Origin of the sequence: Paraburkholderia ginsengiterrae (genome assembly GCF_001645125.1) — a bacterium.
GTDB lineage: Bacteria > Pseudomonadota > Gammaproteobacteria > Burkholderiales > Burkholderiaceae > Paraburkholderia > Paraburkholderia ginsengiterrae.
The window spans coordinates 1-115,343 of the sequence record NZ_LXKA01000121.1; the positions used below are offsets into that span (position 1 = coordinate 1).

Consider the following 115,343-nt stretch of genomic DNA (forward strand, 5'->3'; position numbering starts at 1 on the left):
GCGAGCATGAATTCCGCGCGACGATCGGCGAAACACGTGTGTCGGGCCGCGTGTTCGTGGACGGCGACACGTTCCACGTGTTCTGTCTCGGCGAGGCGCTGGCGTTCGAATGGCAGAACCTGCTGGCGCATGCGGCGGATGCCGAGCACGGCGAGGGCCGTCTGACCGCGCCGATGCCGGGCAAGGTGATCGCGGTGCTGGTCGAACCGGGCGCCGTGGTGGAGAAGGGCACGCCGCTGATCGTGATGGAAGCAATGAAGATGGAGCACACCATTGGCGCACCGGCGGCCGGCACGGTGTCGGAGGTGCTGTATGCGGTCGGCGATCAGGTTGCCGACGGCGCTCAGCTGCTCGTATTGGACGTGAAATAAGCGCGCGAATCAGGCGAGGCGCGCAGTTGCTCATGATGGAGCAGGCGCCATAAGCGCGATTCGTCGGTCCATCTGTAATGCCGATAGGACGCATCGAAAAATGAGGCCTGTTCAGATGCGACTGACGCGTGCGACATTGCACGGATGTTGTGCATAGCGGATTCTCACCGCGGCGTCGCCGCAGATCACTAAAGGAGCTCGCAATGTCGAAAGTCCTGGTCCTGTACTACTCCTCATACGGTCACGTCGAGACCCTGGCGGATGCCGTCGCCGAAGGCGCGCGCGCGGCGGGTGCGACGGTCGACGTCAAACGGGTGCCGGAAACCGCACCGCAGGAGGTGGCCAAGGCCGCTTACTTCAAGCTCGATCAGAAAGCGCCGGTTGCGACGGTCGCCGAGCTCGCCAACTACGACGCGATCATTGTCGGCACGCCGACCCGCTTCGGGCGCATCTCTTCGCAGATGGCGACGTTCCTGGACCAGGCGGGCGGGCTGTGGATGAGCGGTGCGTTGAACGGCAAGGTCGGCGGCGCCTTTACCTCGACGGCCAGCCAGCACGGCGGCCAGGAAACCACGTTGTTTTCGGTCATTACCAATCTGCTGCACTTCGGCATGACGATCGTCGGCCTGCCGTACAGCCACCAGGGGCAGATGACGCTGGATGAGATTGTCGGCGGTGCGCCCTATGGCGCCACGACGATCGCCGGCGCGCAAGGCCAGCGTCAGCCGAGCGCCATCGAACTCACTGGCGCGCGCCATCAGGGCGAACTGATTGCGAAGACGGCCAACAAGCTGTTCGTCTGAGCGTCATCTATTACCCGCACCGTCGGCGGTCCAACGGAGCGGCGAGGCGCTATTGCGCCTGGCCGCTCCGAGCGTCGGTGCGATTCGTGATTACCTGATTTAAAAGAACTGGCGATGACAAGTTTGCCTACCGGGAACGCAGCGCAGGATTTATTCGTCAGGCATGCTCTCGATCCTGAAGACGCGCCGATCATCGCGGCGATGAAAGCCGGGATGCGTGCCACAAAGGGTGTGCGCCTGGGTATCGAAACACGCGCGGGCTTCGATGCGATGATGGCGAGCGTTGCGCCGCCCGACAACGTCACGTTCGAAGCCGACACGGTGGGTGGTGTGCCGGGGTTTTGGGTTTATCCCGCGGGTCATCAATCTGACACGGCGATTCTTCATCTGCATGCCGGTTGGTTCAACTTCGGTTCGGCCGGAGCGTTCCGCCATTTTGTCGGGCATATCGCCGCGAGGACTGGAGCGAAGGCATTTATTCCAGACTATCGGCTCGCTCCCGAACATCTTTTTCCTGCCGCCGTCGATGATGTGCTGGCGTGTTATCTGGGACTCGCTGAACGGGGGATTCGCCGGATCGCCGTGACGGGCGACTCTGCCGGAGGCGATCTCGCGCTGGGGCTCGCCGCGCGCGTTGCGAACGACAAAGCGGTCTCCGCCAGATTGACGCTGGTGGGCGTGGCCGCGCTGTCGCCAGTGACCGATCTGACGCTCTCGGGCGCAACGTACGAGACACGGGCGGACGCTGATCCGCTTTTCACCCGCCCACAGGCGGCGGAACTGGTGCGAGCCTATCTGGGCAGCGCTGATCCTGAAGATCCGCTGGCGTCGCCGCTCTATGCGGAACTGTCCGGCTTGCCTCCCGTGCGCGTTCACGTTGGCCACGACGAAGTGCTGCTGGACGATTCACGCCGATTCGTCGAGCGTGCGATTGCCGCTGGTGTGGATGCCCAACTGGATATCTGGATGGGGATGCCGCATGGGTTTGCCGGCATCGTCGGGCGATTGAAGGCAGCGGACCAAACGCTGGACGCTGTCGGCAAGTTTCTTGGTGAAAGGCTGCAAGCCTGATCGCTTTCCTCGTGCTTACCATAGGGACGCGGGAAAAGTACCTGACGTTTCTGCCTACGGCTTCGCCAATTCAGCCAGACACGCCTTTTTGATGTCCTGCAACGCGGGGTCGCGGACCTTGGTCAGTGCCGCTCGAGCGCGCTTGATATACGCCGGAATATCTTTAACGGTGTCTTCGACGAAGGGCGCGGAGCAAACGCGGCTAACGCCTAGTACGGGCCCGTTATCAGGGTCGATGGCCTTTAGCACTGCCTTGGGATTCTTGGGGAGCGCGTAGGCCAGTCCGATTCCGAGATCTTCTGAATTTCCGTTGTCCAGCACAACAAGGCAAGTGTGAATGTGATATTGCGCTTATATTGCATTTCTATAAAAATTCGAAATTTAAATATTCTCATAAATCCGATTTTTTCTTGAAAATTCTGTTCTGTATGTATCTGTTCGGGTAGCACGCCAACATTCTTGAACGCGTATCGCAATCGCAGTTGAATGCAATCGGCATAGATCGCGCCCGCGCCGAGCGTCACCATTCCGGCAACGAAGAATATCCAACGGTCTAATCACGCACCAAATAGCCAATACGCTTAAAGCGCACCCCATATCACCTCGACCACCAAACTTCCACAGAAATAATTTCCGGAATTGTGGCGCCAGCCCGATGCTAATTGTCATAAATATTCGTATTATTTACTGACCAACTTGAGACAGGGTGTCAATGTCAGCGGCGTGCCTGGCGTATGTTTGGAACCGCACCGCACATTGGCCGCTCTGATGGTGTTCCCACATGGCACGAACGGCCCGTCAAACGACGTTGTTCGAAGACTGCCGCAAACCGTGGCGGTCCAGGCGGCGCCATCCGCCTGAGTACTCGGCAAGAAATAGAAAACGGCTGCCCATTCCCAGCCGCGGCATGGTCTGACGCCGCCCTTTGCTCGCCGCGCATTTTGCGCTGTACATATTGACTACACCGGGGGACCAACGTGAATGCCATTTCCTGCGATGTCCACCCTCCACCAGACGGCCCGAATTCCACGCGCGGCAACGCTCACGCTATGCGTGCTGGCTGTTGAGCCGACCTGAGCCGCGCGACGCGTCGTCTGATGAAGAACCCGTTCACGCCCGGCGCGGCGCCGGCGCGTGACGACTCCGGCCAGGTTGCACCTCGTGCGTCGTCCGACGAGGTGAAAGGGTTTCCGATACCGTGGATATCAAGCTCGACGAAACAGCCTGGGCAGGCAAGGAGCGATTACGTCTCGCGCTGATGGCGAATGCCAGCGCGGAGGTGATCGAGCGGCAACTCGTGCAGCCCGACGGCATGTGCATCACGATCGCCACGCGGATCCGCTCCGAGGCTGACCTGTCTGAGGCGTTCGGGAGCGATCCGCAACGCAACGCCTTGCGCGTGGCTTATCAGCGCGCGCAGGAATGCCACGACCGCTTGCAGCGCGATGATTCTGGAACGCGCGACGTGCCACCGCCTGCCGGTCTGAATGGGCTCGACGCGATTCGCGCGACCCGCAGCGAGCCGACTCTCGCGTGCCTCGCAACTGCGGTGCTGTCGCGGCGCAAGCTCGCGCCGGTGAAGTACATCTTCGCGTCGTACCAGTTGTCCGGCCGCGAGCAGGGGATTAGCTGGTGCTACTTCATGTCCGAGGGATGTTTTTCGCTGCTGCAGCAATTCGTGCAGCGGCGCTGGTACATGAACGATGTCTTTCTTGAGTATGCGCGCGCGCACAGCGCGCCTTCGTTCAGCGACCAGATCGAGATTCGCAGTGCCGGCCAGCGCCAGGCGTTCGAGGCTTTTGCCGCGGCAGGGTTCGCGGCGGGGGTGGTGTGGCCGGCCCGAACCGCGGGTGAGTCTTTCGTTGCCTACTTGCTGGTGGCGGGCACGGGCGATGCCGACGGCCGGCTTCAGTTGATGAAGAAGCGCCACGCGTTCAGGGTGCTCGCGGCCGAACTGGTGGAGTGGCGCGCCGAGGCGCGGGCGCGCTCGGCCACCGACGAGTACCGGCTCACACCGCGCGATCTCGAGGTGCTGCGTATGCTCAATCGCGGCATGGCGGCCGCGCCTATCGCGGAGGCTCTGGCGCTGTCCGCGAACCAGGTACACCGAAGGATTTATCCGGAGCTCGTGCAGAAACTACGGGTGCGCCACATCAGCGACGCGGCGGCTGCCGCGCGCAATCTGGGCGTGCTGGTGGGGAGCGCGATGCCGGACCGTACAGGCGGCAACGTCTCTTAGGTCAACCGCCACCTACAAATCAATGGGTAACTTTGTATTTATACGATGAATATGATTGATTCACTTCGCTGGCGTGGACCGGTCGGCGATCACGGCGCCAAACGCGGCACATTCTATTGACTTATTCACAATCAATAACTGGAGCAAGCATCCAGTCCAGCGGCGCGTAGCCTGCGCCGTATGGCGGGGGCGGACACGACATGCTCGTGATCGACACACATCCGGCGGGGCAGGCCGCAGTACTGCCACTGACCCAGCATTGCCGCGCGGACGACAACCCGATTGTCGTGCCGCCTGCGAGCCGCATCGCGTTGCTCGGACCTATGCGTATTGAGCGCGGCGATAGCGTCGTTGCGCTGAAGTATCACAAGTCGCGCGCGCTGCTCGCATGGCTGGTCTCGCAACCGGGGGCCGCGCATTCGCGCGACTGGCTCGCCGAATTGCTATGGCCGGGCGAGGAGCCGGGCAGTGGCAGGCGCAAGCTCAAACGTGTGCTGTTCGACGTGAAGGCGGCGCTCGGTGAAGCTTGCTTCGAGATTCATCGCGACCTGCTGAGCCTGAGACCCGATGCGTTGACGTGGGTGGATGTGCACGCGCTGTCGGCGGCAGTCGGCGAGCTTCCGCCCGACGACCGGCTCGCCGGGGCCGCGGCGCTTGCTCCGCTCGCGCAACTCGAAGCGCTGTCGCAAACGGCCGAACTCTATCGCGGCGAATTCCTCGCCGATATCCAGATCGACGACGCGGGCGAATTCGAGCGCTGGATGGAAGCGCGCCGCGTCGCCTACCGTTACGCAATTGCGCGCCTGCGCCGCTTCCTCGCCGCAGGGCTCGCGCAGCACGGCGAGTTCGTGCGCGCGGCGACGCATGCACGCCGCTTGACGGCCGACGAGCCTTGGGACGAATCCGGCTGGCAACTGCTGATCAGCATACTGATGCGCGACGGCCGCCGGGCCGAAGCGCGCGCCGAACTCGAACACTGCCGCGCCGCGCTCGACGCACCGCCGCATCGCGACACGCTTGCGCTCGTCGAAATGCCGGCCCGCGCGGTCGCGCCCATGTTCGCGCAGACGGCGGAGCGCCGCCTGATCACCGTTGCCTATTGCCAGCTCACGGTGCCGCGCTGCGACGATCCAGACGGCTGGGCCGCCGCGCTCGTTGCGCCGCGCAAGCGCTGCGAAGGGATCCTGCAGGCAGCCGGCGCCTTTGTCGTGCATGCGCCGGCCGGTGGCCTGTTCGCCTACTTCGGTTTCCCCGTCACGCATGAAGGCGCGGTTCGCCAGGCAGTGACCGCCGCGCTCACGTGCTGCGCGTCCGTAGGCGCAGAAGGTGGCTTACGCGAGCGGACCGGCGTCGCGATTTCGTTCGGTATCCATACCGGATTGACGCTCAGCGCGGTGCATGAGAACCAGCCGGATCTCGGTTGCAGGCTGACGCGCATCGTCGGCTTGCTGGCCAACAGCGCGCGCGCCGGTGAAGTGCTGATCAGCGACGCCACCGCGCGGTTGCTGCCGGAATGCGATTTTCGGGCCGTGCGGCAGGTATTCGTGAGCGATGCGTCCACGGGGGAACGCGTGGAAGCGCTGCTGGCGATGCCGCTCGACGCCATGCCGCCCGGTGACGAGCGCAACCCGCTGATCGGACGCGACGCGCAACTGACGCAACTGGACCAGGCGCTGCGCCAATGCGCCGAGCTGTCGATGCGCGCGCTCGTCATAACCGGCGACGCGGGGATGGGCAAGTCGTCGCTCGTCCGGCATTTCGTGAAGAGCCGGGGCCTCGACGCCGTCGAACTGCGCTGCCGCCCGGAATTCGCCGCGACGCCGTTTCATCCGTTCCGTCATTGGGTCCGCCGTCTCGCCAGGCCGCAAACCGCTCGCGCCGTGGCCGCCCGCGAGACGCTCAGCGAGAGCCTCGACACGCTCGCCAACGAGCTGCTGACGCTGCTCGAACCCGATTCACCGCAGATCGAAGCGCTGGTGAATCAGCTACTCATCCTGCTCGACGACACTGTGCCGGAAGGCGGCCTCATCTGTCTCGACGACGCGCAATGGGCCGATCCGGGCACCGCGCAAGTGATCGCACGCCTGATGGAAGCGCCTTTGCATCATCGTTTGCCCGTGATCGTCGGGCGCGACGATTTCGCCGCGCCGTGGATGGCCACGACCGCCGTCGCGCGAATCCAGGTGAAGCCGCTGTCGCCCGAGGCCAGCCTGGAGTTGCTCGCCGTGCTGACACAGGGCGCCGCGCTCGAAACGGATACGGAGGCGCTCATCGCGCAACGCGCGGACGGCGTGCCGCTCTATCTGATGGCGCTCGCCGAAGCGGCAGCCGACGTGGAGCGCGAATCGGCCCATGTGGTTCCGCCATGCCTGCATGAATTGCTGATGGGACGCATCGACGCCGTGGGCGTCGCCAAACCGCTCGCTCAGTTCGCGGCGGCCAGCGGCCGCGACTTCACCGTGCCGTTGCTCGCCGAGGTGGCGGGCTGCAGCGCCGCCGAGATCGAGCCGCTTCTCACCACGTTGCTGCAGGCACGGCTGATCGTCGCGACGGGCGCCGGCTGTTATGCGTTCCGTCATCCGATGCTGCGCGAAGCGGCGTATCAGTCGCTCTCGCGCGAGCGGCGGCAATGGGTGCATCAGCGCGTCGCCGGCGCGCGGCTCGCACTGGAAGGTAAAACAGCCTGAAATCCGTTGCCGGCAAGCACGGGAACGTTTCGGAAACGCGGTCTTCCCATGATGATGGCAACTCGCTGAAATGCGGCGCCAAGGCGCCTCGCTCAGCGAGTCGCAAGCATGGGGGCGTTGCGCATCGCACGCAAAAGACACAACAAGGACCGTCCGGGTTTCCATCCAATGCCACTTTTCCTGTGCAGGACGACGACACGCTTTCACGTGTTGCATCGCACAGCCTTGCTGACGGCTGGCCTGTGCGCCGCATCCACGGGATTCGCGCAGACGCCGCCCACTTCCGGTCAGCTGATGGAGGCGACCAAGCCGCAGCCCCAGGTGCCGCCGGCCGATCCCAACGTGATCGTGAAGCCGCCGGAGGCGCCGCCCGCGCCGAAGGTGGAAGCCCCCGATTTGCGCTTCACGCCGCAAGGCTTCCGCTTTACCGGCAACACGGTGATCTCCAGCGAAGAGCTGACCGCCTTGCTCGCGCCGTATGCGTTTCACGAAGTCGACCTCGACGGCCTGAATGAGATCGTCGACAAGGTAAAGGCCTTCTATCGCCAGCGCGGCTACTTTCTCGCGGTGGCCTTTCTGCCGAAGCAGAATATTTCGGATGGCGTAGTAACCATCGGCATTCTCGAGGGAAGGCTGGGCAAGATCACGGTCAAGCATCCGTATCCGGCGAACGCGCTCGTCACCGAGGATCAGGTGCTGGGCATGCTGCACGCGCGCCTGAAAGAAGGCGACATCATCACGGAGCAGTCGGTTGAAACACCGCTGCTGCTGATTCGCGATCTGCCCGGCGCGGTGATCCGTTCCACGCTCAATCGCGGCGCACAGGTGGGCACGGCCGATCTCGAAGTGGAAGTGTTGCCCGAGAGGCCGAAGCGGATCACCGGCGACGTCGAGGTGGACAACTACGGCAATCGCTATGCGGGTGCGTACCGGCTGGGCGTAAAGAGCAGTCTGGTGAGTCCGCTCGGCATTGGCGACCTGCTGTCGGTGCAGGGCTTCATTACCAACCAGAACCTGACGGACTTCGGCGACGTTAGCTATCTCGTGCCGGTGGGGCATCTCGGCACGCGGGTCGGCGTCGACTACGGGCGGCTCAATTATTCACTCGGCAAGGAGTTCGCCGATCTGAACGCGCGCGGCACGGCGGACGTGGTCAACCTGTTCGTGCTTCACCCGATCGAGCGCAGCAAGGACGTCAACCTGTTCGCCCAGGTCGGGCTGACCTACGAAAAGCTCGACGACGTGCAGAGCAACGCACCGGTGCAGCAGAAGAACATTGCCGGCATCAAGGCGCAGGTGAACGGCGATTCGCGCGGTACAGGCTTCGTCAACGTCTTCACCGCGGGTGTGATGTTCGGCACGCTCAGTTTCGGCAGCGACGCCGAAAAGGCCGACGACTCCAGCGTGAACGGCTACCACACGCAGGGCTTCTTCACGAAGTTCTACGGCGACTACGAGCGGCTTCAGCAGCTTGCGCCGAATGTCGCGCTGTTTTTCTCCCTATCAGGCCAGGCCGCGACGAAGAACCTGACCGCCGCGGAGAAGTTTTCGCTAGGTGGTGCCAATCGGGTGCGTGGCTATCCCGAAGTCGAGGCGCTCGGCGACGACGGCTTCGCCAGCACGCTTGAGTTGCGCTACACGGTGCCGGGTGTGCATTTCGCCGGGGGCGGTCTGGTGCTGACGGGCTTCTTCGACTTCGGCTACATCCTCGCGAACGCGAAGCCGGGCGATGCGCCGCAACTCGATGCAGGGCAGCCGAACAGCGAGCGCCTGCTCAGTTACGGCGTCGGCCTGAACTTCGGCGAGCCGAACAAGTACTTGTTCCGCACCAGCATCGCCTGGCGCGGCGGCAGGAAACCGACCTCCGACACGCATGACAACGTGCCGAGAGTCTGGGTGCAGTACGTGCAGTTCTTTTGATGCAGGCCCAATGGGCCTGTAGCTGGGGGAAACCGGATGCTGGGTGATAACGGACCGGTGCGCCGTTCCGACCGCTTCTGTGGAGCAAGCCGCCACCGCGCGAGGACCGCCTCGACGGCGCTGCTGCTGCTTGCGTGCGTGCAGTTGCTGGTCGCTTCGGCCGGCTTCGCACAGAGCTTGCCCACGGGCGGAAAAGTCGTCTCGGGCAGCGCGACGGTAACGCAGCCCAACGGCCAGCAACTGCTGATCAACCAGGGCAGCAACAACGCGATCATCAACTGGACGAGCTTTTCGATCGGTCACGGCAATAGCGTCACGTTCGTGCAACCGGGGGCGAATTCCGTGGCGCTCAATCGCGTGATTGGCGCGTCGCCGTCGGCGATCTACGGCAGCCTGAGCGCAAACGGCAAAGTCTTTCTGGTGAATCCCGCGGGCGTGCTGTTCGCGCCGGGGGCATCGGTCAACACGGGCAGTTTCGTGGCGTCCACGCTCGGCATTTCCGACAGCAATTTTCTGGCCGGCCGCTACACATTCCAGAACGGCGGCGCGGCGGGCGGCATCGTCAATCAGGGCAGCGTGAACGCGCGTGACGGCGCCGTGGTGTTCATCGCTCCGCAGATCGTCAACGCGGGCAGCATCCGCGCGACCTCGGGCGTGGCGCTCGCGGCGGGCGACCGCGTCAGCATGACGCTCGACGCCGACAGTCCGCTCCTCCTGAGCGTCGATGCGAGTGCGCTCAAGGCAAGCATCGTCAATAGCGGGACCATCTTCTCCGGCGGCCCGGTGATGCTGAGCGCTCAGGCGCGCGACAGCGCACTCGACACCGTGATCAACAGCAGCGGCGTGATACGCGCGGCATCGATCAGTTCGGATGGCGAAGATATTCAGCTCAACGGCGGCGCGCAAGGCATCGTGTCGTTGAGCGGCACGCTCGATGCGAGTGGCTCGGGTGCGCACGGCCATGGCGGCAGCATCGCGGTGAGCGGCGATCAGTTGACGCTCGCCGGCACGGCGCGGCTCGATGCGTCGGGCGCGGCCGGCGGGGGCACGATTCTCGTCGGCGGGGCGGCGCACGGCGCGGGGCCGTTGCAGAATGCGTCGACCACCACCATCGCGCAAGGGGCGGTGCTCGATGCCAGCGCCACCGGCCAGGGCAACGGCGGGCAGGTCGTGGTCTGGTCCAATGACAGCACGCGCTTTGCCGGACAGATCGTCGCGCGCGGCGGCGCGGACGGCGGCAATGGCGGTAACGCGGAAGTATCGAGCAAGGGCGCGCTGATCTTCGAGGGCACGGCGGATCTAAGCGCGTCTGATGGCCGGCGCGGCACGCTGCTGCTCGACCCGGACGATCTGTGCATCGTCTCGGCGGCCGACGCCACTTGCGGTGCTGCGGCGACGGGCACCGGCACGGGCGGCGCGACCTTCAACAGCGCAGGCGGCTCCTACGTGCTGTCGTCGACACTGGCGACGCTTTCGACAACGGCCAATCTGGTGCTGCAAGCCACCCACGACATCATCTTCAAGACGAACCTGTCGCTCGCGGCGTCGACTTCGGCGTCGAACGGATCGATCCAGATCACGGCGGGCAACGCGATTCAGATGAACGGCAATTCGCTCTCTACCAGCGGCGGCAATATCCTGATGACGGCCGGCTCGGGCGGCATGACGCTGGGCAATCTGACGGCCGGTTCGGGGACGATCACGATGGGCCTGACGGATGCGAACGGGGTTATTACGCAGACGGCCGGCACGTCGATTTCGGGGGCAAGCACGCTGGTGTTCAACGGTGGGACGTTGCAGTTGAGCCAGGCGAACAGTTATAGCGGCGGGACGACGGTGCAGGGCGGAACGCTGGCTTTGAGCGGCAGCGGCACCGCGGGCGCGGCGGGTGGCGCGATCACGGTCGATGCCGGTGGGGCGCTCGATGTGCAGAACACGCTTCCCAATGCGGTGACGCTCGCAGGCGGCACGCTGGAGACAACTACAGGCAACGGCTTCGTGAATGGCGCGGTGACGTTGAATGGCAGCAGCACACTCGCGGCGGGCAGCACTGGCGTGCTGACGGTAAACGGCGATGTGGGCGGCAGCGCGGGATCGGGCGGATTGAATGTGGGCGGCACGGGCACGGTGGTGCTGACCGGGACGAATTCCTATACCGGCGGCACGACGCTCGCAAGCGGCAGCACGCTGAGCGGCAATACGGACAGCCTGATCGGCAACTTCACGAACAACGGTACGCTGGTTTTCAATCAGTCCTCGAACGGCGGCTACAGCGGCACGATCACCGGCACAGGCTCGGTCGTGAAACAGAACACCGGCACGCTCACGCTGAGCGCGGCACAGAGCTATACCGGTGGCACGAACGTCGTAGGCGGCGTATTGCAAGGTGACAGCAGCAGCCTGCAAGGCAACATCACGCTCACGGGCGCAACGGGACTGGTGTTCGATCAGTCCTCAAACGGCACGTTCAGCGGCGCGATTGGTGGCACCGGCGCCGTCACGAAACAGAACACCGGCACACTGACTTTCGACACCGCGCAGATTTACACCGGCGCCACGAACGTGACAGGCGGAACGCTAGCCTTGACCAGCAGCGGAACAGCCGGTACCGCGGCGAGCGCGATCAGCATCGGCAGTGGCGCGGCGCTGGATGTGCAGAACACGCTTCCAAATGCGGTGACGCTGTCGGGCGGCACGCTGGAGACAACGACGGGCAACGGCGTCGTGAATGGCACGGTGACGTTGAATGGCAGCAGCACGCTCGCGGCGGGCAGCACCGGCGTGCTGACGGTGAACGGCGTTGTGGGCGGCAGTGCGGGATCGGGCGGATTGAATGTGGGCGGCACGGGCACGGTGGTGCTGACCGGGACGAATTCCTATACCGGCGGCACGACGCTCGCAAGCGGCAGCACGCTGAGCGGCAATACGAACAGCCTGATCGGCAACTTCACGAACAACGGCACGCTGGTTTTCAATCAGTCCTCGAACGGCGGATACAGCGGCACGATCACCGGCACCGGCTCGGTCGTGAAGCAGAACACCGGCACGCTCACGCTGAGCGCGGCACAGAGCTATACCGGTGGCACGAACGTCGTCGGCGGCGTATTGCAGGGCGACAGCAGCAGCCTGCAAGGCAACATCACGCTCACTGGCGCAACGGGACTGGTGTTCGATCAGGCCTCGAACGGCACGTTCAGCGGCGCGATTGGCGGCGCCGGCACCGTCACGAAACAGAACACCGGCACACTGACCTTAGACACCGCGCAGATTTACACGGGCGCCACGAACGTGACAGGCGGAACGCTCGCGCTGACCAGCAGCGGAACAGCCGGTACCGCGGCGAGCGCGATTAGCGTCGGCAGTGGCGCGGCGCTGGATGTGCGGAACACGCTTCCCAATGCGGTGACGCTCGCGGGCGGCACGCTGGAGACAACGACAGGCCACGGCTTCGTGAATGGCACGGTGACGTTGAATGGCGGCAATACGTTCTCGGTGGCGAACAACGCGACGCTGACCGTGAATGGTGTCGTCGGCGACGGCACGACGGCGGGGGTGCTGGCTGTGAACGGCACGGGTACGGTGGCGCTCACCGGCCCTAACACATACAGCGGCGGCACGAACGTCAATGGCGGCACATTGGCGCTGACCGGCAGCGGCACAGCGGGAGCATCGAGTGGCGCCATCACGGTTGGCATCGGCGCGGCGCTGGACGTGCAGAACACGCTGGCCAATGCGGTGACGCTGTCGGGTGGGACGCTGGAGACGACGACAGGCAGCGGCGTCGTGAATGGAGCGGTGACGCTGAATGGCGGCAATACGTTCTCGGTGGCGAACAACGCAACGTTGACAGTCAACGGCATCGTCAGCGATGGCACGACAGCAGGTGCGCTAACAGTCGTCGGCGTGGGTACGGTGGCGCTAACCGGTCTCAACTCCTATAGCGCCGGCACGAACGTCAACGGCGGGACACTGGCGTTAAGCGGCAACGGCACGGCGGGTGCGCCGGGCGGGGCGGTTGCGGTGGCTAGCGGCGCGGCGCTGGATGTGCAGAACACGCTGGCCAATGCGGTGACGTTGTCTGGCGGCACCCTGGAGACAACGACCGGCAACGGCGTAGTCAACGGAGCGGTTGCATTGAACGGCAGCAGCACGTTCGCGGCGGGCAACGGCGCGGTGTTGACGGTGAATGGCGTCGTGAGCGGCAGCACGCCATCGAGCGGACTGAACGTGAGTGGTACCGGCAAGGTGGTGCTGAACGGCTTGAACACCTATACCGGTGACACAACGCTCGCGAGCGGCAGCACGCTCCAAGGCAATACGGGCAGCCTGAGCGGTACCGTTACGAACAACGGCACGCTGGTTTTCAATCAGGCATCGAACGACACGTTCAACGGCACGATCAGCGGCACCGGTGCGGTCACGAAGCAGAACGCTGGCACACTGACCTTCAACACCGCGCAGGGCTATAGCGGCGGCACGGCGATCACAGGCGGCACGCTGGCTGTCACGGGCGCGGGGACTGCGGGTACAGCGGGCGGTTCGATTAACGTCGGCAGTGGCGCAGCGCTAGATGTGCAGAACACGCTCCCCAACGCCGTGACGCTCGCAGGCGGCACGCTGGAGACAACGACCGGCAGCGGCGTCGTGAATGGCGCGGTGACGTTGAACGGCAGCAGCGCGTTCGCAACGGGCAGCGGTGCTGTGCTGACGGTGAACGGCAACGTGAGCGGCAGCACGCCGTCGAGTGGTCTGAACGTGAGCGGTACCGGCACGGTGGTGCTGACCGGGTTGAACACCTATAGCGGTGGCACGACACTCGCGGGCGGCACGCTGCAAGGCAACACGAACAGCCTGCAGGGCGTCATTACGAACAACGCGTCGCTGGTATTCGATCAGGCCTCGAATGGCACGTTCATCGGAGCGATTGGCGGCAGCGGTACGGTCACGAAACAGAATGCGGGCACCCTGACTTTCGACACCGCGCAGAATTACAGCGGCGGCACAACCATCACCGGCGGCACGCTGGCGGTCACGGGCGCGGGCACGGCGGGCGCTGCAGGCGGATCGATCAACGTTGGCGGCAGCAGCACCTTGGACGTGCAGACCACTCTCGCCAACGCAGTGAATCTCGCGGGCGGCACACTGGAGACAACCACCGGCAGCGGCGTAGTGAATGGCGCTGTGACGCTGAACGGCAGCAGCACGTTCTCGACGGGCAGCGGCGCGGTGTTGACGGTGAACGGCATCGTTAGCGGCAGCACGCCGTCGAGCGGATTGAACGTGACTGGTACCGGCACGGTAGTGCTGACTGGCCTGAACGCCTATGGCGGCGGCACGACGCTTGCAGGCGGCACATTGCAAGGCAACACGAACAGTCTGCAGGGCATCATCACGAACAACGCGTCGCTGGTTTTCGATCAGGCGACGAACGGTACCTTCAGTGGCGCGATCAGCGGCAGCGGTACGGTCACGAAGCAGAACGCGGGGACCCTGACTTTCAACAGCGCGCAGAACTACAGCGGCGGCACCGCCATCACTGGCGGCACGCTGGCGGTCACGGGCGCGGGCACGGCGGGCACAGCGAGCGGTTCGATCAGCGTCGGCAGCGGCGGTGCGCTGGACGTGCAGACCACACTGGCGAACGCGATGACGCTGTCGGGCGGCACATTGGAAACCACGACCGGCACCGGAGTGGTCAATGGATCCGTGACATTGAACGGCAGCGGCACGTTCTCAGCGAGCAGTGGCGCCGTGCTGGCTGTGAACGGCGTGGTAAGCGGTGCGACGCCATCGAGCGGACTGAACGTGAGTGGTGCCGGCACTGTGGTGCTGAACGGACTGAACACCTATGCCGGCGGCACGACACTCGCAAGCGGCGGCACGCTGCAAGGCAACACCGCCAGTCTGCACGGCGGCATCGCGAACAGCGGGTCGCTGATATTCAATCAGGCGGCTAACGGCACATTCAGCGGCACGATCAGCGGCAACGGCACGGTCACGAAAGTGAACACCGGCACGCTGACCTTCGACACCGGGCAAAGCTATGGCGGCGGCACGGATATCACAGGCGGCACCCTGGCCGTCACAGGTGCGGGCACCGCGGGCAAATCGACCGGCGCGATCAACGTCGGCGGTGGCAGCACGCTGGACGTGCAGACCACGCTCCCCAACGCCGTGAACCTGGCGGGCGGCACGCTCGCGACCACCACCGGGAACGGTGTCGTCAACGGTGCAGTCGCGCTGAACGGCGGCGGCACTTTCGCGACGGGTAGCGGTGCTGTGCTGACCGTGAATGGCAACGTGAGCGGCGTGACGCCATCGAGCGGACTGAACGTGAGCGGCACCGGCATCGTGGTGCTGACCGGATTGAACACCTATCGCGGTGGCACGGCACTCGCGGGCGGCACCCTGGAGGGCGACACGAACAGCCTGCAGGGCGTCATTTCGAACGGCGCATCGCTGGTATTCAATCAGGCCGCGAACGGCACGTTCAACGGCACGATAAACGGCGCGGGTACGGTCACAAAGCTGAACACCGGCACGCTGACCTTCGACACCGCGCAAAACTATAGCGGTGGCACGGCTATCGCGGGCGGCACGCTGGCGGTCACGGGCGCGGGTTCGGCGGGCGCAGCGAGCGGTTCGATCAACGTTGGTAGCGGCGCCGCGCTGGACGTGCGGACCATACTCCCCAACGCAGTGAATCTCGCGGGCGGCACACTGGAGACAACGAGCGGCAGCGGCACTGTTAACGGCGCCGTGACGCTGAACGGCAGCAGCACGTTTTCGACGGGCAGCGGCGCGGTGCTGGCGGTGAATGGTGTGGTAAGTGGCAGCACGCCGTCGAGCGGACTGAACGTGAACGGCACGGGCACGGTGGTGCTGACGGGCCTGAACACCTATGGCGGCGGCACGACGCTTGCAAGCGGCACGTTGCAAGGCAACAGCGGCAGTCTGCATGGCGCTATCGCCAACAGCGCATTGCTGGTTTTCAATCAGGCCTCGAATGGCACCTTCGGCGGCACAATCAGCGGCAATGGCGCGGTCGTGAAGCAGAACCTCGGCACGCTCACGCTGAGCACGCCGCAGAGCTACACCGGCGGCACATCTGTCACCGGCGGCGTGTTGCAGGGTAACAGCAGCAGCCTGCAAGGCAACATCAACCTCGCTGGCGCGACGGGGCTGGTGTTCGACCAGGCATCGGCCGGCACATTCAATGGACAGATCAGCGGCGCCGGCACCGTCACCAAGCAGAACACAGGCACGCTGACTTTCAACACCGCGCAAAACTATGGCGGCGGCACGGACATCACGGGCGGAACGCTGGCCTTAACGGGCGCCGGCACGGCGGGCACATCGAGCGGTGCGGTGAACGTCGGCGGCGGCGCCGCCCTGAATGTGCAGACCACGCTTCCCAACGCGGTGAATCTCGCGGGCGGCACACTGGAGACCACGAGCGGCAGCGGCACCGTCAATGGTCCGGTGACGTTATACGGCAGTGGCGCCTTCGCAACCGGAAGCGGCGCGACGCTGGCGGTCAACGGCGCGATCGCCGACGGCACGCCGCACAGCGCCTTGACGGTCGCAGGCACGGGCCTCGTCACGCTGACCGGCGTGAACACCTACAGCGGCGGCACGGCGCTTACGGGTGGCACGCTGCAAGGCAACACGAATAGTCTGCAGGGGGCTATCGCAAACAGTGCATCGCTGATATTCAATCAAGCCTCGAACGGCGCGTTCAGCGGCACGATAAGCGGAACAGGGTCGGTCACCAAGCAGAACACGGGCGCACTGACCTTCAACACCGCGCAGCTTTACACCGGCGGCACGCGCGTCACGGGCGGAACACTCACCGTGACAAACGGCGGCACAGCGGGCGGCGCGACAAGTGCGATCACCGTCGGCAACGGCGCGGCGCTGGATGTGCAGAACACGCTTCCAAATGCGGTCACGCTGGCAGGCGGCACGCTCGAAACCACCAGCGGCGCCGGTGCGGTGAATGGACCCGTTACCGTCGGCGCGGGCGGTGGCGCATCGCTCTCCGCGGGTGCCAACGCCTCGCTTACCGTCAACGGCGCGATCGGCGACGACGGCACCGGTCAGGCGCTGAGCAAGCAGGGCACGGGCCTTGTCACGTTCAACGGCGCCAACAGTTACCGGGGGGGCACATCGGTTCAGGCCGGCACACTCGCGCTCGGCGCCGCGAGTTCGCTCGGCAGCGGCGTGGCGACAGTCGACGGCGGCGCGACACTGCGCCTGAACGGCACCACGCTGAGCACCAACCTGAGCCTGCTGGATGGCAGCACGCTCGCCACGACAGGCAGCGTAAACGCGCTGACCGGCACGCTCAACGTGCGCAGCGCCACCTTCGACATCGGCGCCGGATCGACGCTCAACGCCGGCAGCGCATTCAACCATTTCACCGGCACGACGACACTCACGGGCGGCGGCTCGCTCAATCTGCGGGCGGACTCGGGTGGCATTCAGCTCGGTGCCACCAATCTCGCGAACCTGAGCCTGCAGTCGGATGGCGCCGTCACGCAGGCGGCGGCCGCCACGATCAGCGGCACCACCTCCATCGCCACGACCGGCAATGCGCCGATTACGCTCGATGCGGCCAACCAGTTCGGCGGCGCGCTGCAACTGAGCGGCGGCCCGGCGAGCATCAACAGCGTCGGCGCGCTGACGTTCGGCACATCCAGTGTCGCATCGCTGAACGTGAGCGCCGGCGGCGACATCACCCAGACCGGGGTGCTCGCCGTGGCGGGGGCGAGCAACTTCAGTACGCCGAATGGAAATCTCAGCCTCGGTCTGGCCAATACCTTCGGCAGCCTCGTGAACGTTAGCGCCGCCGGCGGCTCGCTCAATAGCGCGCAAGACCTCGCGGTGACACTGTCCACGCCGGGGACGATGAACGTCATGGCCGGCGGCGCGCTGACCCTGTCCGGCACAGCCGGTACGCTGTCTACGACCAGCGGCGGCGCGACCACCTTCGGCGGCACGCAAGTCGGCAACGCGCTCACGATCGTCGCGGGCGACCAGGTCACGACATCGTCCGGTGCATCGGTGAGCGCGCGCACCATCACGATGACGCTGCCCGATACCCGTAACATCGGCGCACTACGGCCCGGCGAATTTGCGCTTTCCAATGTCGACAAGCTGACGCTGCTGTCCGGTCACGATGCATTCTTCCTGCTTCCGGCCGGCCAGCAGACGCGTTTCACGATCGGCACACAGGTCGGCTGCGCGCGCGTCAACATGGGCCCATGCATCGGCAACGAAGCGCTCGTCTCGGCGGTCTCGTCGGTGCAGTCAGGTATTCAGCAGACCGTCATCAATCAGATGCACGAGGAAGACGAGTTCACGCTCAAGGTGAAATACGGTTTCGCCGGCGACTTGCAGCAGGTCCAGACCTATCCGCACGAGGGCGATCTGGAAGTGCGCCAGCCCGAGACTTGCCAGCTCGCCGACCACGCCGTCGCCGAAGCCCACGGCGAAAGCGTCCGTTTGCGGGCGCGGGAGGCTTGCCCTTGAAGCGATTAAACCCACGCGCGTTGCCCGCCGCCGTGCTGGCCGGTGTCTGCATCACCGCCGGGGCGCAGCAAACGTGTCTGCCCGATTATCAGATGCCGCCACCGCCGCCGCACGCGCACAGGACCAGCGCGCCGCGCGCGCCGCTCGCGCACCTGGACGATCCGCGCTGCGCGGCGCAACCCAATGCGGGATTGGACCGGCTGGCGGCCTATCACTGCGCGCAGCTTTACGACGCCGCCGGCAGGCTCGAAGAAGCGCTCGGCTGGTACAGCGTCGCCGCGGAAGACGGCTATGGTCCCGCGCAAAAGCGTCTTGGCAATCTGTATGGAGGAGAGGGCGAAGTCGAGCGCGATTACGCCCGCGCGGTGTACTGGCAACGCCGGGCGCGGGAGTCGGGCGAATCGATCGATTTGCCGCACGTTTTCATGGGGAGCGCGCCGCCTTGAGCGGGAGCAGCAATGGAAGAGCTACAACAACTCGGCAGATATCAGATCCGGCGCGTGCTGGGACGCGGCGCGATGGGCGTCGTGTACGAGGGCGTCGATCCGAAGCTGAACCGGCCGGTCGCGATCAAGACCATTCTCAAGAGCCAGCTCGCCGATCCGGAGATGGCCGCGGAATATCAGGTGCGTTTCGAGCGCGAAGCGCAGGCCGTCGCGCGGCTGAATCATCCGCATATCGTCGGGGTGTTCGACTTCGGCGAAGAGAACAACGTCGCCTACATCGTCATGGAGCTGATTCGCGGCGAAGAGCTGAAGGCCTATTTCGACAAGGGCACGGCATTCGCCGTGAAGGACGCCGTGCGCATGACCGGCGAGCTGCTCGACGCGCTCGGCTATGCGCACGAGCAGGGCATCGTGCATCGCGACGTCAAGCCGGCCAACGTGATGCTCGATGCGCAATTGCGCGTCAAGCTGCCGGACTTCGGCGTCGCGCGCCTGTCGGACACCGGCAGCGATGGCACGCAGGCCGGCACGATGGTCGGCACACCTAGCTATATGTCGCCCGAGCAGGCGATGGGCAACCCGGTCGGCCCGCGTTCGGACATCTTCGCGGCGGGTATCGTGCTGTATCAGTTGCTGACGATGAAGCGGCCCTTCGTCGGCGATGGTCACTGGGCGGTGCAGCGGCAGATCATTCAGGACGATCCGGTTCCGCCGTCCGTGCAGAATCCGGCGCTCGATCCGGTGTTCGATGCGATCGTGTTCCGCGCCCTCGCGAAGAATCCCGAGGAACGGTATCCCTATGCGCGCGCCTTCAAGGAAGACCTGCAGCGCGCGCTCGCGGGCCAGGCCATCGACGAAGACGAAGCCACCATGCTGGCGGTCGCCGCGGCGCGCGCGCGGCCGCCTGGAGAAACCGGAGCGGCACGCGGCATACGCACCGCGAACGATTCGAGCGCGGTTGAGATCGAGTTCTGGAAGACGATCAAGGACAGCAACGACCCCGACGAATTCGAACTGTATATCGCGAAGTTTCCAAACGGGACCTATGCGGATCTGGCGCGGCGCAAGCTGGCGAAGCTCAATGGCGACGATTCGGCGGCATCGCGCACGGGGACTGGGCGCGATGCCGGGGGGGATGCGGGTACGCGGATCGCGTCGGGAGGGACGGGTGCGGCGGCAGGTTCCGCTGGGGGCGCGCCGGTCGAGAAGAGGCCCGGCAGGGGTGGCCTGATTGCCGTGGCGGCGTCGGCGGTTGTGCTGGCGGTGGGCGGCGGGGCGTATTTCATGCTTCGGCAGGGGACGTCCGGGCAGGCGGCCGGTGGCGGGACGGTGGCGCAGGTGTCGCCGCAGGGCGTGGTGAATCCGGCTTCGGGTGCTGCGGCCAGGCCAGAGAGCGCGTCATTGCCGCAGGAAGCCATCGCGCGAACGCAGACCTCTGCGGCGAGCGGCGCGAATGCGGCCAGCGCGACGAGTGTGGCGAACGCGGCCAGCGCTGCGAACCCGGCGAGCACGCCAGGTTCCACCGCTGCCGCCCAACGCGAAGCGGCTCGTCAGAAAGCCGCGTCCGCGGCCGAAGTGGATCGCCGCGCGCGCGAGGCGCTGGCGAAAAATCGCGGTGCCGATACCGTTGCCAACACGGGCAAATCGGCGAAACCGACCGCCGCGTCAACGGTGGCGTCCGTCGCCGCGTCGAACACGCGTGCGGCGACGCAAACTGCGGTACAACCCGCACCATCGCAGCCAGCGCAGCCGGTAGCGAAATCGGCCGCACCCGTCTCCGCACCCGTGAGCAATGCAGCGGCGCCACACGCAGCCTCAGCACCGGCGTCGACCCAGGCGGCAACGCCGTCAGCAGCGCCTTCGACATCCGCGCCGGCGCTCGCCGCCAAACCCGCCGACACCTCTCCGCCACCCGAACCCAAAGTGGCGCCGGCCGATCTGCTCGCGCAGGCCGCGAAGCTGCAGAACGAGGGCAAGCTCACCGACGCGGTTCGACTCTACAAACGTGCCGCTCGCAATGGCAGCGGCCAGGCTGCGAAACAGCTGGGCGATATCTATGGAAACGGCTCGGGCGACGTGCCGCGCGATTACGCGGAGTCGATCCGCTGGTACAACGTTGCGCGCACGGCGGGTGTGGACGTGCCGGATGTGAGCAAGCGGTAGAGGCTTGCGGCTTGCGTCCGGGCACGTCCTGCCTAGCGTGAGGTGTGATTCTCAAATCGATCAGGCATTGTCGTAATGGGCGACCGTTCTACGCCGTCTGCTTCTTCCTGGAGTCCCACATTTCAGTTTCACTCTTCACCTCCTGGCAGTTGTACACTTCCCACGCCGGAATCGGGAAACCGAGTTTTGCAGCCCACGACGTGGATGGGATGCCCGCGATGCTTGCAATCGCCTGTACCCAAGTTCCACAACTCTGACCGCCGAAGCTACCGATCAGGTTGAACTTCGGAGTGAGGTCCGCGTTCTTCCATTGTTTTTTTGCTTCTTCAAACGCCTTCCATCCCTCGCTGAAGTCGACCTTCCAGCTTCGATACTGTGCACCTTTCATAAAGTCTGATTCGGTGGCAGCGAGTTCGGATGCCGCAAACTCGGGTCCTCGACTGGTGCCGTCTGAATGCTTCGGCACCATTGCTCTTAGTCTCTCGATCCTGCCGTCCACGACATTCCAGGCGGATCCCGTGAGACCCAGTTCATGTGGAGCGGCAGATTGCCCGCGCACGGGGTAGAGATGGAACGCCTTGTGTTTGCGATAGCTAGCAGTGGATTCGAACCCGTGTCCCCATTCGAAAACGATAACTTGGTGTCCCAACACAAACGTGCCTTGGGAAACAATGGTAATCACCATTTCCCCGGGTTTTAGTGGATAGCCAGTGTAACGGCTGCGAAGACCGGTATCGGGGCCGTCTTTCCATGCAAGATCCGGATCAAGTTCCACTGCGGTGGGCATGAGTACCTCCTGACTGAGATTTAACCTCAGCGTCCCGGTCGGGGCGCCGGCCTTGGGTCGTGGCGTCGGCCAATTTGGTGTATGGAAAGGGTAAGCATGGCCGATCTGCGCTGCGTCAAGCTTCGTCGCGCTGGGTACCCGACTCGCAGGATAGAAAGTGCACGTTGCCATGACGTTTCCGCTCGCTTGAGCGTGACGCATCAAGGGTGTTTTGCTCGACCGAGGTAAGGCCGCTGTGTTTGGTGACACCACGAGTGGCATTCGTTCAGTCTGGTGCTGAATCCTACGAGAGGGCGTTTTGCAAGGTACGTCACGGAAACGTTTGGGAAACGCATCCTCTCAATAATTCACCCCACAATCCTACCAAGGGGTGAACGTGTTCGACGCCGATTCAATCCTCACTGAGTTGTCCGCGGACGCGCCTTGCGGCAGCAACCTCGAATACGACCCCGCGTTCCTCGCCTTGGAGGAACTCGCGAAGGGCAAGGAAGAGGCGCAGTTCGGCGCGACCGTGATCGCCGGCGAGCCGCCTGACTGGAAAGCGATACGCAAGGCGTGCGTGGAACTCTTCACGCGCACGCGTGACCTGCGTATCGCCATCCACCTCACTCGCGCGCTGCTCGAAACCGAAGGTATAGCCGGCTTCGCCGGTGGCCTCGTCGTCGTCGACCGTCTGCTCGACGAACAATGGGACCATCTTCATCCGCCACTCGATCCGGACGACGACAACGATCCGACCATGCGCGTCAACGCGCTCTCGACGCTGATCGATCCCTCCGCCGTGCTGCTCAAGCTCAAGACCGCGCCGCTCGTCGATGCGGGTCCGGCGGGACGCGTCAGCCTGCGCGACATCGAAATCGCCAACGGCGAAATACCGGCGCCCCAGGGCGAAGAAGCGCCGACCATGACCGCGATTGAAGGCATCTTCATGAACGTCGAACTCGACGTGCTGCAACGGTCCACGGCCGTGCTCGAAGAAGCCTGCACGCGCATCGACCATATCGAGTCGCAATTGACGCAGCGTGTCGGCGCCGCGAAAGCGATCGATCTCAGCGATCTCGCCAAACTCCTCAAACGCGCGCGCGATTTCGCGGCGCAGCGATTGCAGCGCCGCGTGCCTCAGGCATCGGAAGAGACGCCTGCCGACACCGGCGATGCGACCGGCGCGGCAGTCGAGGGCGGCGCCGTCGCCGCCGCGCGCAAAGACGAAATCACCGGCCGTGAAGACGTCACGCGCCTGCTCGACAAACTGTGCGCGTACTACGAGCGCTATGAACCGTCGAGCCCCGTGCCCCTGATGCTGCTGCGCGCGCGGCGCCTCGCGACGATGAGTTTCCTCGAAATCGTCGTCGAACTCGCGCCGGAAAGCATCGCGTCCGTCCGCCATGCCGGCGGCATTCCCTCGGAGTAATCCCAGCAACCCCTCGTAAGCGGAGAGTCATCGTGGCCAAGGAAAGCAGTCAGAAATTCATCGCTCGAAACCGGGCGCCGCGCGTCCAGATCGAGTATGACGTCGAGGTGTACGGCTCGCAGAAGAAGGTGCAGATTCCGTTCGTGATGGGCGTGCTCGCGGCCCTGTCGGGGCGGCCGGCCGATCCGCTCGCGCCGGTTGCGGATCGCAAGTTCCTCGAGATCGACGTCGACAACTTCGACGAGCGCATGAAGGCGACCCGCCCGCGCGTGGCGATCCAGGTGCCGAATACGCTCACCGGCGAGGGCAATCTCTCGGTCGACATGACGTTCGAGAACATGGAGGACTTCTCGCCCGCGGCGATCGCCCGCAAGGTCGGCTCGCTCAATCAGTTGCTCGAAGCGCGCTCGCAGCTCGCCAATCTGCTGACCTATATGGATGGCAAGACCGGCGCCGAAACGTTGATCGCGCAACTGCTCGAGCAACCGGCGCTGATGCAGGCGCTGACCTCGGCGCCGAAGCCCCAGGAATAAATCCCACCGCTACCGACGGAGTGTCACATGGCCGAGACCAGTACCGACTCACAAGCCTCGCCAGCAGGCGAGACCGTTGAGGTGAGCGAGTTCGCGAACCTCCTGCAAAGAGAATTCAAACCGAAGACCGACAAGGCGAAGGAAGCCGTCGAAGTCGCCGTGCGCACGCTGGCCGAACAGGCGCTGGCCGGCACGGCGCTGATTTCGAGCGACGCGCTAGCCACGGTGGGCGCGTTGATTGCGCAGATCGATAAAAAGCTCACCGAGCAGATTCATCATATTCTGCACAACGAGGAATTCCAGGCGCTGGAAAGCGCGTGGCGTGGCCTGCATTATCTGGTGAACAACACCGAGACCGACGAGATGCTGAAGATTCGCGTCTTCAACGTGTCGAAAAACGAACTCGGCAAGACGCTCAAGAAATACAAGGGCACCGCGTGGGACCAGAGCCCGGTGTTCAAGAAGATCTATGAAGAGGAATATGGCCAGTTCGGCGGCGAGCCGTTCGGTGCGCTGGTGGCCGACTATTACTTCGACAACACGGCGCCGGACGTTGAATTGCTGAGTTCGATGGCAAAAATCGCCGCGGCCGCGCACGCGCCGTTCATCAGCGCCGCCGATCCGACCGTGATGCTGATGGATTCGTGGCAGGAACTCGCCAATCCGCGCGATCTGACCAAGATCTTCCAGACGCCCGAGCACGCGGCATGGCGTTCGTTCCGCGATTCGGAAGACGCCCGCTATGTCGGCCTGACGATGCCGCGCTTTCTCGCGCGTGCTCCCTATGGCGCGAACACGAACCCGGTCGAGGAGTTCGACTTCGAGGAAGAGACCAGCGGCGACCCGAAGAATTACACATGGTCGAACGCCGCTTATGCGATGGCCGTGAACATCAACCGCTCGTTCAAGATGTATGGGTGGTGCTCACAGATCCGCGGCATCGAGTCGGGTGGCGCGATCGAGGGCCTGCCGGTGCATGCGTTCCCGTCCGATGACGGTGGCGTCGACATGACCTGTCCGACAGAGATCGCGATCAGCGACCGCCGTGAAGCGGAACTCGCGAAGAACGGTTTCATGCCGCTCATCCACAAGAAGAACACCGATTTCGCGGCCTTCATCGGCGCGCAATCGCTGCAGCGTCCGGCCGAATACGAGGATCCCGATGCGACCGCCAACGCCAACCTCGCCGCGCGTCTGCCGTACCTGTTCGCGACGTGCCGGTTCGCGCACTACCTGAAGTGCATCGTGCGCGACAAGATCGGTTCGTTCAAGGAACGCCGCGACATGGAGATCTGGCTGAACAACTGGATCGGCCAGTACGTGGAGAACAACCCGGCCACCGCCACCGAGGCCGACAAGGCGCGCAAGCCCCTTGCCGGGGCGGAAGTCGTGGTGGAAGAAGTCGAAGGCAATCCGGGCTATTACGGCGCGAAGTTCTTCCTGCGCCCGCATTACCAGCTCGAAGGACTGACCGTGTCGCTGCGGCTTGTCTCGAAGCTGCCCTCGGCCAAGAAGTAACCGGGTTCAACCGCACCGGCAGTCCGGTATTTATCGGGCCGCACTTTCATCAAGAGGAAAAAAATGATTCTCCTGAACTTCGCAACGCAGATCAAAGGCACCTCCAAGGTCGAAGGCCATACCGATTGGATTGCCGTCAACTCGCTTCAACTGGGCGTGGGCCGTGCCATCTCGACCAGCAGTGACGGCGCGACCGACCGCGACACGAGCAATCCGTCGTTCTCGGAAGTGACGTTCAGCAAGCCGACCGACATCTCATCGGCCGACCTGTTCGCCCAGTCGATCTACGGCAAGTCGCTCGGCAAGGCGGAAATTCACTTCATCCAGACGGGCGGGACCGACAAGAACGATCAGGTGTACCTGAAGATCGAGCTGGAGGAGGCGATCATCAGCAGCTACTCGCTGTCGAGCGGCGGCGATCGTCCGTCGGAATCGTTCTGCCTGAACTTCGCCAAGATCTCGTACCAGTACGACCAGTTCGACGGTGCGACCGTAAAGACGGGCACGCCGAAGAAGTGGGATCTGACCGCAAACAAGTCGTCGTATTAATCGCCAGCCGGCTATCACCGTTGCCCATGGCGCGGCATCCGCGCCGCGTCATGGGCCGCATACGGAACTTGCCATGACCACCCAGGAACTGTTGCGAACCGCCCAGCTCGACGACGCGCTTGCCGCCTTGACGCAGGAAGTCCGCGCCAATCCGGCCGATGCGAAAAGCCGGATCTTCCTGTTCCAGTTGCTCGCCGTGCTGGGACAGTGGGAACGCGCCAACACGCAGCTCACCGTGTGCGGCGAACTCGATGCAGGCGCGCTCGCGATGGTGCAAAGCTATCGCGAAGCTCTACGTTGCGAGGCACTGCGCGCGGAGGTCTTCGCGGGGCGGCGCGCGCCGGTGATCTTCGGCGAGCCCGAAGCGTGGATCGCAATGATGCTTGAAGCACTGAAGCACGATGCCGAAGGCCGCTTCGGCGAGGCGGCAAAGATTCGCCAGGACGCGCTCGAAATCGCGCCGGCCACGCGCGGCACGCTCGACGGCGCGCCATTCGAATGGATCGCCGACGCGGATGCACGTCTCGGTCCGTTACTTGAATTGATCGTCAACGGCCACTACTACTGGGTGCCGTTTCATCGGCTGAGCGAGATCGTGCTCGAAGCGCCCGCCGACCTGCGCGACACCGTGTGGATGCCGGCGCATGTGACCTTCGCGACGGGCGGCGAGAGCGTCGCGTTCGTGCCGACCCGCTACGACGGCACGCTCGGCGCGCACCGCGACGGCGACGTGCTGAAACTTGCGCGCCGTACGGAGTGGCTCGAACTGCACGAGGGCGTCTTCACGGGATTGGGCCAGCGCGTGCTGTCGACCGATGCCGGCGACTACGCGCTGATGGACGTGCGCCAGATTAAACTCGATGCCGCCTCCGCGGCACCGCTCGCGTGAGGCGACCATGGCCGAACTGACCGCCAAAGAGCGCTTGCAGCCTTCGCTGCTCGACCGCCTGACCGACGACGAGCCGCACAACACGCAGGAAGCGCGCGAGCGCCGCGTGCTGTCGATGCGCACGCTGCGCCAGGCGGTGTTGCGCGATCTCGCGTGGCTCTTCAACGCGAGCGGCATCGGCATCGTGCAGGACCTCGAAGCGTTTCCACTTGCGGCGCAATCGGTCGTGAATTACGGCATGCCGGATTTCTCGGGGCAGACGGCGTCGGGGATCGATATTGAAATGGTCGCGCGGCGTATGCGCCAGGCGATCTGGGATTTCGAGCCACGCATTCTGCGCAACACCGTGCAGGTGCGTCCGATCGCGTTCGATAAGAGCACGCACAACCAGCTGGTGTTCGAACTCGAAGGCGAGCTATGGGGCCAGCCTGTGCCCGAGCGCCTCTTTCTGAAGACCGAACTCGACCTGGAAATGGGCGAGATTCGCGTGACCGATTTCGACGCGGTGTTCTCCTGATGGATACGCGGCTCTTGCGCTATTACGAGCGCGAACTTCAACACTTGCGCGAAACCGGCGGGGAGTTCGCGCGTGAATTCCCGAAAGTGGCGGGGCGCCTCGGGCTGGAGAGCTTCGCGTGCGCGGACCCGTATGTGGAGCGCCTGCTCGAAGGCTTCAGTTTTCTGGCCGCGCGCGTGCAGATGAAGATCGACGCGGAATTTCCGCGCTTTACCGAACATCTGCTGGAACTGGTTTATCCGCATTATCTGGCGCCGACTCCGTCGATGGCCGTCGTGCAGTTCGCTCCCGACCTCGCCGAGGGCAGTCTCGCGGCAGGCTTCACGCTGCCGCGCGGCACGGCGCTCAAAAGCATTCTTGGCAAGAACGATCAGACCCCGTGCGAATACCGCAGCGCGCATGACGTCACGCTGTGGCCGCTGGAAATTGCGCAGGCCCAGTATTTCGCGCATGCGGGGGAGATTGGCGGCGTCGATTTCTCGCGCCTCGGCAAGGTGCGCGCTGTGCTCAGGTTGCGGCTGCGCGCCACCGCGGCGCTCGCCTTCAACGAGTTGTCGCTTGAACGATTGACCGTGCACCTGCGTGGCGCGGATGCCGTGCCTGGGCAACTCTACGAGCAGATCTTCAGCAATGCGCTCGCCGTGATCGCGATGCCCGCGCGAGCCAATGCGTCATGGCATGAGGTGATCGACCGCGCGCAACTGCGGCGCGTCGGCTTCTCCGCCGAAGAAGCGCTGCTGCCGCATGGGCCGCGTTCGTTTCACGGCTACCGGCTGCTGCAGGAGTATTTTGCGTTCCCGCAGCGCTATCAGTTCGTCGAGTTCGGCGGCCTCGCGCAGGCGGTGCGGCGCTGCCGGGATAACGAACTGGATGTGCTGGTGCTCTTCGACCGTTTGCAGCCCTCGCTCGAAGGCGGCGTCGGCACCCAGACCTTCGGCCTCTTCTGCGCGCCCGCGATCAACCTGTTTCCGAAGCGCGCGGATCGCATTCATCTCTCGAACCAGCAGGCCGAGTTTCACGTGATCCCCGACCGCACCCGGCCGATGGACTTCGAGATTCATCAGGTGCTGTCCGTGACGGGATATGGCAGCGGCAAGGACGAGGTGCAGCCGTTCCGCCCGTTCTACTCCGCCAACGACCTGATGAGCGAGCGCGAAGCGGGCGCGTACTACCAGGTGCGCCGCGCGCGCCGCGTGCAGTCCGAGCGGCAGCGGCGCCAGGGGCCGCGCTCGAGCTATATCGGCAGCGAGATGTTCGTGTCGCTGGTCGATCCGCTGGAGGCGCCGTATCGCAGCGATCTGCGCCAGCTCGGCGCCGAGCTGCTGTGCACCAATCGCGATCTGCCGCTGTCGATGCCGCTCGGTCTCGGCAAGACCGATTTCACGCTCGAAGCGAGCGCGCCCGTGCAGGCCGTGCGCTGCGTCGCGGGTCCGACCGCGCCGGCGCCGTCGTACGCGGAAGGCGAGGTCGCATGGCGCGTCGTGAGCCATCTGTCGCTCAACTATCTGTCGCTGCTCGATCAGGACGAGAAAGAGGGAGCGGTGGCGTTGCGCGATCTGCTGCGCCTCTACGTCGGCACCGCCGACACCGTTGGGCAGCGGCAGATAGAAGGTGTGCGCTCGATGTCGTCGCAGCCGGTGGTGCGGCGCATTCCCGGGCCGGGACCCATCGCCTATGGGCGCGGTTTGCAGATCGCCGTGACGATGGACGAGAACGCGTTCGAAGGCGCCGGCGTGTTTCTGTTCGGCAGCGTGCTGGAGCAGTTCTTTGCGCGCTACGCATCGCTCAATACGTTCACCGAGACCGTCGTGCGCTCGACCACGCGCGGCGACATCATGAAATGGCCGGCGAGGAGCGGACGATGCGAGATCCTCTAGCGTACGCCGCACCGCAAGCGTCCGACACAGCCGGCTCACCTGATGCGCCTGCCGTGACTGATGCACCGCACACGCCGCCTGCGGCTCATGAGCCTCACACGCGCCTCGCCGCGCTCGACGAAGCTCCGCGCGGCTTCGAGTTCTATGCGGCGCTGCGGCTGATCGAAGCCGCCTATCCCGGCAGCCCGCGCCTGGGCCGCTCGCAGCGCGTCGCCGACGATCCCGTGCGTCTCGCGCAAGCCGTCACGCTCGCGTTCGAGCCGGCCATGATCGAGAAGCTCGAATGGCGCGGCGGGTCAGCGCCGCGCCTCGAGGTCAACTTTCTCGGCCTGAGCGGTCCGAATGGCCCGCTGCCTTTGCATCTGACCGAGTACATCCGCGATCGCGTGCGCAATTCGTCCGACCCGACCATGGCGCGTTTTCTCGACGTGTTCCATCACCGCATGCTGTCGCTGTTCTACCGCGCGTGGGCGAGCGCGCAGCCGTCGGTCAGCCTCGACCGGCCCGATGCGGACCGCTTCGCGGGCTACATCGCTTCGCTGATCGGCACCGGCATGGCTTCGCTGCAGCATCGTTCGGCGCTGCCCGAGGTCGCCAAGCTGCACTACGCGGGCCGTCTTGCCGATCAGCGCCGCAACGCCGAAGGGCTCGCCGCGCTGCTGGCCGACTTCTTCGGCGTGGCGGTGCGCGTCGAGCCATTCGTCGGGCACTGGATGCGCCTGCCCGCCGATGAACGCACGCGTCTGAAGTCCGGCATCGCCGCCGAGCGGCTGGGCGTCAGCACGGTGCTCGGGAGCGCCGTGTGGAACGTGCAGCACAAGTTCCGCTTGCGCATCGGGCCGCTCGACTACGAGCAATTCCGCGCCTTCCTGCCAGGCGGCGCGAACCTGCGGCGCCTGATCGACTGGGTGCGCCAGTACGTCGGCGACACCCTCGCGTGGGATGTGCGCCTCGTGCTGAAAAAGGAGCAGGTGCCGCGTTTGCGGCTCGGCCGCACCGCGCGGCTTGGTTATACGACCTGGGTCGCCGGCCAGTTGCTCACTCGCGACGCAGAGCAGTTGTTGTTCGATCCGGTTGCTGCGCACTCCTGAGGCCGCCGCCTTCCATGAAGCGATGCAGAACCTTTCCCGCAACCTGAGCAACCCCACGCTCACGAGGAACTCATGGCTGAAATCAGTCGCGTCGCGCTGTTCGGAAAACTGAACGGGCTCGCCTATCGGGCGATAGAAAGCAGCACGGTGTTCTGCAAGCTGCGGGGCAATCCCTATGTGGAGCTTGCCCACTGGATTCATCAGATCCTGCAATTGCAGGACTCGGACCTGCATCGCATCATCCGCCATTTCGACATCGACGCCGCCGTGCTGGCGCGCGATCTGACCGCGGCGCTCGACCGCCTGCCGCGCGGCTCGACCTCGGTGACCGATCTGTCGTCGCAGGTCGAGGAGGCGGTCGAGCGCGCGTGGGTGTACGGCACGCTGATGTTCGGCGAATCGCAGGTGCGTACCGGCTATATCGTGGTCGGCCTGCTGAAGACGCCGCGCTTGCGCCATGCGCTGTACGCGGTCTCGCGGCAGTTCGAGAAGGTGAAAAGCGAAACGCTCGCGGATGCCTTCGATGAAATCGCCGGTGGCTCGCCCGAGGCGAACCTTGGGGCGACTGATAATTTTCAGGCGGGCACCGCGGCGCCCGGCGAAGCAAGCGGCGCGCTCACGCCCGCCGCACTCGGCAAAGGCGAAGCGCTCAAGCGTTTCACGCTCGACCTCACCGAGCAGGCGCGCGGCGGCAAGCTCGACCCGATCGTCGGCCGCGACGAGGAAATCCGCCAGGTGATCGATATCCTGATGCGCCGCCGCCAGAACAACCCGATTCTTACGGGCGAGGCGGGTGTCGGCAAGACGGCGGTGGTCGAGGGCTTCGCACAGCGCATCGTGGCGGGCGACGTGCCGCCGCAATTGCGCGACGTGCGGCTGCTGACACTCGACGTCGGTCTGCTGCAGGCGGGCGCGAGCATGAAAGGGGAGTTCGAGAACCGCCTGCGCCAGGTGATCGAAGAGGTACAGGCCTCGGAAAAGCCGGTGATTCTTTTCATCGACGAGGCGCATACGCTGGTGGGCGCGGGTGGTGCAGCCGGCACGGGCGACGCTGCCAACCTGCTCAAGCCGGCGCTCGCGCGCGGCACGCTGCGCACCGTGGCGGCGACCACCTGGGCCGAGTACAAGAAGCACATCGAGAAAGACCCCGCGCTCACGCGCCGCTTCCAGGTCGTGCAGGTGCCGGAGCCGTCGGAAGAGAAAGCCTTGCTGATGATGCGCGGCATTGCCTCGTCGCTGGAAACGCATCACCGTGTGCAGATTCTCGATGAAGCGCTCGAGGCCGCCGTCAAACTGTCGCACCGCTATATCCCCGCACGGCAACTGCCGGACAAGGCCGTCAGCCTGCTAGACACGACCTGCGCGCGCGTGGCGGTCAGTCAGCACGCCACGCCCGCCACGATCGACGACGCGCGCAAGCGCATTGCCGCGCTCGAAACCGAACTGGCGATCATCGGCCGCGAGACGGCGGTCGGCGTCGATACGCTGGAGCGCGAAACGCTCGCCACCCAGAAGCTGGTGGCCGAAAAGGCGCGCCTCGCCGAACTGGATGCGCGCTGGCAAACCGAAAAGGCGCTGGTCGAGCGCATCCTCGAATTGCGCGGCAAGCTGCGCGACGCGACCGGCAAGGTCGAGGGCGCGCAGGACAACGGCGAAGCAGCAACGTGGCTCGCACAACTGAAAGACTTGCAGGCGCAACTCGCCGAGCACCAGGGCGAGACGCCGCTGATTCTGCCGAGCGTCGATCAGGAGGCGGTCGCGTCGGTCGTGCAGGACTGGACCGGCATTCCGGTCGGCCGCATGGTGAAGAACGAAATCGAGAACGTGTTGAAGCTAGCGGACACGCTGTCGCAGCGGATCATCGGCCAGCGCCACGCGCTCGACATGATCGCGCGCCGCATCCAGACCTCGCGCGCGGGGCTCGACAATCCGAGCAAGCCGATCGGCGTGTTCATGCTGGCCGGCACCTCGGGCGTCGGCAAGACCGAGACCGCGCTCGCGCTCGCCGAAGCACTGTATGGCGGCGAACAGAACGTCATCACGATCAACATGAGCGAGTACCAGGAGGCGCATACGGTTTCGTCGCTCAAGGGGGCGCCGCCGGGATATGTGGGCTACGGCGAGGGCGGGGTGCTGACCGAGGCGGTTCGGCGCCGGCCCTACAGCATCGTGCTGCTCGACGAAGTCGAAAAGGCGCACCCGGATGTGCACGAAATCTTCTTCCAGGTCTTCGACAAGGGCTGGATGGAAGACGGTGAGGGTCGCGTGATCGACTTCAAGAACACGCTGATCCTGCTGACTACTAACGCCGGCACCGATCTCATCACGAGTCTATGTAAGGATCCCGAACTTATGCCAGACGCCGAGGGCATCGCCAAGGCCTTGCGCGAGCCGTTGCTGAAAGTGTTTCCACCGGCGCTGCTCGGACGGCTCGTGACGATCCCGTACTACCCGCTCAACGACGAGATGATCGGCGCGATCATCCGCCTGCAGCTGGGGCGGATTGCACGGCGCATGGCGCAAAGCCACAAGGTGCCGTTCACCTACGACGACGAAGTGGTGCGTCTGATCGCGAGCCGCTGCACGGAGCTCGAAAGCGGCGGCCGGATGATCGACGCGATTCTCACCAACAGTGTGCTGCCTGCCATCAGCGGCGAATTTCTCACGCGCCTGATGGACAGCAAGCCCGTGCGGCGGGCGCATATCTCAGTGGTGAACGGCGAGTTCGGCTATGCGTTCGATTAGTTTGACCAAGGAGCGAGGCAATCATGGCTAGCCAGGTCTCGATGGGCGCGACCCTTCAGTGCTCGTTCGGCGCGGCGCCGTCGAGCCTGGTGGTGCTGCCCAAAAACAAGGTGCTTGCGGAGGGGCCGCCCGCCGCCAACATCATGGATCACATTCCGCTCGTGAACATCATGCCTTTCGGCATGTGCAGCGCGCCTTCCAATCCGACGGTGGCAGCGGCGACCACGGCCGCGCTCGGCGTGCTGACACCGATGCCCTGTGTGCCGGCCACGGCTTCGCCGTGGACGCCCGGCGCGCCGACCGTGACGATCGCGAATATGCCGGCGCTCGATAACACGTCGAAATGCCTGTGCAACTGGGGCGGCGCGGTGAGCATCGTTATGCCCGCCACCACCAAAACCATGATTCCCTAGAGGCGACGCGTGGCAACCTTGGCGACCACTCAGAAATATCGCCCGTGCGGCGTGTCGAGCCCGCTCGGCGAAGACGTGCTGCTGTTCGCCGGCATGACCGGCAGTGACGAACTCGGCCAGCTCAGCGAGTACCGGCTCGATCTGCTGAGCGAGAACGATTCGATTGCGCTCGCGGACATTCTCGGGCACCCGATCGGTGTGCGCCTCGGCAGGCCGGGCGGCGGCGAGCGCTATTTTCACGGCCACGTCACGCAGTTTTCGCATACCGGCTGGCGCGGCCGCTACGCCACGTATCAGGCGACGCTGCACCACTGGCTATGGTTTCTCACGCGGGCGAGCAACTGCCGCGTGTTCCAGAACAAGACCGTGGTCGAGATCATCAAGGCGGTGTTCGCCGACTATCCGGCGACCTTCGAAGCATCGCTCTCGGCGACTTACGACGCGCTGCCGTACTGCGTGCAATACCGCGAGACGGATTTCGCGTTCGTGAGCCGTTTGATGGAGAGCGCCGGCATCTACTACTTCTTCAGGCAGGACGAGTCGAGCCACACGCTCGTGCTCGCCGATTCATACGCCGCGCACGACTGGCTCGACGGGTACCGTTCGATTCGTTTCGTGGCGGGCGGCGGGGGCATGCGCGGCAGCGAGTGCATCGGCGAGTGGGCGGTGCGCGGCACGATGCAGACGCACGAGCAAAGCGCGAGCGACTTCAATTTCGAGATGGCGACCAACCGCACGAGCAGCATTCCGCTCGCGCAGGCCGCGATGCAGACGGATTACGAGAACGGCAGCGCCGTGGGTTTCGATTATCCGGGCGGCTTCGCGACGAGCGCGGCGGCGGAGACGGTGGTGCGCACGCGTCTCGAAGCGTTGCAGGCCCAGGTGCTGCGGATCAGCGGCGGCACCAACGCGTGCGGGATGGCGCCGGGCGGATTGTTCAATCTGACGGATCATCCGCGAGCCGATCAGAACACCGGTTATCTCGCGGTGGGTGCGCGATATGAGATTACGTACAGCGGCTACGATCCGGGTGGCGGCGCGGACGGTCTGCAGTTTCTCTGCACCTTCGACGCACTCGACAAAACCTACGCGTTCCGTCTGCCGCGCGTCACGCCGAAGCCGGTGGTGCGCGGTCCGCAGACGGCGTTCGTGACCGGCGCGAGCGGCGAGGAAATCTGGACCGATCAGTATGGCCGCGTCAAGGTGCAGTTCCACTGGGACCGCTCGGGCGTGAGCGACGAAAACAGTTCGTGCTGGGTGCGCGTGGCGCAGTCGTTCGCGGGCAAGCGCTGGGGCGCGCTGTTCGTGCCGCGCGTCGGCCAGGAAGTGGTGGTCGAGTTTCTCGAGGGCGATCCCGACCGGCCGCTCGTCACCGGCACCGTCTACAACGCGGGCATGATGCCGCCGTATGCGCTGCCGGGGCAGGCGACGCGTTCTGCAATCCGGACCAATTCGTCAAAAGGCGGCGGCACCTACAGCGAACTGCGCTTTGACGACAAGGCCGGCAGCGAGCAACTGTTCCTGTTCGCGGGCCGCAATCAGGACAACACCGTCAAGAACGATTCGCTCGAGTCGGTCGGCAACGACCGGCATCTGTCGGTGACCGGCAACCACTATGCGAAGGTGGCGGGCGACCGGCACGACACTGTCACGGGTTCGCACAAGGGCAAGATCGGCGGCACCTTGTCGCTCGATGTCGGCGCCGATACGCAGCACAAGTCGGCCACTAATCTCGCGCTGACAGCGGGTGAAAAAATCGACCTGAAGGCGGCGACCATCACGCTCGAGGCGGATCAGACGCTGACGCTCAAGGTGGGCGGCAGCTCGATCGTACTGTCGGCGAGCGGCATTTCGATCGCGGGTGTGCAGATCGCAATCGACGGCTCGGCCATGGTCAATATCAACGGCGGCGGCGGGGGCGGCGGAGCTTCCGCGCAAGCGGCCTCGCCCGAAGCACCCGATGCGCCCAAGGAGGCCGACGATGGCACGAGGTAACCCGTCATGTTCCTGATTCTGCGCGTCGAAACCTATCGCAACGCGCCGGTGGCCACGCCGCTCGAACGCAAGTTTGGCGTGGACGGCGGCACGATTGGCCGCTCGAGCGACAACGACCTTGTGCTGGAGGATCCGGACAAGCTGATCTCGCGCGCGCATGCGCGCATTGAGTTTCGCGACGGCAACTTCCTGCTTCAGGATGTCGGCAGCAATCCGAGCGTGCTGAACGGCAAACCGCTGGGAGGATCGCGCCAGGCCCGGCTCGCGCATGGCGACGACCTGGCGGTCGGCGAGTATGTGCTGAGCGTCATCGAGCAGGCAGAGACCCCGGTCCCGGCAGCCGCGCCGGTCGCGCCCGTTGCGGTGGGGGCGACGCTCGACGATCTGCTCGGCGCGCCGGGCGTGGCGCCTTTGCCTGATCCGCTGGCGCGTCCGGCGGGGCTCGACAAGCTGCAGATCGGAAGCGGTCCGGCGGACGATCCGCTTGGCTTGAACGGGCCGCTCATCCCGAACGCGGGGCCGCTGGCCGACGTGTTGTTCGGCGGAGCGTCGATTCAACCCACGCCGGGTTATACGGGGTCGATGGGCACCGCTGCGGCGCCGGAGTCGCTGCCGTTTGCTACCACACCGATCGGGATTCCTGCCGATTACGATCCGTTTGCGGATTTGGGGCGGGGTGGTCATGCAACGGCTGCCGTTGAGCAAAAACCGGCGCAGATGAGCGCGACGCGCGAAGCGCCGGTTGTGGCGCCGGTTGCAGCGCGGGTGATGTTGCCCGAGTTCACGATTCTTGGGCGTTCGGGTTCGGGTTCCGTGTCGGGAGCTGTTGCGCAGCAGGTCGTCCAAACGCCGCCGGTATCGCAAGCGCCGCAGGCTTCCCCTGTGCCGGATACGCCGCAAGTGCGACAGACACAGCCGGCTTCAGGCATACCGCAGGCGCAGGAGCCGCCCCAGGTGCAAGCGGCGCCTCAAGTAGCACCGGCTTCGCAAACCCAATCCGTGCTGTCCGCGCCGCAAGCGCAAACGGCGCAGCCATCGCAACAAGCGCAACCGGCCCCCCAACCACAAGCCACCGCACCCGGCAAGCCAGTCTCCAACGACGACGCTGTCTTCCATGCCCTCCTTAAAGGCCTCGGCGTGCCCGACCTGCCACGCGGCTCGCGCAGCGCGACCGATCTCGCCGAACTCGTCGGCCAGATGCTGCGCGAGGCGCTCGGCGGCACGATCGACGTGCTGATGGCGCGCGCGCTGACCAAGAAGGAAATCCGCATCGACATGACGGTGATCGGCGTGCGCGACAACAACCCGCTGAAATTCTTCCCCGACGTGGACAGCGCGCTTACGCAGATGCTGTCGGGCCGTGGCGCGGGATACCTGCCGCCGCTCAAGGCGATCTGGGCGTCGTTCGACGATATCAAGGCGCACGAACTCGCGATGGTGGCCGGCATGCGCGCGGCGCTCCTCGACGTGCTCAAGCGCTTCGATCCGGCCGCGATCGAACAGCGCGTCGCCGCGCCGAGCGTGATGGACAAGATGCTCGGCGGCAACCGCAAGGCGCGCATGTGGGATCGGCAGGTCGAGATGTACGACGAAATGGTGCGCGAAGCCGACGACGATTTTCAGCGTCTGTTCGGCGAGCGCTTCGCCAGTGCTTATGAAGACCAGATCGGACGCATGCGCACCAAATGAACAAGCCCTCACGATCGCGCCCGGCTCGCCGTGTGCGGACAAGCCTGAAGACAGACCCGGCCACTCAGGGAGATGGGCCAGCGGGCGCCTTGCCCGCACCGCCTGCGCGGTCCACGCTCGTTGTGCGTCGGCGCGTGCTTGGTCTCGGCGTGGCGAGCGCATTGCTGGCCGGTTGCAGCATGCTCGACAAGCTGCCGCTGATCGGCTCGGCCAAAAAACCGCCGCCCGCGCCCGCGGCGCCACCGCCCGCGAGCCCGCCGCCACCGCAGCTCGTCGACGTCGCCCTCGAGGCCGCGCCCGGACTGAACCCCGATACGAGCGGGCGGCCGTCGCCGGTGGTGGTGCGCCTGTATCAGCTGAAGTCGGCCGGCAAGTTTGCCAACGCCGATTTCTTCGCGCTGTTCGATCACGACGCCACTTTGCTCGGCGCCGACCTGCTGGCACGCGAGGATCTCGACATCGCGCCGGCGGCGAATCGAACCGTCGTGCTGGAGCGCGCCAAAGACGCGCGGCAGTTCGCCGTGCTCGCGGCCTATCGCGATGTCGACTCGGCGCACTGGCGCGCGGTCGTCGACGTGTGGCCGGCGAACGTCAAGCGTTTCGACGTGCGGCTCGATGCGCTGGGCGTCGCGGTCACGCCGGCCGCCGCCGCGCCAGTCGACCACGCGGCGTCGCAGCCGAAGCCTTCGTAGCACGCATCGGTTGTGCCAGATAATCAGGAAACCGAACGTATTCGCTAATCGACGCCTAACTGGAGTCACCACACGCGATGTCCTGGAACAACAAAGTCATCTGGTCCGAGGGGATGTTTCTGCAACCGCAGCATCTCCAGCAGCACGACCGCTATCTGCACGCGCTGGTCGAGTCGCGCGCGGCGGGGCTCAGGCCCTACGGCTGGGGCTTTACGACGCTCAGGCTCGACGACGCGCAGCTCGCGCTCGGCAAGCTGGCGATTCGCGAGTGCGCGGGCGTGCTGCCCGACGGCACGCCGTTCGCGTTGTCCGCCGACGATGCGCCGCCGCCCGGCATCGACATTCCCGACGACGCCCGCAACGCGCTGGTCGTGCTGGCATTGCCGGTGCGCCGCGCGGGCATACCGCGCGCCGCCGCCGCGCCCGCGGCTGACAGCTTCGCGCGCTACGGCACGGTCGAATACGAAGTGACCGACAGCAACGCCGACGGCACCGGTGCCGCGCTCCTGCAGATCGGCAAGCTGCGCCTGAGGCTCGCGTTCGAATCCGAAGTGGTGAACGCGCACGCGTGCCTCGGCGTCGCGCGCGTGATCGAGCGGCGCGCCGATAACCAGATCGTGCTCGATGCCGACTACGCACCACCTTGTCTGGACTTCCGCGTGGCGCCACGGCTCGCCGCTTTCGCCGATGAATTCACGGGCCTCCTGCGCCAGCGCGGCGAAGCGCTCGCGAGCCGGCTCACGGCGCCGGGCACTGGCGGCGCGGCGGAGATTCAGGACTTCCTGCTGTTGCAACTCATCAATCGCGCCGAGCCGCTGGTGAGCCATCTCGCGACGATGACGGGCCTGCATCCCGAGGAACTGTATCGCGTGGCCGTGGCGCTGGCGGGCGAATTGTCCACCTTCTCGCAAGCGGGCAAACGGACCGCGCAGTATCCCGTGTACCGCCATGACCGGCTGGCAGACACCTTCATGCCGGTGATCGCCGATCTTCGGCAGTCGCTCAGCATGGTGATGGATTCGGCCGTCGTGCCGATTCCGCTCGAAGCCCGCAAGTTCGGCGTGCATGTCGCGGTCGTGGCCGACACGGAGCTGCTCCGATCCGCCACTTTCGTGCTGGCCGTCAACGCACAGATGCCCGCGGAAACGGTGCGCAACAGCTTCATGCAGCAGGTCAAGATCGGGCCGGTCGAAAGGATCCGCGACCTCGTCAATCTGCAGCTTCCCGGCATCGCGCTGCGCGCGCTGCCGGTCGCGCCCCGGCAGTTGCCGTTTCATGCCGGCTTCACGTACTACGAGCTCGACCGCGGCAACGATCTGTGGAAGCTGCTGCCGACCTCGGCAGGCTTCGCGATGCACGTGGCCGGGGATTTTCCAGGCCTGCAGCTGGCGCTCTGGGCCATCAGGAGGTAGCCGATCATGAGTCGAGACGACATGGCCGCGGAGCAGGCCGCCACCTTTCTGGTGCCGCGTCCCGGCGGCAAGGGCGCCGCGCCCAACGCCAACACCCCCAACCCGGCGCCGGAAGCGCCGCCTGCGCCGACCTCGCGGCATGCGCCGGCTGAAGTGCCCATGTCCGGCGCGATCCACACCAGCGGGATCAATCCGCTGCTGCGCGCGGCCAACCCGTTGCTCGATCTGATCGTGCCGCTGCGCCATATGTCGACGCACTCCGATCTGGAAGACCTGCGCCAGCGCCTGGTGGACGGCGTGCGCCGGTTCGAGAGCGAGGCGCGCGAGGCCAATCCAGGTCTCGAAGCGTTGTCGGCCGCGCGTTACGCGCTGTGCACGTTCCTCGACGAGACCGTGTCGAGCACACCGTGGGGCGGTGGCGGCGCGTGGTCGGGGCGCAGCCTGCTGATCCTGTTTCATAACGAGGCGTCGGGCGGCGAGAAGTTCTTTCTGATCCTGCAACGGCTTGCACAGGACCCGCGCGCGAACCTCGACGTGCTCGAACTGATGTACGTCTGTCTCGCGCTCGGCATGGAAGGGCGCTACCGCCTGATCGAAGGCGGCCGCGCGCAACTCGACGTCCTGCGCGAACGGCTGCTGGCAATGATTCGCGAACGACGCGGACCGGTCGAGCGGGACCTGTCGCCGCATTGGCAAGGCGTCGTCGACAAGCGCAATCCGCTGATGCGCCTGCTGCCGCTGTGGGTGCTCGCCGCACTGACCGGCGTGATCCTGATGGCGCTGCAACTGGCGTTCTCGATCAGCCTGAACCGCGCGTCCGACCCGGTGTTCGCCGCCTTGCACGGCGTCAAGACCGCGGTTGCCGAACCCGCGGCTCTGCGCAAGGCGGTGCCGTCCATCGAGCCCGCCAAGCCGCGTCTTGCGGCGTTCCTCGCACCGGAGATCGCCCAAGGGTTGGTTAGCGTGGCCGATTCGCCCGGCAAGTCGGTCATCACGTTGCATGGCGACGGCATGTTCAGTTCCGGCAGCGCGGATGTATCGAGCGGTTTCTATCCGCTGCTCAACCGGATCGGCGATGCGTTGAAGACGGTGCCCGGGCGCGTGGTGGTCGCAGGGCATACGGACGATCAGCGCATCGTGTCGGCGCGCTTTCCGTCGAACTGGCATCTGTCGCAAGCGCGGGCCGAGGCGGTCAAGCAGGTGCTCGCCGCCCGCACAGGTACGCCCGATCGCTTCGTAGCAGAAGGGCGCGGCGACACCGAGCCGCTCGTGCCGAACGACAGCGCCGCGAACCGCGCGCGCAACCGGCGTGTGGATGTGACGGTCTTTGCATCGGGGGCGCCGTGAACGCGGCATGCGCAGTGTCTTTTTCGTTCCACCTTTCGCCGGGTCATCTGTCATGAAACGACTCTTTAGCTGGCTGACCCGGGCTTGGGTGCTCGCGTTCTTCGGCGCGCTCGCGCTGTCGCTGATAGTCTGGATAGATGGGCCGCTCGTGGCGTTCAACGGGCATGCGCCGCTCGAATCCGCGTCGAGCCGTTTGACCTTGATCGCGATTATTTTCGTGCTGTGGGCCGGGTTCTTTATCGTCAAATGGCTGATTGGAAGGCTGGCCAATCTGAAGCTCATGCAGAGCGTGGCGGCTCAGCCTGCTGCGGCTGCCGATGCCGATGCCGCAAACGCGGCGGGTGCGGCGGGCGCTTCGACGCCCGGCAACACACGCACGAGTGCCGAAGTGGCGGCACTCAACCAGCGCTTCCAGGAAGCGCTCGCCGTGTTGCGCCAGGCGCGCGGCGGGCGCCGCTTCGGCGGCCAATATCTGTATCAGACGCCGTGGTACATGTTCGTCGGCGCGCCGGGTGCCGGCAAAACGACCGCGCTGGTCCATTCGGGCCTGAAATTTCCGCTCGCCGACAAGTTGGGCAGGGAGGCGATTCGCGGCATCGGCGGCACGCGCAACTGCGACTGGTGGTTCACCGACGAAGCCGTGCTGCTCGACACGGCAGGCCGCTACACCACGCAAGACAGCGATAGCGAAGCCGACAAGGCGGCGTGGACCGGCTTCCTGCAACTGCTGAAGAAGTACCGTCGGCGCCGGCCGATCAACGGCGTGATCGTCGCCGTGTCGGTGGCCGATCTGTTGCGGCAGACCGAGGCCGATCGCAAGCAGCAGGCGCAGTCCATTCGCGAGCGGATCAAGGAGTTGCACGAGCGCCTCGGCATCCGCTTCCCCATTTATGTGCTGGTCACCAAGTGCGATCTGCTGGCGGGTTTCGTCGAGTTCTTCGACGACCTTGGCCGCGATGAACGCGCGAGCGTGCTGGGCATGACGTTTCCGGTGGCCGAGGCGGCCAGCGTGGATCAGCTGCTGAGTGCGTTCCCCGCCGAATTCGATGCGCTGGAAGCGCGTTTGCAGACGCGTGTGCTCGATCGTCTGCAAGCAGAGCGGGACGTTCGGCGGCGCGCGTTGATCTATGGTTTTCCGCAGCAACTGGCGTCGTTGCGCGATCTGCTGGGCGGCTTTCTGGGCGACGTGTTCCAGTCGAGCCGCTACGAGGAAAACGCGTTGTTGCGCGGCGTGTATTTCACGAGCGGCACGCAGGAAGGCAGCCCGATCGATCGCGTGATGGGCGCGCTCGCGGCGAGCTTCGGCGTCGACCGTCAGGTGCTGGTCGCGAATACCGCGAGCGGCCGGAGCTATTTCATCACGCGGCTGTTGCGCGACGTGCTGTTCCAGGAGTCGGGCCTCGCGGGCGCGGACCTGCGCGTCGAGCGCCGTCGCGCATGGCTGCAGCGAGGTGCTTGGGTGCTGGCCGCGGTGCTGATCTTGTTGGTTGCGGCCGGTCTCATCACGAGTTATGTGAGGAACAAGGCTTATGTGAACGAGGTGTCGTTGCAGGTCGCGTCGATCGATGCGCAGGCGCGCAACCTCGTACCCGACGCGGGCGTGGCGAGCGTGCTGCCGCTGCTCGATGCGGCCCGTGCGATACCCGGCGGTTACGCGGACCGTATGGGCGGTGCGCCGTTTCTGATGACCATGGGCCTGTATCAAGGCGACAAGCTCGGCTCGGCCGCGCAAGCGCTGTATCAGCGGCTGTTGCGTCAGACGCTGCTGCCGCGCCTCGTCGGCCGTCTCGAGGACCAACTGCGGCGTGGCGATGCCAACAATCCGCAGTACCTGTACGAGACGTTGCGGGTCTACCTGATGCTGGGCGATCCGCGCCATTTCGACGCCGACTCGGTGGCGGGCTGGGCCGATTACGACTGGAGCCGCAATCTCGCCGGCCGTCTGACCGACGACCAGCGCAAGGATTTGTCCGCGCACATGGCCGCGCTGCTCGAGCATGTCGAGGACGACGGCCCGGTGACCCTCGACGGCGATCTGGTTGCCTCGACGCGCGCGGCGCTCGCGCGGGTTCCGCTGCAACAGCGGGTCTATGCGTCGCTGCTGCGCGGTCTGCAACGCACGGGTTTGCCGGACGTGTCGCTGGCGAGCGCGGCCGGACGGGACGCGGCGCTCGTGTTCGTGCGCAAGAGCGGCGAACCGTTGACGCGCGGTGTGCCGGGGCTCTATACCCGCGATGGCTACCGGCAGTTCCTCGCGCATCGCGATCTCGCGGTGGCCGGTGTCGTCAAGGACAACTGGATTCTCGGCAAGGACGAGGCAGTCACCGATCCCGCGGCGATCGAGCAATTGAATGCTCAGGTTCTCGAACTGTATTACGACGACTATATCCGGCGCTGGGACGCGTTTCTGTCCGATGTCGGCATTGTGCCGTTCCGCGATCTCGATCAGGCGGCGCGGGTGGTGAACCTGCTCGCGCAGCCCACCTCGCCGCTGAAAAAATTCCTCGTCACGGCTACCAACGAAACCACGCTCTCCGGCGTGAAGCAGGGGAGCCTCGTCGACTCGGCGAAAAGCAAGCTCGACAGCGTCAAGCAGAAACTCGAGAGCGCGCTCGCTTCCGCCGACGACGCCGCGCCGGCCACCGCGGCCGCGCCGGTGCAGAATCCGGTCGATCTGCATTTCGAGGCCCTGCATCAAATGGCGGCGGCGGGCGCGGGCGGCGTGTCACCGCTGGATGCACAACTTGCTTCGCTTAACGAAGTATTCGTCTACCTCGATGCCGCCAACACCGCGAGGCGTCAGGGCGCGCCCGCGCCGGCGTCGGATGCGCTGACGAAGCTGAAGCAGGGCGCCGAAGGCAAACCCGCGCCGCTCGCCGCCATGCTGACGGGGGTGGCGGATTCGGGTTCGTCGCTGACGCTCGGCAGCGAACGCGGCAGGTTGAGTTCGCTATGGATCGCGAATGTAGCGTCGTTCTGCCATCAGGCCATCGACGGCCGTTATCCGCTCGTGCGCAACGCGGCGGATGCCGTGACCCAGGAAGACTTCGGCCGCGTGTTCGCGCCGGGCGGGTTGATCGACGACTTCTTCCAGCACAATCTGCTGCCGTACGTCGACACGTCGAGAACGCGCTGGACATGGCGTCCGTTCGGCAACGTGTCGCTCGGCATTCCGGACGATGTACTCGCGCAGTTCCAGCGTGCCGCGAAGATCCGCGATGCGTTCTTCGCGGGCGGCGGCAAGATGGCCTCGGCGCGCTTCGAGCTGAAGCCTGTCACGATGGACCCCGCCGTCACGCAATTTACGCTGGATCTCGACGGGCAGACGCTCACTTACGGCCACGGCCCGACGCGTTCGACGGCGTTCCAGTGGCCGGGCGGCAAGGTGTCGAGCACGGTGCGCGTCGACTTTGCGCCGCCGGGCGCGGCGGGCACGAGCGGCTACTCGACGGACGGCCCGTGGGCATGGTTCAGGATGATCGACAAGGGCGTGCTGGAGCCGACCGCGCAGCGCGACCGCTATAACCTGACGCTGGATCTGGACGGCCGGAAGGTCACGCTCGAGCTGCGCGCGAGCAGCGTAGTGAATCCGTTCAACCTCGACGCGCTGACCCAGTTCCGCTGTCCGGCAAAGCTATGAACGCCACGTTCGATACACCCGGTTTCTTCGGCAAGGCGGTCACGCATGGGGACTTTCTGTCGCGCCGCTTGCCCGCCGATTTTCTCGACGCCTGGGACGAGTGGCTACAGCGCGGGCTGCACGCGAGCCGTCAACGTCTGCGTGAAACCTGGCTGGCTGCGTATCTGACCAGTCCTGTATGGCGTTTCGCGGTGGGACGGCATGTGTGTGGCGAACGGGCGTGGGCAGGCGTGATGATGCCTGGCATGGACCGCGTCGGGCGCTATTTTCCGTTGACTATAGCCGCGGGCTGCGACGCGGAATTCGATCTTGCGGACTGGCTCGGTGTGAGCGGTGCGTGGTACGACCGTCTCGAAGAACTTGCACGTTCGACGCTCGACGAACGATTTCAGGTCGATGCGCTCGACGCGTCGCTTGAAGAGTTGATCGCGCCTGCCGTGCTGATGGCAAGCGACGTCTACGCCGCGTTGTGCTACCCGCTCGGATCGATTTCGAACGACATGCTCACCGAAGCCGCTCGCAAGCTGACGCTGGATCAGGCCGCTTCAGGCTTGCGTCGACGCAGTTGCTGGTGGAGCGAGGGCGCCGAGTCGGCCGGATGTGTGCTGCTGTCGTGTCCCGGACTGCCCGATGAGCAGCGCTTCTGCGCGCTCATCGACGCGGGATGGCAGGAGTCCGGTTGGCGTGTGTTGAGCGAAGAGAGGGCGTTGCCGCCGGCCTGGTGAACTGGCAAGGTGTCAGCGTCCCGGCGCTACGCGTCGAACCACACCAGCACGACGGTGACGTTGTCCTTGCCGCCGTGCTGCTTGGCAAGCTCCACGAGTTGCGCGCTGCACGCGGCGAGCGACTCCGGCGCGGTTTGGCGCAACACGTCGGCGATCTGGTTGTCGGCGAGCATGCCGTGCAGACCGTCCGAGCACAGCAGATAAAGATCGCCAGGCCTCGCGGTGAGACGGTGCACCTCCGGCTCCACCAGCGGCGACGGACCGATGGCCTGCAGCAACTCGTTGCGTGCCGGCAGATTGATGGTGATGCCCGCTTCGAGCGCCTGCTGATAGAGCGTCTGATCGCGTGTGATCTGCAGCATGCGGCCCTCGCGCCAGCGGTACAGGCGGCTGTCTCCGACATGAAACGCCACCATCGTCGCCGTGTTCGGCTGGCGCCAGAGGCCGGTCATGGTCGTGCCCATGCCGCGCCCGTCCGCGCGCCTGTCGCTGAGGTTCATTGCATACAGATGGTCGTTGACGTGTTCGACCGCGCGCGTTGTGGCGGTGACCACCGGGTGCGGTGCCTGCGGCGCGGTGCCGTCGGACTTGACCGAATAGCGGCCGGGCAGGGTGGCGTCCGGGTCCTCGCGCGGGCCGGACGCAAACGCGTGCGGGTCGAGTTCCGCGATGCATTGATGCATCAGCACCAGCGCCTCGGCACTGGCGACTTCGCCGGCATCGTGACCGCCCATGCCGTCGCAGACGATGGCGAGGCCAAGCGCTTCGTCGATCAGGAAACCGTCTTCGTTGTTGCGGCGCACGAGTCCAATGTCGGACAGGCCGAATGCATAGCCCGTGGCGAGCCGGTAGGTCTGACTGGACGAAGTGGCTTTCAAGTGGGTCGTGGCGGTTGTGCTTCGATTCAGTGCGCGGCCATAAAGGCGGACGTAGCGAAAAACACCGTATTTCAGGCCATTATCCATGAACCCTTACCGGCGTCAACTTAGGACCCGGAAACGCTTGGGGAACGTTGGGTCCCTAGGGTGTGTGGCGGTGAGGTGTCGACGTTGTGAGGCGCTGGGCTCATGCCTAAGGCGGTTGGACTGTTGCTGCCGTCGGGCGGCATGAGGAAGACTCACGCCGCCCGGACGCCTTGCGCGTGATTGACTCGTGTGGCTTACTCGCGTCCCAGCGCGGCAAACCGTTCGAGATGATGATCCTCATCGCCAAGCTGATGATCGATCATCACGAGGCGCTTCGCGTAGTGAGCGAGCGGCAGCTCCCACGTCATGCCGATCCCGCCGTGCAATTGAATGCACTCCTCCGCCACGAGCGTGCCGATTCGCCCAATACTGTATTTCGCCGCCGACACCGCGCGCTCCCGCACCTTGCGCTCGGCGCCCAGCGCCGCGGCCGCGTTGATGACCGCCGAGCGTGCCTGCTCGATTTCGAGCAGCAGATCGGCCATGCGATGCTGCAACGCCTGGAAGCTGCCGATCGGCACGCCGAACTGCTTGCGCGTGCGCAGATATTCGAGCGTGTGGTCTTTCGCTACATCCATCGCGCCAACCGCTTCGGCGCACAGTGCCAGCACGCCGCAGCCCGTTGCGTACTCGAGCGTGGCAAAACCTTCGCCTGCGCTGCCGAGCAATGCGTCGTCGTTGAGCGTGACGTTCTCGAACGTCACCTCGGCGGCACGGCCGCCGTCGATCTTGCGATAGCCGCGCACACTGACGCCCGCCGCATCACGCGGCACGAGAAAGAGCGTGACGCCATCTTGCGCATCGGCATCGCCGCTCGTGCGCGCCGAGACCAGAAAGAGTGACGCGTGCTCGCCATGCTGAACTACCGCTTTCGCGCCGTTCAGCTGCCATGTGTTGCCGCTGCGCTCGGCACGCGTGGTCACACGGGCCAGCTCGTAGTGAGATTCGGGTTCACCATGCGCGAGCGCGACGATGCGCGAGCCTTCCATCAATTCGCCGAGCACGGCCTTCTGCGCGTCATTGCCACTGCGCGCCACGGCGCGGCCGACGATCAGCGTATCGAGAAACGGCTCGACCACGAGACCGCGGCCTAGGCTCTCGAACACCACGGCAATGTCGAAGCCGGCGCCGCCAAAACCGCCGTCCGCTTCGTCGAACAACGCGCCGATAACGCCGAGCTCCGCGAAACGGCTCCAGAGATCCTTGCTGAAACCTTCCGCCGAGCACGCAATGCGGTCGCGCGCGTTGAAGTCGTATTGCTCGCCGATGAACCGGTTGAGCGTATCCGCCAGCATGCGGCGGTCTTCGGTGTGCTGGAAATTCATGAGGTGCGCCCCTTACAGTCCCAGGATCATTTTGGAAATGATGTTCTTCTGGATTTCGTTCGAGCCGCCGAAGATCGACAGCTTGCGGTTGTTGAAGTAAATCGACGCGGCGCTCGCGGCTCCGTCGGGGCCGATTTGCTCACCCTCGTAGCCGTCATGCATGGCTTCTTCGATAAACGGCTGTGCGTACGGACCCATCGCGCGGCGCATGAGCGACGAGATTTCCTGACGGATCTCGGTGCCGCGAATCTTCAGCATCGAACTTTCGGCACCCGGCACGCCGCCGCCGGCCACCGCCGCGATCACACGCAGATTGGTGGTCTTCATGTTCTCGAGATCGATTTCGACGCGCGCCATGCGTGCTGCGAACGCCGGATCGTCGGCGAGCGGCCGGCCATTGCGGCGCTGTTTCGCGGCGACCTTTTGCAGCCGCTTAAAGGCTGCCACCGAGAAGCCGACGCCCGCGATATTGGTGCGCTCATACGTGAGCAGATACTTTGCGTAAGTCCAGCCCTTGTTCTCTTCGCCGACGAGGTTCTCGACCGGCACGCGCACGTCGGTGAAAAACACTTCGTTGACTTCGTGCTCGCCGTCGAGCGTGATGATCGGCCGCACTTCGATGCCCGGCGTATTCATGTCGATCAGCAGAAAGCTGATGCCTTCCTGCTTGCGCGTGTCGGTTGCGCTGCGCACGAGGCAGAAGATCATGTTCGCGAAGTGGCCGAGCGTGGTCCACGTCTTCTGGCCGTTGACGATGTAGTGCTCGCCTTGCGCATCTGTGCCGCGCACGGCGGTAGTCTTTACCGAGGCGAGATCGGAGCCGGCGCCCGGTTCCGAATAGCCCTGGCACCACCAGTCCGAACCATCGAGGATGCGCGGCAGCCAATAGCGCTTTTGCGCCTCGCTGCCGTACTTGATCAGCACCGGTCCGAGCATGTTGACGCCGAACGGCACAATACGCGGCGCGCCGGCCAGTGCGCATTCGTTTTCGAAAATGAATTTCTGCACGGCGTTCCAGCCCGGGCCGCCGTACGCTTCGGGCCAGTGATTGGCGAGCCAGCCCTTCTCGTTGAGAATCGCGTGCCACTCGGCCATATCGGCGCGGGTGAGACGGCGGCCGCCGTGCACCTTGTCGGACAGACGCGAGGGCAACTTGTCGCGCAAAAACGCCAGTACTTCGGCGCGGAAGGCTTCTTCTTCAGGAGTGAAGTTCAGATCCATGGCTGGTTCTTCCGTAGAGAGTGAATGGACCGGTGCGGGTGATACGCGGCCGGTCGCGATGTGCTTGATTTCAGACTGTCTCAGGTCGTTTCGTTCAGGCTCGCGAAATCCGCGCCGCGTTCCACCAGTTCGACGAGCAGCGGCGACGCTTTCCAGAAGATCGGGTCTTCCTTCGCGAACTCGCGAATGTCCGCGAGAATCTTCGGCAGGCCGACGCTGTCCGCGTACTTCATCGGACCGCCGCGATAGCGCGGAAAGCCGTAGCCGTACAGGAAAGTCACGTCGACATCCAACGGCCGCAGCGCGATGCGTTCATGCACGACGTTGGCGCCTTCGTTGATCATCGCAGCCATGTAGCGGCGCATGATTTCTTCGTCGGTGAAGCTGCGCGGCGTGATGCCGGCGCGCGTGCGTTCGGCCTCGATAATCGCTTCGACCTCCGGATCGGGCGCGCCGCTGCGCGAACCTTCGGGGTACAGATAAAATCCGCGGCCGGTTTTCTGGCCGAACCAGCCGCGCTCGCACAGGCGGTCGGCGATCTGCACGTAGCGCGCGGCGGGATTGCGCGTGGCCGCGCGGCGCTTGCGCGTGGCCCAGCCGATGTCGCCGCCCGCCAGGTCGACCACCTGGAACGGTCCCATCGGAAAGCCGAAGGCGCGCACGGCCGCATCGATCTGATAGGGCGACGCGCCGTCTTCCATCATCGCGTCCGCGGCGGTGCGGTACACGGCCAGCACGCGGTTGCCGATGAAGCCGTCGCACACGCCCGCGCGTACCGGCGTCTTGCGCAGCTTCTTCGCGAGTTCGAAGGCGGTGGCCACCACGTCGGCGCTGACCTGCTTCGGAACCACCACTTCCAGCAGTTTCATGATGTTGGCGGGCGAGAAGAAGTGCAGGCCGATCACATCCGCCGGGCGCGAGATGCTCGCGGCAATCGCGTCGATGTCGAGGTACGACGTGTTGGTCGCGAGCACGGCGCCAGCTTTGCAGACGCGGTCGAGTTCGGCGAACACGGCCTGTTTTACCGCGATGTCTTCGAACACGGCCTCGATCACGAGATCGGCGCCGGCAAGCGCGTCGTAGGAGGTGCTGCCGCTCCAGCGCGCCATCACGGCGGCTTTCTTCTCTTCGCTCAGGCGGCCTTTGGCGATCAGGCCGTCGTAGACCTTTTCGATGTGGGCGCGGCCGCGCGCGAGCGAGGCGTCGTCGCGTTCGATCATCGTCACCGGCAAGCCGGCGTCGAGCACCGCGACGGCAATGCCCGCGCCCATCGTGCCGCCGCCCACCACGCCGATGCTGTTCAGCGCGCGCGGTTTGGCAGCGCGCGTTTCGGGCGCCTTGAGCACTTCGCGTTCGGCGAAGAATGCGTGAATCAAACCGGCGCGCTGCGGACTGTCGAGACACTCGAGGAACAGTTTGCGTTCGAGCCGCAGACCGTCGTCGAAAGGCTGTTCGATGGCGGCTTCGACGGCCTCGACGATTTTCAGCGGCGAGAACAGGCCGCGTGATTTTTTCGCGGTGTCGGCGCGTGCCGCGGCAACGGCCGCGAGGCTCGCGGCGCGGTCGCCGAGCGCCTTGGCTTCGCGTGTGCGGCGCACCGGCGCATGAGCGGCCAGCAGTTCGTGCGCGTACGCGAGGCCCTCGGCGAGGATATCGTCGCTGCCGCCCACACGGTCGACGAGACCGAGCGCAAGCGCTTCCTTCGCACTGGCGTGGCGGCCGCTGAGAATCAGGTCGAGCGCGGCCTGCGCGCCGATCAGACGCGGCGCGCGCTGCGTGCCGCCGGCGCCTGGCAGCAGGCCGAGTTGCACCTCGGGCAAGCCGAGCTTCGCGCCTTCGACGGCAATCCGGTAATGAGCAGCGAGTGCCACTTCCAGACCGCCGCCGAGCGCGGCGCCGTGAATCGCCGCCACCACCGGCTTCGTGCACGCTTCGATGCGGTTGCAGACGTCCGGCAGCGAAGGCGGCACCGGCGGCTTGCCGAACTCGCGGATATCCGCGCCGGCGATAAAGTTGCGCCCCGCGCCGAGGATCAGCACGGCTGCCACGGCCGGGTCCGCATCCGCGGCCTCGACGGCGGCGAGCAGACCGCGCCGCACGTCGGCGGACAAGGCGTTCACGGGGGCGTGATCGATGGTCACCAGCAGTACCTTGCCGCGCAACTCGCGCGTTACAACGTCGACGGCGGCGTCGGCCGAAGGGGTGGGGCTCATGAGGTCGTCTCCTGACTGCGATCGGGGTGTGATGGGGCGCATGCGAGGCATGCCGGGTCTGGCGGATTCTGCGATTGTGGTTCGGTCAAGGTTTATTGACAATCACATGAACCGTTGACAGACTGTCAAAGTTTCTTTGACAAAGGCGGCGCCATGGACGTCAATTCCCTGACCTTGCTGGTGGACATCCTGGACGCGGGCAACCTCAGCGAAGCCGCACGCCGCCTGAAGATGAGCCGCGCGAACGTGAGCTACCACCTGAACCAGCTGGAACGGTCGATCGGGCTGCAACTGGTCAGGCGCACCACGCGCCGCGTCGAGCCGACCGAAATCGGACTCGAGCTCTACGAGCACGGCCGCACGATCCAGAATGCGCTGCTCGCGGCGCGCGAATCCGTCACGGCGCTCGGCCAGAGTCTGCGAGGGCGCGTCCGCCTGAGTGTGCCGAGCGGCTACGGGCAGCTGGTCATGTCGGATTGGCTGATCGCGTTCAAGCGGCTTTATCCGGAAATCGTGCTGGACGTGGTGTTCGAGAACCGCGTCGAGGATCTCGTGCGCGACGAGGTCGATATCGCGGTGCGCGTGATGTCCGAGCCGCCGGAAAATCTGGTCGCGCGCGACATGGGGCCGGTGCGGTACGTGGCGTGCGCGTCGCAGGCCTTTGCCGAGCAGCACGGCATGCCGCTCCAGCTGGACGACCTGCGCACGGCGCCGCTGATTACGGCGACAGTGGTCGGCAAGCAGTTGCGCCTTGCCGCCTACTTGCGCGACGAGCGGCACGAGGTGCTGCTGGAGCCGGCCATCATCTCCGAGAATTTTCTGTTCCTTCGCCAGGCGGTGCTCGCGGGTCTCGGCGTGGGGCTCGTGCCGGACTACGTGGTGCAGGACGATCTGCGCCGCGGCGAGGTGGTGACCACGCTCGACGAATGGCGGCTCAGCATCTACGGCACGCACATGTATATGGTGTACATGCCGAACCGGCATCACACGCGTGCGGCTGCGACGTTCATCGAATTCATTCTTCAGCAGGCACACGGCAGCGGGCGAGGGGACGCTGCCTGACCCCGACCTTGACCCTGACCCTGACTCGCTTGCGATAAACGCTAATTGCGCCTCGCTTGAATATGCTTTGACAATAAGGCAGGGGCTGTTTCACAAAAGGGGTCGGGGAGACATGAGATGAAAGGGATCATCGGACTGCTTGCCGTGCTGGCACTCGCCATAGTGGTTGTTCTGATCTCACGCTTACCGTCCGAAACGGCGATTCGCTTTGCCGGCTATGCGGCGACCGCCGCGTTTGCCGCGCTCGTCGGTTTTGTGCTGCGCCGGCGTGCCGGGCATCGAGCGAAACAGCCGGATTAGCGCATGCTACGATGCTTCGCTGATCGCGCATAACGCCGGAGACATGGATGCGTCCTGAGAGTGCCACTCGTTTTGATGAGCAGTTTGCGCCTCGTATCGCCGAGGCGATTGCCGCGTGCTTCGCTACCACCGTGCATACCGACGTGCTGCCGTACGGCGGCCACGGGCATCCCACGCGCGTGCGGATTCATGCGTCGCCCGTTGAAGGCTTGGGGCAGTATCCGCATCCGCTGAATCTGTACCTGACCTGGGACAGCGACGAGATCGAAAGACTGATGGGGGCGGAGGGGCCGGCGCGTTTCGCCGGCTATCTCGCCGCGCTGCCGCGCAAGCTCGCGGCATGGACGCGTGCGCGCGAACTGGATTTTGTGGCGCACACCCAGGCCGATCCTGTGGCTTTGATCGGCGGGCTCGACTTCGAGAGTTAAGTGTTAAGCGCTAAGCGTTAAGCGGCGCATTGCACGCCGCGCGCACGCAGCCTGATCGAAGCGCCGTGCACAGAAGCACGGCGCCGGTTCTTCAGGCCGCGGCGCCCAGCCGGAAGAAACTCACGCTCTGCACGAGTCCCGACGCCTTGCTCTGCACCGCATCCGCCGCCGCGGCCGCCTGCTCGACAAGCGCCGCGTTGCTTTGCGTCACCTGATCCATCTGCGTGACGGCATCGTTCACTTCCGCAATCCCCGTTGCCTGATCGACGCTCGCCGTCGCGATCGATTCGACGATGCGCGTCACGCTGCCGGCGCTTTCCACCACGCCGTTCATGGTGTGGCTCGCGTGATGAATCAGTTGCGTGCCGGCGTCGATGGTGGCGGCCGACTCGCGAATCAGCGTCTTGATCTCGTGTGCGGCGTCGGCGGAACGTTGCGCGAGACTGCGCACTTCGCTTGCCACCACGGCGAAACCGCGCCCTTGCGTGCCGGCGCGTGCGGCCTCGACCGCCGCGTTGAGCGCAAGAATATTGGTCTGCGCCGCGATCGCTTCCACCACCGCGATGATGTCGACGATGCGCCTGGAAGACTCGTTGATCTGACCCATCGTGCGCACGGCATCGCTCATGACGGTGCCGCCTTCGCGCGCGGCTTGCGCCGCCGTTTGCGCGAGCGCGGTGGCTTCGCGCGCGTTGGCGGCGTTGCGCTGAACCGAATCCGTGAAATGCTGCATCGAGGCAGCGGTTTCTTCGAGCGACGCCGCCTGCTGTTCCGTGCGCGCGGACAGGTCGAGATTGCCCGCGGCGATTTCCTGCGTGGCCGTCGAAATCGTATGCGCGCCTTCACGAATCTCGCTGACGATATGCCGCAAGCGATGATTCATGTCGTTCAACGCGAGGAGCAACTGGCCGGTTTCGTCCTGGCTCACGACTTCCACGTCGGCACGCAGATCGCCAGCCGCGACCGCTTGCGCGACGCCGACCGCCTGCCTGACCGGCACTGTGATGCTGCGGCTGAGAAACCAGACCGCAAACGCGCCGACGCCAAGCGACGCGGTCACGACCGTCAGCAGCAGCACCGAGGCAATCGTGTACGCACGCTCGGCGGCTTCGCGCGTGCGTTCGTTGGACTCCTGCGCCTGCTGCATGACGGCGGCGACGATGCCGTCGATCGCGGTGGTGGGGGCGCGGTCGATGCCTTTGACGAGACCGTCCACCACGTGCGCGGTGTTCGGATCGGCGGCGTCGTAGTTTTTGAGCGCGTCGAGGTAGCTGTCTTGCAGCGAGGCGTGGGTGGCGATTGCGTTATCGACACCGTCGACGTTGGCACCCAGTGCGCTCAACTGATCCTTCAGGCGCAGCAGGGCGGCGTGCGTCGTGTCGCTTTCCTTGCCGAAGGCGCCACGGTACTTGGCAAATGCAGCCGGATCGGCGCCGCGCAGCAGCAGGTCCTTCCATTCCTGCACCTGTTTCTTGAACTCGACCTGAGCGACGCGCGCCGTGTCGGCGGCTTGCGCATACTGGCTGAGCGTCTGCGCGGACTCGATTTGCAGCGCATGCGTATTCGACAACGCGCGCCAGCCTTCCAGGCCCACGATCATCGTCGCAGCGAGCAGCACCGCGCCGAGCAGCGCCAACTTAACGGCGATCTTCAGATTTCTATAGAACGTCACGGTGTTGCCCCGGCTATTGCGCTTATTAGTCCAGCTTGAATTGCGCGACCGCGCCTGCGAGGCTCATCGCCTGATTTTGCAACGCTGCCGCGGCCGCTGTGGATTCCTCGACCAGCGCCGCGTTCTGCTGAACCATCTCGTCGAGCTGGCTGACCGCGCGGTTGACTTCCTGAATGCCGCGCGTCTGCTCGTTGGCTGCCTGCGTGATTTCGGAAATGATGGTGGTCACGTTGGCGACGTTGCTGACGATCTCCGTCATCGTCTCGCCGGCCTGGCGCACCTGGCCCGAACCCGACGTCACGCTCGCCACGGTCGCTTCGATCAGCGCCTTGATTTCCTTCGCCGCCTGCGCGCTGCGTTGCGCGAGGCTGCGCACTTCGCCGGCCACCACCGCGAAACCGCGGCCCTGTTCGCCCGCGCGCGCGGCTTCCACCGCGGCGTTCAACGCGAGGATGTTGGTCTGGAACGCAATGCCGTCGATCACGCCGATAATGTCGGAGATTTTCACCGACGCGTGCTGGATCTCGCCCATCGTCGTGATCACTTCGGAGATCACGACGCCGCCGCGCGAGGCGACCTGCGAGGCGGACACGGCGGTATCGTCGGCCTGGCGTGCCGAGCTTGCCGATTGCGTGACCGTCGAGGTGATTTCTTCCATCGACGCAGCGGTTTGCTGCAAGCTCGCCGCCGCCGATTCCGTGCGGCCCGACAGATCGACGTTGCCGGCGGCGATTTCATTCGCGGCCACGCGCACGGAGTCGCTGGCGTCGCGAATCTGGCGCATCACGTGGCTGAGTTTGTCGATGAAGGTATTGAACGAGCGCGCGATCTGCGCGACTTCGTCTTGACCGACCGCGGGCAGGCGTTGTGTCAGATCGCCTTCGCCGGAGCCGATGGCGTCCATGGCGTCGCGCACTGCCGACAGACGCTTGAACGACACGGCAGTGACGGCTGCGACGATCGCGGCGGCGATGCCGGCAATCACGATCAGCGCGATCACCGAGGAGGTCAGCAGCGAACGCATGCCGGCGGTGGCTTCGGCTTTGTCGAGGGCGACGACCGCGTACCAGTCGGTGCCGGGAATCGCCTGCGCGCGCAGGAGTTTTGTGCTGCTGTTTATGTCCGCTTCGACGGGATGGTCGGCGGTGAGGAGGGCGGCGAGCTTGTCGCTGGTTAGGGCGGGCACCAGCTCCGAGACCGGTTTCAAGGTCAGTTTCGCATCCGGGTGCGCGACGATGTGGCCGCTCGCGTCGATCAGCATGCCGAAGCTCGCGGGGGTGGGGTGAATCGCCTTGACGTTGGCGATGACGGTGTCCATGGTCACGTCGCTTGAGACGACGGCCTTCACCGCGCCATCGCGCACCACCGGGACGGCGAACGAGACCACCAGCTTGCCCGTGCCCATGTCCACATACGGCGGCGTCACGACCGGCTTGCCGGCGGCGACGGCCTGCTTGTACCACGGGCGGCCGGTCGGATCATAGTCGGGCGGAATGCCGGTCGGGTCGGTGAACTTCCAGGTCTTGTCCGCATAGCCGACGTACACGTTGATGAACTTCCCGGCGGCGGCGACCTGCTTCAACGCGGTGAGCGGTTCGGGTTGCAGCACCGCGTCCTGCAACGAGTCGATCATCTGGCTGTGGGTGGCGATCCAGTCGCTGATGCCGTCCACGTGACCGCTTTCCACTGCGTTCAGGCTGCTTTCGATGGCATCGGCGTTGTACGAGTTGGCGACGACGTAGTTGAGCGTGGCGTTGACGGCGAGCGCGACTACGACGATAGCTACGCACAGGGCGACGATGCGCGCGCGGATTGAGGTGAACATGGCGGGGGTTTCTTGGGGTGAGCGGTGGAACGGATGGAGTTGATGCGGCGGGGGCCTCACAGGAGGTATACGGCTTGTGCGGTGCAGACTTGAGGGAGGAAGCCTTCGCGTGGCTAAGCAGCGTCGCGAGTACCGTGTGGGACGGGGCGCTGGGCGGTGGCGTGATTTCTTGGGATGGTGCTGGTTTTTCAGTGGAGGCGGAAATAGTGGTTCGTTTTGCGGCGGCGAGCGCTGCGCGGCGCCCTGCATTTGTATGACGATAGCGGTGGTTCGGCGGATGTGTTTCGACCCGAAGCGGACTGCTGGTTCGTGGTGACCTTCGCGGCCTTGGCGACCGCTTTCCAGATGCTATGGGCTCGCGCGCGCGGGCGTGGATAGAAGACCTCCCGGTTGTTCTCCGCCCCGTTGATTCACCCGACGCCTAGTCAATTTTGATCATTCCCGTTTCGATCGCCGAAACCTACTCTGACTTCGACAACTGCGCGTCTTCATCGAGGCGGTTGCCAACCAGAGTAACGCTTTGTGCCTCGTAACGGAGAATCACCATGGACTCGCCTCACCTCTCAGGCTCCGAATGCCGTCCCGCGCGGATAACCGGTATCCGGATCTGCTTCGTTTGTTTGATGGCCGTGTCTGGCCAAGTGCTCGCGGGCGGTTGCCACGAAAATCTATCGTACCTGCGGGCACGCTTTCCAAGTTTTACTGACCCATCGTTGCAGCAAGTCGAGCAGGCCATCTACTCGACGAGAGTATCCGACGCGATAGCGGAAGCCAAGTCCAAAGGGAGTTCTCCCGAGGACGCGGTGTCAGCCGAAATGGAGCAGGCCAACCAGGATCTGCAGTCTGCCAAAGAGGCGTCGAACACCTTTGTATCGGTGTCCATATCGGATAGTTCGGCTGACGAAGTACTTCGCGAACTTAACGGCCCGCATGTCGACCCGAATCTCGAATGCGATGGAGTGGCCGGCAGCAGCGCCTGTGCTGCGGCGGTCGGGCTGATGGGGGCGGTTGCCAATCACGCGCTGGCTGCGGAGATGCAGTGCTTCGCACGCAACGGGATGTGGTGAAATGAAAATCGAATATCGCCTGGTCCTCGTAGTGGCAGGAGTGCTGGCGTCGGGCGGCGCCACAACGGTCAAAGCGGCGGATTCCTGCGCTATTCTGTCTTCGGGTGATGCCGCGAACATGGCTATTGATAGCCCGGACGAGTTTCAGAAGCTCTCTGCCCAATGTCGCGACAGCAAGCGCAGCGCGACGGCATCTGCAAAGCCAGCGCCTGCGGCGTCGGGAACGCAGCGCTCGGCCGGGAAAGCCCCGCAAGCATCCATTTCGTCGGCATCCTCGCAAAAGGAGGAGCCGAAAGGACTTCCGCCCAACTGCGGTTTTGTCTTTTACCAGGCTGAAGTACCGAATGGAACGCACACCTTCGGTGAGAATTTCTGCCAGGGCGGGAAGATCGTGAGATGCGAAAGTACCAAGCCACCGTCAAAGGAATGGGTGCAACTGGATGCATCCTGCGACGACGATCCCACTAAGGGGAACGTGTACATCAAGGAACTTAATGCCAAAAATATCCGGGATACGCTCCAGAAGATGAACAGCGATTGACTGCTGGCATTCGCTCCCCACCACAGTCAGCGTAGCTGTCGGGAAGCTAGGGCCTGGCGTGCCGCAGCTGTGCGGCCAGTTCCGCATTGTTGTGCACGCCCACCCGTTCATGAATCGCTCGCAAGTGGTTGTTCACGGTCGCGGGGGAGATCTTCAGGGTTTTTGCCACCTCTTTGTGCGTGAGGCCGGCAGCCACAAGCTCCGCGATTTCGCGTTCCCGATGAGTCAGATTGTCGAGTGCCTCGCGCGCCCGCGCTTTCAAAAATATCAAATGCTTCGTAAAAAACGGAGTGACGAGGATGCGCCGTCCAACGAAGGACCGGTGGGGAGCGGCGAGTAGATGTTGGAAGAGCGCTCGTGGCACCGCGTGTTCGGATGCGCCAGGCCATTCCGTTTGCAGGTCCGCAATAAATCGTGGTTCCGCAAAGCACAGCACACCACCTGTATCGGCGACGGCGACGCTCCACCGTCCGTCGCCGGCTTCGCGATAGCGTTCGGCCTGTAGCGTCTGGCTAATCTTGAGCGCTTCCTGGAGATGCGGAAAGACCGCTTGCATCAGTTGACGCTGGGCTTCGGAGAAGGCTCTGGCTTTCGACGCCCGGTACAGCGAAACCGAGGCCAGCGTACCGGTCTGCGGGTTGTGGAATCCCGTGATGAGGCCTTGCTCATGGCCATAGCGAAGCGCGTAGGCTTCCAAAGCCTTTGAGTGTCGCGATTGTTCTGGCAAGTAGCAATTCACTGTGACGCCAGGATTCGAAAGGCAGTAGAAAGCCACTCTGTCCTGGTCGCGAACGGGCGCGTATTCCTGCAAACTGTCAGGCGAGTCGTTGTAAAGATACGGCGAGTGGAACACCACGCCCTGCGCGTCACGGATGCCTGAACCCCACCTTGCAGCGTCGAAAGGCAATAGTGCTTTGAGGAGGACGACGGCCTGCTCCTGAAACTCCTCGAGAGGAACTTCGCGCACGCTGCGATACAGTGTGATCAACAGTTCATTCAGCCCGTCCACATACCCACTCCGCGAAGGCCTCTTGTAATCTGGAACGCGTCAGTCAATACAAGGATGGATCGTCTCGACCGTATTCGTCAGAGCGATAGGAGCGAACATCGGGCCCCTATTCGAACATTGGCTTCGTCTCGTTGCCGTCTTTACGATACGGATTTGGCTGACTGTATGCTTCTCTGGCTGGATGATCAAGACGTCCGCGGCGAATCGAAGCGCTGCGAGCGTCCGGGGTTTTTCGGAGCAGCTGTTTGAATGACAAGGCAGGCATCGTGGCGGATGGTCAAAGCCTTGATTCAATGAAATGTCAGGTCTGCGCCGCACAATGAAGAACCAGCCGCAGCATACGAATACCAAAAAAGAACAGCCGCTGCGTATCACCGCAGCGGCCGTCCTATTAACCCCAAAACACCCAGCTAACTTACCCCCCCAGCGCCGGATCACTCATACTGCTCTTCCCAGTCTCCACATGCCCAGCCAAACGCCGCGCGAACAGCGGATCCGTATCGACCGTAATAGCCAGGTCATACCACCCATGCGCGTTCCGAAGATCGAGATAAAGCTGTTCAGTATCACCGCCGCGCACTGAATGCCGGATCACATTGCTCGGGTCATACGCATTGACGATAGTGAACTCACAATGCGCGCTACCGACGTTCTCCAGCCGTAGCTGCAAATTCCCATTCGACACATCGTAGCCTTCAGCCACTTCCGGCCGCGCAATATCCGACCCATTCCACCAGCTACGCGCCACCGGCCGCCCCGCAAAACGGCGTAGGTAACCATTCGGCCCATACACAGTGAAGTCGTAGCTGCCATCCACATTCAGCGGCAATTGATCCTGCAAACGCTTACCCGCTTCAACCGTATAAGTACGCGGCGCATCGAGACTATGAGCGGCGTAGACGAGGAACACCGCACCCGCGCGCCCCGTATTGACGAAACGCATGCTGAGCTTGTTAGCCGCTCCCTCACCGTGCACACGCACAAACAACTCATACGGCAGCGCCCGAGCAGGGCGCACACCAGCTTCCTGCTTCGGCACAGCCTGCAAAACCGGCGGCAGCGGCACATAATCCGTATGCCGGTTCTGATCGGGCGGTACATACCCGCTCGTACTCGGCAGCGTCGGGAAAGCATCATTCGGATTGCTGAAGTTAAACGCCGACATCAGATCACCGCACACCGCACGGCGCCAAGGCGTGATATTCGACTCGCCAAGATTGTGATCATGCCCAAAGCGCTTTTCGATAAAACGAATCACCGAAGTGTGATCAAACAGTTCCGAGCACACATAACCGCCTTTCGACCACGGCGAGACCACCAGCATCGGCACACGCGGACCGAGCCCATACGGAGCAGCAGGGTTGGACGAATCGCCCGGATAGATCTCGTTCGCCGTATCAACGGTAGACAAACCATTCGCGCTCGACGCCGACGCAAACGGCGGCGCCATATGATCGAAGAATCCGTCGTTCTCGTCATAGTTGATCAGCAGCACCGTCTTGCTCCACACCTCTGGATTCGACGTCAGAATCTGCAAGACCTGATCGATATACCACGCACCATAATTCGACGGCCAGTTCGGATGTTCCGAATAAGCTTCCGGCGCAACGATCCACGACACTTGCGGCAACGCGTTATTCTGCACATCCCGCTTCAGAATATCGAAGTAACCATCACCTTTCGCCGCATTCGTCCCAGTACGCGCATTGTCATACAGCGGATTACCCGGCTGCGCATTCCGATACTGGTTGAAGTAGAGCAGCGAGTTATCGCCGTAGTTGCCGATATACGGGTTCTGCGTCCATCCCCACGACCCATTCGCGTCCAGGCCGGTACCGATATCCTGATAGATCTTCCACGAGATGCCGGCGTTCTGCAGCACTTCCGGATACGTCGACCAGCCGTAGCCCACCTCGGCATTGTTGATCACCGGACCGCCACCGTTACCGTCGTTACCCACCCAGCCGCTCCACATGTAATAGCGGTTCGGGTCCGTCGGTCCCATCAGCGAGCAGTGATACGCGTCGCAGATCGTGAAAGCATCGGCGAGCTGATAGTGAAACGGGATGTCCTCGCGCGTGAGATAGGCCATCGTCGTCGTGCCCTTGGCGGGCACCCATTGATCGTAGCGGCCGCCGTTCCATGCCGCGTGCGTGCTGGTCCAGTCGTGCGCGAGATCCTGCAGGAATTGCAGGCCCAGGTTCGGCGCGGTGGGATGGAACGGCAGCACGTAGCCGAGATCCGCCGCGAGCGGCTGATACCACACCGGCTTGCCGTTCGGCAGATTGATCGCGCGGGTGTCGCCAAAACCGCGCACGCCCTTGAGCGTGCCGAAGTAGTGGTCGAACGAGCGGTTTTCCTGCATCAGCACGACGATGTGTTCTACGTCGCGGATCGTGCCAGTCTTGTTGTTGGCGGGAATAGCCAGCGCGTTGCGAATGCCCAGCGGCAGCATGCTCAACGCGGTGGCGGAACCGGCGGCATGCGCGGCGGAGCGTAGAAAATCACGGCGGTTTTTTGAGGTCATGGTATCGGCTTTCGATCTTCAGTAGAGGAACCCTGCACGCAGCGCGCGAGCCTCGCCCGCGCGTCGCGTGAGACGGGGAACTCAGTCCACGGTGTGGATGACGGGTGTGGCGAGCGGCCTCGACGCGGCCGCGGACAAAGCCGGATCGGCGCTTGATGCGGGTCGTGCTGGGGTTTGAATCGTGAGTGCGGCGGGTGTGGCTGAAGCAGACGACGGATTCGTCGGCAGAAGCGCAGCGCCGTTGCCGCTGCCGGCTTGATTTTTTGTAGAGCTAATCGTATTCGAGTCCTGCGCCTTGTCGTCGTCGCTGCACGCACCGGTCAGCGCACAGAGCGACACAGCAGCCAGCACGCCTGCCAAACGTTTGCAGCGCAATGCGAAAGTTGGCTTCGACACAACGGACATGGCAACGTCTCCGGCACGGGGAAGGGGCGCCAGGGCATCCGTGTGCCCAGGTCAGCGATGCCGAAGGATAAACGCTTACCTGTGTAACTTTTGTGAACAAATGGTGAGTTGTGGATTTTTGAGGAATTCACTGGCGACGCCAATTTGGCCGCATGACGAGCTTGGCGGCCACCAACAATGTGACGGCGGCGTGACGCTTTCGCGGCTGGGATTTAACATTCGGCGGCGCAGGCACAAACAAAAACTGCGCCGGAGTGGCGCAGTCGTTGGGTGTTTCGGCCTGAACGGTGTGGCTATTTCTGTTTCGAAACGAAGGCGGCAATCGCCTCATTCAGCGCCTGCGGCGCATCACGATGCGGCGAGTGTCCGCAGCCATCAAGCTTGACCAGCTCCGCATGCGGCACACAGTCGGCAATCGTGTCGATCTGCGCCATCGTTCCGTAGTTATCGTCATGGCCTTGCACCGCGAGCAACGGCACGCGAATGGGCGCCAGTTCCGAGGTAATGGTCCAATCCCGGAATGCGGGATTCAGCCAGATGTCGTTCCAGCCGTAAAACGCGGAATCGACATCGGCGTGATAGCGGCCGAGCTTGGCGCGCAGATCAGTGGTTTCGTAAAGTTGTTTGGTCTGCGCGATGCTTTCCACCGAAATATCTTCGACGAACACATGCGGGGCAATCGCCACCGCGCCGGCCAATGCATCGGGATGGAGCGCGGCGTAGAGCAACGTGATCGAGCCGCCGTCGCTATGGCCGATCAGCCACATGCTCCGGCGTTCGGGCAGGTCGATGTCGAGCGCGTCGAGCAAGGCGGGCAGAATATCGCGCGCCTGGGCCGTCATGAAATCGACAGGCCATTTCACATCATGCGGGCGCGGTGTCGAAAGCCCATAGCCGGGCCGCGAATAGACGAGTCCGCGCATGCCGAGCCGCTCGCATAACGCTTGCGGCCAGTCGCGCCACATCGAAATCGAGCCGAGCCCTTCATGCAGGAAGACGGCGATTGGTGCGTCGCAGGCCGTTTCGTTCACCCAACGATATTCGATGCGCAACGGCCCGTGGGACGCCGTAGCGGGCAGTTCAGCGAACTCGCTGGCGGAAGTGGCGGCGGCGGGGTTCTGCATGAATCACCTTATGACTGTTCGCGCAATTTGAAGCGTTGGATCTTACCGGTAGCGGTTTTCGGCAGATCGTCGACGAACACGATATCGCGTGGATACTTGTGCGGCGCGAGCCGGTCCTTGACGAAGGCTTTCAACTCTTCAGCGAGTATCTCAGACGCGGCGAATTCCTGCTTCAACACGACGAATGCGCGCGTTTTGACGAGGCCGCCGTGATCGACGCCGACCACCGCCGCTTCGAGCACCGCGTTGTGCTGCACCAGGACCATTTCCACTTCGACGGGCGAGACATACTGGCCGCTCACTTTCAGCATGTCGTCGCTGCGTCCGGCATACACATAGCAGCCGTTCGGCAACCGGCAGTACTTGTCGCCGCTGCGAATCCATTCGCCCAGGAAGGTGGCGCGCGACTTCTCCCGATTGTTCCAGTACATCACGGCCGCGCTTGGCCCCTTGATATACAGATCGCCGACGTCGCCATCGGGCACCGCGTGGCCGGCGTCGTCACGCAATTCGACTTCGTAGCCCGGCACCGGCCGGCCCGTGGTGCCGTATTCGACGGCGCCCACGCGATTGGACAGAAAGATGTGCAGCATTTCAGTCGAACCTATGCCGTCAAGAATCTCGCAGCCGAAGTGCGCGGTGAACCGCTCGCCGATTTCACGTGGCAATGCTTCGCCGGCCGACGTGCACACGCGCATCGCGACATCGGCGCGCGCGGGCAGATTGGGCGACACCAGCATGTTCGCATAGAGCGTCGGCACGCCGTAGAACACCGTCGGCCGATGCTTCACGAGGCGCGCAAAAATCGCGTCGGCGGTAGGGCGCTCGGCCATCAGAATCGCGGTTGCGCCGACCGAGAGCGGGAACGTCAGACCGTTGCCGAGACCGTAGGCAAAGAACAGCTTCGCGGCCGAGAACACCACATCGCTCTCGACGATCCCGAGTATCGGCTTCGCGTACAACTCCGCGGTCCAGTACAGGTTAGCGTGCGTGTGGACCGTGCCCTTCGGCTTGCCGGTCGAGCCGGACGAATACAGCCAGAAGGCGATATCGTCGCATCCGGTCGAGGCGGATTTGACGGCGGGTGCGGCGGCCTCGATCAGTGCTTCGAACACGGGCACAGTGCGCGGGTCGCCTTCGCACGGCTGCGAGACGATCAACTGGCAACCGTCATGTTCGGCGGAATCCAACGCTTGCGTCACGTTCGGCAGCAGCGCGCCCGAAGCGATTACCGCACGCGCGTGACTGTGGGTGAGCATGTACACGTAGTCTGCGGAGGTGAGCAGCGTGTTCGCGACCACCGGCACCACACCCGCATACAGCGCGCCGAGAAAGGCGACTGGCAGCGCGATGCTGTCGAGCATCACGAGCAGGATGCGCTCCTCGGGATGCACGCCGAGCGTGCGCAGCGCGCTCGCGAAGCGCCGCGCGCGTTCTTCGAGTTCGCCATAGGTCGTGGCGCCGTTGTCGTCGATATAGGCGGTCTTGCCGGCGCGCGTTGCGTTCAGTCGGAACAGGTGTGCCGCGAAATTGAACTGCGCGGGTGGCGCTTCGGCTGTCACCGCGGGCTGGCTCGCAGCCGTTTCCAGCGTGGCTTCCATGTGTCTCCTCCATCGGGTGTGCGCGGGCCGGCTGTTTTGCGCTCGTGATCCGCTCGATGCTCGGGTGCTTGCTTATGTTTTCGTTGCTCGTGTGGCGTTTGCTAGGCAGTGGGCAAATGGGTCGCGGGTATCAGCGCCTCGATAGCGGCGCCCGCCGCCTGAATGGCCGAGCGTCGATGATAGAAACCCAGCGCGCGCAGGCCGCCGAGTTCTTCGCCGCCGCCGGCGCGGCCCGGTCCGCCATGCAGGGACATCGGCATCACGTTGCCGTGGCCGGTTTGACTCTGCTGGACCGAAGGCGAGATGGCGTGCACGCGGCCGTGCGTATCGGCGAGTTCCAGCGCAAGCCGGCCGAGATGCGCTTCATCGTTCGAATAGATCGAGGCGACGAGCGATCCCTGGCCGCGCCGCGCAAGGGCGACTGCGTGTGCTTCGGGCAATGCATCGGCAGCGGTGGCGACGCGATAGGGCGCCACGCTCGCTACCGGACCGAACACTTCGACATCGTGCAGGAGCGTCGCGTTATCCGGATCGTTGACCACAAACAGATGTGGCGCGACGCAAGCCGCGATGTTCGAGTCCGCATCGACGAGCGGTACCGACGAGCCGTCGTACGCGAGCACCGCTTCCTCGCGCAACGTGGCAATACCGGCCAGCACGTTGTCGTATTGCTCGCGGCTCACGAGCGAACCCATGCGCACGGTGTCGTTGCGCGGATTGCCGACGGGGACCTTCGCGAGCTTTGCCTTGAGCGCGTCGAGCACGGCTTCGAGCATGGCCTCCGGCACGAACGCGCGGCGGATCGCCGTGCACTTCTGGCCGGATTTCACGGTCATTTCCCGCACCACCTCCTTGATGAACAGATCGAAGGCGGGTGTGTCGGGTGCCGCGTCGGCGCAGAGGATCGCGCTGTTCAGACTGTCGGCTTCGACATTCAGGCGCGCGCCGCGCTGCACGAAGGCGGGGTGCGCGCGCAAAGTGGCGGCGGTGTCGGCGGAGCCCGTGAACGACACCACGTCGTAGGCCTGAATCTGATCGAGCAGGCCCGCGGAGCTGCCGCACATCACCGACAGCGCGCCGACCGGCAGAATGCCGGCATCGACTACATCGGCGACCATGCGCTGGGTGAGCCAGGCGGTCGCCGTGGCGGGCTTGACGATCACCGGCACGCCTGAAAGCAGGGCGGGCGCGGCCTTTTCCCACAAGCCCCACGACGGGAAATTGAACGCATTGATGAAGAGCGCGACGCCGCGTGTCGGGGTGAGCACGTGCTGCACGTTGAACGTTTGGTCCTTGCTCAACGACACGGCGTTTCCGTCACGCAGCGCGTGCACGTCACCCAGCGACGTACCGAGCTTCGCGTAGTACGACAGCGTGAAAATGCCGCCGTCGATATCGACCGCGGAATCGTTGCGGGTGGTGCCCGAGTTCGCGGTGGCGATCGCGTAGTAGTCCTCGCGTTTCGCTTGCAGCAGCTTGACGACGTCGGCGAGGCGGGCGGCGCGCGGCGCATAGGTCAACGCGCGCCACGAAGCGGCGCCCTGTTCGCGGGCAAAACTGAACGCCTGCGGAAGATCGAGGCCCTCGCTCGACACGCGTACGAGCGCCTCGCCCGTCACCGGGTCGGTGAGCGTCACACCCGCACCGGTGCCGGCGATCCACTGGCCGCCCACATAGTTCTTCAATAGTTCGGTCATGGCGGATCTCAGGCAGGGGTGAATTCGATTGCGCCTTGCGGCAGCAGATAAAGGACCAGGGCTTGGCCGTTCGCCACTGTCGGACGATGCGCGGAGCCGGGGCCGTACACGCACCAACCGGCCGGGTGGCCGTCGAACGTGGCGCCTTCGGTGAGCGGCATGATCAGATCGATCTCGCCGTGCGGATGAACGTGATGCGGGCCCGCAATATCTTTCATATCGACCACGTCGACGGAAAAGCCGTGGGTCTCGGGCAAGGCCTTGAAGATCCGGCCGTAGCGAATGCCGCCGCCTTCGCGGTTGCACAGCCACCCTTCGGCCACGCCGGTCCGGCATGCGTCGGCGAGATCGCGGAAAGTGTCGCCGCCGGCCGGATACGTGTCGTTCAGCCAGGACGCGAGCGTGCCGTCGAGCGGCCGGCCGGCGAGTTGGGCGGTGACACCGGCAATCAGACGCTGGAATTCATGTGGGGACATGCAAACCTCCAGATCGGCGCGTTGGCAGGCCACAGGCACCTTAGTGCATGCGCGTTGTCGCGCCATCTCCGTGACGCCGCCGGAAAATCTCGACAGCGTTTGTTATTGGATCAATATTTGGCGAAAATTAACTGTTCACCAAGCTTGTGTCAAGCACTATAGTACATCTATCGCACTCATGAGGCGGTAAAACATGAACCAAAATTACTCTCCCGCGCCGCTGGACGATTCCGCCGACGAAGACCCAAGCCGCGCCGAGCGGACCGAGCGCGATCCGTTTCTGACGGCCATGGGCGAGCGCGTGCGGCTGCTGCGCGCGCGCCGCGGCAAGACCCGCAAGACGCTGGCGACCGAAACCGGCCTGTCGGAGCGGCATCTGGCGAATCTGGAATCCGGCGTGGGCAATGCGTCGGTGCTGGTGCTGCGGCAGATCGCGACCACCTTGAACTGTTCGCTGGCCGAGGTGATCGGCGACGAAACTACGGCGTCCGCCGAATGGCTGCTGATCCGCGAACTGCTGCAAGGCCGCGATCAGGCGGCCTTGCAGCGTGCCCGCATGACGCTTGCCGAGATGTTCGCGCAGGCGCCGCGCGATCCGCATCGCAAGGATCGGATCGCGCTGATCGGCCTGCGCGGCGCCGGCAAGTCGACCCTCGGGCGCATGCTGGCGCAGGAGCGCAAGGTGCCGTTCGTCGAATTGACGCGCGTGATCGAGCAATTGGCCGGCTGTCCGCCGTCCGAGATTCATTCGCTGTATGGCGCGGCCGCGTACCGCCGCTATGAGCACCGCGCGCTTGAAGCGGTGATTCAGGAGCATGAGCGCGCCGTGATCGCGTCGCCGGGCGGGCTGGTATCGGAGTCGGGCACGTTCAACGCGCTGCTGTCGCACTGCTATACGGTGTGGTTGCAGGCCACGCCCGAGGAACACATGCGTCGCGTGATCGCGCAAGGCGACTTGCGGCCAATGTCGGGCAACAAGGAAGCAATGGACGACCTGAAGCGCATCCTCGCGGGGCGCGGCGAGCTGTACGGCCGCGCGGATATGACCTTCGACACCAGCGAAAAAACGCTCGCCGACGCCTACCTGCAACTGCGCGACCGCCTTGCCGCAAGGCTGGCAGCCGAATCGCCGGAAGACACGCAGGTGAACTGACCGGCGTTGCGAGGTGAGGGTTTACACGCAAACATGCACTAAAGTGCTTTACATGGGTTTGACGATGCACTATTGTTCAAAAAACAGATTTGCACCGTCCATTCGCAATTTCTTTGCTTTGGATCGGAGTAAGGGCAAAGCGCCAACTCCGATCGACACAGGAGACGCCCCATGTCCACAGCAGAAACCGCCGTCGCGCCGGTCGACTACCGCACCGATCCTTCGCAGTACAAGCACTGGAAACTGAGCTTCAACGGCCCCGTTGCGACGCTCGGCATTGATATCGCCGAAGACGCCGGCATTCGCGACGGCTACAAGCTGAAGCTGAATTCATACGACCTCGGCGTCGATATCGAACTGCACGACGCGATACAGCGCATCCGCTTCGAGCATCCGGAAGTCAAGACCGTGGTGCTGACCAGCCTGAAAGATCGCGTGTTCTGCTCGGGCGCCAATATTTTCATGCTGGGTCTGTCGACCCACGCGTGGAAAGTCAACTTCTGCAAGTTCACCAACGAAACCCGCAACGGCCTGGAAGACTCCTCGCGCCATTCGGGCCTGAAGTTTCTCGCCGCCGTGAATGGCGCCTGTGCGGGTGGCGGCTACGAGCTCGCGCTCGCTTGCGACGAGATCTATCTGGTGGACGACCGCTCGTCGTCGGTCTCGCTGCCGGAAGTGCCGCTGCTGGGCGTGCTGCCTGGCACGGGCGGACTGACACGCGTGACGGACAAGCGCAAGGTGCGCCACGATCGCGCCGACATTTTCTGCACGATCGTGGAAGGCGTGCGTGGCGAGCGCGCGAAAGCATGGCGCCTCGTGGATGAGGTCGTGAAGCCGAATCAGTTTAATCAGACCATCCAGGCGCGCGCGCTCGAACTGGCCGCGCAGAGCGATCGCCCTGCGGACGCCCAAGGCGTCATGCTCACGCGTATCGAACGCACGGACCGCGAAGACGGCCTGACTTACGCCACACTCGACGTTACGATCGATCGCGCCAAACGTATCGCCACGTTCACCGCCAAAGCCCCGCAAACCGATCAGCCCACCGAGATCGATGCGATCGTCGCCGCCGGTGCGAAGTGGTGGCCGCTGCAATTCGCCCGCGAACTCGACGACGCGATCCTGTGCATGCGTACCAACGAACTCGCCGTCGGCACGTGGGTGTTCCGCACCGAAGGCGACGCCCGCAAGCTGCTCGCCGCGGATGCCACGTTGATGCAGCATCGCGACCACTGGTTCGTGCGCGAGACCATCGGTCTGCTGCGCCGCACGCTGGCGCGTATCGACGTCTCGTCGCGGTCGATCTTCGCGCTGATCGAGCCGGGTTCGTGTTTCGCCGGCACATTCGCGGAATTCGCGTTCGCGGCGGACCGTACGTATATGGCCGCGCTGCCGAGCAATGAGGAAGAGGAACCGGCCATCACGCTTTCCGAAGTCAACTTCGGCTTGTATCCGATGGTCACGCATCAGTCGCGCCTCGCTCGCCGTTTTTATGAGGAAACCGAACCGCTCGACGCCGTGCGCGCGCTGATCGGTCAGCCGGTCAAGCCGGTCGAAGCCGAACGCCTCGGTCTCGTGACCGCGTCGCCCGACGATATCGATTGGGCCGACGAAATCCGCATCGCGCTCGAAGAGCGTGCGGCGATGTCGCCCGATGCCTTGACCGGACTCGAAGCGAATCTGCGCTTCAACGGTCCTGAAACGATGGAGACGCGCATCTTCGGCCGTCTCACCGCATGGCAGAACTGGATTTTCAACCGGCCGAACGCAGTGGGCGAGAAGGGCGCGCTCAAGGTGTACGGCAAGGGCAGCAAGGCGCAATTCGATGTCTCGCGCGTTTGACGCGTGCTCGATGCGCGTTTGATGCGCGTCTGAACGCCATACACGCAACGAGCGCGGAATAAGCGACGCCACCTGTCCGATACGCGCCTCTCACCGTCAGCACTGCAGCTTCCGAACAAGGAACCGACCATGTCTACGATCAACTACAGCGAAAAAATTCCGAACAACGTCAACCTCGCCGACGACCGGGCACTGCAGCGCGCGCTCGAGCAATGGCAGCCGAATTTTCTGTCGTGGTGGGGCGACATGGGCCCGGAAGGCTCACACGGATACGACGTCTATCTGCGTACGGCAGTGAGCGTCGACGCGGGCGGGTGGGCGCACTTCGATCACGTGAAGATGCCGGACTACCGCTGGGGCATTTTCCTCACGCCTGGTGAGCAGGACCGCAAGATCCACTTCGGCGAACACAAGGGCGAGGCGGCATGGCAGGACGTGCCCGGCGAGCATCGCGCGAATCTGCGCCGCATTATCGTGACACAAGGCGACACGGAGCCGGCCTCGGTCGAGCAGCAGCGCCACCTCGGTTTAACGGCGCCTTCCATGTACGATCTGCGCAACCTGTTCCAGGTCAATGTGGAAGAAGGCCGCCACCTGTGGGCGATGGTCTATCTGCTGCATCGCTACTTTGGCCGCGACGGACGTGAGGAAGCCGAAGCATTGCTCGGCCGCCGTTCGGGCGACGAAGACAACCCCCGCATTCTCGGCGCGTTCAACGAGAAGACACCGGACTGGCTCGCGTTCTTCATGTTCACGTACTTCACGGATCGCGACGGAAAATTCCAGTTGTCGGCACTTGCCGAGTCGGGTTTCGATCCGCTCGCGCGCACGACGAAGTTCATGCTGACGGAAGAAGCGCATCATATGTTCGTCGGCGAATCGGGTGTCTCGCGGGTGATCCAGCGCACCGCGCAGGTCATGAACGAACTGGGCACGGACGACGTCGCGAAGCTCCGCGCGGCCGGCGTGATCGACCTGCCGACCATCCAGCGTTATCTGAACTTCCATTACTCGGTCACGATCGACCTGTTCGGCGCGGATCATTCGTCCAACGCGGCCACGTTCTACAGCTCGGGTCTGAAGGGCCGCTATGAAGAAGGCAAGCGCGACGACGACCATCAGCTGAACGGCCAGAGCTACAAGCTGCTCGACGTGCAGGACGGCAAACTGGTCGAGCGCGAAGTGCCGATGCTCAACGCGATGAACGAAGTGCTGCGCGATGACTACATCAAGGATTCCGTGGCGGGCGTGGGGCGCTGGAACAAGGTGCTCGAAAAGGCCGGCATCGATTTCCGCATGACGGTGCCGCACAAGGCGTTCAACCGCCAGATCGGCACGTTTGCGGGTACCCGCGTGTCGCCTGACGGCCGCGTGGTCAGCGAAACCGAATGGGCTGCCAACGAAGCGAAGTGGCTCGCCACGCCGGAAGATCGCGCGTATGTGGCCTCGCTGATGGGCCGTGTCACGGAAGCCGGCAAGTTCGCCAACTGGATTTCGCCGCCGGCAATGGGCGTGAACCGCCAGCCGGTCGATTTCGAATACGTGCGCTTTAACTGATCGCACGGGCGGCACGTGGCACGCTTGCGCAGCAACATCTGGTGGAGGAAGTCATGAACGGCCCAGTGTCGATCGAAGTTCTCAGGCAGCATCTGATCGATCCGGAAATCTGCATTCGCTGCAATACCTGCGAAGAGACTTGCCCGGTCGATGCGATCACGCACGACGATAACAACTACGTGGTCAAGGCGGATATCTGCAACGGCTGCATGGCGTGCGTGCCGCCGTGCCCGACTGGCGCGATCGACAACTGGCGCACGGTGCTGAAGGCCGACGCGTATCCGATCGAAGAGCAGTTCACGTGGGACGTGTTGCCGGAGCAGAACACGATGGCGGTGCCGGCCGCGGACGAGGCGACGGGCGCTTCGGGCGCCGCGGGCGCCGCGGGCGATGCAGCGGTGGAAGCGAGCGGCATTGAAGTCGATACGGTGCGCGGCTCGGTCGTGCCGCCGTGGTCGGCGGCGAAGCCGTACGTCAATCTCTATACGCACAAGGACCCGACCACCGCGACGGTGGTCGGCAACTACCGGCTGACCGACGCCTCGACCGAGAGCGACATTCATCACATCGTGCTCGATTTTGGCGCGATGCCGTTTCCGGTGCTGGAAGGCCAGTCGATCGGCATTCTTCCGCCAGGCGCGAGCGCCGATGGCCGCACGCATCACGCGCGCCAGTACTCGATTGCGAGTCCGCGTGACGGTGAACGGCCGGGCTATAACAACGTCTCGCTGACGGTCAAGCGCGTCTCGCAGCAGCACGGCGACTCGACCGACGGAGTGTGCTCGAATTACCTGTGCGACCTGAAGAAGGGCGACGTGGTCAACGTGATCGGTCCATTCGGCGGCACGTTCCTGATGCCGAACCATCCGAACTCGCACCTGCTGATGATCTGCACCGGTACGGGTTCAGCGCCGATGCGCGCGATGACCGAGTATCGCAGGCGGCGGCGTTTGAAAGGCGCGACCGGCAAGCTGATGCTGTTCTTCGGCGCGCGCACCAAGGAGGAGTTGCCGTACTTCGGACCGCTGACCAATCTGCCGAAGGACTTCATCGATACGAATCTGGCGTTTTCGCGCACGCTCGGGCAACCCAAACGCTACGTACAGGACGCGATGCGCGAGCGCGCAGTGGACGTGGCGCAAATGCTCAAGGACGACAGCACGTACATTTACGTGTGCGGCCTGAAGGGCATGGAAGACGGCGTGCTGCAGGCACTCAAGGAGATTGCCGAGCAGCATCAGATGGATTGGGAAGCGCTGTGGGCGAAGTTGAAGAAGCAGGGGCGCTTGCATCTGGAGACGTATTGAGCGGCCCGCACTTCGATAATAAAAGCCCTGCTGCTCATGAACGGCGGCGGGGCTTTCGTTTTGCACCTAACGCGCGGGGTCCGCACCGTCTTCATGCTGCGCCGGCGACACCGCCCCACACGCACGAATCACCAACTGCACGACTTCTTCCGTCGTCGCTTCGAACGACTTCTGCGTCAACGCGCGCTTGCCCTTAAGCGCGCGAATCTGCGCATCGAAGTCGGCATAGTGCTGGGTCGTCGCCCAGATCATGTACATCAGCGTCTGCGCATTCACCGGCGCGAGCAGGCCGCGTGCAATCCAGTCATCGATCACTTTCACGCGGCTGTCCAGCCACGGTTTCACACGCCCCGTGAGAATGTCTTCCATGTGCTCCGCGCCGTGAATGATCTCGCTCGCCCACACTTTCGAGCCGAGCGGACGGCGGCGCGACAACTCCATTTTCGCGCGCACGTATCCGCCGATCGCTTCGACCGGGTCGTCGCTGCATTCGAACGTATCCGCCGCGCGATGCCAGTCTTCGAACAGGTCTTCCAGTACGCGCCGGTATAGCGCGAGCTTCGTCGGGAAGTAGTAATGCACGTTGGCTTTTGGTAAGCCTGCACGCTCCGCGATCATCGCGGTGCTGGTGCCGTCGAGTCCCCGTTCGGCGAAAACCGCCTCCGCGCACGCCAGCAGATGCGCTTCATTCGACTCGCGAATGTGCGCCTTGCGCCGCCGCAAAGGGGGGCGTGTTTCGTCGTTTTCCGTGATGCCGGCCGCCACGTCGTCGTCTCTCATGTTCGCCTTCGTCGGCATGTGTGCCGCGTCGCGCTTCATTCTAGTCGTTTGGCGCGCGACTCACACGCGCATTCTCCACACGCGGCCGATTCATGCTGCGCTGCAATGGCACGCTTCTCGCTATGTATTCGACCGTACGAAAAGCATTGATTTGGCGGGCTTAATCAGCTACAACCTGTCCAACTGGACAGGATCTGAAGAGCGGGCGAGGCCCCAGGGTTTGCCCTTTGTTCAAGGGACGATCGAAGGCCCCGAGTGTGCACCGCCGTCGTGCGGGCGCGCCCCAGAAGCCGCCATCAATGCACCAGTTTCATTGCGGTTCACCGAAAGGAGCGAGACGAATGAACGTGGTATCCGAAGCGCTGAAGCAGGTCCCGAAAGAAGGCCTCTCGACCTCGATCAAGGTCGACGGCAAGCGCCTGTGGGACAGCCTGATGACGATGGCGAAGATCGGCGCGACGCCCAAAGGCGGTGTCTGCCGCCTGGCGCTCACCGACCTCGACAAGCAGGGGCGCGACCTGATCGTCAGTTGGGCGAAGGAAGCCGGCTGCACGGTCAGTGTCGACCAGATGGGCAATGTGTTCATGCGCCGAGCCGGACGCAATCCCAATGCGCTGCCGGTCATGACCGGCTCGCATGCGGACTCGCAGCCGACCGGCGGCCGTTTTGACGGCATCTACGGTGTGCTGGGCGGTCTTGAAGTAATTCGCAGTCTGAACGATCACGGCATCGAAACCGAGCACCCGGTCGAAGTGGTGATCTGGACCAACGAGGAAGGCTCGCGCTTCGCGCCGGCCATGGTCGCCTCGGGTGTGTTTGCCGGCGTGTTCACGCTCGACTATGGCCTGTCGCGCAAGGACGTGGACGGCAAGACCATCGGCGAGGAACTGAAGCGCATTGGCTATGCGGGCGATATTCCGTGCGGCGGGCGGCCGGTGCACGCGGCGTTCGAATTGCACATCGAACAGGGGCCGATTCTCGAAGCCGAACAGAAAACCATCGGTGTCGTGACCGACGCGCAAGGTCAGCGCTGGTACGAGATCACGCTGACAGGGCAGGAGGCGCATGCGGGTCCGACGCCGATGCCACGCCGCCGCGACGCGCTGCTCGGCGCCGCGCGCGTGGTGGATCTGGTCAACCGGATCGGCCTCGACAACGCGCCGTTCGGCTGCGCGACGGTCGGCATGATGCAGGTCTATCCGAACTCGCGCAACGTGATTCCGGGGCGGGTGTTCTTCACCGTTGATTTCCGCCACCCCGACAACGCGGTGCTCGCAAAAATGGATGCCGCGTTGCGCAAGGGCGTAGCGGAGATCGCGGACGGTATTGGACTCGCGACCGAGCTCGAGCAGATTTTTTACTACGAGCCGGTGGCGTTCAACGAGGCCTGCGTGCAGTCCGTGCGTGCCGCGGCCGAACGCTTCGGTTATTCGCATCGCAACATGGTCTCCGGTGCGGGGCACGATGCCTGTTATCTGGCGCAGGTCGCGCCGACCTCGATGGTGTTCGTGCCGTGCGTCGACGGGATCAGTCACAACGAGATTGAGGACGCCACCTTCGAATGGATCGAAGCCGGCGCCAACGTGTTGCTGCACGCCATGCTGGAGCGTGCGTGCGAGCCGGCTTCATAGCGCGGCTCAGCACAGTTTAGCGGTTGCGGTCGTTTCACCCGCCTTACCGTCGTGCCCATAAAACAAGCCGTCCCGGCTGCGCTCCTGCGCAGCCGGCGGGACCGGCTACGTCCTCACATTGAAGAAGGAACGTGTATGGCCATCAAGCAAACCGGCGACATTGCCGCCCAGCGCCTGTCGCCCGAGCAGCTTTCCTGCGAGTTCTCCGATATCGCGCCGTTGCTCGACGCGAGCGCCGCGGCCGCGGCGGCGAGCCGCTGTCACTACTGTTACGACGCGCCGTGCGTGAACGCTTGCCCGACGCAGATCGACATTCCGAGCTTTATCCGCAAGATCAGCAACGGCAATCTCAAAGGCGCGGCCGTGGATATTCTGTCGGCCAACCCGATGGGCGGCATGTGTGCGCGCGTGTGCCCAACCGAGATTCTTTGCGAAGGTGCTTGCGTGCGTAACCATCAGGATGCGAAGCCGGTGGCGATCGGCGCGCTGCAACGTCATGCGACCGATTGGGCGATGGCGCGCGGCGAGGTGCTGTTCACGCGCGCGGCTCCGACCGGACGGCGCGTCGCCGTCGTCGGCGCGGGTCCGGCGGGACTCGCCTGCGCGCACCGGCTGGCGCTGGCCGGTCACGACGTCACGATTTACGACGCGCATGAAAAAGCGGGCGGCCTGAATGAATACGGCATTGCCGCCTATAAGACCGTCGACGATTTTGCGCAGCGCGAGGTGGAATGGCTGTGCTCGGTCGGCGGGATCGAGATCAAGCACGGTGTCGCGCTTGGGAGCGATGTCGACCTCGACACGCTGCGCAAGCAATACGACGCCGTATTCCTAGCGATCGGCCTGACGGGCGTGCGTGCGCTCGCCATGGAAGGCGAGGACCTGAGCGGCGTGATGAACGCGGTGGACTTCATCGAAGAGGTCCGCAGCGCGCGCGATCTGGGCACGGTAGCGGTGGGCCGCCGGGTGGTGGTGATCGGCGGCGGCAATACGGCGGTGGACGCCGCGGTGCAAAGCCGCAAGCTCGGCTCGACGTCGGTGACGATGGTGTACCGCCGTGGCGTCGAGTCGATGAGCGCCACCTGGGCGGAACGCGAGTTCGCGCAGACCAACGGCGTCACGCTTGTCACGCATGCGAAGCCGCATCGTTTGATCGGTGAGGGCGGCGTAGTCACGGGTGTCGAATTCGAGCGCACGTTGGGCGACGGCAGTCAGGAGCGCTTTGTGGTCGAAGCCGACATGGTGCTCAAGGCAATCGGCCAAACGTTGGTGCCGGTCGGCATGGAGCGTGAGTTGTTGACGGTGGACGGCAGCCGCATCGCGGTGGATGCGAATGGCCAGACCTCGCTAGCCGGCGTATGGGCCGGCGGCGATTGCGCGGCGACCGGCGGCATCGACCTCACGGTGCAGGCGGTGCAGGACGGCAAGATCGCGGCCGCCGCGATCGACGCAACGTTCGCCCGCACGGCAGTGAAGGCCGCATAGCGCCGGACAGGTCATCCATCGAACCCGTCAACGAACCCGACAAAAATCAGCAGTCCCCAAGGAGCCGAACATGGCCGATCTGCGCTGTACGATTGCCGGCATTACCTCGCCGAACCCTTTCTGGCTCGCTTCCGCGCCGCCGACAGACAAAGCCTATAACGTGAACCGCGCGTTCGAAGCGGGCTGGGGCGGCGTGGTGTGGAAGACACTGGGCCTCGACCCGCATGTGGTGAACGTCAGCTCGCGCTACGGCGCGGTGCAATGGAACGGCCAGCGCATCGCGGGCCTGAACAACATCGAGTTGATCACCGACCGTCCGCTCGACGTCAATCTGCGCGAAATCGCTCAGGTCAAACGCGACTGGCCGGACCGCGCGATGATCGTCTCGCTGATGGTGCCGTGCAACGAGCGCGACTGGAAGTGGATCCTGCCGCTCGTCGAAGACACCGGCGCGGATGCCGTGGAGCTGAATTTCGGCTGCCCGCACGGCATGAGCGAGCGCGGCATGGGCGCGGCGGTCGGCCAGGTGCCCGAGTACATCGAGATGGTGACGCGCTGGGTCAAGGAAGGCAGCAAGCTGCCGTGCCTCGTCAAGCTTACGCCGAACATCACCGACATTCGCCTTGGTTCGCGCGCGGCCTATAAGGGCGGCGCGGACGGCGTGTCGCTGATCAACACGATCAACTCGATCGTCGCAGTCGATCTCGACGCGATGTCGCCGTTGCCGATGGTCGACGGCAAAGGCACGCACGGCGGCTACTGCGGTCCGGCGGTGAAGCCGATTGCGCTGAACATGGTCGCGGAAATCGCGCGCGACGTGGAAACGCCGGGCCTGCCCATCTCCGGCATCGGCGGCATTTCCACATGGCGCGATGCGGCGGAGTTCATGGTGCTCGGCGCGGGCAGCGTACAGGTATGCACGGCGGCGATGCACTACGGATTCCGGATCGTTTCTGATCTCGCCGACGGCCTGTCGAACTGGATGGACGAAAAAGGCTACGCGACGCTCGACGATATTCGCGGCCGCGCCGTGCCGAACGTCACCGACTGGAAGTACCTGAACCTCAAATACGACATCAAGGCGCGCATCGATCAGGACAAGTGCATTCAGTGCGGTCTGTGCCATATCGCCTGCGAAGACACGGCGCACCAGGCGATCATGAAAGAAAAAGATGGCGTCCGGCATTTTGAAGTGGTGGACTCCGAATGTGTCGGCTGCAATCTGTGCATGCACGTGTGTCCGGTCGAGCAGTGCATCACGATGGAACGCGTGGACAACGGCGAATACGCCAACTGGACCACGCATCCGAACAACCCGGCACGGGTGGGCGAAAGCAGCAGCGCAACGGCGGCCGCGTCTGAAACGGCCGATGCCGCGCACGCCGCCAAAGCCGCCTGAAACACGATGTAGCAGGAGAACACGCAGCGCTTGAACCGAACCTGTCATTCCCCAACGGCCCGACGCGCCGCCAGAAGCCGCGCGGGCCTCAACGACACAGTGGAGAGCTTTCGATGAAGCAGACAGCGCAACCCGCCGAGCCGCATTTCGCGGCCGGTGCGCAAGGCAGCAGTCTTTACAACGACGACCTTGCGCCGACCGGCACCGCGCAGCGCACGTGGAAGTGGTATCACTTCGCCGCGCTCTGGGTTGGGATGGTGATGAACATCGCGTCGTACATGCTCGCGGCCGGTTTGACGGAAGAGGGCATGTCGCCGTGGCAAGCGGTGGTAACGGTGCTGCTCGGCAACCTGATCGTGCTGGTGCCGATGCTGCTGATCGGCCATGCAGGCGCGAAACACGGCATTCCGTATGCAGTGCTCGTGCGTTCCTCGTTCGGCACGCAGGGAGCAAAACTGCCGGCCATGCTGCGGGCCATCGTCGCATGTGGCTGGTACGGGATTCAGACTTGGCTCGGCGGCAGTGCGATCTACACGCTGTTGAACATTCTTACCGGCAACGCGCTGCATGGCGCGGCCTTGCCGTTTCTCGACATATCAGCCGCGCAACTGGCGTGCTTCCTGGTGTTCTGGGCGCTGCAGATTTACTTTATCGTGCACGGCACCGATTCGATCCGCTGGCTCGAAAGCTGGTCCGCACCGATCAAGATCGTGATGTGTATCGCGCTGGTGTGGTGGGCGACATCGAAGGCGGGTGGACTGGGCTCGATGCTGTCGGCGCCGTCGCAATTCGTGCCGGGCGGCAAGAAGGAAGGCCTGTTCTGGGTCACGTTCTGGCCGGGCCTCACCGCGATGGTCGGCTTCTGGGCGACGCTCGCGCTGAATATCCCCGATTTCACGCGTTTTGCGCGCACGCAGCGCGATCAGATCATCGGCCAGTCGATCGGTTTGCCGGTGCCGATGGCTTTGCTGTCGGTGATCTCGGTGGTGGTGACGTCGGCCACCGTGGTGATCTACGGCAAGGCGATCTGGGATCCGATCGACCTGACGAGCCGCATGACCGGCATCGGCGTGGGCGTCGCGCTGATCATCCTGACGCTCGACACCATGTGCTGCAATCTCGCGGCGAATCTCGTCGGACCGGCCTACGATTTTTCGAGCCTGTGGCCCAAGGGCATTTCGTATCGCGCGGGCGGCATGATGACCGCGACCATCGCGATCGTGATGATGCCGTGGAAGATTCTCGCCACCACGCAGGGCTACATCTTCACGTGGCTTGTCGGCTACTCGGCCTTGCTCGGTCCGGTGGCGGGCATTCTGATGGTCGACTATTTCCTGATCCGCGGCACGCGGCTCAATACGCGCGAACTGTTCGACGAACGCGGCGAGTACAGCTACACCGGCGGCTGGAATATCGGTGCGGTGGTCGCGCTCGTAGTCGGCGTGCTGCCGAATCTGCCGGGCTTTTTGCATACCGCGTTTCCGGCGTCGTTCCCGAACGTGCCGGCGTTCTTCAATACGCTCTATACGTATGCGTGGTTCGTCGGACTCGCGTTGGCGTCGATCGTATACAGCGCGTGGATGAAGCTGAGCAAGGGGCCGAGCGCGCGCGTGGCGAGTGCCTGAAACAAACCTACAAGACGCAACAATGCGCATGAATGAAGCAGCAGCACTGAAACCGGCAGTTCAAAAGGAGGCGGCAACATGACGACCCTGATTCGCGGCGGCACGATTATCGACGCGGAGAACACGTATCGTGCGGACGTACTCTGCGCGGACCCGCAGGACGGCGGCACGATCCTGCAGATCGGCGCGGACCTGGAGGCGCCGGCGGGCGCGACGATCGTCGACGCGGGCGGACAGTACGTGATGCCCGGCGGCATCGATCCGCACACGCATATGGAATTGCCGTTCATGGGCACCACGGCCAGCGACGATTTCTACACCGGCACGGCGGCGGGCCTGTCGGGCGGCACGACCAGCATCATCGACTTCGTGATTCCGAGTCCGAAGCAGCCGTTGATGGACGCCTTCAAGGAATGGCGCGGCTGGGCCGAGAAGGCGTCGGCGGACTACGGCTTTCACGTCGCGGTCACGTGGTGGGACGATTCGGTCTATCGGGACATGGGCACGCTGGTGCACGAGCACGGCGTGTCGAGCTTCAAGCACTTCATGGCCTACAAGAACGCCATCATGGCCGACGACGAAGTGCTGGTGAACAGTTTCTCGCGTTCCCTCGAACTCGGCGCGCTGCCCACGGTGCACGCGGAAAACGGCGAACTGGTGTTCCAGTTGCAGCGTCAGTTGCTGGCCAAGGGCTTTACCGGACCGGAGGCGCACCCGTTGTCACGGCCGCCTGAAGTCGAAGGCGAGGCGGCCAATCGCGCCATTCGCATTGCCCAGGTGCTGGGCGTGCCGGTGTATATCGTGCACGTGTCCTCCAAAGACGCGGTCGATGCAATTGCGCGCGCGCGCAGCGAAGGCCTGCGGGTGTTCGGCGAGGTGTTGCCGGGCCATCTGGTGATCGACGAAGCGGTGTATCGCGATCCCGACTGGACCCGCGCGGCGGCGCACGTGATGAGCCCGCCGTTCCGCTCGGCGGAGCATCGCGAGGCATTGTGGCGCGGTTTGCAGGCCGGCCAGCTGCACACCACGGCGACCGATCACTGCGTGTTCTGCGCGTCGCAGAAGGCCATGGGCCGCGAGGACTTCACGAAGATTCCGAACGGTTGCGGCGGGGTGGAGGACCGCATGGCGGTGCTCTGGCATCACGGCGTGAATTCGGGGCGTCTCACGCCGAACGAGTTCGTGCGCATCACGTCGACGAACGCCGCGCAGATCTTCAACCTCTATCCGCGCAAGGGCGCGATCCGGGTCGGTGCCGACGCCGACATCGTGGTGTGGGATCCGAACGCCAGCAAGACGATTTCAGTGAACACGCATCATCAGAAGGTCGACTTCAACGTGTTCGAAGGCATGACCGTGCAAGGCGTGGCGATGCATACGCTCACGCGCGGCGCGCTGGCCTGGACCAACGGCGAGCTGCGTGCGGTTCGCGGCGCCGGCCGGTATCTGAAGCGCCCGCCCAACGGCGCTTACTTCGACGCGATCCGGGTCGCCAACAAGCGCAAGGAGCCGCATCCCGTCGAACGGTAAGCGAATCGCAATCTCACGGGCGGCGCCGCGGGCCAACGCGGCGCCGCCCGTTTTTCATGCCGCGCGGCCGCCGCGGCAGCACCCCTCTCGCGTTTTCCCCGATGGCGTTAGGCATAGGTTCCGTGTTGCGATGCATGCCGCGTCTGTCCTATCTGCTGTAGCGTCACAATCCACGTCTGATCGGAGGCGGTGGCTGTTCCCTTAGCACGCAAGCGCATATCGATCGGAAACCTGATCCTTTGTAAAAACGCAGTCCGTTTGCTACAGTCCGCCCACTCTGCCGGGCGCACAGGCCGGCGGGAACTGCCCAACACAAGACCCAGTCACCGACGTAGCACATTTGACGGAGCCCACTCATGAAATCGATTCGTTCCATTCTGCTGATCGCGTTGTTCCAGGCGGTGACCGTGAGCACCGCCTTCGCCGCCGACGAGCTCGCGGCAATCAAATCCGCCGGCGTGTTCAGGATCGGCACCGAAGGCACTTATGCACCGTTCACGTTCCACGACGAGTCCGGCAAGCTGACCGGCTTCGACGTGGAGATCGGCACGGCGATTGCGCAGCGCCTCGGCGTCAAGCCGCAATTCGTGGAAGGCAAATGGGATGGTCTGATCGCGGGCCTCGATGTGAACCGCTACGACGCGGTGATCAACGAGGTGGCCGTGACCGACGCGCGCAAGGTCAAATATGATTTCTCGGACCCGTACATCACGTCGCATGCCGCGCTGATCGTGCAGTCGAACAACACCGCGATCAAGACCTTCGACGACCTGAAGGGCAAGAAGTCGGCCAATACGCTGACCAGCAACTTCGGCAAGATCGCGGCGGCGCACGGCGCGGAAGTGATCCCCGTGCAGGGCTTCAATGAATCGATCGATCTGCTGACCTCCGGCCGCGTCGATGCCACCGTCAACGATTCGCTGTCGTTCCTCGACTTCAAGAAGCACAAGCCGGACGCGAAGGTGAAGATCGCGGCGATCGATACCGCCGCGGACAGCAGCGACAAGTCCGCTGTGCTGATCCGCAAGGGCAGCCCGGAGTTGCAGGCGGCGATCAACAAGGCGCTCGCCGATATGAAGAAAGACGGCACCTATGAGAAGATCTCGCAGAAGTATTTTGGCAAAGACGTCTCCCAATAAAAAGCCTTCCGCGAGTCTGACTCATGCCTGCATGGTTGCATCTGATGGCGCAGTCGCTGTGGCCCCTGCTGTATGCGGGGCTGCTGTTCACTGTGCCGCTGACACTGGCCTCGTTTGCGATCGGCCTCGCGCTCGCGTTTATCGTGGCGCTGGTCAGGCTGTTCGGGCCGAAGTGGGCAGTCGTGGTCGTGCGATTCTACGTGTGGCTGTTTCGCGGTTCGCCGTTGCTCGTGCAACTGTTCGTGATCTTCTACGGACTCCCGAACGTGGGTATCGTGCTCGATCCGTTGACGGCGGCGATCATCGGCTTTTCGCTGAACGTGGGCGCGTACAACTCCGAGGTGATACGCGGGGTGATCGAGTCGATTCCGAAAGGTCAGTGGGAGGCCGCGTATTCAATGGGGATGACGCGCGAGCAGGCCTTGCGCCGCGCAATCCTGCCGCAGGCGGCGCGCGTGGCGCTGCCGCCGCTGTCGAACTCGTTTATTGCGCTGGTGAAGGACACCTCGCTGGCGGCGGTGCTGACGGTGCCGGAAGTGTTTCAGGCGGCGCAGCGCATCGCGTCGGTGACTTACGAGCCGCTCATCCTGTACACCGAGGCGGCACTGGTCTATCTGATCTTCAGTTCGGTGTTGTCATCCGCGCAAGTCAGGCTCGAGCGTAAGTTCGGCCGTCACGCACTTTTCCAGGCAGGCAACTGATGATCCGACTGGAAAAAATCGACAAGTACTTCGGCGGTCAACGGGTGCTCAACTCGGTCGATCTGCAGCTCGCCCAGGGCAACGTGACTGCCCTGATCGGTCCGTCAGGCAGCGGCAAGAGCACGTTGCTGCGTTGCGTAAATCTGCTGGAAATTCCCGAGTCGGGTTCGCTCGAACTCGGCGACCAGCGGATGAAATTCAGCCCCGACCACAAGCCCTCGCGCGACGAGGTGCTGACGATACGCCGCCGCACCGGCATGGTGTTTCAGAACTTCCAGCTGTTTCCGCATCTGACGGTGCGGCAGAACGTGATGGAAGGCTTGCTGACCGTGCAGAAGTGGGACAAGGACCGTGCGCGGGTGCGCGCGGACGAGCTGCTGGACAAGGTCGGCATCGCGCACAAGGCGGACGCGTGGCCCTCGACGCTGTCCGGTGGTCAACAGCAGCGCGTGGCGATTGCGCGGGCGTTGGCGCCGTCGCCGGAGGTGCTGTTGTGCGACGAGCCCACCTCGGCGCTCGACCCGGGTCTTGCCGCGGAAGTGGTGGATGTGCTCAAGCAACTCGCCACGGAAGGCATGACGATGCTGATGGCGACGCACGATTTGCGGCTCGCCGCGACGATCGCGCGTGACGTGGTGTTTCTGAATAACGGCGTGGTGGTGGAGGCGGGGCCGTCGCGCAATGTGTTCATGGAGCCGCGCGAGCCGGAAACGGAGCGTTTCGTGTCGACGCTGACGCACAGCCTGCCGGAAGCGTGGACCGAATCGGGCGGCGCCAAAAAACCGTAGGCGGGCGGGCCAGAACGATAGAGGTCCGCCAACGTAGCGGGCGCAAAAAGGGGGCGTCGAAACGCCCCCCTCGAATCAAGCTGCTACGAAGCCGTCATCAGCTTCATCAAAGCCTCAAACGCCCACACTTTCCGTCGCGTCGTTCATTGCCGTATCGAAGAAGCGCTCCTTTGCCTCAGCATTGACACGGGCATAAGCGCGATTCACGCCGCTGATCACCGCGCGAATGGACGCCGTCACCAGATCGGCGTCGATGCCGACGCCGAACGCGCTGCCCGTCACATCCACACCGGCCATTTCAGCGATCGCCACCGCGCGGGCATCCGCACCTTGCGTCAACGCGCGCTCTTCGTAATGTTGAATGCGCACCGGCGCGCCGATTGCGTGCATCAACGCGTCGAGCGGGCCATTGCCTTCGCCGCTCAGCACGCGCCGCGTGCCGTTGATGTCGACCGTGAGCTTGATGTGCTCGCGTCCGTCGCGCTCGGCCAGGCTGTGGCCGACGTAATGGATCGGCGCGGTGTTCTGCACGTATTCCTGCTGGAACAATGTCCAGATCTGCGAGGAGGTCACTTCCTGGCCGCTGTCGTCGGTAAAGCGCTGCACGGCCGAGCTGAAGTCCACCTGCAGGCGGCGCGGCAACACGACGCCATAGCCCTGCTCAAGCAGATAGGCAATGCCGCCTTTGCCCGACTGGCTGTTCACGCGAATCACCGAGTCGTAGGTGCGGCCGAGATCGGCCGGATCGTTCGGCATGTACGGCACTTCCCAGATCGCGTCCGGTTTCTGCACGGCAAAACCCTTCTTGATCGCGTCCTGATGCGAGCCCGAGAAGGCAGTGAACACCAGGTCACCGACATACGGATGACGCGGATGCACCGGCAACTGCGTACATTCCTCGGCCGTGCGCGCGACTTCATTGATGTTCGAGAAGTCGAGCCCCGGATCGATGCCCTGCGTGTACAGATTCAACGCGAGCGTGACGAGATCCACGTTGCCGGTGCGCTCGCCGTTGCCGAACAGACACCCTTCGATACGATCAGCGCCGGCCATCACCGCGAGCTCGGCCGCCGCCACCGCGGTGCCGCGGTCGTTATGCGGATGCACGGACACGATCAGCGAATCGCGGCGCGCGAGGTTGCGGTGCATCCATTCGATCTGGTCCGCGTAGACGTTCGGCGTGGCCATTTCGACGGTGGCCGGCAAGTTGACGATCGCTTTGTGCTCCGGCGTCGGCTGCCAGATGTCGAACACGGCGTCGCACACTTCCTTGGCGAATTCGAGTTCGGTGCCGCTGAACACTTCCGGGCTGTATTGCAGCGTGAAGTGCGTTTCCGGCGCGGCGTCGGCGAGACGCTTCATGGTGCGCGCGGCGTTCTGCGCGAGCTCTTTCACGCCGCTCTTTTCCAGCCCGAACACGATCTTGCGGAATTCCGGCGCGGTCGCGTTGTACAGGTGGACGATGGCGCGCGGCACGCCACGCAACGATTCGAAAGTGCGTTCGATCAGGTCGTCGCGCGCTTGCGTCAACACTTCGATGGTGACGTCGTCGGGGATATGGCCGCCTTCGATCAACTCGCGCACGAAATTGAAGTCGGTTTGCGAGGCGGACGGAAACGCCACTTCGATTTCCTTGAAACCGATCTGCACCAGCGTCTTGAACATGCGCATCTTGCGCTGCGCGTCCATCGGCTCGAACAGGGCCTGGTTGCCGTCGCGCAGGTCGGTGCTCATCCAGATCGGCGCATGCGTGATGGTGCGCGACGGCCATTGGCGGTCCGTCAAGTTGATGGGCTTGAACGAGCGGTATTTGGTAGCAGGGTTTTTCAACATTTTCATCATCCGAGGGTGAGACCAGAAACCTGGGCGTCGACCGGACGACGAAAAGACATAACTGGGCCGCCGGTCGGAAACCGGGGCTGGGTCAGTTACTGGGGAATCAAGCGATGCTTCGGGAGAATCAGACGGAAGCGCGCAGCAGCAGACCTAGCCCGGTAGAGCGGGCTAGTAGTAGCGATAGGGTGGTCTGGGCGCGGTACATAGTGCGCCATAGGAACACATTATCGAGACGGCGTCAAGCGCCGTCCCGGTGCGGCGCGAGATCAGTGCGCCGGTTTCACGAAGCGCAAGGTCATGCGATCGGATTCGCCGATGGCCGCATATTTCGCCCGGTCGACCTCGCCGCCCCGGTAGGTGGGCGGCAGCGACCATACGCCGTTAGGGTAGTTCTTCGTGTCGCGCGGGTTGCTGTTCACCTCGCTCTGGCCGGCCAGTTCGAAGCCGGCCGCCCGCGCGTGTTCGATTACGTACGCTTCGGTCACGTAGCCGGAGTCGATGGTCTGTTGCAGCGAAGTGCCAGGCGCCGCGCGATGTTCCTCCACGCCGAGCATGCCGCCCGGTTTGAGCGCGGCATAAAACGCGCGCAGGTTCGCGTCGATCTGGCCGTCCTTGATCCAGTTGTGGATATTGCGGAAGGTCAGCACCCGGTCGACGCTGGCATCGGCCGGAAAGCCGCTGAACTGGCCCGCGTGCAACGTGCCGACCACGACATTGCCGTAGATGGCGGGCGTGGCGGCCAGCTTGCGCGCGAATGCCGCGCGGCTGGATTGCTCCTCGGCCGATGGCGCTCCCTGCGGGCCGTCGTATTGCGCCTCGTAGAGCTTGCCGTGGTCGTGCAGGTAGGGCGCGAGAATGTCCGTGTACCAGCCGCCGCCCGGCTCGATCTCCAGCACGCTTTGCGACGGCGCGAGTTCGAAGAATTGCAGCGTCTCTTCGGGATGGCGGTAGACATCGCGCACGCGGGCCTTGTCGCCGCGCTGAGGCCCGGAAACGGCGGCCTCGAGCAGCGCCGGATCGGCGGATGCCGTTACCGATGCCGATGGACCGGCGCAGGCGGCCAGCAACAGCGCCGCGCTCCATGCCGTGAGTGTGGCGCGAAGCGCGCGGGCGTGGCGATTCGAGGGCGTGTTCATGGCGTCCATTATCGGGTTCGATCGGGCCGGAAGGAAATCGTCAATCGGCATAAGGATAGACGTTTGCCGTATTTGCGTTGCAGGCATGCCGTGGAATAAAGCACTGCCGCGGCCGGTTTCGCCATGTAGGGCCGCGGTTGTCGCGATGACTGAATCCGCAGCGCACGGCGGCGCGTATAACGTAGGGAGTCAGCGTTTGCGGATGCGCGCGGACCTGATCCCCTTCATGTTCATTTTGCCGGAGGCAGGTATGAAACGAGCACCGAAGAAGTGGTGGGGCGCGACAATCGCGCTGTGCGTCGCCGCGTGCGGCGTCGTCACGCAGGCGGGCGCGCAGGGCCTGAGTCCGCAGGACGACATGAACGCGCCGCAAAACAGCACGAGTCTGATGCCGAACTCGGCCCGCGGCAGCGAATATCCGACACACGGCAATCAGCAAGCCGGGGAAATGAATCTGAATCCGACCGACCCGCGCGCGCAACTGGTCAACGGTTTGCCGAACAACGCGACGGCCGGCGGCTATGGCGCACCGCTCGCCGGTGTGCGGACCTACGTGCAGCCGTCCATGCCGTCGAATTGAGCGCCGGCGCGAACGGCTCCCGCGCCGGCCGCGCGGCCCGTAAGCTACAATTGCCGACGGCTTGAAAAACGGAATATCAATGAAGATTCGGATTCTCTCTATCGCCTGCGTCACGGCCGCCGCTGCACTGCTGGCGGCCTGCACGACCGTCTACAAGAACTCGGACGCATGCGAGCAGATGATGCGAAGCCAACTGGCGCAGAAGTCGACGGATTCGCCGACGGACACGCTAAAGATTACCCATACGGGCGCCGGTATCGACGGCTCGCGGGTGGTGGTCGAAGGATCGATCGTGCGTATTGTGCCGCCGGCTGCGCCGGCTTCCGGTGCGCAGGTTGCGTCGTCGGCTTCGGCGGCCTCGGGTGTGTTCGCGAATGCCGCGAGTGCTTCGGGCGCGGTTGCCGCTTCCGGTGCTTCCGCCGCAGCGGTTGCGTCAGCCGCTTCCGCCTCCTCGGGCGCCGCTGCGCTCGCGCTCAAATCCGCCAAACCGCAGAAGGTGAACATCCCGGCGGCCGCCGAGTGCACGTTCCACGGCCAGACGCTAAGCGCCTTCAACTGGCTGGCGCCGGAAAAATTCTTGCCCCCGGCCGACACCGCCACCGAATAACCGTGCGGGCCGGGGAGCCCCGCGGTTGCCTGGGGCCTGGCGGAGTGCGCCCGCGCCGGGCTGCACACCCGGCGAGCCTCAAACCCCACGGCTGCGCGGGGCCTGATTGGGTCCGCGTGCGTCTGACTCGCACACCCTGCGAGCCTCAAACGCTCACATGCCGTTTCCCCGCTTTTCCCGCATCAGCTTCAGCACGCATTCGCCGAATGCCTGCGGCCGTCCTTCGAAGCAACGTTCCACCGCCCGCGTGCCGATCAGACGCTGCCGCAAGGCCGTGCGTTCGGCGTGCGCGTCGATCATCCGTACGGCGGCGGAGATGTAGTCCTCGACGCTGTCCGCCGTGGTCCATGACGGCATGCCCACGCGCTCGAACAGCGCGCCGTCGATCCGCTCGAACACTTCCGGTCCGCGCTTGCAGACACCCGGCAGACCGAGCGTGAGCGCATCGACAATGCCGTTGGTATTGCCGAACGGAAACGGACTCAGAAACAGATTGGCTCGATTGACGCGCGCCAGATAGCTCGCATAGTCGTGAAAGCCGTGCACGATCGCGTGCGGCAGTGCACGGCCGATCACCTCGCGCATCCGTTCGAGCGGCAAGCCGGCGTGCACGCCGCTCATGAAGTGAAACTCCACCGGCGTCGTGGCGCGCTCGCCGATCTCGCGGCACGCTTGCAGGAAGCCCGGATTGAGCTTCATCGCGCTCGCCGTTACAACCACCTCCAGTGTTTCGCGTGACAGCGGAATCTCGGCAACGATGTCCGGCAGCGCCACCGACGGCCGGTACGGCTGACCGTCTTTCGGCAGCATCATCAGGCGTTCGCTGAAGCAGGCCGGATCGCCGACGTAGTCTTCCTCCACGCTCACGTAATCGATCTTGTCGGAGTGCGTGGTGGCGGGGTGGCCGAGACCGGCAATCTGCAGAGGCGCGATGCGCAGGTTCGACATGAACACGGTCAGCGCGAACATGCCGACGCTCGGCATATACAGCACGTCCGGCTGTTCGGCAGCGGCAAAGTCGCGGATCGTTTTCAGGCATTCGCCAAGGTAGTCCGGCGCTTCCAGTTCGATGCAACGGTCGAATACCGCGCGCCCGATATTGTCGATGGCGTAACCGAAGCTGAAGGCCACCACCTCGAAATGCTCGCGCGCGGCTTCGACCGTGCGCGAGTGCGTGCGGTAGATCGAATGGGCGCCGCCGAACCATTCGAGCACCACCACCATCAGCGGCTTCCCGCCATGCCGCTTGCGTGGCCCCGCCGTCACGGGCAGGTCGGTCAGCCCCAATTGATGCAGTTTGCGGCGCACCAATGCGTTGATATCCCGCTTGATCTCGTGCCGACGAGGCGTGTCCGCGTAGCTGCAGAACATATACGCGTTATGCAGCAGCGCAGTCGGCAAGTCGTCGAGGTCGTCGATCTGCCGCAGTTTGCCGGGCAGCCATTCGATCAGCGCTTCGCGTTTCAGGTGCGCGCTCGCCGAACCCTTGAACACGGGCGCCAGCAGAACGAGGGCGAGGCACGCGGCGAGCGTCTTGTCGTACGCCCATAACGCGGCGAAGTCGAGCTCCAGTTCGGACTCGGTCGAATAGAGCACGCAGAGTTTTTCGATAAAGCTGTCGCCAGGCAGAAACTGCGCGTCGTTCCTGCCGCGCGGATTCAGATGATGAGTGACATGGTCCGCATTGCCGAAGGGGGTGGAGGCGAACACCAGTCCGACCCATTCGTGCAAGGTCAGAAGCAACCGGAAGCATTCACGCGGCAGATTGAATTCCGGGTCGGCGAACAAGGTCGAGGCCGCGCTCGCGAGGCGTGTGCAGAAGCGCTTGCGTTGCTCGGCGGGCGGCAGGTCGGCGATGCCTGAGGCGCGGAAGCTGTCGTCCAGCGCGCCGCGCTTTTGCTGCAGCAGCGCCAGCGCGGCAATGAACTGGATAGCCGCCTTCACATGCTGCCGCGTATAAACGAGCTGCTCGAAGTGATCGAGCGAAAAAGTGGGTTCTTCCATCAGCCGATAATTCCAAGATACGCAGGACTAACGAATTGGATATGCAGAGTTGCAAGCGCGTTAGCCGGAGGCGCGGATTATGTCAGCCTGGAGATACCAAATTTGCCGTTCGGGTGGATTGATGAATTTTCTGCGCGCAAATAAGCTGCGCGCTCAGAACGCGTAATACGGGCCCGGTCCCGCCGATGTCTCGCGCGCTGCAATCGCTGTGTAGACGCGTCGTCCGAAGAAGAACGGCAAGCCCCAGCCGAAACCGCTGCTGGCCACGCCGGCGAGGTTGTCGAAGGCGTTATTGGCCGACGCGAACAGCACGTTCGCATTGCCGATCGCAAACGACACCATGCTCGACGTGCCGTCCGTGCCGGTGATCGCGGCGCTCGCGGCCTGGGTCGATGTTGGGCAGTACCAGAAGCCGCATTCCGGCAGCTGGGCACTGCTGAAGAAGAGTCCGTTCGAGCCGCTGTCGAGATAGCTTTGCGCATAACTCTGGCCGCCGCTGGCGGTGCTCACGTAGCCCGTGACCGGGTTGGCCCTGAGGACGCTGGCATTGCCGAGCGTGTTGTTGGCCTGGGTGCCGATGCCGAAGATCATCGACCCCGACACGCTCGGCGCACCGGCATCGGCGATCGCCGGCAGGTCGATCACCACGCCGTTGTTGTCGAGCGCGAAGCGGCTGACCGGATTGGTCACCTGCTGGGCGAGCGCCTGGGAACTTGCGACGCAGGCGCCGCTGGAATCGCAACTGTAGTACCAGCGCGGCAGCGCGGCGCTGACGCAGACGGCGCCGCAGTCGGCGTCGAACAGACCGACGCCGAGAATGCCGTTGGCGCGCAGGCCGGCCACCGTCTGCATCGCGCGGCCGGAGCCCGCGCAGTCGGCGGGCACGGTCGGCACCGCCGGGTCGGCGATGGTCTGGATCGGGATCGACGCGGCAAGCTGGCCGGCCATGCGCACGTCCGCGCTGCGCACCGCGCCCCACGTGTAGCCGCCGCCGAACACGGCGCACTCGCCCGCGACTCCGCTGCCGGAGGCTTGGGCCGCGAGCGGCAGGCCGGCCGGCAGCGCGGAGGCGAGAATCCGCAAACCGTGTGAGCCGGTGTCGACCTGAATATTGTCGATCGTCGCGCAGTTGCTGGTGCCGGGCTGGCACACGGTGACGCTCGTCGTCAGCATATTGCGTGTCAGGCCCGGCGCGGTCGTGACGACGATCGGCTGGACGTTCGGTATGGTCGACTGCGGCACGGCGGCGCTCGGCGTGGGGCTCGAGGCGGCCGGCGGGGTGGCGGCGACCGGTGCGCTGGCAGCCGCCGGACTGCTGGCCGGGGCGGCGCCGCCGTTTTGGCCGGTGGCGGCCGGTGCGCTGCCGCCACCGCCGCAACCCGTCAGGGCGGCGCAAACGAGGAGCAGGGCGTGAAGGTGGAGCGAAGTTCTCATGGCGTGGCGGGCACTCGTCGAAGCAGGGGCGCGATGCGGAATCGCGTTACTGGAAATCGTCGGCCGAGATGCCGGCCGGCAACGCCGCGGGCAGCCAGGCGCGTCCCGCATAGCCGCGCATCGGGCCGCCCGATTCCACGATCACGTCCGGCCGTGCCACCCGCGAGACGTGCAGATTGCCGTCCGACGGCGCCGCAGCGACGCCCGCCTGGTAGGAGTCCGCGTGCTTGCCGAGCAGCGTGCGCAGGTCCGGCATGGTCGGGCCTTGCCACGCGTAGGCGATGATCTGGCCGGTGCTGGTCGCGTACTCGTTGATGGTCGTAGTGCCCGCGTCGGTTAGCGTGCGCACGCGCAGCGCGCCGTTGAGCAGGGTGCGGCGCGGTGCGCTCGCGGTGGAATCGGGCTGATCCGGCATGGCGCCGCCCAGTTCGGCGTGGGCGGCGGCGCTGGCGCAGAGCATCGCAAGCGCGGTCGTGGAGGCTGCAAGGGCGGCGGGGAAGGCGTGCATCGGCATGGCGCTCGGTCTCGTGGCTGGGCGGTTGAAGTCGTCTTGAAATGTCGATTTCAAGATAGCACCCGTCTTTTTTGACCGTTATCGCAGGCGCTTTCCGGCGGATTTTGAAATATCAAAATTGCGGCGGGACCGAGCCGGAAAGTCGTGTTGAATCAATGATCTGACAGACTCGTGGATGCCCCCGACAGGCAGTTGGGAAGTGTGTGCGATTGTTAAATCTGGCTCCGCGGCAGGCCATGTCCGCAACTGGGGGCGGGGGCTGGCGCTTGACCCGGAACGTCACGATGCAGGACCGATTTCGCAGTGCTCGCACGGGCCCAGTGCGGGCCCGTGACGGGCCTCTCACGCTGCTCAATACATAGGCAAACCCGGGTTTTTGCACACGGCCCGCCGGGATCGGTAAAATGTTGGGTTGATCCACGGAAACTTGCCGTGGCGTAGCGGAAGGATTCCCCGAACATGACTGATCTTCGTCTTACCAAGCGGTTTGCAGTAATGCTGATGGCAGGCGGTCTGGTCGCCGGCTGCGGCACCTCGTCGCCGACCAAAATCGACTACAAGAGCGACTCGAAATCGAAGCAGGTTTCACTCGCTGTACCGCCGAACATGATCGATGAGACGGCCGATCAGCGTTCGTTGCCCCCGCAGGGCGGCGAAACCTCGTTGTCCACGCTCCAGCGGGTCCAGGCGCAAGCGCCGTCGGCCAATTCCGTGGTCGTGGTGCCGCAGGTCACCGGTATGCATATCCAGCGCGACGGCACGGAAAGCTGGCTCGTGATCGACAACAAGTCGCCCGATCAGGCATGGGCGCAGATTCGCCGCTTCTGGCAGGAACAGGGCTTCCTACTGGTGGTCGACCAGCGCGACAAGGGCGTGATGGAAACGGACTGGAACGAAACGCACGCGCAGATCAGCGACGGCCTGATCCGCAACACGATTTCCAAGGCCATGGGCAACAGCTATGTGACCTCGGAGCGCAACAAGTACCGCACGCGCCTCGAAACCGCGCCGAATGGCGGCACCTACGTGTTCATCAGCCAGAAGGGCATGCGCGAGGCGCTCACCGGCACCAACAACGATTCGAGCACCTGGGTGGCGAAGCCGAACGATCCGGGCCTCGAGCAGGAATATCTGAAGCGGCTGATGGCGACGCTGGCGCTGGCCGATTCGCGCGCCAAGCCGGCTGATACGCAAAACGCCGCGCTGTCGCCGGCTGGTACGCAAACCGCGCCGAACGCGGCAACGGCAGGCGCCAAGTCGGCGGCCGCTGCCACCGCGGCGCAAAACGTCGCGCTGTCCGCCCAGCAGCCCATGCCGGACGACGCGTCCAGCAACACCGCGGCGCAGTTCTCTTCCACGGAGCTCACGCTCGGCGAGTCGTACGACCGCGCGTGGCTGCGCGTGGGCCTCGCGCTCGACCGCAGCAACTTCACCGTCGACGACCGCGATCAGAGCCGTGGCCTGTACTTCGTGCGCTACGTCGATCCGAAGGATCTGACGTCGGCGGAACAGGGCTTCTGGAGCCAGGTGTTCCACGGCAAGAAGGAAAAGGTCGCCAAGCAGTACCTCGTGAACGTGCGCGCGGTGACGCCTAACCAGACGCGCGTGGCCGTTGTCGACGACAAGGGCGCGATCGACGAAAGCCAGCAGGCCAAGCAGATCATGAGTCTGATGGTCGACCAGCTGCACTGACGCCGCAGCCGGCTGCAACGCAGTCCGCAAACCCGCCCGGAATGAACCCCGGGCGGGTTTTTTTATGCCCGCGCGTCCCGTCAACGCGCATGTGTTTTGCTTTACCCCGGATCTACCGGTATCAACCGGAAATCAACGGGGGTTGGCCATGTTCGATGTGATTCCTTACTGGATGTGGGCGGCGAGCTTGCTCGCCCTGGCAATTGTGTGCGGCGCGGCCTTGGGCCGGCGGGAATCGCGCTGGCCTAGTGTCCCGCCGGTCCGGCGTGCGGCGGCGCCGCGCGCGAGGTGGCTGACGCGTTGAACGCGGGCACGCGTTCGCGTGTGCCGACTGTCCGAAGGCGGCCGCCCATGCGGCCGCATGTAACGTGACGTTACCCCGGTGACGTAACTTTCCAGATATTGCTCTCCGCCCCTCCCCAGCTTCCTGCGACCGGGAAAAATTCAATAAGAATCAATCGGTTGTGCTCAATTTCAAATGGATTGTCGAAGCTGGCACGCAAGCTGCTTTTATAGACTCATGGGGACGGATGGATTGCCCGGCGCGAGTCTGTAGTGCGGGTTCGATCCACGATTCCAGACCATTCCGGCACCGGCGCATGAACCGGTGCTGAACCCAATGACGGCCTGCGCATGGCGCGCGGCCTCGGTGGCCCCGTCGCCTATCCTCGTAGGGCGACGGTTTTGCCCGCACTCCGACGGAGTGCGGGCTATTTTTTTGCCTGCGGGATTCGTGACAGCTGACGGGGGGAGAGACGTATAAGCGCCGGCGACGCCAGGAAGCGTCGCGCGAAACGGGGCCTTCTCAGGTATCCGCGCGGCGCGTGCCGATCCACGGCATGCGCTTGACCACGCCGGTAGCCAGCGCGGTGCCGACGAGTATCACGCCGCAGCCTCCCAGCATGCCTGGCGATACGCCTTCGCCGAGAAATAGCGCGCCCCACAGGATGCCGAAGATCGGAATCACGAAGGTCACCGTGATCGCACGCGCCGGCCCGGCCACCGCGATCAGATGGAAGAACAGCATATAGGCCACACCGGTACAGGCGACACCCAGCGCGATCACCGCGCTCCATGCGTGCAGCGAGATCGGCGCCGCCGGCCAGTAGATCACGGCGAGCGGCAGCAGCACGATGGTGGCGCCCGTCATCGTGCCGGTCGCGACGGTCAGCGCGTCGACGCCGGTCAGGTGGCGCTTGGTGTAGTTGGCCGCGATGCCGTACAGCAGCGTGGCGCCGAGCGGCGCGCCGGCTGCGAGCGCGGTGGTCAGCGGCGTCGCCGCCGTGCCGTTGGGGGTGGCGATCTGATCCCACACCAGCATCAGCACGCCGAGAAAGCCGATCACCAGACCGAGCGTGCGCATGGCGCTCAGCCGATCGCGCAACCAGAGAAAGGCGACAAGCGCGCCCCACAGCGGCGTGCTCGCGTTGATCACGGATGTTACGCCTGCGGACAGCGTCAGCTCGGCATAGGCAAACAGGCAGAACGGCGCGGCCGAATTCAGAATGCCGACCACCAGCAGCGGGAAGGCTCGCGTGCGCAGGATCGCCGCTGACTCGCGCAGCGGCCGCCGCGCGATCAGCACGATCGCGAGGAAGGCCGCGCCGATGCCGACGCGCAGCGCCATCAGCGGGGCCACGCCGAAATCGGTGACGCCGACGCGGATAAACAGGAACGAGGCGCCCCATAGGGCGGCGAGTATCAGCAGCTGCAGCAGGTTTTTTGTGTTCATGGGAGTCGCGCCACGCGCGGTTGAGTCGGGACGCATGATCATCGTAGCAGCGCAATCATGCGAAACGTTTCAGGCTGGAATGAAACGGCAAGATTCGGGAAATGGACCGCGCCGGATAGTAGCGATCGTAAGCGCGGCGGCGCCGCGCGCATAACGAGCAATTCTCACGCTGATGTGAGAAAAATTGCGATGAAAGCAGTGGATGGAATCGAAGTCGGGCAGACGCGACAGCCCGCGCGCGTAAAGAGCGTGAATTATATTGCGGCAACGCAGCAGTCCGCCAGCCCGCCGAGTCGGAAGAGTGAGATGAGCCGGCCGCGGCGCCCGCGAACCGGCACGCCGCGCTCGACACGCCCGAAAAGCGCCGCCGCACTCAGTGCGGAATCATCCCCTGCAGGACATTTTGTTGCAGCCACACCAGCACGCCGAGCAGCACCGTCAGCAGAATCGAGTGCTTGAAGGTCTTGGCGAACACCACGCCTTCCTTGCCTTTGAGTTCGGTGGTCGCCACGCCCGTCGAGATGTTTTGCGGCGAGATCATCTTGCCCATCACGCCGCCCGACGAGTTGGTCGCCGCCATCAGCACCGGGTTGAGATTCAATTGATGGGCCGCCACCACCTGCAGGTTGCCGAACAGCGCGTTGCCCGACGTGTCGCTGCCGGACAGGAACACCGCGACCCAGCCGAGGAACGCCGACACCAGCGGAAAGAACGGCCCGACCGAGGCGACGCCGAGGCCGAGCGTGTACGTGAGCCCGGAGTAGTTCATCAGATACGCGAGCCCGACGATGGTCGCCACGGTCAGAATGGCGATGCGCGTCTGGATCCAGGTATCGACGACCGCCGCACCGAATTCCCTTGCGCCCAGTCCGACCACGGCGGTGGTGATCAGCGCGGCGAACAGAATCGCCGTGCCGGTGGCGAGCGGCTGGAAGTCCCACACCGCGCCATACGGCGTGTTGTACAGCGTGATGAACACGGCCTTGTCGAGCCCCGGCCACGGCACCTTGACGTCGCCGATCAGGAAGATCTTCGCGATGGTCCAGATAATCACCACCACCGAGACGATGATCCACGGGTACCAGCCCTTGCCGCCGCCAATCTTGCCGCGCTCCTCGCCGACCCGGTCGATGTTGATCGCGAAGCGGGGATCGGCGGCGGGTTGCCAGACGCGCAGGAATGCAATCGTCACGATGAGCGACACCATCGACGACAGCACATCGGTCAGGCTGTAGTTCACAAAGTTCGACGAGACGAACTGCGTGAGCGCGAAGCTCGCGCCCGATACCAGCAGCACCGGCCACACCTTCAGCATGTTGCGAAAGCCCGCATAGACGCCGATCACATAGAACGGCAGCAAGAGCGCGAAGAACGGCAACTGGCGGCCGACCATCTTGGCGAGCGAATCGGCCGGCAGGTGCGTCACCGCGCCAAGCACGGTGATCGGCACGCCGAGGGCGCCGAAGGCCACCGGTGCGGTGTTGAAGATCAGCGTGAAGGTCAGCGCTTCGAGCGTGGGAAACCCGAACAGGATCAACAGCGAACTGGTGATGGCGACCGGCGTGCCGAACCCGGAAATGCCTTCGAGCAGCGCGCCGAACGAAAACCCGACCACCACCAGCACGATGCGGCGGTCGTTGGGCAGGTTGTCGATCATCCACATGCGAAAGGCCGCGAAGCGGCCCGAGCGCAACGCGATGTTGTAGAGCAGGATCGCCGCGAACACGATCCACATGACCGGCCAGCAGGCGAACACCACGCCGTTGGCTACCGACGCGGCGGCGAGCCGTATCGGAAATTGCCAGACGAAGATTGCCACGATCAGGCCGACGATCAGGCCCGCGAGCGACGCCTGCCAGGCCGGCCGGCGCGCCCAGCCGAGCAGAAGCAGCACGACGATGATCGGCAAGGCGGCGACGAGGAACGACGGCAGCAGCGAATTGCCGACGGGGGTGAGTAGTTGGTGAAACATCACGTCTCCTTCGTTGTTGTTAGGACGCGACGTGCAGCTACGCACAACGGGGCGCGTCGCTCTGGCAGGACGGATGGGCGTCGGCGGCGTGTGGAGGCACGCCGGGTCGCTTATTTAAACAGGTACTGCGTGTGGCTTACCCAAGCATAGGGCCCGGCGGTGGCGCGTCAAGAAGGGAAACTACGGGCAAAGCGGGGACAAAGCAGGCGCGAGCCGGACGCGCATCTGGTGAGGGTCAGCCCGGCGCATGTGATGAGGTGCCAGCGAGGTGGAGGCGGGGAGCAGGCGCCGCGCGGCAAGAGTTGGGATGCGCGCCTGCGTGATGTGAGGGCCGAACGGTGTGAAGCGGCGTGCCTGGCTCAGTGCCAGTGGCCACGGCCTCCCCAGTAGCCACGGCCGCCCCAGTAGCCACGGCCGCCCCAGTAGCCGCCAAAGCCAAAGCCGATGGAGACCGACGGGCCATACCAGCCGGGATATCCGTAGTAAGCGGGGTAGACCGGCGGGTAGTACGCCGGATAGGCCGGCGCCACGTATACGGGCGGGGCGGCAACCGCATAGGTGGGGGGCGGGCTGGCCGGCGCGCCTTGCGTCTGCGGCTGGCCGACCGACGCATCGGCCTGCCCGACGGGCACGGCCTGCTGGGTAGCGCCGGCAGGGACCGTGGCGTAGTAAGGGTAATAGCCTGCCGGATAATAGCCGTACGGGTAGTAGCAGCCGGAGAGCGTCAGAACGCAGGCCGCGCCACCCAGCGCGACGCCGGCTCGCGAAAGACGCGGAAATCCCGATAGGCGGCGCAGCGGCAAACGCTGGCCGATCGCGCGGATCGTGTTGATGATGCGGGACTGCATGACGCGCTCCTCGTTGATTCGAACGCCGCTATTTAGGGCGTCATTCTTTGAGCTTACGCCGCCGCCGCGCGAGAAGGATTGCAAAACCGTAACGGCTTATTTCACGTCATTGCAGTAACCAGAGCGAATGCCATGCAGGCCGGTATGTCACGTCGACTCCCCGCGCGATTTACTTGCCCACCTGGTTGCCGATGATGCCGCCAGCCGCCGCGCCACCCAGCGTCGACAGCGCATTGCCGCCGAGCGCCGCGCCTGCCACGCCGCCCACACCCGCGCCGATTGCCGTATCGCGTTGCCGCGTGGTCATGTTGTCGCACGCGCACAGACTCGCAACCACGGCAAGGAGGGCGGCGAGCTTACCTATCTGACGAATCGAGTTCATGATGCTGCCTCCAATAGTTGTTACTGGAGGCTCAGCACGCCGTGTGCCCGGTGTCTGCAAAGGTAAAAGGTCGAACAAATGAAAAAGCCCGCCAATGGCGGGCTGTGATGCTGCAAGGCGGGTTGATAGCGGATCGGCCCGTGCTGCGTGAGCGCTGCTGCGCCGCTCACCGCATCACACCCGCTCCGCGATCCTCGCGTTACTGCCGCTGATAAATTTCGGCGCCTTGCTTCATGAACTCGATCGACTTCACTTCCATGCCTTTCTTCAGCGCTTCGTCGTCGGTGACGCCTTGTTGCGCCGCGAACTCGCGCACGTCCTGCGTGATCTTCATCGAGCAGAAGTGCGGGCCGCACATCGAGCAGAAATGCGCGACCTTGGCCGAATCCTTGGGCAGCGTTTCGTCGTGGAATTCGCGTGCCTTGTCCGGATCGAGACCAAGGTTGAACTGGTCTTCCCAACGGAATTCGAAGCGTGCCTTGGAGAGCGCGTTGTCACGCACCTGCGCGCCGGGATGGCCCTTCGCCAGATCGGCGGCGTGCGCGGCGAGCTTGTAGGTGATGATGCCGGTCTTGACGTCGTCCTTGTTCGGCAAGCCGAGGTGTTCCTTCGGCGTGACGTAGCAGAGCATGGCCGTGCCGAACCAGCCGATCATCGCCGCGCCGATGCCCGAGGTGATGTGGTCGTAACCCGGTGCGATGTCGGTGGTGAGCGGTCCGAGCGTGTAGAACGGCGCTTCGTCGCACCATTCCAGTTGCAGGTCCATGTTCTCCTTGATGAGCTGCATCGGCACGTGGCCCGGACCTTCGATCATGGTCTGCACGTCGTGCTTCCACGCGATCTGCGTGAGTTCGCCGAGCGTCTTCAGCTCGCCGAGCTGCGCTTCGTCGTTGGCATCGTAGATCGAGCCGGGACGCAGGCCGTCGCCGAGCGAGAAGGCCACGTCATACGCCTTCATGATTTCGCAGATGTCTTCGAAATGCTCGTACAGGAAGCTTTCCTTGTGATGCGCGAGACACCATTTCGCCATGATCGAGCCGCCGCGCGAGACGATGCCGGTCATGCGCTTGGCCGTGAGCGGCACGTATTGCAGACGCACGCCCGCGTGAATCGTGAAGTAGTCGACGCCTTGCTCGGCCTGTTCGATCAGCGTGTCGCGGAAGATTTCCCACGTCAGATCTTCGGCCTTGCCGTTGACCTTTTCGAGCGCCTGATAGATCGGCACCGTGCCGATCGGCACCGGCGAATTGCGGATGATCCACTCGCGTGTTTCGTGAATGTGCTTGCCGGTGGACAGGTCCATCACCGTGTCGCCGCCCCAGCGGATCGCCCACGTCATCTTGTCGACTTCCTCGCCGATCGAGGAGGTCACCGCCGAGTTGCCGATGTTCGCATTCACCTTCACGAGGAAGTTGCGGCCGATGATCATCGGCTCGCTTTCCGGGTGATTGATGTTGTTCGGGATGATCGCGCGGCCGCGCGCCACTTCCTCGCGCACGAATTCCGCCGTGATCTCCGTGAGGCCGTTCGGGCCGAACGCGCTCGCGCCGAATGCCTGGCCCGGATGCTGGCGGCCCATCATCGCGGCGAGTTTTTCGCCGTTCGGACCGCTCGTCTTCAGGCTCTCGAGATACTCCGCGCGGCGCTGGTTCTCGCGGATCGCGATGTACTCCATTTCCGGCGTGATGATGCCTTGCTTCGCGTAGTGCATCTGCGAGACGTTCTTGCCGGCGATCGCGCGGCGCGGCGTGCGGTGCAGGCCCTGGAAGCGCAGCTCGGCGGTGGCCGTGTCGGCGGCGCGTTCGCGGCTGAAGTTGCTAGAAAGGCCCGTCAGCGCTTCGGTGTCGCCGCGTTCTTCGATCCACTGCTGACGCAGTGCCGGCAGACCGGCGCGGATGTCGATTTTGGCTTCCGGATCCGAGTAGGGGCCCGACGTGTCGTAGACATAGACCGGCGGATTCTTCTCGCCGCCGAAGCTGTCAGGCGTGTCGGCCTGCGAGATTTCGCGCATCGGCACGCGGATGTCGGGGCGCGATCCGGTCACGTAGACCTTGCGGGAATTCGGCAGCGGCGCGACAGCGGCTTCATCGACGTGAGCGTCGGCGGAAAGAAACTTCGGGTTGGCGTTCATGCGTATCTCCTGTGTCGGCCAGAGCGGGTGCAGAGCACGGACTCTGGTCCCGTGCCAAGCGTTGTGGGGCGGCTAAGCAGGAGACGAGACGGAAGTAGTCGGAAATCGCAAGAAGTGAGGCAATGGAGCTGGAGTGCGAATTCCGCACGCTTCCCTGCGCTGGCATTATCCAGATCAGGTTCAAAGGGTATTTCTCACCCACGCAACACGGACCTCCAACCTCCGTGCGACGCAGGACCCCCGCGTTAGCAGCGCACACGATACACCGGGCGGCCGCTGCTTGGCAACCCATCTCGATAAGTCAGATGATGGATATAGCACCTGCCGGCAAGGGCTATTCCTGCGCTATTCCCATTCGGGCGGCGTTGCAAGGCGTCATGCGGCGCAACATGCCGCGACGCCGCCGTGCCGCGCTTACAGCGTGAAATCGTCGGCGGCTTCGGGCTGAAACAGGATCTTTTCGAGCTTCAGCACTTTCTCGGCGCCACTCGGCGGCGTGAAGCGGACACGCTCGCCGCGTTTGGCGCCCAGCAAGGCGATGCCGGCCGGCGAAAACACGTTCAGGCGGCCGTGCGCGAAGTCGGCGTTCGGCGGATAGACGACGGTCCACGTCAGGTGCTCACCGCTGCTTTCGTCGACCAGGGTGGCCTGCGAATTCATCGTGACGACGTTGGCGGGAATCTCGCGCGAATCGACGATCACGGCGCGCTCGAGCAGGTCGTCGAGCATGTCCTGGCGGTGGGCGTCGGCGCCGGGTGCACTGGCGTGCTTTTCGAGGCGGGCGACGTCGAGTTCGGTGAGATAACAGGTTTTGGCTTTTTTCATGACGGGTACTCCAATTCGATCTGCGTATAGGGAAACGGCGAGGGAACGCTGTGCGGATGAGATCAGCCCGGAGCCCGATGACGCGGCCGGGGCATTGGAGCAGGCAGCGTTAGATCGGACGCCGGGCGGCGTGGAGCGGGAGCGTTCGGGACAGCTGGCCGGCAAGGCATGCTGCGAATTCCGCGCGCGCGCAACCGGTTGCGCGGCGGGGGCGCAAGCGGGTGAGGGCGGGGAAATTCGGATAGCGCATCGGAGCAGCCGGCAGTAAGCGTAAGGAGGTGAATTGGGCGCCGCGAGCAACGTGAACCGGCGTCATTGAAAGGGGAATGTTAGCACGGCGACGTGCGTCGTCCAGTGCGGCGACGTCGGCCCGGATCGCACGACCATGGAAGCGCCGCGGTGACCTACGATTGAATCGACGGGGCGCGATCCGGAGTTTGATCAAAAAAAATCAGAAAGGTCTGTCATAACCCGCCGTGCGGTTCGACAAACGTGCAGAACCTGATGGGAGCACGTCATGCATAGCCCTCTTAATCGCCAAAGCTGCCGGCCCTTCACCCGAGTCATCGCGCTCTCGCTTGCAGTGACGATGCTCGCGGCGAGCGGCTTAGCCTCCGCGGCAAGCGCCGTGTGCAGCGCGCATAGCCCGGCGCATCGCGTGGCGCTGGTGGAGCTTTACAGCAGCGAAGGCTGCAATAGCTGTCCGCCCGCTGACCAGTGGCTCAGCCAATGGAAAAACAGCGGCGCGGCGCAAAGCATCGTGCCGTTGGCGTTGCATGTCGACTACTGGAACAGCCTCGGCTGGACCGACCGCTTCTCGCAACATCGCTTCACCGAACGTCAGCAGGCGCTCACTGATCTGGCCGGCGGCCACACCATCTACACGCCGGAAATCTTCGTGTCGGGACGTGAGCTGCGCAGCTGGTCGCAACGCGACAGTTTCCAGAGCCGCATCGGCAAGGTCGTTGCCGAACCGGCGCAGGCGAACGTCGCGCTGGAACTGACGCCGCAGTCGCTGGGCGCGTTCAGCGTCGCCGCGCAATTCACCAGCCAGGCTGCTGGTACGGCGGGGGCAGCGGGCGCGTTGAATGCGTACCTTGCCGTTTATGAAAACACGCTGAGCTCGCAGGTCGGCGCCGGTGAAAACAGCGGCGTTACTTTGCATCACGAAAGAGTTGTACGGCAGTGGATCGGCCCCGTGCCGCTCGTGGCCGGCAACGCGCAAATCCGCCGCGAGATCCGCATTCAGGATACGGGCGCCGATGTCATGGCCAATGCGCCCGCCGACCGGTTCGGTGTGGTCGCCTTCGTCGAGAACGATGCAACCGGCGACGTCCTGCAAGTAGCCGAACTGGCCGCTTGCCATTGATTACGCCGCGGCTTCATTCACAGGAGATTCTCATGGCAACCCCTCATGCAATACGCGACAGCGCACCGCCCGCCAAGCCGCAAACCGGTGTGATCCATCCGGTGTGGGTGCGTGTCACGCATTGGCTCAACGCGCTCGCGGCCATCGTGATGATGCTCTCAGGCTGGCGCATCTACGATGCCTCGCCGATCTTCAAGTCGTTCACTTTTCCGCCGTCCATCACGCTCGGCGGCTGGCTCGGCGGCGCGCTGCAATGGCATTTCGCCGCGATGTGGCTGCTGGTTTTCAACGGGCTCGTGTACCTCGCGCTGAATCTTGCGAGCGGTCGCTTCGTGCGCAAGTTTTTGCCGGTGTCGCCGCGCGCCGTGCTGCATGACTTTATCGCCGCGTTGACGGGCAAGCTCTCGCACGCCGATCTGCGGGTCTACAACGCGGTGCAGAAATTCGCCTACCTGTTCGTCATCTGCGATCTGATCGTGCTGGTGCTGTCGGGTCTTGCGATCTGGAAGTCGGTGCAGTTTCCGCTGCTGCGCGAACTGATGGGCGGCTACGACAACGCACGCATCGTGCACTTCTGCGCGATGTCGCTGATGGCCGCGTTCATCGCCGTGCACCTCGTGATGGTGGCGCTCGTGCCACGCTCGCTCCTCGCCATGTTGCGCGGACGCTGAGCCAACTCTACGCGAACGTTCTGGATACCGAATCATGACCAAGCTCATTGGAAAATCTGCCTCGCAAACCGGTCAGACGCTCGACCGTGAGTCGATTCTGATCGACGCCCGGCGCGAACTCGCCATGCCGTCGCGGCGCCTGTTCGGCAAACGGCTTCTGACGCTAGGAGGCCTCTCGATGCTGACCGGCTGCTCGCTCACCGATAACGACTCGGTCAACAAGTTTCTGACCGCCGTGTCGCGCCTGAACGACCGCGCGCAGGCCGCGCTGTTCGATCCGAAGCAGCTGGCGCCTACCTACACCGAAGCGCAAATCACGCGGCCGTTCCCGTTCAACGCGTTCTACGGCATCGACGACGTGCCCGAGGTGGACGGCTCCGACTACCGCCTGAAGATCAGCGGACTCGTGACCGGCCAGCGTGTGTGGACCCTGCCCGAGTTGTACGCGCTGCCGCATGCCGAGCAGATCACGCGGCATATCTGCGTGGAAGGGTGGAGTGCGATTGGCCGCTGGGGCGGCACGCCGTTCAGCGACTTTCTGCGACGCATCGGCGCGGACACCACCGCGAAGTACGTCGGTTTCCGCTGCGCCGACGACTACTACGAAAGCATCGACATGCCGACGGCGTTGCATCCGCAAACGCTGCTCACGTTCTCCTACGACGGCGAGCAGCTGCCCGCGAAATACGGGTTCCCGATGAAGCTGCGCATGCCGACCAAGCTCGGCTACAAGAACCCGAAGCACATCGTCGAGATGTTCGTCACCAACACGTTCCCGGGCGGCTATTGGGTCGACCAGGGCTACAACTGGTTCGGAGGCTCCTGACGCGCGTGGGTCGCCGCAATTGCATCGGATGCGCGACCCCAGGCGGCAGAAGCTTCGGAAGTACGCCGGCTAGAGCCGGTCCTGATTTATCAACAACACTCGGAGTCATCCCATGAAAAAGTTCGCAATCGCAGCAGTGGCCGTCGCTCTCCTCACCAGCGGCGGCGCCGCGTTCGCCCAGGCAAGCGGCGCGATGTCCAACGACGCCATGTCGAAAGACACGATGTCGAAGGATTCCATGTCCAAAGACAGCATGTCGAAGGACAGCATGAAAAAGGACACGATGAAGCACGACAAGATGAAAAAGGGCGACGCGATGAAGCACGAAGCCTCGGGCGCGATGGCCAACTGAGCCGCTGTGCTAATGCACTTCGCATAACTCGAACGCGCCGGTTTGGCGCGCGTCGGCGAGCCGGGGCGGGGCCCCGGCTTTTTGTTGCAAGTTCGCCAAAAAGTTACGATTCTTTCAACCGATGCGGTGGGCGCTTACTGCATAATGCGATGCGCGCCGAGCATCTCGGCGCGTGTTCGCCGCGGATGGTTCGTTTTCGAGCGCTGCGGCGTTGTGGCCCCTTTGGCCATCTCCCGTCTCCCGTTCCACCACCATGTCCGCCAGCCTCGCCAGTCCGACCGCATCGCCGATGCGGTGTCCGCCACCCCGCCAACGGGGCAATAGCGGGGGCGCGGCGCCTCGAACGGCATGGGCGGGGTGAACGCATGCCGTCACCACTCTCAAGCCGTTTTTCCCGTGGTTTTCCGCTCCGTTTGCCGCAGTCGCGCAACGGCCAGATCGCGCTCGCGCTCGGCGTCGTCTATCTCGTGTGGGGTTCGACGTATCTCGCCGTGCACGTCGCCCTCGGATCGTTTCCGCCGCTGCTGCTCTCGGGCATGCGCAACCTGTTTGCCGGGGTAGGGCTGTTCTTTTTCGCGGCGCGCCGCAAGCCGGTCTGGCCGAGCTTTGCCGAAATCCGCAATGCGGGACTGGTGGGCACCATGCTGGTCGGCTTGTCGAGCGGCATGCTGGCCTTTGGCATGCGCACCGTCGGCACCGGCACGGCGGCGGTCATGGTGGCGACCGTGCCGCTCTTCGCGACCGTGATCGCGGCGGTGGCGGGGCGCAAGATCGGCCGGGGCGAGTGGTTCGCGGTCGGCCTTGGCCTGGTGGGCATTGCGATTCTGAGCCACGGCGACAACACCGCGGGTTCAGCGGGCGGCAGCCTTGCGATCTTGTGCGGGGCGCTTTTCTGGGCGGGCGGCGCGCATCTGGCCGGGCGCCTGAAGCTGCCTTCGGACCTGTTTCTGTCGACGTCGCTGCAAATTGGGCTGGGCGGCGCCATGTCGACCATGGTCGCGCTGGTCTCGGGCGAACGCATGCTCGAGGTGCATTTTCTGCCGGTGCTGGCCTTTATTTACCTGATGCTGGTCGGCACGATGACCGCCTACGTCGCGTACGGTTTTCTGATCCGCCATACCAGCCCGATCATTGCCAGCAGTTGCATGTACGTCAATCCGGTGGTGGCGGTGGCGCTCGGCGCGCTGCTGCTTGGCGAGCCGGTCACGCGCTCCACCGTGATTGCGACCATTGTGATTCTGGCGAGCGTGGGATTGTCTTTCTGGTTCGATTACAGGAAGAAGGGGCTCACCTGAGGCCGTTTGCGAGTTGCCTCAGGCTCCGCTCAGGTTTTGCTGCGTGCCTCGCAGCGGTCTGCCGTCTTCACAGCGCCGCCGCCACTTCCGCGCCTTCGCGTATCGCACGTTTCGCATCCAGCTCGGTTGCGACCTTGGCGCCGCCGATCAGGTGATACCGCGGACCGCTGGTCTGAGTCGCCTGGTTTGCCTGGTTTGCCGCCGCCTGCGGTAGCAGATCGCGCAGCGATTCCTGCCCCGCGCAGACGACGATCGTGTCCACCTCGAGCCATTCCTCGGCGCCTTCACGCTCGATCTTCAATCCGCGCGCGCTGATTTCCCGATACGACACGCCGCCCAGCATCTTCACGCCGTTTCTCGCCAGCGTGGCGCGATGCACCCAGCCGGAGGTCTTGCCGAGTCCCATGCCGAGCTTGCCGGCCTTGCGCTGCAGCAGCCAGATCTGCCGTGGCGGTTGTGCCGGCGCCGGCGGTTTCAGGCCGCCGCGTTCCCGCACGGTCAGATCGACACCCCATTCGTCGAGCCATGCATCGCGCGGCGCTGGCAGCGGCTCTCCGGCGCGGTGCAGCAGAAACTCGCTGACGTCGAAGCCGATCCCGCCCGCGCCGATCACGGCGACGCGCTGCCCCACCGGCGCGCCGCGCAGCACGTCGACATAAGAGAGCACATTTGGCCCGTCGATGCCGGCGATCGCCGGCTTGCGCGGGACGATGCCGGTGGCGATGATCACATCGTCGTAAGCTCCGGCGGCGAGCAGGGCGGGCTCGACCCGCGTGCCGAGCCGGACATCGACGCGATGGCGCTGCAACTGGCTCTGGAAGTAGCGGATCGTTTCGCTGAACTCTTCCTTGCCCGGCACGCGCATCGCCAGGTTGAACTGACCACCAATCGTTGCGCTCGCATCGAACAACGTCACGCGATGCCCGCGCGCGGCCGCGACGGTCGCCGCCGACAAGCCCGCCGGACCCGCGCCGACCACCGCCACCGAACGCACCGCCGGGGTTCCCGACACCGGCCGGTACAGCAGTTCGGTCTCACGGCCCGCGCGCGGATTCACGAGGCAGCTGGCGCGCTGGTTCTTGAACGTGTGATCGAGACAGGCCTGATTGCAGGCGATGCAGGTGTTGATTTCGTCCGTGCGTCCCTCGGCCGTCTTCAGGACGAACTCGGGGTCGGCCAGCAGCGGCCGCGCCATGGAAACCAGATCGCCCGCGCCTTGCGCGAGCAGTGCTTCGGCGACGTCGGGGGTATTGATCCGGTTCGACACGATCACCGGCACCTTGACGGCGGCCTTCAGGCGCGCGCTCAACTCGGCGAAGGCCGCGCGCGGCACAGAGGTGACGATGGTCGGCACCCGCGCCTCGTGCCAGCCGATCCCGGTGTTGAACATGGTCACGCCGGCCGCTTCGAGCGCCTTGGCGACCTGCACAGTCTCGTCCCACGTGTTGCCGCCTTCCACCAGATCGATCAGGGAGAGCCGGTACACGACGATAAAGCGTTCGCCGCACACCGCGCGCACCCGTTCGACGATCTCGCGCGCGAGCCGCATGCGGTTCTCGATGCTGCCGCCGTACGCGTCGGTGCGCCGGTTGGTGCGCGGGCACAGGAACTGGTTGAGCAGATAGCCCTCGCTGCCCATGATCTCGATGCCGTCATAACCCGCGCGTTGCGCGAGACGCGCGCAGCGCGCGTAGTCGCGCACGGTCTTCTCAATTCCTGCGATGCTCAGCGCGCGTGGCTTGAACTTCGAGATCGGCGATTTGATCGCGGAGGCGGACACCACGAACGGCTGATAGCCGTAGCGGCCCGCATGCAGGATCTGCAGCGCGATCTTGCCGCCTTCGGCGTGCACGGCCTCGGTCAGGCGCCGATGATTGCGCAGATCGAACACGGAATTCAGCGTGCCGCCGAACGGCAGGAGCCATCCTTCGCGATTCGGCGAGATGCCGCCCGTAACGATCAGCCCGACACCGCCCTTGGCGCGTTCGCGGAAATACGCGGCCAGCTTCGGGTAATTCCAGAAGCGGTCTTCCATGCCCGTATGCATCGAACCCATCACCACGCGGTTGCGCAGGCGGGTGAAGCCGAGGTCGAGTTCGGCCAGCAAGTGTTGGTAGGGCATGCGGGAGTCCGTGTAAGTATGGGGTGCGCACGAAAGATACACCGCGCGCCGCGCCAATCCTCCGAGGAAAAATTCTAATCCTCGCCGCGGGTTGCTCCGTCAGCCCCCTTTAGCCGCGATCAACCATGGCGAAGCCCGCGGCACACGCATTGCTGGATGCAAGCCATTCGTGCTGATCGTGCAGAACGGCAATACGCAAACGCCGGGTGTCGAGCAGGCGAATACGCAGACGGGTCAAAAGCTCGCCGAGACAGCGGCCCACGCAGATACCACCTGGAGGGACATTCGCCATGCTTCATTACGCCATTGTATTTTTCGTGATTGCGATCATCGCGGCCGTGTTCGGTTTTACCGGCATCGCGGCGGGGGCCGCCGAGATCGCGAAGATCCTGTTCTACATCTTCCTTGTCGTCTTCGTGGTGACGCTGCTGCTCGGCGTGATCCGAACGTAGATGCGGTAGATGCGCCGAACGTACACGCAACGGCAAGGCGCTAGGGCCTGGCGCGCGCGGGAAGGCTCAGATGATTCCACGCCGCCAGCCCCGCGAATACGAGTCCGGCGATGCTCACGCCGAGCCATCCGAACGCGGGCCAGACTATCGCGCCGACGCCGGAGCCGGTCGCGCCGCCGATGAAATACGCCACCATATACACCGTATTCACGCGGCTGCGCGCCTCCGGCTTGAGCGCGTAGATGCGCGACTGATTGGAAATCTGCGCCGCTTGCACGCCGATATCGAGAATGATCACGCCCACCACGAGGCCCGCAATACTCCGCGCCGACGCGCCGAACACGACAAAGGAAATGGCCACCAGCACGATCGAGACGGTGATGATCGCGGCCGGTCCGCGCCGGTCGGCGAACTTGCCGGCCAGCGGCGCGGCCATGGCGCCCGCCGCGCCGACGATGCCGAATAGCCCGGCCGCCTGCGGCCCGAGATGAAACGGCGCGCCCGCCAGCAGCAATGCGAGCACCGACCAGAAGATGCTGAACGCCGCGAACATCGCCGCGCCGGTGAGCGACGCCTCACGCAGCGCGCGATGCTCTACCACCAGATGCCACATCGACACCATCAGCTTGCCGTAGGGCAACGTGGAGGTCGGCTGGCTCCTGGGCAGCCGCAGAATGATGACGACGGCCAGCACCAGCAACGCGACCACGGATGCGCCGAACACCGCGCGCCAGCCGAAATATTCGCCCACCGCGCCCGCCGCGGTGCGCGCCAGCAGAATGCCGAGCAGCAAGCCGCTCATCACCGTGCCGACCGCATGGCCGCGCGCCGAGGGCGGCGCGAGTTCCGCCGCGAACGGCACCGCTTGTTGCGCGATGGTGGCGAGCACACCGATCGCCAGGCTCGCGCCGATCAGCACCGGCAGCGTCGGCGCCGCGGCGGCCACCACCAGTGCGACGCAGATGGCCGCGATCTGGAGCAGGATCAGACGGCGCCGGTCGAAGCGGTCGCCAAGCGGCGCCAGCAACAGCATGCCGGCCGCGTAGCCGAGCTGCGTGATCGCCGGCACCACGCCGACCCACGACGCGCTGCCCGGAAACGATTGGCGGAAACCGTCGAGCAACGGCTGGTTGTAGTAGATGTTGGCGACCGAGACGCCGGCGATGGTGGCGAGCAGAAGCAGCAGGCCGCGCAACGACCGGTCGGCGGTAGCGGGAGTGGACGCGTCGGAGGTGGACATGAGAGGGGGCGATCGGCGGACCGGCCCATGCGCGGTCCTCAAGCGTGCCGATCATACCGGAGCAGGGCGGATGCTGCTGGCGTGAGGGCAGGCGCAATGCAGGCGCTCACGCAGGCGGCCACGCCAATGGCCGCCTGCTGCCTCAATCGATCAGATCTCCCTCGGGCTCGTAGAACGGATACGGCCCGTCGGCGGCATCCACATACGCATGATGCGTGACGATGCCGGTGGCCGGATCGTAGCGATGCAGCGCATACGCAGGCGGCTCCATCACGAACGCGGACGGCCCATCCTCGGTCAGATCGAGTCCGACCTGGTGTGCGGGCGCCGGCACCGCGGAGGCGATCGTGCCGCCAAAGCGCACGAACATGGGCCGGTGCACATGCCCGCAGATCACCCGTTCCACATTCGGATAGCGCGCGATCAGGGCCGCGAGTTTGTCGGCGGCGGCGGGGTCGAGGCGCAGTTCATCCATATGGGCGATGCCGCAGACGAACGGCGGATGATGCAACGCGACCACCGTCGGCTTGTCTTTGGCCGCATCGAGTTGCTGTTCCAGCCAGGCGAGCCGCGAGTCGCACAGATTGCCGGCACTCTCGCCCGGCACCATCGAATCGAGCGCGATTATGCGCAGGGGGCCGACATCCACGGCGTATTGCACGAACTCGCCGCCGCTGCGCAATTCCGCGCGCTCGGGAAACGCCGCGCGCAACGCGGTGCGTTCATCGTGATTGCCGACCATCAGGAAGTAAGGAATCTCGAGCGGCGCGAGCAGCGTCTTGAGGTGCTCATACTGAGCGGGATCGCCTTGATCGACGAGGTCGCCGGTCATGATCACGGCGTCCGGACGCGGGTCGAGCGCATTGAGCGCGGCGACGCAGCGGGCCAGATAGGCGCCGGTGTCGACCCGGCGGTAAGCCAGCGCGCCGGGCCGTTTGATATGCAGGTCGCTAATTTGAGCCAGCAGCATGGGGAAGTCCTTTTCTATAGCGCGCTAAAAGACAGCGCTGCATTAATTACGATAGCGCAATCAGCGCGTCCTGCGCGATTGAAATGCCCACGGGTGTGCCGCGTGCCAGTTCGACGCGGCCCGCCACGTCGATCAGCAAGGCGTCCGGCGCGGCGCCCGCAATCGTCAGACGCGTGCGTTCACCGAGAAACGCACTGCTTTCGATACGGCCACGCAGTTGCGCCTGAGCCGGATCGGCCAGCCAGGCATCTTCGGGACGGAAGAAAATTTCTTGCGCCGAGGCCGCATGAGCGGCGCCCTCGGGCAGCGGCACGGCGCCGCCGGTGGTCGTCAGCATGCCGCCGCGCCGCTCGCCCGCCAGCCGGTTGATGGTGCCGACGAACTGCGCGACCGTCCGGTTGGCAGGGCGGTAATAGATGTCGCGCGGCGAACCGATCTGCTCGATACGCCCGGCGCTCATCACGACGATGCGGTCGCCCAGTTCCATCGCTTCAGCCTGATCGTGCGTCACGTAAACGGTCGTGATGCCCAGTTCGCGCAACAGCGTGTTCATCTCGCTGCGCAATGCGTCGCGCAAACGCGCGTCGAGCGCCGTGAGCGGTTCGTCGAGCAGCAGCACGCGCGGCTGCACCGCGAGCGCGCGCGCCAGCGCCACCCGTTGCCGCTGGCCGCCGGAGAGCTGGTCGATGGGTTTGTCGGCATGCGCGGTGAGCCGCATCATGCCGAGCAATTCGTCGATGCGTTGCCGCGCGGTGTCGGCCGGCACGCGTTTGATCTTCAGGCCATAGCCGATGTTGCCGCGCACCGTCAGGTTCGGAAACAGCGCGTAGCTCTGGAACACCATGCCGACCTGGCGCTTCTCGATGGGCAGGGCGGTGACGTCGTCGTCGCCGAAGGCGATGGTGCCGCCGGCGTCCGGTGTCTCGAGCCCGGCGATCATCCGCAAGGTGGTGGTCTTGCCGCAACCGGACGGGCCGAGCAGCACGAGGGTCTCACCGGCTTCGATACGCAGATCGAGCGGTTCGAGCACGCGGGTGCCGCGAAACGTTTTCGCGCATTGCGTCAGCGTAATGGGAACGGAAGCGAGTTTCATGGCGTCTTGACGGACTTCGAGGGAGAGACGGAACTGCGGTTTTTCGCCGCGCTGCGCTGGCCGGTTGCATCGACGCCCAGCCACTGCATGGCGACGAGCAAAGGCATCGTCATGATGAAAAACAGGATCGTGTAGGCGCTGCCGATCGCGGTGCGCAACGACGCGTAGGTGTCGGCGAGACCGACCGGCAGCGTCTTCGTATCGGGCGTGTGCAGCATCCACGTGAGATTGAATTCGCCGATGGAGAGCGTCAGCACCGCCAGCGCGCCCGCAACGATGCCTGGCCGCGCGTTCGGCAGCACGATCGTCACGAAGCGCTGAACGAAGCTCGCGCCGAGACTCGCCGCGCCTTCTTCGAGCGTGCGCAGATCGCTGCTCGCGCACACCGCGGCCACCGCGCGCACCATGAAGGGCAGGGTGAACACCACGTGTCCCACGACAATGAACGCCACGCTCATGCGGAACATCGTGAAGCCGCCGTACACCACCAGCAGCGCGAGCGCGGAGGCGAGACCGGGCAGGGCGATCGGCAGCACCAGGAATTCCTCGATGATGCGCGAGAGCCGCGTCTTGCTGCGCGCGAGCACATAGCCCGCGGGCACGCCGGTTACGAGCGTGATGAAGAGAGTGGCCGCCGCGACTTCGAGCGAAAGAAAAACCGAGCCGTGATACTGCGTCCACACCTCGCCGAGCCAGCGCAGCGTGAGTCCACTCGAGACGCCCTTGAAGTAGTTGACCGTAAGCCCGGCCATGATCGACATGATCACGGGCACGATGAGAAAGGCGCAGAGCAGCAGCGTGACGGCCCACTGACCGGCGGCGAGCCAGCTTCGTGAAGCCGGCCACCGGAACCGAGCGCGCTGCGCCGCGGCCGGCCGTAAAGGGGCGGTCGGGGAATGCATGGAAGTCCTGTCGTCCGCTTGAGAAGCGCCGGGTTTGGAGAGGCCGCTCATGCGCTGGCCGCCACGGCTGAGCCGCTTACACTGCGCGCCAACGCCAGAACGGCCCACGTGACGATGCCGAGCACGATCGACAGACCCGCGGCCGTCACCATGTTTGCGTTGAGCGTGAACTCGGTGTAGATGGTCATCGGCAAGACGTCGATGTCGGTGGCGAGCGTGAACGCCGTGCCGAACGCGCCCATCGCGGTGGCGAAGCACACTGCGCCCGCTGCGATCAGACCCGGCGAGAGCGCGGGCAGCACGATGTCGCGCATGATGCGCCACGGCGACGCGCCGAGCGACCGCGCCGCTTCTTCGAGCGAGGCGTCGAGCTTGGTCGCCGAGGCCATCACGGTGACGATCACGCGCGGAATCGAGAAGTACAGGTAGCCGAGAAAGAGGCCGCTCATCGAATACGCGAACACCCAGCGGTCGCCCGTGAGTTTCAGCGAGAGCGCGCCGATCAGCCCCTGGCGTCCCGCCAGCATGATGACCATGAAGCCGACCACCACGCCGGGAAACGCCAGCGGGAAGGTGAGCAGCGCGAGCAGCGTGCGCTTGAGCGCAAACTCGCGGCGCGCCAGCAGCAACCCCGCGATCACCGACAGCACCAGCGTGGTGGCGGTGACCGCCGCGGACAACAGCACGGTCGCGCCGAGGCTCGTCATATAGCGCGGGTTCGTGAGCATGGCGCGATAGGTGGCGAACGCGTGGCCATCGCCGCTCAGCTGCGCGAGCGCGACCATCGGCAAGAGCCAGAAGGCGATGAACACCGCCAGCGCCGGCGCGATCAACGCGATGCGCCAGCGCAGCGGGAACGTGATGTCGTTCAATGCATCACCTGCAGATAACGCTCGCCGAAGCTCGCCTGCTTCTCCGCCATCTTGCCGAAGTCGACCGGTTTGGCGCGAGCGTAGTCGCTCGCCGGCAGGAATTTCGCGGCGGTGTCAGGGCTCATCGCATTCGCGCGCACCGGGCGCAGATAGGCGTCGGCCCAGAGCTTCTGGCCTTCGTCGGAGAGCACGAAATCGAGCACCTTCTTGCCGTTCGCTTCATGCGGCGCGCCCTTCACGAGGCTCATCACGTACGGCACCGAGATCGTGCCTTCCTTCGGAATCACGAACTCGACGTTGGCGTGATCCTTGTACTTCGCGCGGTAGGCGTCGAAATCGTAGTCCAGCAGGATGGGAATTTCACCGGACATTACGCGGGCATAGGCCGTCTGCTTCGGCACGATCGGCGCGTTCGCCTTGAGCTTGCGGAACCAGTCGAGGCCCGGCTCGAAGTTGTCGAGCGTGCCGCCGAGCGCCTGATTCACCGCCACCGCGCCCGCATAGCCGACAAACGCGCTCGACGGATCGAGATAGCCGATCATGCCTTTGTATTCAGGCTTGAGCAGGTCGGCCCAGGAACGTGGCACCGGCTTGCCTTCGAGTGCATCCTTGTTGACGAAAAAGCCCAGCGTGCCCGAATGAATCGCAAACCAGTAGCCTTGCGGATCCTTCAGATTGGCGGGAATGTCGTCCCAGTGCGCGGGCTTGTACGTCTGAATCACGCCTTTGTCTTTCGCCTGGAAGGCCGACGATACGCCGAGATACACCACGTCGGCGACCGGGCTCTTCTGCTCGGCCATCAGTTGTGCGATGGATTGTCCGGAGTTCTTGTTGTCGAACGGCACGCGAATGCCGGTCTTCTGCTGGATCGCCTTGATCTGGCTTGCCCAGTCGGCCCATTCAGGCGGGCAGTTGTAGCAGATTGCGGTTTCGTCGGCGTGCGCCGTTTGCGCACTGAGCGAGGTCAGCGCGGCGGTGACGATCATGCCGGCCGACAGCGCGGCAGCGGTGGAGCGCGCAAGGCGGCGCCAGAGCGGTTGGGCCGGTGAGGCGAAACGTGTGGCTAAGCGGATCACTTCAGGTCTCCTGGTCAGGAAGAGAGCGGGTGGTTTGGAGTGAGGCGTGGGTGCGGCAAAGTCGTGCTGCGGTGTCTGTCTTGCCGGGCAGCGTGTTAACGTTTTCATACGGGCACGTGCGAATGCATGGCGCGGGCTGACGACTGGCTCATGTGACGGACGCTTCAGGCAAACGGCCGCTCGGCGGCCGCCAGATCATGCGCCGGCGCCGCTTCGTCGCGGTTGGGAAACGCCGCGATGGTGGCGCCTTCACGCAGGCTGTGCGGCAAGGTCAGCGCGAGCGACGTCTGATTCAGGGATTCGTAGTTGCGGGTGACGCGCGCCAGCAAACTGCGCCAGGCCGCGCAGCCGATCTCGCGATTCGGCGCGCAAATGCTGGCGAGCGGCGGCGACAGCAGCTCGCCCATCGCGAGGCCGTCGAAACCGAGAATGGACATGTCGTGCGGAATCCGCAGACGCGCGCGGCGCAGGCCGCGCATGACCACCATCGCGAGCAGGTCGTTGCTGCAGAAGAGGGCACTTGGTCGATTCGGGCCGCTGGTCAGATGGGCGAGCACGGAGGGGGAGAGTTCCTCCGCGTTGAAGTCGACTTCGAGCGCCGGCGCCGGTGTCAGACCGGCCTGCTGCATGGCCTGCGCATAGCCGAGATGACGCTGGCGGGCGCGATCCGAGGCGGCGAGCGAACCGGCCAGCATCAGGATGCGGCGATGGCCGCGGGCGATCAGCATGCGCACGCCGTCGTAGGCGGCGAGACGGTTGTCGACCGAGACCGATGGGCGGCGCACGGTGTCGTTATGCATCAGCACGTAGAGCAGGCCGGCGCGGTCGAGTTCGTCGAGCAGCGGATGCGTGTCGGCATCGGCGACGGTCAGGATCAGGCCTTCGACGCGCTGTTCGCGCAGCGTTTCGATCGCGTGGCGTTCGCGGTCAGCGTCGTACTGCGTGGTCATC

Annotated in this window: 87 protein-coding genes and 1 riboswitch (1 of these 88 running past the window's edge); of the genes, 52 read left to right on the forward strand and 35 right to left on the reverse strand. The window is 64.5% G+C overall.

Translation table 11 applies throughout. The features are described from left to right. The 9 genes from A6V37_RS10445 to A6V37_RS10495 all read left to right on the forward strand — a co-directional run. A partial coding sequence (locus A6V37_RS10445; RefSeq protein WP_341272017.1) for an acyl-CoA carboxylase biotin carboxyl carrier protein subunit occupies window positions 1-371 on the forward strand: 371 nt, incomplete at its 5' end. Window positions 372-574: 203 nt separating this feature from the next. Further along, window positions 575-1,174, forward strand: a complete 600-nt coding sequence (wrbA, locus tag A6V37_RS10450; protein WP_064285962.1) for an NAD(P)H:quinone oxidoreductase — start codon at window positions 575-577, stop codon at window positions 1,172-1,174. Window positions 1,175-1,288: 114 nt separating this feature from the next. Further along, entirely contained in the window at window positions 1,289-2,245 is a 957-nt protein-coding gene (locus tag A6V37_RS10455; protein ID WP_064285963.1) for an alpha/beta hydrolase, read from the forward strand. 1,198 nt (window positions 2,246-3,443) lie between these two features. Beyond that, window positions 3,444-4,484, forward strand: coding sequence for a helix-turn-helix transcriptional regulator (locus tag A6V37_RS10470; protein WP_157447864.1), 1,041 nt, complete (start codon window positions 3,444-3,446; stop codon window positions 4,482-4,484). 200 nt (window positions 4,485-4,684) lie between these two features. Continuing rightward, complete coding sequence (locus tag A6V37_RS10475; protein ID WP_064285965.1) at window positions 4,685-7,171, forward strand: ATP-binding protein; 2,487 nt, start codon at window positions 4,685-4,687, stop codon at window positions 7,169-7,171. Between the two features lie 207 nt (window positions 7,172-7,378). Further along, window positions 7,379-9,091: a ShlB/FhaC/HecB family hemolysin secretion/activation protein gene (locus A6V37_RS10480; protein ID WP_167361433.1), complete on the forward strand. Its 1,713-nt coding sequence runs from the start codon at window positions 7,379-7,381 to the stop codon at window positions 9,089-9,091. 36 nt (window positions 9,092-9,127) lie between these two features. Then, window positions 9,128-18,625 (forward strand): autotransporter-associated beta strand repeat-containing protein, encoded by a 9,498-nt coding sequence (locus A6V37_RS40565; protein ID WP_064285967.1) that lies wholly within the window; start codon window positions 9,128-9,130, stop codon window positions 18,623-18,625. Beyond that, window positions 18,622-19,071 (forward strand): SEL1-like repeat protein, encoded by a 450-nt coding sequence (locus A6V37_RS10490; protein WP_131799877.1) that lies wholly within the window; start codon window positions 18,622-18,624, stop codon window positions 19,069-19,071. Before A6V37_RS40565 ends, A6V37_RS10490 begins: the two co-directional genes overlap by 4 nt. Before the next feature lie 12 nt (window positions 19,072-19,083). Continuing rightward, complete coding sequence (locus tag A6V37_RS10495) at window positions 19,084-21,234, forward strand: serine/threonine-protein kinase (protein WP_064285968.1); 2,151 nt, start codon at window positions 19,084-19,086, stop codon at window positions 21,232-21,234. An 88-nt stretch (window positions 21,235-21,322) separates the two neighbouring features. Here the strand turns inward: A6V37_RS10495 and A6V37_RS10500 are convergent, their stop codons facing one another. Then, complete coding sequence (locus tag A6V37_RS10500) at window positions 21,323-22,021, reverse strand: hypothetical protein (RefSeq protein WP_064268145.1); 699 nt, start codon at window positions 22,019-22,021, stop codon at window positions 21,323-21,325. A 376-nt stretch (window positions 22,022-22,397) separates the two neighbouring features. Between A6V37_RS10500 and tssA the strand changes: the two genes are divergently transcribed. The 17 genes from tssA (at window position 22,398) to tagF (ending at window position 45,064) form a co-directional block, all read left to right on the forward strand. After that, on the forward strand, window positions 22,398-23,432 hold the full coding sequence (tssA, locus tag A6V37_RS10505) for a type VI secretion system protein TssA (protein ID WP_242665810.1): 1,035 nt from the start codon (window positions 22,398-22,400) through the stop codon (window positions 23,430-23,432). Window positions 23,433-23,464: 32 nt separating this feature from the next. After that, the gene (gene tssB, locus A6V37_RS10510; RefSeq protein WP_064285969.1) at window positions 23,465-23,965 is read left to right on the forward strand and encodes a type VI secretion system contractile sheath small subunit; all 501 of its coding nucleotides are present in this window, start codon (window positions 23,465-23,467) and stop codon (window positions 23,963-23,965) included. A gap of 27 nt (window positions 23,966-23,992) precedes the next feature. Then, window positions 23,993-25,483: a type VI secretion system contractile sheath large subunit gene (tssC, locus tag A6V37_RS10515; protein ID WP_064285970.1), complete on the forward strand. Its 1,491-nt coding sequence runs from the start codon at window positions 23,993-23,995 to the stop codon at window positions 25,481-25,483. A gap of 63 nt (window positions 25,484-25,546) precedes the next feature. Further along, on the forward strand, window positions 25,547-26,032 hold the full coding sequence (locus A6V37_RS10520; RefSeq protein WP_064268141.1) for an Hcp family type VI secretion system effector: 486 nt from the start codon (window positions 25,547-25,549) through the stop codon (window positions 26,030-26,032). A gap of 73 nt (window positions 26,033-26,105) precedes the next feature. Further along, window positions 26,106-26,921 carry a type VI secretion system accessory protein TagJ gene (locus A6V37_RS10525; RefSeq protein WP_064268140.1) on the forward strand — a complete coding sequence of 272 codons (816 nt, stop codon included), beginning with the start codon at window positions 26,106-26,108 and terminating at the stop codon, window positions 26,919-26,921. 7 nt (window positions 26,922-26,928) lie between these two features. After that, on the forward strand, window positions 26,929-27,438 hold the full coding sequence (tssE, locus tag A6V37_RS10530) for a type VI secretion system baseplate subunit TssE (protein WP_064268160.1): 510 nt from the start codon (window positions 26,929-26,931) through the stop codon (window positions 27,436-27,438). After that, on the forward strand, window positions 27,438-29,315 hold the full coding sequence (gene tssF, locus A6V37_RS10535; protein ID WP_064285971.1) for a type VI secretion system baseplate subunit TssF: 1,878 nt from the start codon (window positions 27,438-27,440) through the stop codon (window positions 29,313-29,315). The genes tssE and tssF overlap by 1 nt, the downstream gene beginning before the upstream one ends. Continuing rightward, window positions 29,300-30,406: a type VI secretion system baseplate subunit TssG gene (gene tssG, locus A6V37_RS10540; RefSeq protein ID WP_082904850.1), complete on the forward strand. Its 1,107-nt coding sequence runs from the start codon at window positions 29,300-29,302 to the stop codon at window positions 30,404-30,406. Before tssF ends, tssG begins: the two co-directional genes overlap by 16 nt. 72 nt (window positions 30,407-30,478) lie before the next feature. Continuing rightward, complete coding sequence (gene tssH, locus A6V37_RS10545; protein WP_064285972.1) at window positions 30,479-33,151, forward strand: type VI secretion system ATPase TssH; 2,673 nt, start codon at window positions 30,479-30,481, stop codon at window positions 33,149-33,151. A gap of 23 nt (window positions 33,152-33,174) precedes the next feature. Further along, on the forward strand, window positions 33,175-33,564 hold the full coding sequence (locus A6V37_RS10550; RefSeq protein ID WP_064285973.1) for a DUF4280 domain-containing protein: 390 nt from the start codon (window positions 33,175-33,177) through the stop codon (window positions 33,562-33,564). Window positions 33,565-33,573: 9 nt separating this feature from the next. Next, complete coding sequence (locus A6V37_RS10555; RefSeq protein WP_082904848.1) at window positions 33,574-35,559, forward strand: type VI secretion system Vgr family protein; 1,986 nt, start codon at window positions 33,574-33,576, stop codon at window positions 35,557-35,559. A gap of 6 nt (window positions 35,560-35,565) precedes the next feature. Beyond that, window positions 35,566-37,248, forward strand: a complete 1,683-nt coding sequence (gene tagH, locus A6V37_RS10560; RefSeq protein WP_064268135.1) for a type VI secretion system-associated FHA domain protein TagH — start codon at window positions 35,566-35,568, stop codon at window positions 37,246-37,248. Between the two features lie 89 nt (window positions 37,249-37,337). Further along, window positions 37,338-37,940 carry a type VI secretion system lipoprotein TssJ gene (gene tssJ / locus A6V37_RS10565; protein WP_064268134.1) on the forward strand — a complete coding sequence of 201 codons (603 nt, stop codon included), beginning with the start codon at window positions 37,338-37,340 and terminating at the stop codon, window positions 37,938-37,940. Between the two features lie 77 nt (window positions 37,941-38,017). Further along, entirely contained in the window at window positions 38,018-39,352 is a 1,335-nt protein-coding gene (gene tssK, locus A6V37_RS10570) for a type VI secretion system baseplate subunit TssK (protein WP_064285974.1), read from the forward strand. Between the two features lie 6 nt (window positions 39,353-39,358). Further along, window positions 39,359-40,699, forward strand: coding sequence for a DotU family type VI secretion system protein (locus A6V37_RS10575; protein ID WP_064285975.1), 1,341 nt, complete (start codon window positions 39,359-39,361; stop codon window positions 40,697-40,699). A 52-nt stretch (window positions 40,700-40,751) separates the two neighbouring features. Next, complete coding sequence (gene tssM, locus A6V37_RS10580) at window positions 40,752-44,339, forward strand: type VI secretion system membrane subunit TssM (protein ID WP_064268131.1); 3,588 nt, start codon at window positions 40,752-40,754, stop codon at window positions 44,337-44,339. Continuing rightward, a complete protein-coding gene (gene tagF, locus A6V37_RS10585) occupies window positions 44,336-45,064 on the forward strand; it encodes a type VI secretion system-associated protein TagF (RefSeq protein WP_064268130.1) in 729 nt (242 codons plus the stop codon). The genes tssM and tagF overlap by 4 nt, the downstream gene beginning before the upstream one ends. A 26-nt stretch (window positions 45,065-45,090) precedes the next feature. On the opposite strand, the gene A6V37_RS10590 is transcribed toward tagF, so the two are convergent. From A6V37_RS10590 to A6V37_RS10605, 4 genes are all read right to left on the reverse strand, one after another. Beyond that, on the reverse strand, window positions 45,091-45,942 hold the full coding sequence (locus tag A6V37_RS10590; RefSeq protein WP_064268129.1) for a PP2C family protein-serine/threonine phosphatase: 852 nt from the start codon (window positions 45,940-45,942) through the stop codon (window positions 45,091-45,093). Window positions 45,943-46,223: 281 nt separating this feature from the next. Next, complete coding sequence (locus tag A6V37_RS10595; RefSeq protein WP_064268128.1) at window positions 46,224-47,354, reverse strand: acyl-CoA dehydrogenase family protein; 1,131 nt, start codon at window positions 47,352-47,354, stop codon at window positions 46,224-46,226. 12 nt (window positions 47,355-47,366) lie between these two features. Continuing rightward, complete coding sequence (locus A6V37_RS10600; protein WP_064268127.1) at window positions 47,367-48,575, reverse strand: acyl-CoA dehydrogenase family protein; 1,209 nt, start codon at window positions 48,573-48,575, stop codon at window positions 47,367-47,369. A gap of 80 nt (window positions 48,576-48,655) precedes the next feature. Next, window positions 48,656-50,788: a 3-hydroxyacyl-CoA dehydrogenase NAD-binding domain-containing protein gene (locus A6V37_RS10605; protein ID WP_064285976.1), complete on the reverse strand. Its 2,133-nt coding sequence runs from the start codon at window positions 50,786-50,788 to the stop codon at window positions 48,656-48,658. A 153-nt stretch (window positions 50,789-50,941) separates the two neighbouring features. Here A6V37_RS10605 and A6V37_RS10610 point away from each other — a divergent pair, with 153 nt between their 5' ends. The 3 genes from A6V37_RS10610 (at window position 50,942) to A6V37_RS10620 (ending at window position 52,578) form a co-directional block, all read left to right on the forward strand. After that, on the forward strand, window positions 50,942-51,850 hold the full coding sequence (locus A6V37_RS10610) for a LysR family transcriptional regulator (protein WP_064268125.1): 909 nt from the start codon (window positions 50,942-50,944) through the stop codon (window positions 51,848-51,850). A 117-nt stretch (window positions 51,851-51,967) separates the two neighbouring features. Beyond that, a complete protein-coding gene (locus A6V37_RS10615; protein WP_064268124.1) occupies window positions 51,968-52,150 on the forward strand; it encodes a hypothetical protein in 183 nt (60 codons plus the stop codon). 47 nt (window positions 52,151-52,197) lie between these two features. Next, complete coding sequence (locus tag A6V37_RS10620) at window positions 52,198-52,578, forward strand: DUF5594 family protein (RefSeq protein WP_064268123.1); 381 nt, start codon at window positions 52,198-52,200, stop codon at window positions 52,576-52,578. Between the two features lie 91 nt (window positions 52,579-52,669). On the opposite strand, the gene A6V37_RS10625 is transcribed toward A6V37_RS10620, so the two are convergent. Both A6V37_RS10625 and A6V37_RS10630 read right to left on the reverse strand, forming a co-directional pair. After that, window positions 52,670-54,250: a methyl-accepting chemotaxis protein gene (locus A6V37_RS10625; protein ID WP_064268122.1), complete on the reverse strand. Its 1,581-nt coding sequence runs from the start codon at window positions 54,248-54,250 to the stop codon at window positions 52,670-52,672. Window positions 54,251-54,275: 25 nt separating this feature from the next. Then, a complete protein-coding gene (locus A6V37_RS10630; RefSeq protein ID WP_064285977.1) occupies window positions 54,276-56,075 on the reverse strand; it encodes a methyl-accepting chemotaxis protein in 1,800 nt (599 codons plus the stop codon). 545 nt (window positions 56,076-56,620) lie between these two features. On the opposite strand from A6V37_RS10630, the gene A6V37_RS10635 reads away from it, so the two are divergent. After that, the gene (locus A6V37_RS10635) at window positions 56,621-57,142 is read left to right on the forward strand and encodes a hypothetical protein (RefSeq protein WP_064268120.1); all 522 of its coding nucleotides are present in this window, start codon (window positions 56,621-56,623) and stop codon (window positions 57,140-57,142) included. A gap of 1 nt (window position 57,143) precedes the next feature. Next, window positions 57,144-57,683: a hypothetical protein gene (locus A6V37_RS10640; RefSeq protein WP_064268119.1), complete on the forward strand. Its 540-nt coding sequence runs from the start codon at window positions 57,144-57,146 to the stop codon at window positions 57,681-57,683. A 46-nt stretch (window positions 57,684-57,729) separates the two neighbouring features. Here A6V37_RS10640 and A6V37_RS10645 read toward each other — a convergent pair whose 3' ends face one another. The 7 genes from A6V37_RS10645 to A6V37_RS10675 all read right to left on the reverse strand — a co-directional run bounded on the left by A6V37_RS10645 (window position 57,730) and on the right by A6V37_RS10675 (window position 66,522). After that, entirely contained in the window at window positions 57,730-58,692 is a 963-nt protein-coding gene (locus A6V37_RS10645; protein WP_064268118.1) for a helix-turn-helix transcriptional regulator, read from the reverse strand. Window positions 58,693-59,107: 415 nt separating this feature from the next. Beyond that, window positions 59,108-61,219, reverse strand: coding sequence for a phosphocholine-specific phospholipase C (locus A6V37_RS10650; RefSeq protein WP_064268117.1), 2,112 nt, complete (start codon window positions 61,217-61,219; stop codon window positions 59,108-59,110). Window positions 61,220-61,300: 81 nt separating this feature from the next. Next, window positions 61,301-61,624, reverse strand: coding sequence for a hypothetical protein (locus tag A6V37_RS10655; protein ID WP_064268116.1), 324 nt, complete (start codon window positions 61,622-61,624; stop codon window positions 61,301-61,303). A 293-nt stretch (window positions 61,625-61,917) separates the two neighbouring features. Then, a complete protein-coding gene (locus A6V37_RS10660) occupies window positions 61,918-62,748 on the reverse strand; it encodes an alpha/beta fold hydrolase (RefSeq protein WP_064268115.1) in 831 nt (276 codons plus the stop codon). A gap of 8 nt (window positions 62,749-62,756) precedes the next feature. Beyond that, window positions 62,757-64,349 (reverse strand): benzoate-CoA ligase family protein, encoded by a 1,593-nt coding sequence (locus A6V37_RS10665; protein WP_064268114.1) that lies wholly within the window; start codon window positions 64,347-64,349, stop codon window positions 62,757-62,759. 101 nt (window positions 64,350-64,450) lie between these two features. After that, window positions 64,451-66,046, reverse strand: a complete 1,596-nt coding sequence (locus A6V37_RS10670; RefSeq protein WP_064285978.1) for a 3,4-dehydroadipyl-CoA semialdehyde dehydrogenase — start codon at window positions 66,044-66,046, stop codon at window positions 64,451-64,453. Window positions 66,047-66,054: 8 nt separating this feature from the next. Beyond that, window positions 66,055-66,522: a DUF4863 family protein gene (locus tag A6V37_RS10675; RefSeq protein WP_064268112.1), complete on the reverse strand. Its 468-nt coding sequence runs from the start codon at window positions 66,520-66,522 to the stop codon at window positions 66,055-66,057. 193 nt (window positions 66,523-66,715) lie between these two features. On the opposite strand from A6V37_RS10675, the gene A6V37_RS10680 reads away from it, so the two are divergent. The 4 genes from A6V37_RS10680 (at window position 66,716) to boxA (ending at window position 72,381) form a co-directional block, all read left to right on the forward strand. Further along, window positions 66,716-67,675, forward strand: coding sequence for a helix-turn-helix transcriptional regulator (locus A6V37_RS10680; protein ID WP_064285979.1), 960 nt, complete (start codon window positions 66,716-66,718; stop codon window positions 67,673-67,675). A gap of 171 nt (window positions 67,676-67,846) precedes the next feature. Continuing rightward, the gene (boxC, locus tag A6V37_RS10685; protein ID WP_064268110.1) at window positions 67,847-69,517 is read left to right on the forward strand and encodes a 2,3-epoxybenzoyl-CoA dihydrolase; all 1,671 of its coding nucleotides are present in this window, start codon (window positions 67,847-67,849) and stop codon (window positions 69,515-69,517) included. 129 nt (window positions 69,518-69,646) lie between these two features. Then, window positions 69,647-71,074 carry a benzoyl-CoA 2,3-epoxidase subunit BoxB gene (gene boxB / locus A6V37_RS10690; RefSeq protein ID WP_064268109.1) on the forward strand — a complete coding sequence of 476 codons (1,428 nt, stop codon included), beginning with the start codon at window positions 69,647-69,649 and terminating at the stop codon, window positions 71,072-71,074. Between the two features lie 53 nt (window positions 71,075-71,127). Continuing rightward, a complete protein-coding gene (gene boxA / locus A6V37_RS10695; protein WP_064268108.1) occupies window positions 71,128-72,381 on the forward strand; it encodes a benzoyl-CoA 2,3-epoxidase subunit BoxA in 1,254 nt (417 codons plus the stop codon). A 66-nt stretch (window positions 72,382-72,447) separates the two neighbouring features. Here the strand turns inward: boxA and A6V37_RS10700 are convergent, their stop codons facing one another. Continuing rightward, on the reverse strand, window positions 72,448-73,161 hold the full coding sequence (locus A6V37_RS10700; RefSeq protein ID WP_064268158.1) for a TetR/AcrR family transcriptional regulator: 714 nt from the start codon (window positions 73,159-73,161) through the stop codon (window positions 72,448-72,450). Between the two features lie 341 nt (window positions 73,162-73,502). Between A6V37_RS10700 and A6V37_RS10705 the strand changes: the two genes are divergently transcribed. The 8 genes from A6V37_RS10705 (at window position 73,503) to A6V37_RS10740 (ending at window position 83,459) form a co-directional block, all read left to right on the forward strand. Continuing rightward, entirely contained in the window at window positions 73,503-74,792 is a 1,290-nt protein-coding gene (locus A6V37_RS10705; protein ID WP_064268107.1) for a Zn-dependent hydrolase, read from the forward strand. 135 nt (window positions 74,793-74,927) lie between these two features. Continuing rightward, window positions 74,928-76,277 carry an NAD(P)-dependent oxidoreductase gene (locus A6V37_RS10710; protein ID WP_064268106.1) on the forward strand — a complete coding sequence of 450 codons (1,350 nt, stop codon included), beginning with the start codon at window positions 74,928-74,930 and terminating at the stop codon, window positions 76,275-76,277. A gap of 70 nt (window positions 76,278-76,347) precedes the next feature. After that, a complete protein-coding gene (gene preA, locus A6V37_RS10715; RefSeq protein ID WP_064268105.1) occupies window positions 76,348-77,676 on the forward strand; it encodes an NAD-dependent dihydropyrimidine dehydrogenase subunit PreA in 1,329 nt (442 codons plus the stop codon). 113 nt (window positions 77,677-77,789) lie between these two features. Further along, on the forward strand, window positions 77,790-79,301 hold the full coding sequence (locus A6V37_RS10720; RefSeq protein WP_064268104.1) for an NCS1 family nucleobase:cation symporter-1: 1,512 nt from the start codon (window positions 77,790-77,792) through the stop codon (window positions 79,299-79,301). 78 nt (window positions 79,302-79,379) lie between these two features. Beyond that, the gene (gene hydA, locus A6V37_RS10725) at window positions 79,380-80,831 is read left to right on the forward strand and encodes a dihydropyrimidinase (RefSeq protein ID WP_064268103.1); all 1,452 of its coding nucleotides are present in this window, start codon (window positions 79,380-79,382) and stop codon (window positions 80,829-80,831) included. A 356-nt stretch (window positions 80,832-81,187) separates the two neighbouring features. Beyond that, window positions 81,188-81,970 carry an amino acid ABC transporter substrate-binding protein gene (locus A6V37_RS10730; RefSeq protein WP_064268102.1) on the forward strand — a complete coding sequence of 261 codons (783 nt, stop codon included), beginning with the start codon at window positions 81,188-81,190 and terminating at the stop codon, window positions 81,968-81,970. Between the two features lie 23 nt (window positions 81,971-81,993). Beyond that, window positions 81,994-82,671: an amino acid ABC transporter permease gene (locus tag A6V37_RS10735; protein WP_064268101.1), complete on the forward strand. Its 678-nt coding sequence runs from the start codon at window positions 81,994-81,996 to the stop codon at window positions 82,669-82,671. Then, on the forward strand, window positions 82,671-83,459 hold the full coding sequence (locus tag A6V37_RS10740) for an amino acid ABC transporter ATP-binding protein (RefSeq protein WP_064268100.1): 789 nt from the start codon (window positions 82,671-82,673) through the stop codon (window positions 83,457-83,459). Before A6V37_RS10735 ends, A6V37_RS10740 begins: the two co-directional genes overlap by 1 nt. Window positions 83,460-83,573: 114 nt before the next feature. Here the strand turns inward: A6V37_RS10740 and leuA are convergent, their stop codons facing one another. Further along, on the reverse strand, window positions 83,574-85,292 hold the full coding sequence (gene leuA, locus A6V37_RS10745) for a 2-isopropylmalate synthase (protein WP_064285980.1): 1,719 nt from the start codon (window positions 85,290-85,292) through the stop codon (window positions 83,574-83,576). Between the two features lie 269 nt (window positions 85,293-85,561). Further along, window positions 85,562-86,440 carry a class I SAM-dependent methyltransferase gene (locus A6V37_RS10750; RefSeq protein WP_064268098.1) on the reverse strand — a complete coding sequence of 293 codons (879 nt, stop codon included), beginning with the start codon at window positions 86,438-86,440 and terminating at the stop codon, window positions 85,562-85,564. A gap of 241 nt (window positions 86,441-86,681) precedes the next feature. On the opposite strand from A6V37_RS10750, the gene A6V37_RS10755 reads away from it, so the two are divergent. Continuing rightward, the gene (locus tag A6V37_RS10755) at window positions 86,682-87,011 is read left to right on the forward strand and encodes a hypothetical protein (RefSeq protein ID WP_064268157.1); all 330 of its coding nucleotides are present in this window, start codon (window positions 86,682-86,684) and stop codon (window positions 87,009-87,011) included. A gap of 79 nt (window positions 87,012-87,090) precedes the next feature. Continuing rightward, entirely contained in the window at window positions 87,091-87,618 is a 528-nt protein-coding gene (locus tag A6V37_RS10760) for a hypothetical protein (protein ID WP_064268097.1), read from the forward strand. 153 nt (window positions 87,619-87,771) lie between these two features. Here the strand turns inward: A6V37_RS10760 and A6V37_RS10765 are convergent, their stop codons facing one another. The 3 genes from A6V37_RS10765 to A6V37_RS10775 all read right to left on the reverse strand — a co-directional run bounded on the left by A6V37_RS10765 (window position 87,772) and on the right by A6V37_RS10775 (window position 91,570). Next, a complete protein-coding gene (locus tag A6V37_RS10765; RefSeq protein WP_064285981.1) occupies window positions 87,772-89,622 on the reverse strand; it encodes a hypothetical protein in 1,851 nt (616 codons plus the stop codon). A gap of 153 nt (window positions 89,623-89,775) precedes the next feature. Then, the gene (locus A6V37_RS10770) at window positions 89,776-91,056 is read right to left on the reverse strand and encodes a DUF3443 domain-containing protein (protein WP_064268095.1); all 1,281 of its coding nucleotides are present in this window, start codon (window positions 91,054-91,056) and stop codon (window positions 89,776-89,778) included. A 46-nt stretch (window positions 91,057-91,102) separates the two neighbouring features. Next, window positions 91,103-91,570 carry a DUF2844 domain-containing protein gene (locus A6V37_RS10775; RefSeq protein WP_064268094.1) on the reverse strand — a complete coding sequence of 156 codons (468 nt, stop codon included), beginning with the start codon at window positions 91,568-91,570 and terminating at the stop codon, window positions 91,103-91,105. 459 nt (window positions 91,571-92,029) lie between these two features. On the opposite strand from A6V37_RS10775, the gene bamC reads away from it, so the two are divergent. Continuing rightward, window positions 92,030-93,262, forward strand: coding sequence for an outer membrane protein assembly factor BamC (gene bamC / locus A6V37_RS10780; protein ID WP_064268093.1), 1,233 nt, complete (start codon window positions 92,030-92,032; stop codon window positions 93,260-93,262). An 805-nt stretch (window positions 93,263-94,067) separates the two neighbouring features. Here the strand turns inward: bamC and A6V37_RS10785 are convergent. The 6 genes from A6V37_RS10785 to A6V37_RS10810 all read right to left on the reverse strand — a co-directional run bounded on the left by A6V37_RS10785 (window position 94,068) and on the right by A6V37_RS10810 (window position 101,152). After that, window positions 94,068-94,994 (reverse strand): DMT family transporter, encoded by a 927-nt coding sequence (locus A6V37_RS10785; RefSeq protein ID WP_064285993.1) that lies wholly within the window; start codon window positions 94,992-94,994, stop codon window positions 94,068-94,070. Between the two features lie 373 nt (window positions 94,995-95,367). Beyond that, a complete protein-coding gene (locus tag A6V37_RS10790; RefSeq protein WP_064285982.1) occupies window positions 95,368-96,966 on the reverse strand; it encodes an L-lactate permease in 1,599 nt (532 codons plus the stop codon). Window positions 96,967-97,325: 359 nt separating this feature from the next. Further along, window positions 97,326-97,814 (reverse strand): hypothetical protein, encoded by a 489-nt coding sequence (locus A6V37_RS10795; protein ID WP_064285983.1) that lies wholly within the window; start codon window positions 97,812-97,814, stop codon window positions 97,326-97,328. 169 nt (window positions 97,815-97,983) lie between these two features. Further along, window positions 97,984-98,196, reverse strand: coding sequence for a glycine zipper 2TM domain-containing protein (locus tag A6V37_RS10800; RefSeq protein WP_064270052.1), 213 nt, complete (start codon window positions 98,194-98,196; stop codon window positions 97,984-97,986). Window positions 98,197-98,395: 199 nt separating this feature from the next. Further along, the gene (thiC, locus tag A6V37_RS10805) at window positions 98,396-100,327 is read right to left on the reverse strand and encodes a phosphomethylpyrimidine synthase ThiC (protein WP_064285984.1); all 1,932 of its coding nucleotides are present in this window, start codon (window positions 100,325-100,327) and stop codon (window positions 98,396-98,398) included. Window positions 100,328-100,460: 133 nt separating this feature from the next. After that, window positions 100,461-100,579: riboswitch (TPP riboswitch) on the reverse strand. Window positions 100,580-100,741: 162 nt separating this feature from the next. After that, on the reverse strand, window positions 100,742-101,152 hold the full coding sequence (locus tag A6V37_RS10810) for a GreA/GreB family elongation factor (RefSeq protein ID WP_064270050.1): 411 nt from the start codon (window positions 101,150-101,152) through the stop codon (window positions 100,742-100,744). Window positions 101,153-101,669: 517 nt separating this feature from the next. Between A6V37_RS10810 and A6V37_RS10820 the strand changes: the two genes are divergently transcribed. From A6V37_RS10820 to A6V37_RS10840, 5 genes are all read left to right on the forward strand, one after another. Further along, complete coding sequence (locus A6V37_RS10820; protein ID WP_064270048.1) at window positions 101,670-102,521, forward strand: DUF1223 domain-containing protein; 852 nt, start codon at window positions 101,670-101,672, stop codon at window positions 102,519-102,521. Between the two features lie 32 nt (window positions 102,522-102,553). Next, entirely contained in the window at window positions 102,554-103,192 is a 639-nt protein-coding gene (locus A6V37_RS10825) for a cytochrome b/b6 domain-containing protein (RefSeq protein ID WP_064270047.1), read from the forward strand. Window positions 103,193-103,226: 34 nt separating this feature from the next. Continuing rightward, complete coding sequence (locus tag A6V37_RS10830) at window positions 103,227-104,018, forward strand: molybdopterin-dependent oxidoreductase (protein ID WP_064270046.1); 792 nt, start codon at window positions 103,227-103,229, stop codon at window positions 104,016-104,018. A gap of 112 nt (window positions 104,019-104,130) precedes the next feature. Then, the gene (locus A6V37_RS10835) at window positions 104,131-104,370 is read left to right on the forward strand and encodes a pentapeptide MXKDX repeat protein (protein WP_064270045.1); all 240 of its coding nucleotides are present in this window, start codon (window positions 104,131-104,133) and stop codon (window positions 104,368-104,370) included. Window positions 104,371-104,735: 365 nt separating this feature from the next. Next, on the forward strand, window positions 104,736-105,665 hold the full coding sequence (locus A6V37_RS10840) for an EamA family transporter (protein WP_064270044.1): 930 nt from the start codon (window positions 104,736-104,738) through the stop codon (window positions 105,663-105,665). A 67-nt stretch (window positions 105,666-105,732) separates the two neighbouring features. Here A6V37_RS10840 and A6V37_RS10845 read toward each other — a convergent pair whose 3' ends face one another. Beyond that, on the reverse strand, window positions 105,733-107,787 hold the full coding sequence (locus A6V37_RS10845; protein WP_064270043.1) for an NADPH-dependent 2,4-dienoyl-CoA reductase: 2,055 nt from the start codon (window positions 107,785-107,787) through the stop codon (window positions 105,733-105,735). Window positions 107,788-107,896: 109 nt separating this feature from the next. Next, the gene (locus A6V37_RS40570; RefSeq protein WP_131799906.1) at window positions 107,897-108,079 is read right to left on the reverse strand and encodes a hypothetical protein; all 183 of its coding nucleotides are present in this window, start codon (window positions 108,077-108,079) and stop codon (window positions 107,897-107,899) included. Here A6V37_RS40570 and A6V37_RS38585 point away from each other — a divergent pair. Then, window positions 108,078-108,239, forward strand: a complete 162-nt coding sequence (locus A6V37_RS38585) for a DUF1328 domain-containing protein (RefSeq protein ID WP_064506452.1) — start codon at window positions 108,078-108,080, stop codon at window positions 108,237-108,239. The two genes, A6V37_RS40570 and A6V37_RS38585, sit on opposite strands and share 2 nt — an antisense overlap. A gap of 40 nt (window positions 108,240-108,279) precedes the next feature. On the opposite strand, the gene A6V37_RS10850 is transcribed toward A6V37_RS38585, so the two are convergent. From A6V37_RS10850 to A6V37_RS10880, 7 genes are all read right to left on the reverse strand, one after another. Then, window positions 108,280-109,479 (reverse strand): MFS transporter, encoded by a 1,200-nt coding sequence (locus A6V37_RS10850; RefSeq protein ID WP_064270042.1) that lies wholly within the window; start codon window positions 109,477-109,479, stop codon window positions 108,280-108,282. 142 nt (window positions 109,480-109,621) lie between these two features. After that, window positions 109,622-110,449 (reverse strand): phosphodiesterase, encoded by an 828-nt coding sequence (locus A6V37_RS10855; RefSeq protein WP_064270041.1) that lies wholly within the window; start codon window positions 110,447-110,449, stop codon window positions 109,622-109,624. Between the two features lie 46 nt (window positions 110,450-110,495). Further along, on the reverse strand, window positions 110,496-111,542 hold the full coding sequence (locus A6V37_RS10860) for an ABC transporter ATP-binding protein (protein ID WP_064270040.1): 1,047 nt from the start codon (window positions 111,540-111,542) through the stop codon (window positions 110,496-110,498). Beyond that, window positions 111,539-112,444 carry an ABC transporter permease gene (locus tag A6V37_RS10865; protein WP_064285985.1) on the reverse strand — a complete coding sequence of 302 codons (906 nt, stop codon included), beginning with the start codon at window positions 112,442-112,444 and terminating at the stop codon, window positions 111,539-111,541. The genes A6V37_RS10860 and A6V37_RS10865 overlap by 4 nt, the downstream gene beginning before the upstream one ends. 47 nt (window positions 112,445-112,491) lie before the next feature. Further along, window positions 112,492-113,316: an ABC transporter permease gene (locus A6V37_RS10870; protein ID WP_064270038.1), complete on the reverse strand. Its 825-nt coding sequence runs from the start codon at window positions 113,314-113,316 to the stop codon at window positions 112,492-112,494. After that, on the reverse strand, window positions 113,313-114,302 hold the full coding sequence (locus A6V37_RS10875; protein ID WP_423213149.1) for an ABC transporter substrate-binding protein: 990 nt from the start codon (window positions 114,300-114,302) through the stop codon (window positions 113,313-113,315). Before A6V37_RS10875 ends, A6V37_RS10870 begins: the two co-directional genes overlap by 4 nt. 254 nt (window positions 114,303-114,556) lie before the next feature. Beyond that, window positions 114,557-115,343, reverse strand: the 3' portion of a protein-coding gene (locus A6V37_RS10880) for a LacI family DNA-binding transcriptional regulator (protein ID WP_064285986.1). It continues 284 nt past the right edge of the window; the window shows 787 of its 1,071 coding nt (coding positions 285-1,071); the start codon falls outside the window, past its right edge; the stop codon is at window positions 114,557-114,559.

Bases quoted from the DNA above. Each gene is read 5' to 3' on its own strand.
- wrbA (WP_064285962.1), top strand. From the start codon at position 575: ATGTCGAAAGTCCTGGTCCTGTACTACTCCTCATACGGTCACGTCGAG.
- A6V37_RS10455 (WP_064285963.1), top strand. From the start codon at position 1,289: ATGACAAGTTTGCCTACCGGGAACGCAGCGCAGGATTTATTCGTCAGG.
- A6V37_RS10475 (WP_064285965.1), top strand. From the start codon at position 4,685: ATGCTCGTGATCGACACACATCCGGCGGGGCAGGCCGCAGTACTGCCA.
- A6V37_RS40565 (WP_064285967.1), top strand. From the start codon at position 9,128: ATGCTGGGTGATAACGGACCGGTGCGCCGTTCCGACCGCTTCTGTGGA.
- A6V37_RS10495 (WP_064285968.1), top strand. From the start codon at position 19,084: ATGGAAGAGCTACAACAACTCGGCAGATATCAGATCCGGCGCGTGCTG.
- A6V37_RS10500 (WP_064268145.1), bottom strand. From the start codon at position 22,021: ATGCCCACCGCAGTGGAACTTGATCCGGATCTTGCATGGAAAGACGGC.
- tssC (WP_064285970.1), top strand. From the start codon at position 23,993: ATGGCCGAGACCAGTACCGACTCACAAGCCTCGCCAGCAGGCGAGACC.
- A6V37_RS10520 (WP_064268141.1), top strand. From the start codon at position 25,547: ATGATTCTCCTGAACTTCGCAACGCAGATCAAAGGCACCTCCAAGGTC.
- A6V37_RS10525 (WP_064268140.1), top strand. From the start codon at position 26,106: ATGACCACCCAGGAACTGTTGCGAACCGCCCAGCTCGACGACGCGCTT.
- tssE (WP_064268160.1), top strand. From the start codon at position 26,929: ATGGCCGAACTGACCGCCAAAGAGCGCTTGCAGCCTTCGCTGCTCGAC.
- tssF (WP_064285971.1), top strand. From the start codon at position 27,438: ATGGATACGCGGCTCTTGCGCTATTACGAGCGCGAACTTCAACACTTG.
- tssG (WP_082904850.1), top strand. From the start codon at position 29,300: ATGCGAGATCCTCTAGCGTACGCCGCACCGCAAGCGTCCGACACAGCC.
- tssH (WP_064285972.1), top strand. From the start codon at position 30,479: ATGGCTGAAATCAGTCGCGTCGCGCTGTTCGGAAAACTGAACGGGCTC.
- A6V37_RS10550 (WP_064285973.1), top strand. From the start codon at position 33,175: ATGGCTAGCCAGGTCTCGATGGGCGCGACCCTTCAGTGCTCGTTCGGC.
- tagH (WP_064268135.1), top strand. From the start codon at position 35,566: ATGTTCCTGATTCTGCGCGTCGAAACCTATCGCAACGCGCCGGTGGCC.
- tssK (WP_064285974.1), top strand. From the start codon at position 38,018: ATGTCCTGGAACAACAAAGTCATCTGGTCCGAGGGGATGTTTCTGCAA.
- A6V37_RS10575 (WP_064285975.1), top strand. From the start codon at position 39,359: ATGAGTCGAGACGACATGGCCGCGGAGCAGGCCGCCACCTTTCTGGTG.
- tssM (WP_064268131.1), top strand. From the start codon at position 40,752: ATGAAACGACTCTTTAGCTGGCTGACCCGGGCTTGGGTGCTCGCGTTC.
- tagF (WP_064268130.1), top strand. From the start codon at position 44,336: ATGAACGCCACGTTCGATACACCCGGTTTCTTCGGCAAGGCGGTCACG.
- A6V37_RS10595 (WP_064268128.1), bottom strand. From the start codon at position 47,354: ATGAATTTCCAGCACACCGAAGACCGCCGCATGCTGGCGGATACGCTC.
- A6V37_RS10600 (WP_064268127.1), bottom strand. From the start codon at position 48,575: ATGGATCTGAACTTCACTCCTGAAGAAGAAGCCTTCCGCGCCGAAGTA.
- A6V37_RS10605 (WP_064285976.1), bottom strand. From the start codon at position 50,788: ATGAGCCCCACCCCTTCGGCCGACGCCGCCGTCGACGTTGTAACGCGC.
- A6V37_RS10610 (WP_064268125.1), top strand. From the start codon at position 50,942: ATGGACGTCAATTCCCTGACCTTGCTGGTGGACATCCTGGACGCGGGC.
- A6V37_RS10615 (WP_064268124.1), top strand. From the start codon at position 51,968: ATGAAAGGGATCATCGGACTGCTTGCCGTGCTGGCACTCGCCATAGTG.
- A6V37_RS10620 (WP_064268123.1), top strand. From the start codon at position 52,198: ATGCGTCCTGAGAGTGCCACTCGTTTTGATGAGCAGTTTGCGCCTCGT.
- A6V37_RS10630 (WP_064285977.1), bottom strand. From the start codon at position 56,075: ATGTTCACCTCAATCCGCGCGCGCATCGTCGCCCTGTGCGTAGCTATC.
- A6V37_RS10635 (WP_064268120.1), top strand. From the start codon at position 56,621: ATGGACTCGCCTCACCTCTCAGGCTCCGAATGCCGTCCCGCGCGGATA.
- A6V37_RS10640 (WP_064268119.1), top strand. From the start codon at position 57,144: ATGAAAATCGAATATCGCCTGGTCCTCGTAGTGGCAGGAGTGCTGGCG.
- A6V37_RS10650 (WP_064268117.1), bottom strand. From the start codon at position 61,219: ATGACCTCAAAAAACCGCCGTGATTTTCTACGCTCCGCCGCGCATGCC.
- A6V37_RS10655 (WP_064268116.1), bottom strand. From the start codon at position 61,624: ATGTCCGTTGTGTCGAAGCCAACTTTCGCATTGCGCTGCAAACGTTTG.
- A6V37_RS10660 (WP_064268115.1), bottom strand. From the start codon at position 62,748: ATGCAGAACCCCGCCGCCGCCACTTCCGCCAGCGAGTTCGCTGAACTG.
- A6V37_RS10665 (WP_064268114.1), bottom strand. From the start codon at position 64,349: ATGGAAGCCACGCTGGAAACGGCTGCGAGCCAGCCCGCGGTGACAGCC.
- A6V37_RS10670 (WP_064285978.1), bottom strand. From the start codon at position 66,046: ATGACCGAACTATTGAAGAACTATGTGGGCGGCCAGTGGATCGCCGGC.
- A6V37_RS10675 (WP_064268112.1), bottom strand. From the start codon at position 66,522: ATGTCCCCACATGAATTCCAGCGTCTGATTGCCGGTGTCACCGCCCAA.
- A6V37_RS10680 (WP_064285979.1), top strand. From the start codon at position 66,716: ATGAACCAAAATTACTCTCCCGCGCCGCTGGACGATTCCGCCGACGAA.
- boxC (WP_064268110.1), top strand. From the start codon at position 67,847: ATGTCCACAGCAGAAACCGCCGTCGCGCCGGTCGACTACCGCACCGAT.
- boxB (WP_064268109.1), top strand. From the start codon at position 69,647: ATGTCTACGATCAACTACAGCGAAAAAATTCCGAACAACGTCAACCTC.
- boxA (WP_064268108.1), top strand. From the start codon at position 71,128: ATGAACGGCCCAGTGTCGATCGAAGTTCTCAGGCAGCATCTGATCGAT.
- A6V37_RS10700 (WP_064268158.1), bottom strand. From the start codon at position 73,161: ATGAGAGACGACGACGTGGCGGCCGGCATCACGGAAAACGACGAAACA.
- A6V37_RS10705 (WP_064268107.1), top strand. From the start codon at position 73,503: ATGAACGTGGTATCCGAAGCGCTGAAGCAGGTCCCGAAAGAAGGCCTC.
- A6V37_RS10710 (WP_064268106.1), top strand. From the start codon at position 74,928: ATGGCCATCAAGCAAACCGGCGACATTGCCGCCCAGCGCCTGTCGCCC.
- preA (WP_064268105.1), top strand. From the start codon at position 76,348: ATGGCCGATCTGCGCTGTACGATTGCCGGCATTACCTCGCCGAACCCT.
- A6V37_RS10720 (WP_064268104.1), top strand. From the start codon at position 77,790: ATGAAGCAGACAGCGCAACCCGCCGAGCCGCATTTCGCGGCCGGTGCG.
- hydA (WP_064268103.1), top strand. From the start codon at position 79,380: ATGACGACCCTGATTCGCGGCGGCACGATTATCGACGCGGAGAACACG.
- A6V37_RS10730 (WP_064268102.1), top strand. From the start codon at position 81,188: ATGAAATCGATTCGTTCCATTCTGCTGATCGCGTTGTTCCAGGCGGTG.
- A6V37_RS10735 (WP_064268101.1), top strand. From the start codon at position 81,994: ATGCCTGCATGGTTGCATCTGATGGCGCAGTCGCTGTGGCCCCTGCTG.
- A6V37_RS10740 (WP_064268100.1), top strand. From the start codon at position 82,671: ATGATCCGACTGGAAAAAATCGACAAGTACTTCGGCGGTCAACGGGTG.
- leuA (WP_064285980.1), bottom strand. From the start codon at position 85,292: ATGTTGAAAAACCCTGCTACCAAATACCGCTCGTTCAAGCCCATCAAC.
- A6V37_RS10750 (WP_064268098.1), bottom strand. From the start codon at position 86,440: ATGGACGCCATGAACACGCCCTCGAATCGCCACGCCCGCGCGCTTCGC.
- A6V37_RS10755 (WP_064268157.1), top strand. From the start codon at position 86,682: ATGAAACGAGCACCGAAGAAGTGGTGGGGCGCGACAATCGCGCTGTGC.
- A6V37_RS10760 (WP_064268097.1), top strand. From the start codon at position 87,091: ATGAAGATTCGGATTCTCTCTATCGCCTGCGTCACGGCCGCCGCTGCA.
- A6V37_RS10765 (WP_064285981.1), bottom strand. From the start codon at position 89,622: ATGGAAGAACCCACTTTTTCGCTCGATCACTTCGAGCAGCTCGTTTAT.
- A6V37_RS10770 (WP_064268095.1), bottom strand. From the start codon at position 91,056: ATGAGAACTTCGCTCCACCTTCACGCCCTGCTCCTCGTTTGCGCCGCC.
- A6V37_RS10775 (WP_064268094.1), bottom strand. From the start codon at position 91,570: ATGCCGATGCACGCCTTCCCCGCCGCCCTTGCAGCCTCCACGACCGCG.
- bamC (WP_064268093.1), top strand. From the start codon at position 92,030: ATGACTGATCTTCGTCTTACCAAGCGGTTTGCAGTAATGCTGATGGCA.
- A6V37_RS10785 (WP_064285993.1), bottom strand. From the start codon at position 94,994: ATGAACACAAAAAACCTGCTGCAGCTGCTGATACTCGCCGCCCTATGG.
- A6V37_RS10790 (WP_064285982.1), bottom strand. From the start codon at position 96,966: ATGTTTCACCAACTACTCACCCCCGTCGGCAATTCGCTGCTGCCGTCG.
- A6V37_RS10795 (WP_064285983.1), bottom strand. From the start codon at position 97,814: ATGCAGTCCCGCATCATCAACACGATCCGCGCGATCGGCCAGCGTTTG.
- A6V37_RS10800 (WP_064270052.1), bottom strand. From the start codon at position 98,196: ATGAACTCGATTCGTCAGATAGGTAAGCTCGCCGCCCTCCTTGCCGTG.
- thiC (WP_064285984.1), bottom strand. From the start codon at position 100,327: ATGAACGCCAACCCGAAGTTTCTTTCCGCCGACGCTCACGTCGATGAA.
- A6V37_RS10810 (WP_064270050.1), bottom strand. From the start codon at position 101,152: ATGAAAAAAGCCAAAACCTGTTATCTCACCGAACTCGACGTCGCCCGC.
- A6V37_RS10820 (WP_064270048.1), top strand. From the start codon at position 101,670: ATGCATAGCCCTCTTAATCGCCAAAGCTGCCGGCCCTTCACCCGAGTC.
- A6V37_RS10825 (WP_064270047.1), top strand. From the start codon at position 102,554: ATGGCAACCCCTCATGCAATACGCGACAGCGCACCGCCCGCCAAGCCG.
- A6V37_RS10830 (WP_064270046.1), top strand. From the start codon at position 103,227: ATGACCAAGCTCATTGGAAAATCTGCCTCGCAAACCGGTCAGACGCTC.
- A6V37_RS10835 (WP_064270045.1), top strand. From the start codon at position 104,131: ATGAAAAAGTTCGCAATCGCAGCAGTGGCCGTCGCTCTCCTCACCAGC.
- A6V37_RS10840 (WP_064270044.1), top strand. From the start codon at position 104,736: ATGCCGTCACCACTCTCAAGCCGTTTTTCCCGTGGTTTTCCGCTCCGT.
- A6V37_RS10845 (WP_064270043.1), bottom strand. From the start codon at position 107,787: ATGCCCTACCAACACTTGCTGGCCGAACTCGACCTCGGCTTCACCCGC.
- A6V37_RS38585 (WP_064506452.1), top strand. From the start codon at position 108,078: ATGCTTCATTACGCCATTGTATTTTTCGTGATTGCGATCATCGCGGCC.
- A6V37_RS40570 (WP_131799906.1), bottom strand. From the start codon at position 108,079: ATGGCGAATGTCCCTCCAGGTGGTATCTGCGTGGGCCGCTGTCTCGGC.
- A6V37_RS10850 (WP_064270042.1), bottom strand. From the start codon at position 109,479: ATGTCCACCTCCGACGCGTCCACTCCCGCTACCGCCGACCGGTCGTTG.
- A6V37_RS10855 (WP_064270041.1), bottom strand. From the start codon at position 110,449: ATGCTGCTGGCTCAAATTAGCGACCTGCATATCAAACGGCCCGGCGCG.
- A6V37_RS10860 (WP_064270040.1), bottom strand. From the start codon at position 111,542: ATGAAACTCGCTTCCGTTCCCATTACGCTGACGCAATGCGCGAAAACG.
- A6V37_RS10865 (WP_064285985.1), bottom strand. From the start codon at position 112,444: ATGCATTCCCCGACCGCCCCTTTACGGCCGGCCGCGGCGCAGCGCGCT.
- A6V37_RS10875 (WP_423213149.1), bottom strand. From the start codon at position 114,302: ATGATCGTCACCGCCGCGCTGACCTCGCTCAGTGCGCAAACGGCGCAC.